Source organism: Frondihabitans sp. PhB188 (assembly GCF_003752365.1).
In the GTDB taxonomy this organism is placed as follows: domain Bacteria; phylum Actinomycetota; class Actinomycetes; order Actinomycetales; family Microbacteriaceae; genus Frondihabitans.
In genome coordinates this window covers 571,804-681,626 of the sequence record NZ_RJUO01000003.1, presented here as the reverse complement: position 1 = coordinate 681,626, position 109,823 = coordinate 571,804, and the positions used below count along the sequence as shown (strand labels likewise).

The 109,823-nt window shown below is 69.8% G+C and carries 114 protein-coding genes, 2 tRNA genes and 1 pseudogene (2 of these 117 only partly in view); 65 read left to right on the top strand and 52 right to left on the bottom strand.

Annotation, left to right across the window (positions count from 1 at the left end; genetic code table 11):
- Positions 1-335, bottom strand: partial view of a glycosyltransferase family 1 protein gene (locus EDF46_RS12010; RefSeq protein ID WP_123506481.1) — the 5' end (the start) only. Its footprint begins 817 nt before the window's first position; only the first 335 of its 1,152 coding nucleotides appear in the window; the start codon lies at positions 333-335; its stop codon lies off the left edge, out of view.
- The gene (locus EDF46_RS12005; RefSeq protein ID WP_123506480.1) at positions 332-1,243 is read right to left on the bottom strand and encodes a WcbI family polysaccharide biosynthesis putative acetyltransferase; all 912 of its coding nucleotides are present in this window, start codon (positions 1,241-1,243) and stop codon (positions 332-334) included. Before EDF46_RS12005 ends, EDF46_RS12010 begins: the two co-directional genes overlap by 4 nt.
- A 232-nt stretch (positions 1,244-1,475) precedes the next feature.
- Here EDF46_RS12005 and EDF46_RS12000 point away from each other — a divergent pair, with 232 nt between their 5' ends.
- The 4 genes from EDF46_RS12000 to EDF46_RS11985 are packed head-to-tail and all read left to right on the top strand — an operon-like array spanning position 1,476 to position 5,528.
- Complete coding sequence (locus EDF46_RS12000; RefSeq protein WP_123506479.1) at positions 1,476-2,585, top strand: glycosyltransferase; 1,110 nt, start codon at positions 1,476-1,478, stop codon at positions 2,583-2,585.
- Complete coding sequence (locus EDF46_RS11995; protein WP_233580008.1) at positions 2,582-3,706, top strand: glycosyltransferase; 1,125 nt, start codon at positions 2,582-2,584, stop codon at positions 3,704-3,706. The genes EDF46_RS12000 and EDF46_RS11995 overlap by 4 nt, the downstream gene beginning before the upstream one ends.
- The gene (locus EDF46_RS11990) at positions 3,703-4,701 is read left to right on the top strand and encodes a glycosyltransferase (RefSeq protein WP_123506478.1); all 999 of its coding nucleotides are present in this window, start codon (positions 3,703-3,705) and stop codon (positions 4,699-4,701) included. Before EDF46_RS11995 ends, EDF46_RS11990 begins: the two co-directional genes overlap by 4 nt.
- On the top strand, positions 4,698-5,528 hold the full coding sequence (locus EDF46_RS11985; protein WP_233580007.1) for a galactosyltransferase-related protein: 831 nt from the start codon (positions 4,698-4,700) through the stop codon (positions 5,526-5,528). Before EDF46_RS11990 ends, EDF46_RS11985 begins: the two co-directional genes overlap by 4 nt.
- A gap of 7 nt (positions 5,529-5,535) precedes the next feature.
- Here EDF46_RS11985 and EDF46_RS11980 read toward each other — a convergent pair whose 3' ends face one another.
- Positions 5,536-7,047: a cryptochrome/photolyase family protein gene (locus EDF46_RS11980; RefSeq protein WP_123506477.1), complete on the bottom strand. Its 1,512-nt coding sequence runs from the start codon at positions 7,045-7,047 to the stop codon at positions 5,536-5,538.
- Between the two features lie 160 nt (positions 7,048-7,207).
- Here EDF46_RS11980 and EDF46_RS11975 point away from each other — a divergent pair, with 160 nt between their 5' ends.
- Positions 7,208-7,663, top strand: a complete 456-nt coding sequence (locus EDF46_RS11975) for an SRPBCC family protein (RefSeq protein WP_123506476.1) — start codon at positions 7,208-7,210, stop codon at positions 7,661-7,663.
- Positions 7,664-7,685: 22 nt separating this feature from the next.
- Entirely contained in the window at positions 7,686-8,216 is a 531-nt protein-coding gene (locus EDF46_RS11970; RefSeq protein ID WP_123506475.1) for an AAA family ATPase, read from the top strand.
- A gap of 54 nt (positions 8,217-8,270) precedes the next feature.
- Here EDF46_RS11970 and EDF46_RS11965 read toward each other — a convergent pair whose 3' ends face one another.
- Complete coding sequence (locus EDF46_RS11965) at positions 8,271-9,902, bottom strand: glycoside hydrolase family 13 protein (RefSeq protein WP_199738265.1); 1,632 nt, start codon at positions 9,900-9,902, stop codon at positions 8,271-8,273.
- 146 nt (positions 9,903-10,048) lie between these two features.
- Between EDF46_RS11965 and EDF46_RS11960 the strand changes: the two genes are divergently transcribed.
- From EDF46_RS11960 to EDF46_RS11940, 5 genes are all read left to right on the top strand, one after another.
- Positions 10,049-11,323 carry an ABC transporter substrate-binding protein gene (locus EDF46_RS11960; RefSeq protein WP_123506473.1) on the top strand — a complete coding sequence of 425 codons (1,275 nt, stop codon included), beginning with the start codon at positions 10,049-10,051 and terminating at the stop codon, positions 11,321-11,323.
- A gap of 98 nt (positions 11,324-11,421) precedes the next feature.
- Entirely contained in the window at positions 11,422-12,450 is a 1,029-nt protein-coding gene (locus tag EDF46_RS11955) for a carbohydrate ABC transporter permease (RefSeq protein WP_370454098.1), read from the top strand.
- Positions 12,447-13,358 (top strand): carbohydrate ABC transporter permease, encoded by a 912-nt coding sequence (locus EDF46_RS11950; protein ID WP_123506472.1) that lies wholly within the window; start codon positions 12,447-12,449, stop codon positions 13,356-13,358. The genes EDF46_RS11955 and EDF46_RS11950 overlap by 4 nt, the downstream gene beginning before the upstream one ends.
- A 2-nt stretch (positions 13,359-13,360) precedes the next feature.
- Entirely contained in the window at positions 13,361-13,603 is a 243-nt protein-coding gene (locus EDF46_RS11945; protein ID WP_123506471.1) for a hypothetical protein, read from the top strand.
- A 16-nt stretch (positions 13,604-13,619) separates the two neighbouring features.
- The gene (locus EDF46_RS11940) at positions 13,620-14,627 is read left to right on the top strand and encodes a LacI family DNA-binding transcriptional regulator (protein WP_123506470.1); all 1,008 of its coding nucleotides are present in this window, start codon (positions 13,620-13,622) and stop codon (positions 14,625-14,627) included.
- Between the two features lie 33 nt (positions 14,628-14,660).
- On the opposite strand, the gene EDF46_RS11935 is transcribed toward EDF46_RS11940, so the two are convergent.
- From EDF46_RS11935 to EDF46_RS11915, 5 genes are all read right to left on the bottom strand, one after another.
- Positions 14,661-15,641: an NAD(P)-dependent oxidoreductase gene (locus EDF46_RS11935; RefSeq protein ID WP_123506469.1), complete on the bottom strand. Its 981-nt coding sequence runs from the start codon at positions 15,639-15,641 to the stop codon at positions 14,661-14,663.
- Complete coding sequence (locus tag EDF46_RS11930; protein WP_123506468.1) at positions 15,638-18,190, bottom strand: alpha/beta fold hydrolase; 2,553 nt, start codon at positions 18,188-18,190, stop codon at positions 15,638-15,640. The genes EDF46_RS11935 and EDF46_RS11930 overlap by 4 nt, the downstream gene beginning before the upstream one ends.
- 68 nt (positions 18,191-18,258) lie before the next feature.
- Positions 18,259-19,281 carry a 3-oxoacyl-ACP synthase III gene (locus EDF46_RS11925; RefSeq protein ID WP_123506467.1) on the bottom strand — a complete coding sequence of 341 codons (1,023 nt, stop codon included), beginning with the start codon at positions 19,279-19,281 and terminating at the stop codon, positions 18,259-18,261.
- Between the two features lie 112 nt (positions 19,282-19,393).
- A complete protein-coding gene (locus tag EDF46_RS11920) occupies positions 19,394-19,993 on the bottom strand; it encodes a D-alanyl-D-alanine carboxypeptidase family protein (RefSeq protein WP_123506466.1) in 600 nt (199 codons plus the stop codon).
- Between the two features lie 91 nt (positions 19,994-20,084).
- Positions 20,085-20,160: transfer RNA gene (locus EDF46_RS11915), tRNA-Thr, on the bottom strand.
- 99 nt (positions 20,161-20,259) lie between these two features.
- Here EDF46_RS11915 and EDF46_RS11910 point away from each other — a divergent pair.
- Positions 20,260-20,445: a hypothetical protein gene (locus tag EDF46_RS11910; RefSeq protein ID WP_123506465.1), complete on the top strand. Its 186-nt coding sequence runs from the start codon at positions 20,260-20,262 to the stop codon at positions 20,443-20,445.
- 18 nt (positions 20,446-20,463) lie between these two features.
- Here EDF46_RS11910 and EDF46_RS11905 read toward each other — a convergent pair whose 3' ends face one another.
- Positions 20,464-21,030 (bottom strand): nitroreductase family protein, encoded by a 567-nt coding sequence (locus EDF46_RS11905; RefSeq protein WP_123506464.1) that lies wholly within the window; start codon positions 21,028-21,030, stop codon positions 20,464-20,466.
- Complete coding sequence (gene msrB, locus EDF46_RS11900; RefSeq protein WP_123506463.1) at positions 21,027-21,446, bottom strand: peptide-methionine (R)-S-oxide reductase MsrB; 420 nt, start codon at positions 21,444-21,446, stop codon at positions 21,027-21,029. The genes EDF46_RS11905 and msrB overlap by 4 nt, the downstream gene beginning before the upstream one ends.
- Before the next feature lie 135 nt (positions 21,447-21,581).
- Here msrB and EDF46_RS11895 point away from each other — a divergent pair, with 135 nt between their 5' ends.
- The 5 genes from EDF46_RS11895 (at position 21,582) to groL (ending at position 25,744) form a co-directional block, all read left to right on the top strand.
- Positions 21,582-22,604 (top strand): DUF2332 domain-containing protein, encoded by a 1,023-nt coding sequence (locus tag EDF46_RS11895; RefSeq protein WP_158614229.1) that lies wholly within the window; start codon positions 21,582-21,584, stop codon positions 22,602-22,604.
- 26 nt (positions 22,605-22,630) lie between these two features.
- A complete protein-coding gene (locus EDF46_RS11890; RefSeq protein WP_123506461.1) occupies positions 22,631-22,900 on the top strand; it encodes a DUF3263 domain-containing protein in 270 nt (89 codons plus the stop codon).
- Between the two features lie 43 nt (positions 22,901-22,943).
- A complete protein-coding gene (locus EDF46_RS11885) occupies positions 22,944-23,525 on the top strand; it encodes a LytR C-terminal domain-containing protein (RefSeq protein WP_123506460.1) in 582 nt (193 codons plus the stop codon).
- Between the two features lie 187 nt (positions 23,526-23,712).
- Positions 23,713-23,916 (top strand): cold-shock protein, encoded by a 204-nt coding sequence (locus tag EDF46_RS11880; RefSeq protein WP_055963817.1) that lies wholly within the window; start codon positions 23,713-23,715, stop codon positions 23,914-23,916.
- A 208-nt stretch (positions 23,917-24,124) separates the two neighbouring features.
- Positions 24,125-25,744, top strand: coding sequence for a chaperonin GroEL (gene groL / locus EDF46_RS11875; RefSeq protein WP_123506459.1), 1,620 nt, complete (start codon positions 24,125-24,127; stop codon positions 25,742-25,744).
- A gap of 209 nt (positions 25,745-25,953) precedes the next feature.
- Here the strand turns inward: groL and EDF46_RS11870 are convergent, their stop codons facing one another.
- The 5 genes from EDF46_RS11870 to EDF46_RS11850 all read right to left on the bottom strand — a co-directional run bounded on the left by EDF46_RS11870 (position 25,954) and on the right by EDF46_RS11850 (position 32,452).
- The gene (locus tag EDF46_RS11870; RefSeq protein ID WP_123506458.1) at positions 25,954-27,651 is read right to left on the bottom strand and encodes a cell wall metabolism sensor histidine kinase WalK; all 1,698 of its coding nucleotides are present in this window, start codon (positions 27,649-27,651) and stop codon (positions 25,954-25,956) included.
- Between the two features lie 48 nt (positions 27,652-27,699).
- Complete coding sequence (locus EDF46_RS11865; protein ID WP_056056979.1) at positions 27,700-28,392, bottom strand: response regulator transcription factor; 693 nt, start codon at positions 28,390-28,392, stop codon at positions 27,700-27,702.
- A gap of 142 nt (positions 28,393-28,534) precedes the next feature.
- Positions 28,535-30,169 (bottom strand): DNA repair helicase XPB, encoded by a 1,635-nt coding sequence (locus EDF46_RS11860; protein WP_123506457.1) that lies wholly within the window; start codon positions 30,167-30,169, stop codon positions 28,535-28,537.
- Positions 30,170-30,271: 102 nt separating this feature from the next.
- Positions 30,272-32,137, bottom strand: a complete 1,866-nt coding sequence (locus EDF46_RS11855; RefSeq protein WP_123506456.1) for a helicase-associated domain-containing protein — start codon at positions 32,135-32,137, stop codon at positions 30,272-30,274.
- Between the two features lie 33 nt (positions 32,138-32,170).
- Positions 32,171-32,452: a hypothetical protein gene (locus EDF46_RS11850; protein ID WP_123506455.1), complete on the bottom strand. Its 282-nt coding sequence runs from the start codon at positions 32,450-32,452 to the stop codon at positions 32,171-32,173.
- Between the two features lie 89 nt (positions 32,453-32,541).
- Here EDF46_RS11850 and EDF46_RS11845 point away from each other — a divergent pair, with 89 nt between their 5' ends.
- Together EDF46_RS11845 and EDF46_RS11840 are read left to right on the top strand one after the other, a co-directional pair.
- Complete coding sequence (locus tag EDF46_RS11845) at positions 32,542-32,919, top strand: cold-shock protein (protein WP_123506454.1); 378 nt, start codon at positions 32,542-32,544, stop codon at positions 32,917-32,919.
- Positions 32,912-33,535: a DUF3027 domain-containing protein gene (locus tag EDF46_RS11840; protein ID WP_123506453.1), complete on the top strand. Its 624-nt coding sequence runs from the start codon at positions 32,912-32,914 to the stop codon at positions 33,533-33,535. The genes EDF46_RS11845 and EDF46_RS11840 overlap by 8 nt, the downstream gene beginning before the upstream one ends.
- Before the next feature lie 129 nt (positions 33,536-33,664).
- On the opposite strand, the gene serC is transcribed toward EDF46_RS11840, so the two are convergent.
- Positions 33,665-34,777, bottom strand: coding sequence for a phosphoserine transaminase (serC, locus tag EDF46_RS11835; RefSeq protein ID WP_123506566.1), 1,113 nt, complete (start codon positions 34,775-34,777; stop codon positions 33,665-33,667).
- Between the two features lie 146 nt (positions 34,778-34,923).
- Here serC and EDF46_RS11830 point away from each other — a divergent pair, with 146 nt between their 5' ends.
- From EDF46_RS11830 to EDF46_RS11820, 3 genes are all read left to right on the top strand, one after another.
- Positions 34,924-35,616: a metal-dependent transcriptional regulator gene (locus EDF46_RS11830; RefSeq protein WP_123506452.1), complete on the top strand. Its 693-nt coding sequence runs from the start codon at positions 34,924-34,926 to the stop codon at positions 35,614-35,616.
- 242 nt (positions 35,617-35,858) lie between these two features.
- A complete protein-coding gene (locus EDF46_RS11825) occupies positions 35,859-36,782 on the top strand; it encodes a C40 family peptidase (protein ID WP_123506451.1) in 924 nt (307 codons plus the stop codon).
- A 366-nt stretch (positions 36,783-37,148) separates the two neighbouring features.
- On the top strand, positions 37,149-37,640 hold the full coding sequence (locus EDF46_RS11820; RefSeq protein ID WP_123506450.1) for an HNH endonuclease: 492 nt from the start codon (positions 37,149-37,151) through the stop codon (positions 37,638-37,640).
- A gap of 22 nt (positions 37,641-37,662) precedes the next feature.
- On the opposite strand, the gene EDF46_RS11815 is transcribed toward EDF46_RS11820, so the two are convergent.
- Complete coding sequence (locus tag EDF46_RS11815; RefSeq protein WP_123506449.1) at positions 37,663-38,622, bottom strand: 3-hydroxyacyl-CoA dehydrogenase family protein; 960 nt, start codon at positions 38,620-38,622, stop codon at positions 37,663-37,665.
- The gene (locus EDF46_RS11810) at positions 38,619-39,557 is read right to left on the bottom strand and encodes a sugar phosphate isomerase/epimerase (RefSeq protein WP_123506448.1); all 939 of its coding nucleotides are present in this window, start codon (positions 39,555-39,557) and stop codon (positions 38,619-38,621) included. Before EDF46_RS11810 ends, EDF46_RS11815 begins: the two co-directional genes overlap by 4 nt.
- A gap of 87 nt (positions 39,558-39,644) precedes the next feature.
- Here EDF46_RS11810 and EDF46_RS11805 point away from each other — a divergent pair.
- From EDF46_RS11805 to EDF46_RS11795, 3 genes are all read left to right on the top strand, one after another.
- Positions 39,645-39,716: transfer RNA gene (locus EDF46_RS11805), tRNA-Arg, on the top strand.
- A 233-nt stretch (positions 39,717-39,949) separates the two neighbouring features.
- Entirely contained in the window at positions 39,950-40,813 is an 864-nt protein-coding gene (locus EDF46_RS11800) for a Dam family site-specific DNA-(adenine-N6)-methyltransferase (protein WP_123506447.1), read from the top strand.
- Positions 40,810-43,113: a DGQHR domain-containing protein gene (locus EDF46_RS11795; RefSeq protein WP_123506446.1), complete on the top strand. Its 2,304-nt coding sequence runs from the start codon at positions 40,810-40,812 to the stop codon at positions 43,111-43,113. Before EDF46_RS11800 ends, EDF46_RS11795 begins: the two co-directional genes overlap by 4 nt.
- 721 nt (positions 43,114-43,834) lie before the next feature.
- Here EDF46_RS11795 and EDF46_RS11790 read toward each other — a convergent pair.
- Positions 43,835-44,422 (bottom strand): DUF1349 domain-containing protein, encoded by a 588-nt coding sequence (locus tag EDF46_RS11790; RefSeq protein ID WP_123506565.1) that lies wholly within the window; start codon positions 44,420-44,422, stop codon positions 43,835-43,837.
- Between the two features lie 257 nt (positions 44,423-44,679).
- Between EDF46_RS11790 and EDF46_RS11785 the strand changes: the two genes are divergently transcribed.
- Positions 44,680-45,387, top strand: coding sequence for a TetR/AcrR family transcriptional regulator (locus EDF46_RS11785; RefSeq protein ID WP_123506445.1), 708 nt, complete (start codon positions 44,680-44,682; stop codon positions 45,385-45,387).
- 283 nt (positions 45,388-45,670) lie between these two features.
- The gene (locus EDF46_RS11780) at positions 45,671-46,654 is read left to right on the top strand and encodes a diacylglycerol kinase family protein (RefSeq protein WP_233580006.1); all 984 of its coding nucleotides are present in this window, start codon (positions 45,671-45,673) and stop codon (positions 46,652-46,654) included.
- 46 nt (positions 46,655-46,700) lie between these two features.
- Here the strand turns inward: EDF46_RS11780 and EDF46_RS11775 are convergent, their stop codons facing one another.
- The 3 genes from EDF46_RS11775 to EDF46_RS11765 all read right to left on the bottom strand — a co-directional run bounded on the left by EDF46_RS11775 (position 46,701) and on the right by EDF46_RS11765 (position 48,609).
- A complete protein-coding gene (locus EDF46_RS11775) occupies positions 46,701-47,207 on the bottom strand; it encodes a discoidin domain-containing protein (RefSeq protein ID WP_123506443.1) in 507 nt (168 codons plus the stop codon).
- 514 nt (positions 47,208-47,721) lie between these two features.
- Positions 47,722-48,180: a hypothetical protein gene (locus EDF46_RS11770; RefSeq protein ID WP_123506442.1), complete on the bottom strand. Its 459-nt coding sequence runs from the start codon at positions 48,178-48,180 to the stop codon at positions 47,722-47,724.
- A gap of 9 nt (positions 48,181-48,189) precedes the next feature.
- Positions 48,190-48,609, bottom strand: coding sequence for a hypothetical protein (locus EDF46_RS11765; RefSeq protein WP_123506441.1), 420 nt, complete (start codon positions 48,607-48,609; stop codon positions 48,190-48,192).
- 125 nt (positions 48,610-48,734) lie between these two features.
- Here EDF46_RS11765 and EDF46_RS11760 point away from each other — a divergent pair, with 125 nt between their 5' ends.
- Entirely contained in the window at positions 48,735-48,914 is a 180-nt protein-coding gene (locus EDF46_RS11760) for a hypothetical protein (protein ID WP_123506440.1), read from the top strand.
- Positions 48,915-49,544: 630 nt separating this feature from the next.
- Here EDF46_RS11760 and EDF46_RS11755 read toward each other — a convergent pair.
- Positions 49,545-51,587 (bottom strand): Ig-like domain-containing protein, encoded by a 2,043-nt coding sequence (locus EDF46_RS11755; protein ID WP_158614228.1) that lies wholly within the window; start codon positions 51,585-51,587, stop codon positions 49,545-49,547.
- 223 nt (positions 51,588-51,810) lie between these two features.
- Here EDF46_RS11755 and EDF46_RS11750 point away from each other — a divergent pair, with 223 nt between their 5' ends.
- Positions 51,811-52,134, top strand: coding sequence for a DUF1905 domain-containing protein (locus EDF46_RS11750; protein ID WP_123506438.1), 324 nt, complete (start codon positions 51,811-51,813; stop codon positions 52,132-52,134).
- A 182-nt stretch (positions 52,135-52,316) separates the two neighbouring features.
- Entirely contained in the window at positions 52,317-52,742 is a 426-nt protein-coding gene (locus EDF46_RS11745; RefSeq protein WP_123506437.1) for a hypothetical protein, read from the top strand.
- Positions 52,743-52,760: 18 nt separating this feature from the next.
- Here EDF46_RS11745 and EDF46_RS11740 read toward each other — a convergent pair whose 3' ends face one another.
- Positions 52,761-53,798, bottom strand: coding sequence for a methionine synthase (locus EDF46_RS11740; RefSeq protein WP_123506564.1), 1,038 nt, complete (start codon positions 53,796-53,798; stop codon positions 52,761-52,763).
- A gap of 29 nt (positions 53,799-53,827) precedes the next feature.
- Positions 53,828-54,820, bottom strand: coding sequence for a putative oxygenase MesX (locus EDF46_RS11735; protein WP_123506436.1), 993 nt, complete (start codon positions 54,818-54,820; stop codon positions 53,828-53,830).
- A gap of 123 nt (positions 54,821-54,943) precedes the next feature.
- Between EDF46_RS11735 and EDF46_RS11730 the strand changes: the two genes are divergently transcribed.
- The 5 genes and pseudogenes from EDF46_RS11730 (at position 54,944) to EDF46_RS11710 (ending at position 59,894) form a co-directional block, all read left to right on the top strand.
- A complete protein-coding gene (locus EDF46_RS11730; RefSeq protein WP_123506435.1) occupies positions 54,944-55,885 on the top strand; it encodes a LysR family transcriptional regulator in 942 nt (313 codons plus the stop codon).
- Between the two features lie 361 nt (positions 55,886-56,246).
- Positions 56,247-56,949: pseudogene (locus EDF46_RS11725) on the top strand (aldo/keto reductase); the annotation flags it as partial.
- 403 nt (positions 56,950-57,352) lie between these two features.
- The gene (locus EDF46_RS11720; protein ID WP_123506434.1) at positions 57,353-58,333 is read left to right on the top strand and encodes an aldo/keto reductase; all 981 of its coding nucleotides are present in this window, start codon (positions 57,353-57,355) and stop codon (positions 58,331-58,333) included.
- Positions 58,334-58,363: 30 nt separating this feature from the next.
- Positions 58,364-58,930: a TetR/AcrR family transcriptional regulator gene (locus EDF46_RS11715; RefSeq protein WP_123506433.1), complete on the top strand. Its 567-nt coding sequence runs from the start codon at positions 58,364-58,366 to the stop codon at positions 58,928-58,930.
- Between the two features lie 64 nt (positions 58,931-58,994).
- Positions 58,995-59,894 (top strand): NAD(P)-dependent oxidoreductase, encoded by a 900-nt coding sequence (locus tag EDF46_RS11710; protein ID WP_123506432.1) that lies wholly within the window; start codon positions 58,995-58,997, stop codon positions 59,892-59,894.
- A 26-nt stretch (positions 59,895-59,920) separates the two neighbouring features.
- Here EDF46_RS11710 and EDF46_RS11705 read toward each other — a convergent pair whose 3' ends face one another.
- Positions 59,921-60,619, bottom strand: coding sequence for a FadR/GntR family transcriptional regulator (locus tag EDF46_RS11705; protein ID WP_123506431.1), 699 nt, complete (start codon positions 60,617-60,619; stop codon positions 59,921-59,923).
- 218 nt (positions 60,620-60,837) lie between these two features.
- On the opposite strand from EDF46_RS11705, the gene EDF46_RS11700 reads away from it, so the two are divergent.
- From EDF46_RS11700 to EDF46_RS11675, 6 genes are read left to right on the top strand one after another with little or no spacing between them, the layout of a single operon-like run.
- A complete protein-coding gene (locus EDF46_RS11700; protein WP_123506430.1) occupies positions 60,838-61,908 on the top strand; it encodes an ABC transporter permease in 1,071 nt (356 codons plus the stop codon).
- A complete protein-coding gene (locus EDF46_RS11695; RefSeq protein ID WP_123506429.1) occupies positions 61,905-62,780 on the top strand; it encodes an ABC transporter permease in 876 nt (291 codons plus the stop codon). Before EDF46_RS11700 ends, EDF46_RS11695 begins: the two co-directional genes overlap by 4 nt.
- Positions 62,777-63,577 carry an ABC transporter ATP-binding protein gene (locus tag EDF46_RS11690; protein ID WP_123506428.1) on the top strand — a complete coding sequence of 267 codons (801 nt, stop codon included), beginning with the start codon at positions 62,777-62,779 and terminating at the stop codon, positions 63,575-63,577. Before EDF46_RS11695 ends, EDF46_RS11690 begins: the two co-directional genes overlap by 4 nt.
- Positions 63,574-64,602, top strand: a complete 1,029-nt coding sequence (locus EDF46_RS11685; RefSeq protein WP_123506427.1) for an ABC transporter ATP-binding protein — start codon at positions 63,574-63,576, stop codon at positions 64,600-64,602. Before EDF46_RS11690 ends, EDF46_RS11685 begins: the two co-directional genes overlap by 4 nt.
- Positions 64,603-64,658: 56 nt before the next feature.
- The gene (locus EDF46_RS11680) at positions 64,659-66,308 is read left to right on the top strand and encodes an ABC transporter substrate-binding protein (RefSeq protein WP_123506426.1); all 1,650 of its coding nucleotides are present in this window, start codon (positions 64,659-64,661) and stop codon (positions 66,306-66,308) included.
- A 20-nt stretch (positions 66,309-66,328) separates the two neighbouring features.
- Positions 66,329-67,732, top strand: coding sequence for a Xaa-Pro peptidase family protein (locus EDF46_RS11675; RefSeq protein ID WP_123506425.1), 1,404 nt, complete (start codon positions 66,329-66,331; stop codon positions 67,730-67,732).
- A 54-nt stretch (positions 67,733-67,786) separates the two neighbouring features.
- On the opposite strand, the gene EDF46_RS11670 is transcribed toward EDF46_RS11675, so the two are convergent.
- Positions 67,787-68,233, bottom strand: a complete 447-nt coding sequence (locus tag EDF46_RS11670; RefSeq protein ID WP_123506424.1) for a MarR family winged helix-turn-helix transcriptional regulator — start codon at positions 68,231-68,233, stop codon at positions 67,787-67,789.
- Positions 68,234-68,295: 62 nt separating this feature from the next.
- Between EDF46_RS11670 and EDF46_RS11665 the strand changes: the two genes are divergently transcribed.
- A complete protein-coding gene (locus EDF46_RS11665; RefSeq protein ID WP_123506563.1) occupies positions 68,296-68,664 on the top strand; it encodes a VOC family protein in 369 nt (122 codons plus the stop codon).
- Positions 68,665-68,677: 13 nt separating this feature from the next.
- Here EDF46_RS11665 and EDF46_RS11660 read toward each other — a convergent pair whose 3' ends face one another.
- The 5 genes from EDF46_RS11660 to EDF46_RS11640 form a co-directional block, all read right to left on the bottom strand.
- On the bottom strand, positions 68,678-69,316 hold the full coding sequence (locus EDF46_RS11660; RefSeq protein ID WP_233580005.1) for a DUF305 domain-containing protein: 639 nt from the start codon (positions 69,314-69,316) through the stop codon (positions 68,678-68,680).
- Positions 69,313-69,984 (bottom strand): DUF3105 domain-containing protein, encoded by a 672-nt coding sequence (locus EDF46_RS11655; RefSeq protein WP_233580004.1) that lies wholly within the window; start codon positions 69,982-69,984, stop codon positions 69,313-69,315. The genes EDF46_RS11660 and EDF46_RS11655 overlap by 4 nt, the downstream gene beginning before the upstream one ends.
- Positions 69,985-70,069: 85 nt before the next feature.
- Positions 70,070-70,432 (bottom strand): hypothetical protein, encoded by a 363-nt coding sequence (locus tag EDF46_RS11650; protein WP_123506422.1) that lies wholly within the window; start codon positions 70,430-70,432, stop codon positions 70,070-70,072.
- 126 nt (positions 70,433-70,558) lie between these two features.
- Entirely contained in the window at positions 70,559-70,903 is a 345-nt protein-coding gene (locus tag EDF46_RS11645; RefSeq protein ID WP_123506421.1) for a type II toxin-antitoxin system PemK/MazF family toxin, read from the bottom strand.
- Positions 70,900-71,145, bottom strand: a complete 246-nt coding sequence (locus tag EDF46_RS11640) for a CopG family transcriptional regulator (RefSeq protein ID WP_123506420.1) — start codon at positions 71,143-71,145, stop codon at positions 70,900-70,902. Before EDF46_RS11640 ends, EDF46_RS11645 begins: the two co-directional genes overlap by 4 nt.
- A gap of 143 nt (positions 71,146-71,288) precedes the next feature.
- Between EDF46_RS11640 and EDF46_RS11635 the strand changes: the two genes are divergently transcribed.
- A complete protein-coding gene (locus EDF46_RS11635; protein ID WP_123506419.1) occupies positions 71,289-72,137 on the top strand; it encodes an alpha/beta fold hydrolase in 849 nt (282 codons plus the stop codon).
- Positions 72,134-72,577, top strand: coding sequence for a VOC family protein (locus EDF46_RS11630; RefSeq protein ID WP_233580003.1), 444 nt, complete (start codon positions 72,134-72,136; stop codon positions 72,575-72,577). Before EDF46_RS11635 ends, EDF46_RS11630 begins: the two co-directional genes overlap by 4 nt.
- Before the next feature lie 209 nt (positions 72,578-72,786).
- On the opposite strand, the gene EDF46_RS11625 is transcribed toward EDF46_RS11630, so the two are convergent.
- On the bottom strand, positions 72,787-73,686 hold the full coding sequence (locus tag EDF46_RS11625; protein WP_123506418.1) for a LysR family transcriptional regulator: 900 nt from the start codon (positions 73,684-73,686) through the stop codon (positions 72,787-72,789).
- A gap of 72 nt (positions 73,687-73,758) precedes the next feature.
- Here EDF46_RS11625 and EDF46_RS11620 point away from each other — a divergent pair, with 72 nt between their 5' ends.
- On the top strand, positions 73,759-74,709 hold the full coding sequence (locus tag EDF46_RS11620) for a DMT family transporter (protein ID WP_123506417.1): 951 nt from the start codon (positions 73,759-73,761) through the stop codon (positions 74,707-74,709).
- 604 nt (positions 74,710-75,313) lie between these two features.
- Here EDF46_RS11620 and EDF46_RS11615 read toward each other — a convergent pair.
- Positions 75,314-76,144: a helix-turn-helix transcriptional regulator gene (locus EDF46_RS11615; protein ID WP_123506416.1), complete on the bottom strand. Its 831-nt coding sequence runs from the start codon at positions 76,142-76,144 to the stop codon at positions 75,314-75,316.
- Between the two features lie 117 nt (positions 76,145-76,261).
- Between EDF46_RS11615 and EDF46_RS11610 the strand changes: the two genes are divergently transcribed.
- A complete protein-coding gene (locus EDF46_RS11610) occupies positions 76,262-77,206 on the top strand; it encodes an SDR family oxidoreductase (protein ID WP_123506415.1) in 945 nt (314 codons plus the stop codon).
- A gap of 4 nt (positions 77,207-77,210) precedes the next feature.
- Here the strand turns inward: EDF46_RS11610 and EDF46_RS11605 are convergent, their stop codons facing one another.
- Complete coding sequence (locus tag EDF46_RS11605; protein ID WP_123506414.1) at positions 77,211-77,780, bottom strand: LppP/LprE family lipoprotein; 570 nt, start codon at positions 77,778-77,780, stop codon at positions 77,211-77,213.
- A 155-nt stretch (positions 77,781-77,935) separates the two neighbouring features.
- On the opposite strand from EDF46_RS11605, the gene EDF46_RS11600 reads away from it, so the two are divergent.
- Positions 77,936-78,598, top strand: a complete 663-nt coding sequence (locus tag EDF46_RS11600; protein ID WP_123506413.1) for an SDR family NAD(P)-dependent oxidoreductase — start codon at positions 77,936-77,938, stop codon at positions 78,596-78,598.
- 7 nt (positions 78,599-78,605) lie between these two features.
- Here EDF46_RS11600 and arfB read toward each other — a convergent pair whose 3' ends face one another.
- Positions 78,606-79,028 (bottom strand): alternative ribosome rescue aminoacyl-tRNA hydrolase ArfB, encoded by a 423-nt coding sequence (gene arfB, locus EDF46_RS11595; protein ID WP_123506412.1) that lies wholly within the window; start codon positions 79,026-79,028, stop codon positions 78,606-78,608.
- 42 nt (positions 79,029-79,070) lie between these two features.
- Entirely contained in the window at positions 79,071-79,373 is a 303-nt protein-coding gene (locus EDF46_RS11590) for an EthD family reductase (RefSeq protein ID WP_123506411.1), read from the bottom strand.
- 150 nt (positions 79,374-79,523) lie between these two features.
- Here EDF46_RS11590 and ppk2 point away from each other — a divergent pair, with 150 nt between their 5' ends.
- The 3 genes from ppk2 to EDF46_RS11575 all read left to right on the top strand — a co-directional run bounded on the left by ppk2 (position 79,524) and on the right by EDF46_RS11575 (position 82,300).
- Positions 79,524-80,429: a polyphosphate kinase 2 gene (gene ppk2 / locus EDF46_RS11585; RefSeq protein WP_370454095.1), complete on the top strand. Its 906-nt coding sequence runs from the start codon at positions 79,524-79,526 to the stop codon at positions 80,427-80,429.
- A 97-nt stretch (positions 80,430-80,526) separates the two neighbouring features.
- Complete coding sequence (locus EDF46_RS11580) at positions 80,527-81,462, top strand: C40 family peptidase (RefSeq protein WP_123506410.1); 936 nt, start codon at positions 80,527-80,529, stop codon at positions 81,460-81,462.
- Positions 81,463-81,577: 115 nt separating this feature from the next.
- Positions 81,578-82,300: an AAA family ATPase gene (locus tag EDF46_RS11575; protein WP_123506409.1), complete on the top strand. Its 723-nt coding sequence runs from the start codon at positions 81,578-81,580 to the stop codon at positions 82,298-82,300.
- Positions 82,301-82,424: 124 nt separating this feature from the next.
- On the opposite strand, the gene EDF46_RS11570 is transcribed toward EDF46_RS11575, so the two are convergent.
- Complete coding sequence (locus tag EDF46_RS11570) at positions 82,425-82,748, bottom strand: zinc ribbon domain-containing protein (protein ID WP_123506408.1); 324 nt, start codon at positions 82,746-82,748, stop codon at positions 82,425-82,427.
- 116 nt (positions 82,749-82,864) lie between these two features.
- Here EDF46_RS11570 and EDF46_RS11565 point away from each other — a divergent pair, with 116 nt between their 5' ends.
- On the top strand, positions 82,865-83,593 hold the full coding sequence (locus EDF46_RS11565; RefSeq protein WP_123506407.1) for a GntR family transcriptional regulator: 729 nt from the start codon (positions 82,865-82,867) through the stop codon (positions 83,591-83,593).
- Entirely contained in the window at positions 83,583-84,332 is a 750-nt protein-coding gene (locus EDF46_RS11560) for a sulfite exporter TauE/SafE family protein (RefSeq protein ID WP_123506406.1), read from the top strand. Before EDF46_RS11565 ends, EDF46_RS11560 begins: the two co-directional genes overlap by 11 nt.
- Before the next feature lie 174 nt (positions 84,333-84,506).
- On the opposite strand, the gene EDF46_RS11555 is transcribed toward EDF46_RS11560, so the two are convergent.
- A complete protein-coding gene (locus EDF46_RS11555) occupies positions 84,507-85,103 on the bottom strand; it encodes a TetR/AcrR family transcriptional regulator (RefSeq protein ID WP_233580002.1) in 597 nt (198 codons plus the stop codon).
- 126 nt (positions 85,104-85,229) lie between these two features.
- Here EDF46_RS11555 and EDF46_RS11550 point away from each other — a divergent pair, with 126 nt between their 5' ends.
- Together EDF46_RS11550 and EDF46_RS11545 are read left to right on the top strand one after the other, a co-directional pair.
- Complete coding sequence (locus EDF46_RS11550; RefSeq protein WP_123506404.1) at positions 85,230-86,735, top strand: MFS transporter; 1,506 nt, start codon at positions 85,230-85,232, stop codon at positions 86,733-86,735.
- 216 nt (positions 86,736-86,951) lie between these two features.
- Positions 86,952-87,626 (top strand): hypothetical protein, encoded by a 675-nt coding sequence (locus EDF46_RS11545; protein WP_123506403.1) that lies wholly within the window; start codon positions 86,952-86,954, stop codon positions 87,624-87,626.
- Here EDF46_RS11545 and EDF46_RS11540 read toward each other — a convergent pair.
- Positions 87,623-88,678, bottom strand: a complete 1,056-nt coding sequence (locus EDF46_RS11540; RefSeq protein ID WP_123506402.1) for a Gfo/Idh/MocA family protein — start codon at positions 88,676-88,678, stop codon at positions 87,623-87,625. The two genes, EDF46_RS11545 and EDF46_RS11540, sit on opposite strands and share 4 nt — an antisense overlap.
- 186 nt (positions 88,679-88,864) lie before the next feature.
- Between EDF46_RS11540 and EDF46_RS11535 the strand changes: the two genes are divergently transcribed.
- The 4 genes from EDF46_RS11535 to EDF46_RS11520 are packed head-to-tail and all read left to right on the top strand — an operon-like array spanning position 88,865 to position 92,808.
- Entirely contained in the window at positions 88,865-89,476 is a 612-nt protein-coding gene (locus EDF46_RS11535) for a TetR/AcrR family transcriptional regulator (RefSeq protein WP_123506401.1), read from the top strand.
- Positions 89,473-90,750 (top strand): MFS transporter, encoded by a 1,278-nt coding sequence (locus EDF46_RS11530; RefSeq protein ID WP_123506400.1) that lies wholly within the window; start codon positions 89,473-89,475, stop codon positions 90,748-90,750. Before EDF46_RS11535 ends, EDF46_RS11530 begins: the two co-directional genes overlap by 4 nt.
- Positions 90,750-91,520 (top strand): hypothetical protein, encoded by a 771-nt coding sequence (locus tag EDF46_RS11525; protein WP_123506399.1) that lies wholly within the window; start codon positions 90,750-90,752, stop codon positions 91,518-91,520. Before EDF46_RS11530 ends, EDF46_RS11525 begins: the two co-directional genes overlap by 1 nt.
- A 10-nt stretch (positions 91,521-91,530) precedes the next feature.
- On the top strand, positions 91,531-92,808 hold the full coding sequence (locus EDF46_RS11520; protein ID WP_123506398.1) for an aminotransferase class III-fold pyridoxal phosphate-dependent enzyme: 1,278 nt from the start codon (positions 91,531-91,533) through the stop codon (positions 92,806-92,808).
- Between the two features lie 19 nt (positions 92,809-92,827).
- On the opposite strand, the gene EDF46_RS18015 is transcribed toward EDF46_RS11520, so the two are convergent.
- Complete coding sequence (locus EDF46_RS18015; protein ID WP_158614227.1) at positions 92,828-93,418, bottom strand: hypothetical protein; 591 nt, start codon at positions 93,416-93,418, stop codon at positions 92,828-92,830.
- A gap of 118 nt (positions 93,419-93,536) precedes the next feature.
- On the opposite strand from EDF46_RS18015, the gene EDF46_RS11515 reads away from it, so the two are divergent.
- Positions 93,537-94,805 carry an MFS transporter gene (locus EDF46_RS11515; protein ID WP_158614226.1) on the top strand — a complete coding sequence of 423 codons (1,269 nt, stop codon included), beginning with the start codon at positions 93,537-93,539 and terminating at the stop codon, positions 94,803-94,805.
- 175 nt (positions 94,806-94,980) lie between these two features.
- Here EDF46_RS11515 and EDF46_RS11510 read toward each other — a convergent pair whose 3' ends face one another.
- The 3 genes from EDF46_RS11510 to EDF46_RS11500 all read right to left on the bottom strand — a co-directional run bounded on the left by EDF46_RS11510 (position 94,981) and on the right by EDF46_RS11500 (position 97,161).
- Positions 94,981-96,036 (bottom strand): FUSC family protein, encoded by a 1,056-nt coding sequence (locus tag EDF46_RS11510; RefSeq protein WP_123506396.1) that lies wholly within the window; start codon positions 96,034-96,036, stop codon positions 94,981-94,983.
- Between the two features lie 140 nt (positions 96,037-96,176).
- A complete protein-coding gene (locus EDF46_RS11505) occupies positions 96,177-96,482 on the bottom strand; it encodes a hypothetical protein (protein ID WP_123506395.1) in 306 nt (101 codons plus the stop codon).
- Positions 96,483-96,546: 64 nt separating this feature from the next.
- On the bottom strand, positions 96,547-97,161 hold the full coding sequence (locus tag EDF46_RS11500; RefSeq protein ID WP_233580001.1) for a DedA family protein: 615 nt from the start codon (positions 97,159-97,161) through the stop codon (positions 96,547-96,549).
- A gap of 65 nt (positions 97,162-97,226) precedes the next feature.
- On the opposite strand from EDF46_RS11500, the gene EDF46_RS11495 reads away from it, so the two are divergent.
- Positions 97,227-98,231, top strand: a complete 1,005-nt coding sequence (locus tag EDF46_RS11495; protein WP_233580000.1) for a LacI family DNA-binding transcriptional regulator — start codon at positions 97,227-97,229, stop codon at positions 98,229-98,231.
- Positions 98,232-98,327: 96 nt separating this feature from the next.
- On the top strand, positions 98,328-99,533 hold the full coding sequence (locus EDF46_RS11490; protein WP_123506394.1) for a Gfo/Idh/MocA family protein: 1,206 nt from the start codon (positions 98,328-98,330) through the stop codon (positions 99,531-99,533).
- Between the two features lie 24 nt (positions 99,534-99,557).
- On the opposite strand, the gene EDF46_RS11485 is transcribed toward EDF46_RS11490, so the two are convergent.
- Both EDF46_RS11485 and EDF46_RS11480 read right to left on the bottom strand, forming a co-directional pair.
- A complete protein-coding gene (locus EDF46_RS11485; protein WP_123506393.1) occupies positions 99,558-100,025 on the bottom strand; it encodes an S-ribosylhomocysteine lyase in 468 nt (155 codons plus the stop codon).
- Between the two features lie 9 nt (positions 100,026-100,034).
- Positions 100,035-100,625, bottom strand: coding sequence for a TetR/AcrR family transcriptional regulator (locus tag EDF46_RS11480; protein ID WP_123506557.1), 591 nt, complete (start codon positions 100,623-100,625; stop codon positions 100,035-100,037).
- Between the two features lie 134 nt (positions 100,626-100,759).
- Between EDF46_RS11480 and EDF46_RS11475 the strand changes: the two genes are divergently transcribed.
- The 3 genes from EDF46_RS11475 to EDF46_RS11465 all read left to right on the top strand — a co-directional run bounded on the left by EDF46_RS11475 (position 100,760) and on the right by EDF46_RS11465 (position 103,728).
- Positions 100,760-101,584: a sugar phosphate isomerase/epimerase gene (locus EDF46_RS11475; protein ID WP_123506392.1), complete on the top strand. Its 825-nt coding sequence runs from the start codon at positions 100,760-100,762 to the stop codon at positions 101,582-101,584.
- The gene (locus EDF46_RS11470; protein ID WP_123506391.1) at positions 101,584-102,717 is read left to right on the top strand and encodes a Gfo/Idh/MocA family protein; all 1,134 of its coding nucleotides are present in this window, start codon (positions 101,584-101,586) and stop codon (positions 102,715-102,717) included. Before EDF46_RS11475 ends, EDF46_RS11470 begins: the two co-directional genes overlap by 1 nt.
- Before the next feature lie 201 nt (positions 102,718-102,918).
- On the top strand, positions 102,919-103,728 hold the full coding sequence (locus EDF46_RS11465; RefSeq protein WP_123506390.1) for a hypothetical protein: 810 nt from the start codon (positions 102,919-102,921) through the stop codon (positions 103,726-103,728).
- Between the two features lie 292 nt (positions 103,729-104,020).
- On the opposite strand, the gene EDF46_RS11460 is transcribed toward EDF46_RS11465, so the two are convergent.
- Genes EDF46_RS11460 through EDF46_RS11440 form a run of 5 tightly spaced genes read right to left on the bottom strand, consistent with a single transcriptional unit; the run spans position 104,021 to position 108,570 of the window.
- Positions 104,021-104,857 carry a PhzF family phenazine biosynthesis protein gene (locus EDF46_RS11460; protein WP_123506389.1) on the bottom strand — a complete coding sequence of 279 codons (837 nt, stop codon included), beginning with the start codon at positions 104,855-104,857 and terminating at the stop codon, positions 104,021-104,023.
- Between the two features lie 60 nt (positions 104,858-104,917).
- Positions 104,918-105,925 (bottom strand): glycine betaine ABC transporter substrate-binding protein, encoded by a 1,008-nt coding sequence (locus tag EDF46_RS11455; RefSeq protein WP_123506388.1) that lies wholly within the window; start codon positions 105,923-105,925, stop codon positions 104,918-104,920.
- The gene (locus EDF46_RS11450) at positions 105,922-106,683 is read right to left on the bottom strand and encodes an ABC transporter permease (protein ID WP_123506387.1); all 762 of its coding nucleotides are present in this window, start codon (positions 106,681-106,683) and stop codon (positions 105,922-105,924) included. Before EDF46_RS11450 ends, EDF46_RS11455 begins: the two co-directional genes overlap by 4 nt.
- Entirely contained in the window at positions 106,680-107,933 is a 1,254-nt protein-coding gene (locus EDF46_RS11445; RefSeq protein WP_123506386.1) for an ATP-binding cassette domain-containing protein, read from the bottom strand. Before EDF46_RS11445 ends, EDF46_RS11450 begins: the two co-directional genes overlap by 4 nt.
- Positions 107,920-108,570, bottom strand: coding sequence for an ABC transporter permease (locus tag EDF46_RS11440; RefSeq protein ID WP_370454093.1), 651 nt, complete (start codon positions 108,568-108,570; stop codon positions 107,920-107,922). The genes EDF46_RS11445 and EDF46_RS11440 overlap by 14 nt, the downstream gene beginning before the upstream one ends.
- Before the next feature lie 200 nt (positions 108,571-108,770).
- Here EDF46_RS11440 and EDF46_RS11435 point away from each other — a divergent pair, with 200 nt between their 5' ends.
- On the top strand, positions 108,771-109,823 hold the 5' portion of the coding sequence (locus EDF46_RS11435) for a TetR/AcrR family transcriptional regulator (protein ID WP_123506385.1). Its footprint extends 150 nt past the window's final position; 1,053 of the gene's 1,203 nt are visible here — the first part of the coding sequence; its start codon is at positions 108,771-108,773; the stop codon falls past the right edge of the window.

Sequence of the window (109,823 nt, the reverse complement as noted above, 5' to 3'; positions counted from 1 at the left end):
TAGCAGGCGGCCCGGCGTGCGAGGTTGCGGGGGCCGTCCGATGGCTGGGGGAGGTCGTGGAGAGTCACGGTCACCGCGGTCCGCCGGGCCAGCTCGGCGATCCGCTCGGCTGCGGCCTCAGGAGAGCTGCCCCAGAGGCGGTCGGTGAAGTGCAGGTGCGCGCGAGCCGGCGGAGTCGGCCCGTCGAGACCGTCCACGCCGATCGAGGGGTCCGCCCCGACCAGCCTCGCGATGTCTGCGGCGACCTGGCGCGCGTAGAGGGCGACGCCGTGATGCGCCTCGGGCGTGACCACGAGCGCAGGAACTGCCCCGCCGCCGACCTTCCCCGCCGTCACGCCAGCCCCAGTACGCCGAGTGCCTCGCCGTGCCGAGCGAGGCCGGCCTCGACGACATCGGGATTGTCGGCGTACCACCGCAGGTGCGCCTCCCGGACCTCGGTGCCGTCGACGGAGCGGCCGCCGACGACCCAGTCGTCGGTCGGCTCGTCGTCGAGGCCCCACGCCTCGATGACCGCGGCCTCGCGGGGAGCGTGGATCGAGGTCAGGACGGGACGCCCGGGGTCGCCGGCCGGGCCGGGCAGGCAGATCGCCTCGCGGACTCGCTGGGCGACGGCGGTCCAGACGGGGTTGCCGGGATGGTTGAGGGTGCGCATCTGCGCGAACGACGGGCGCTCGAAGAGGTCGGAGACGGGCACCGTCGCATGGGCGGCCTCCCGCCGGCGGAGCTCGCCGAGGGAGAGCTCGGCGATCGCCCGGGTCGCGACGGCGTCGACTGCGGGAGCAGTGCTCAGCCCGGCAGCCTCGGCGAGGATCCGGAGGTCGTGGTACTCGACCAGCGGCGGGGTGAGCGACGGATCCGTCGGGGGCCGGACGATGGCGTGCGCCGGGTAGAGCCCGGCGAACCTGATCACCGGCACCCTCACGACCAGCGCTCCGGCCGGAAGGCGACCGGACAGCTGCGCCGACCCGAGGGGGAGGCCGTGGTAGCCGTCGCGAATCGGCTGGGTGATGAGGACCGAGGCGCGGGAGAGCCAGCGCTCGAGGTGCGGGAGGTCGGCGGCGACGAGCTCGTGGACGGCGGGCATGCGGACGGAGCGCAGCCCCTCGCCGAGGAAGAGCCGGAGCGACTCGGCCTGGCAGTTGCCGACGACGAGGGCGACCGGGGCGTCGCCGGGGAGGTCGGTGATCCCGTAGAAGTCGCCGTAGTGCAGCGTCCGCGGGTCTGCTGCGTCGACGACTGTCACGGTTGCTCCTCGGGTGGCCGCGTCGCGCGCGGGTCGATCCATCATGGCCGGTCCGCTGCTCGACGCGCCCGGCGGGCGACCGAACCGGGGTACAACGGGCCGCTCGACAGCCCCCGGGGGCTAGCTTGAGCACAGGCCGCTCCCATCGGCCCATCCTTCCCATCGACGCAGGCCGTCACGAGGGCCCGTCGAGTCGCCCCGGCTCACCGCATCACCGCCGAGGAGGCGACCCATGAAGACAGCGACCGCGCTTGCCGCACCACCGGAGCGCATCCGCGTTCTCTCCGTGCCCGCGGGCCATCCATACGTCCGCCATCTCTCCGCCGAGCAGGGTGACGACGCCGTCGCCCGCCTCGTCGATCCGGTCCGCGAGGGCGCGGCGCCGGGTCAGTGGTGGCCGCCGGTTGCCTTCGACCCGTCGTGGCTGCGCGCGCACGCCGACGAGTACGACCTATTGCACCTGCACTTCGGCCTCGAGTCGTTCTCCCTCGCGGAGCTGGACGATGTCGTCGCGGCGCTCCGCGATCTCGGGAAGCCGCTCGTCTACACGGTCCACGACCTCGAGAACCCGCAGCTCGTCGACCAGTCCCATCATCTCGCCCAGATCGAGAGGCTCGTCACGGCGGCGGACGTGCTCGTCACGCTCACGCCGGGCGCCGCCGATGAGATCGAGTCGCGATGGGGCCGCCGGCCGCTCACCGTCCCGCACCCGAACGTGTTCCCCCTCGATGGCGAGATCCCGGTCGGTGCGCCGTCCGTTCCGGTCGTGCTCGGCATGCACCTGCGCGACATCCGCCCGAACATCGACGCCGTGGTCGCGGTCGAGACGCTGCTCGCGGCGCTCGTGCGGCTGCGCGTGCGTGGAATCGACGCCGTCGCCCGAGTCTTCGTCAACGACCGCGTCCGCGACTCCCGCTCCCGCGACCGCGTGGTCGCTCTCGTCGCCGGCCACCCGGGTGCGACACTCCTCGAGGGGCCGCGTCTGTCGGACGACGAGCTCGCGGACTCCCTCGCCGATCTCGACGTCGCCGTCCTGCCCTACGGTCACGGCACGCACTCCGGCTGGGTCGAGCTCTGCTTCGACCTCGGAGTCTCGGTCGCAGGCCCGCCGGTCGGGCACCTCCGCGACCAGCACCCCGAGTCGTTCGCCGAGTTCGCGCGCGATGACGCCGCGGCACTCGCCGACGCCGTCGAGCGTCTCCTCGCGGACGGAGCCACGCGCCCCGGGTCGGCGTCCCGCCGCGCGCTGGTCGCACGGAGACGCGAGGATCGCGGGCGACAGCGCATCGACATCCAGCTCGCCCACCGGGCGGCCTACGAGTCGGCCGGGGCCAGCGCGTGACCCGCCCCCGGCTCCGTATCGCCGTGATGGCGCCCATCCGCTACCCGATCTCGCAGCCCCACGCCGGAGGCCTCGAGTCGTCCGTGTGGAACGAGGTGCGGATCCTCCGCGCCCGCGGACACGAGGTGATCCTCTGCGCAGTCGAAGGCTCGGACTTCCTCGAGCAGTCCCCGAGCGAGTTCGTCCTGCCCGCCCTCCACTGGGACGACCCGAGCGAAGCCACCGACACCACCTATCCGGCCGGGTACCTGGAGCGCGCCCTCCCCGCCGTGGGTCGAGCGCTCGAGTACGTCCAGTGCACTCCCGGCCGCTTCGACCTGGTCGTCAACCACTGCCTGCACGGTCTGCCGCTCGAGTGGGCCGATCGCCTCGGCGTCCCGATGGTGTCGACCCTGCACACCCCGACGCTCCCGTCGCTGCTCGAGGCGAACGCCTCGTGCTCCGAGCCGCGAAGCGCGTTCCTCGCTGTCAGCGACCACACCGCCGCCGAATGGCGGGCGGAGGGCATCGAGGCGACCGTCGTGCCGAACGGCGTCGACACCGACGTCTGGCGCCTCGGCTCAGGCGGCGGCGACTTCGTCTGGACCGGCCGCATCGTCCCCGAGAAGGGCACCCACCTCGCCCTCGAGGCCGCTCGCATCGCCGGCCGCCGCATCGTGCTCGCCGGTCGCATCGGCGACAGCGACTACTTCGAGCGTCTCGTCGAGCCGCAGCTCGGTGCCGACGCGGTCTACGCCGGAGTGCTCGGGGCGCAGGAACTGGCAGCCCTCGTCGGCCGAAGCGCCTGCGCGCTCGTCACCCCCGTCTGGCAGGAGCCGTTCGGCCTGGTCATCGCCGAAGCGCTCAGCGCCGGCACCCCCGTCGCCGCCTTCCGCACCGGCGGCATCCCCGAGGTCGTCGGGTCCATCCCCGGCACCGCCCTCGTCGACATGGGCGACGCGTCGGCGCTCGCCGCGGCGGCGACCGCGCTCGCCGACGCCACCGCGGCTCGACCCGGCGTGCGCGCGAGCATCCGGGCCGCGGCCGAGGCCCGCTTCTCGCTCCACCACCGGGTCGAGCGTCTCGAAGGCATCTACGGCGACCTCATCCACGACTTCGACCGGGCGGCGGTCCTCGCGTGACGGTCGTGGGCTGGTACGTCCACCATCACGGGGCCGGGCACCTCACCCGCTTCCTCGCCGTCCGGCCGCACCTCGACGCCGAGATCGCGGTGCTGAGCTCCCTGCCGGCACCGGCGGTCCTGCCTCCCCGGACCACGTGGACCGTCCTCCCGCGCGACGACGAGCCCAGCGTGCGTCCTGACGGAACCGTGCGGCTGCCCCAGGACTCCTCGCCGACGGCCAGCGGGCTCCTGCACTGGGCGCCGCTTCGCCACGCCGGCCACACGGCGCGTCTCGCGGCCATCGCGCAGTGCATCGCCGAGCGCGACCCCAGCGCCTTCGTCGTCGACGTCTCGGCTGAGGTCACGCTCTTCGTGCGCCTCCTGGGTGTGCCCATCGTCCTGATGACCCAGCCGGGCGAGCGGACCGACGAGCCGCATGCGCTGGCCTTCCGGGCCGCGGAGCGCATCGTGGCGCCGTGGCCCGACGGCGTGCACCCCGCGGGGCCGCTCGACGCGGTGCGGGCGGCAGTCCGCTGGGTCGGCGGCGTGTCCCGGTACGACGGCCGCGGAGACAGCGACGTCGAGCCCGGACACGTGGTGGTTCTCGGAGCAGCCTCGGCAGGGCAGGTCGCCGCTGCGGCGGCGGCGACCCCGACGGCCCGGTGGACGACGCTCGGCGGCCCCGGCGGCGTGTGGGCGGACGAGCCGTGGGAGTTCCTGCGCCGGGCAGAGATCGTGGTGTCGGCGGCCGGGCAGAACAGCGTGGCCGATCTGGCTGCCGTCGGCGCCCGGGCCGTGATCGTCGCGCAGGATCGGCCCTTCGGCGAGCAGGCGGCCACCGCGCGCGCCCTCGCCTCGGCGGGGCTGGCCATCGTCGTCGACGCGTGGCCCGAGGCCGAGGACTGGCCCGCCCTGCTCGAGCGGGCCCGAGAGCTCCGGCCGGAGTGGGAGCGGTGGCAGACGGCCGGCGCCGCCCGTCGCGCGGCCGACGTCATCGCCGAGGTGGCCGAGTGAGCGCGCCGTCGCTCGACGCTCAGGCAGTCGTCGTCGTGACGATGTGCTCGGAGGCGCGGCTGCGACACGTCCGAGCGCAGCAGCGGCTGCTCGAGGAGTGGGCGCCGGAGGCCGGCCGTGTCGTGGTGTGGCTGGACGATGCCGAGGCTCCTCCCTTCGACGGCGCCATCGTCGTGCGGGTGCCCCCGGGCCGGCACGGCCTCCGTCTGGCGGCCGGTCGCAACGCCGGCGCCCGAGCGGCGATCGAGGCGGGTGGACGCGTGCTCGTGTTTCTCGACGCCGACTGCGTTCCCGGCCGATCGCTCGTGGGCTCGTACGCCGAGGCGGCCGCTCGACTGCCGGAGGCGCTCCTGGTCGGCGCCGTGACGTATCTCGCCGAGGGGGTCGGGGTCGGCGACGGCTCACGACTCGACGAGCTCACGAGGCCGCACCCGGCGCGACCGGCTCCGGCACCCGGGACGCTGTCGCGCTCCGGCGAGTACTCGCTCTTCTGGTCGCTCTCGTTCGCCGTCACCGCCGCGACCTGGGAACGCGTCGGCGGGTTCGACGAGGCGTACGAGGGCTACGGCGGAGAGGACACCGACTTCGCCTACGGCGCGAGGGACCTCGGCGTTCCGCTCGTCTGGGTGGGCGGCGCCGACGCCTACCACCAGCATCACCCGACCTCGTCGCCGCCGTGGCAGCACCTCGACGACATCCTCCGCAACGGCCGCATCTTCGCCCAGCGGTGGGGTGCCTGGCCCATGGGCGGCTGGATCGACGCGTTCGCCGACGCAGGGGCCATCGTGCCGTCGGCGTCGCGGGGCTGGGTGCGGGCCGCCGGCTGACCCTCGGTCAGAACGACTGCCGTTCGCGCTCCTGGGCGACGACGGCCTCCCGGTCGGCCAGCCCGCGGAGCCCCGCGAGCGGCTGGGCCATGCGGTGGTTGCCGGCGAGGCGGCCCTCGTTGCGGTCGAGGAAGGCCCAGTAGCCCGCGGTGTAGGGGCAGGCGTCCGGGCCGAGCCTCTTCGACGGCGTGAACCGGCAGCCGCCGCAGAAGTCGGTCATGCGGTTGATGTACGCGCCACCCGAGGCGTAGGGCTTGGTCGCGACGATCCCGCCGTCGGCGTGCTGCGACATCCCGACGACGTTCGCCGGCATCACCCACGGCGTGCCGTCGACGAACATGTCGATGAACCACCGGTTCAGCTCGGCCGGGTCGTAGCCGCGCTGGAGCGCCCAGTTGCCCAGGACCATCAGCCGCTGGATGTGATGCGCCCAGCCGTGGCGGCGGACGCCGTCGACCGCGTGGTGCAGGCAGTTCTCCTCGATCGCGTCGGGTGCCAGCTGCCAGAACGCCTCCGGCAGCGGAGTCGTCGCATCGAGGGCGTTGCGCGTGACGGCGTAGTCCTCGCCGAGGTACCAGTACAGGTGCCACACCCAGTCGCGCCAGCCGGTGATCTGCCGGACGAATCCCTCGACGCTCGCGAGGGGAGCCGTGCCGCGGGTGTGCTCCCCGGCGACCCGCTCGACCACGGCCATCGGGTCGAGCAGACCGAGATTGAGGGGTGCGCTCAGGAGGGAGTGCGCCATGGTCCAGTCGCCGGTGAGAGTGGCGTCCTCGAACGGGCCGAAGTCGCCCAGCCGGACGTCGATGAAGTCGTCGAGCGCGGCCTCGGCCTCGGCGGCCGTGACCGCGAACCGGCGAGGGCCGTCGTCGCCGACGAGCTGCACGCTGCCATCGGCCTGCCAGGCGTCGAGATCGCGGCGCACCTCGTCGTCGATGTCGTCCTCGGTCGGCCACCACGGCTCGGGAAGCCCCAGCGTGACCGCGCCCTTCGGCGGTGCCGCTCGGTTGTCGTGGTCGTAGTTCCAGCGCCCGCCTGCCGGCTGGTCGCCCTCCATCAGCAGTCCGGTGCGCTCGCGGACGGTCCGGTAGAAGTCGTCGAGCAGGAGCCGCTTCCCGGCGCGGGCGTCGGCCCACTCGCGGAAGACCGCCTCGGAGGTGACGAACCCCCTCGACTCGAGCACGCGCGCCCCCGTCGACCGGACGAACCGCCGAGCCGCCCAGGACGGCGGGTCGACGACCTCCAGGTCGGAGCGATCGTGCAGGCCGCCCGTGGCGATCAGGGCCTCGTCGTAGTCGTCGACCCGGTGGTACTCGCAGCGGTCGCCGAGCTCGCGCGCGCGGTGCCGCAGGGCGCTGAGGAGCAGGTGGGCCTTGGCGCGATGGATGGGCCTGCCCGCGATGAGCGACTTCGCCTCGATGAGCAGGATCCTGCCGCCGTCGTCGAAGAGGGGGCCGAGCTGGCCCGAGAAGAGCCACCTCGTGGTGGTGTCGTCGGGTTCCTGGGAGCGGGATGCCATGGCGTGTACGTTATGCGCTCTCTGCTGAGCGGCACGGGGTACGCGCTTCTGCCAACTGACCGGGTAACCAGGCCAGTCCGGGCGGCGATGGCCGGTGCGACCTACCGTCGACCCCACGCGGACACCCCGTGCGTGCGAACACCCAGCAGAGGAGCATCCCATGGCCCAGGCCATCGAAACCGTCGACGTGAACGTCCCCGTGTCCGTCGCCTACAACCAGTGGACGCAGTTCACCGAGTTCCCGAAGTTCCTCGACGAGGTCGAGTCGATCGACCAGGTCACCGACACCCTCACCGTCTGGCGGGTCAAGGTCGGGCCCGTCGAGAAGCAGTTCGAGGCCGAGATCACCGAGCAGCACCCCGACGAGCGCGTCGCCTGGAACTCCACCGGCGGCGAGGTCGACCACGCCGGCGTCGTCACGTTCCACAAGCTCAGCGACACCGAGACGCGCCTCACGGTGCAGATCGACTGGGAGCCCACCGGATTCCTCGAGAAGGTCGGGTCGACCCTCGGCGCGGACAACCACGCCATCAAGAAGGACCTCCAGAACTTCAAGGAGTACATCGAGTCGAAGGGCCTGGAAGACGGCGGCTGGCGCGGCGACGTCGAGGCCTGACCCCGCGCGATAGCGTGGCGGCGTGGCCTCCTTCGTCGTCCTGGTGAACGGGGTGCCCGGCGCCGGCAAGACGACGCTCTCGGCCGAGCTCGGTCGCGTGCTGGCGGTACCCGTCGTGTCGAAGGACGCCGTCAAGGAGGCGCTGGCCGACGCGGTGGACGCCGTCTTGCCGACCAGCCCCCTCGGCGCCGTCGCGTCAGACGCCATGTGGTCGATCGCGGCCCTGATCGACGGAGCGGTCGTCATCGAGTCGTTCTGGTTCACCGGACGCGACGACGCGTTCCTGGCCGCAGGCCTGCGTACGGCAGGTGCCATCCGCGGCGTCGAGGTGTGGTGCGAGGCTCCGGTCGACGTGATGCGGATGCGGTTCCGGACGCGGGCCCGTCACGCCGCCCACGACGATGCCGCGCGGACTGCCGAGTGGGAGGTCTTCGCGCAGGCGGCGGCACCGCTCTCGGGCTTCCCGGTCGTCCGGGTGGCGACCGACGGGCCCGTCGACGTGGCCGCGCTTGCGGCAGCGATCGACAGCGTGAGGGGCCGGCGCGACGGCTAGACACCCTCGTCCGGCCCCCTCGCCGGCACGCAGGGTTCAGCGGCCCAGGTGCGGCTATGGCACCAGCACCCAGGCCGTCGCGTCCTGCGCCAGCGTCGGCCCGGCCGTGCCATCGCTCGACACGAGGATCTCGCCGTCGACGCCTACGGGCGACGTGCCGAAGTTCGAGACCACGCGCACCGAGCCGTTCGTGAACCCGAATCCGTCGGCGTCCCACGCGAGCGATCCCGAGCCGAGGCCGTACCGGGCTCGCAGCTCGAGGGCCGTCCGGTAGAGGGAGTACGTCGAGGAGGGGTCGTCGACCTGCTGGTCGGCGGCGAGCGGTCCGTACGAGTCGGGTTGGGGCAGCCAGACGTCGGCGCTCGGGCCGAAGCCGAACGCGGGGGCGTCCTTCACCCACGGCAGCGGGATCCGGCAGCCGTCGCGGCCTGCCTCGGCGCCGCCCGTGCGGGCGAACGTCGGGTCCTGTCGCACATCGGCGGGCAGCTGAGTGGCTTCGGGCAGGCCGAGCTCCTCGCCCTGGTAGACGTAGGCCGAGCCGGGCAGGGCGAGCATCATCAGCGTGGCGGCGCGGGCGCGGCGCAGGCCGAGGGCGGCGTCGGGCTGCTCGTCGTCGGGTGCGATGCCGTTGGGCCACGAGGTCGGGTCGGCGAGGCCGAAGCGCGACGCGTGCCGCACGACGTCGTGGTTCGAGAGCACCCAGGTCGTCGGAGCCCCGACCGACTCGTTGGCCTCGATCGACTGGTCGATCACGGCGCGGAGGCGCGCGGCATCCCAGCCGGCGACCATGTACGGGAAGTTGAAGGCCTGGTGCATCTCGTCGGGGCGCACGTAGCGGGCGAGCCGCTCGGGCGGCGACACCCAGGCCTCCGCGACGAGCAGCCGGTCGCCGTCGTACTCGTCGAGCACGGCATGCCAGCGCCGGTAGACGTCGTGCACGCCCTCCTGGTCCCACATCGGGCCGGTGTCGCCGGCCGGGACCTTCTTGCGGTCGTCGATGTCGGGCAGGTTCTCGGCCTTGATCAGCGCGTGCGCGACATCGACCCGGAACCCGTCGACGCCGCGGTCGAGCCAGAAGCGCAGCACGTCGTCGAAGAAGTCGGCGACCTCGGGGTTGGTCCAGTCGAAGTCGGGCTGCTTCGTGTCGAACAGGTGGAGGTACCACGAGCCGTCGGCGATGCGCGTCCACGCCGGGCCGCCGAAGTTCGACTGCCAGTTGTTCGGCGGCAGCTCGCCCTGCGCGCCGCGGCCCTCGCGGAACACGTAGCGCGCGCGTTCCTGCGAGCCCCGCTCCGCCGCGAGTGCGGCCCTGAACCAGGCGTGCTCATCAGACGAGTGGTTCGGCACGAGGTCGACGACCACCCGGATTCCCACCTCGTGGGCAGTGCGCAGGAACTCGTCGAAGTCGTCGAGCCCGCCGAACAGGGGGTTCACGTCGCAGTAGTCGGCCACGTCGTAGCCGGCATCGGCCTGCGGAGAGACGTAGAACGGCGAGAGCCACACGGCGTCGACGCCGAGCTGCCTGAGGTAGGGGATCTTGGACGTGTAGCCCGGGAAGTCGCCGATCCCGTCGCCGTTCGAGTCGGCGAACGAGCGCGGGTAGATCTGGTAGATGACGGCGTCGCGCCACCATTCGCGAGCCGTCTGGAGCTCGGTGGCGGTGTCGTCCAGGGGGAGGGTGCTCATCGTCGAGGGTCCTTCTGTGTCGGTCAGCCTCCGACACTAGTGAGAGACAACCGGTTGCTGCAACCGGTTGCACGCCCTATCCCAATCGGGTTACATTGACCTGGCACCAAGCACAGAAGCAGATGCGATCTCAATGAGGAGAAGGTATGAAAACCAGGCGATTTGCCGCCGTGGCCGGAATCGCGGTCATCGGATTGGCGCTGGCAGGCTGTTCCGGAGGGTCTTCGGGCGGTAGCGGCGGCGGGGGAGACGCGGCGGCGGGGCAGGACAGCAGGGGCCCCATCACGTTCGTCCAGGGCAAGGACAACAGCAACATCGTGCGCCCGACCATCGCGCGATGGAACAAGGCTCACCCTGATGAGAAGGTCACCTTCAAGGAGCAGTCCGATCAGGCCGATCAGCAGCACGACGACCTCGTGCAGCACTTCCAGGCGAAGGACTCCGGCTACGACGTCGTCGACGTCGACGTCGTGTGGACGGCAGAGTTCGCGGCCAAGGGCTGGCTGACACCGCTCACCGGCAAGATGAAGGTCGACACGAGCGACCTCCTGCCCTCGACCGTCGCGACTGCGACCTACAACAAGGTGCTGTACGCGGCACCGCAGTCGTCGGACGGCGGTCTGCTCTACTACCGCAGCGACCTCGTGAAGACCCCGCCGAAGACGTGGTCCGAGATGATGGGCATGTGCACCATCGCCAAGGCGAAGGACATGGGCTGCTACGCGGGCCAGTTCGCCAAGTACGAGGGCCTGACCGTCAACACGGCCGAGGCCGTCAACGGTGCCGGCGGATCGATCCTGGCCTCCGACGGCTCGACCCCCACAGTCGACACCGCCAAGGCGAAGGCCGGCCTCCAGAACCTGGTCGACGCCTTCAAGGACGGCAACATCCCCGCCGAGGCCATCACGTACCAGGAGGAGCAGGGTCGTCAGGCGTTCGAGGCCGGCAAGCTGCTGTTCCTGCGCAACTGGCCCTACGTCTACTCGCTCGCCAAGACCGACGGCTCGTCCAAGGTGAAGAACGACTTCAAGGTCGCCCCGCTTCCCGGCGTCGACGGAACCGGCGCCTCGTCGCTGGGCGGCCACAACGCCGCGATCAGCGTCTACTCGAAGCACAAGGCGACGGCGCACGACTTCCTCGAGTTCCTGGAGTCGGAGCAGACGCAGAAGTTCTTCGCCACGAAGGGCTCGCTGGCTCCGGTCATCGCGAGCCTCTACACCGACCCGACGCTCGTGAAGCAGCTGCCGTACCTCCCGACGCTGCTCACCTCGATCCAGAACGCCGTGCCCCGCCCGGTCACGCCGTTCTACCCGGCCGTGACGGCCGCCATTCAGGACAACTCCTATGCGGCCCTGAAGGGATCGAAGACGGTCGACCAGGCGATGACCGACATGCAGGCCGCCATCAAGGCAGCCGGCTGATCTCCTGATCCAGTGACGGGGCGGGAGAGTCCGACTCTCCCGCCCCGTCCCCTACCTCTCACCTGATCCCGAAGCACCGCACTCGGCAAGGAGGCCCCGTGTCCGCTCTCACCGATCTTCCGAGCGATCTCGCTCGACCCCGCTCCACCCCGCCCCGCAAGAAGGGCGGTCTCAACGAGGCCCACGGCCGCTGGGCGTTCTACCTCATCGTCCCCACGGCGATCCTGCTGCTGATCGTGATCGGCTACCCGGTCGTCTCGGCCGTCGTCATGTCGTTCAAGAAGGACGCCGGTCTCGACGCCGCGACAGGGCTGTTCGTCTCGGGCGGGTTCGCCGGTCTCGCGAACTACGCGCACTGGCTGTTCCAGCAGTGCACCACCGCGGCCGGGACCGGAGCGTGCCCTCCCGGCACGATCGGCGCCGTCTTCTGGGAGGCCGTCGGCAACACGTTCTTCTTCACGGTCGTCACGGTCGTGCTCGAGACCGTCATCGGCGTGTGGATGGCCATCATCATGAACCGCAACTTCCGGGGCCGCGCCCTGGTGCGCGCGGCGATCCTGGTGCCGTGGGCGATCCCGACGGCGGTCACCGCGAAGCTCTGGTACTTCATCTTCGCCTACGACGGAATCCTCAACAACGTGCTCGGGACCCACATCCTGTGGACGTCGAGCGAGTGGGCGTCGAAGTTCGCCATCATCATCGCCGACACCTGGAAGACCACGCCGTTCATGGCGCTGCTCATCCTCGCCGGCCTGCAGCTCATCCCGGAGGACGTCTACGAGGCGGCCTCCATGGACGGCGCATCCACGCTGCAGCGCTTCTTCCGCATCACGCTCCCGCTGGTCCGTCCGGCGCTCATGGTGGCCGTGCTGTTCCGCGTGCTCGACGCGCTGCGCATGTACGACCTCCCGGCCATCCTCACCGGCGGAGGCGGTGGTGGCGGCAACGCGACCACGACCCTGTCGATCCTCGTCGTGCAGCAGATCCGAATAGGTTTCAACTCGGCATCAGCCCTCTCGACGATCACGTTCCTCATCGTCTTCCTCGTCGCCTTCCTGTTCGTGCGCTTCCTCGGCGCGAACGTGGTGCAGACGCAGGCGGCCCAGCAGAAGGGTGAACTCAAATGAGCGTCGCCGTCGACCGACCCCGCAGCACCACCCGCGACCGCTCACGCGACAACGACGTCGTCGCCGTCCGTGTGCGGAAGCACCGCGGTCCGCGGGCACGGACTCTCATCCAGGCCGCGATCATCACGATCTGGTGCCTGCTGCCGTTCTACTGGATGATCGTCACCGCCTTCCGCGACGTGGGCTACACGTTCGACACGAACCCGCTGCCGAGCCACGTCACCCTCGACAACTTCAAGACGGCCTTCTCGACCGAGCTGGGCAACCACCTCGGCCGGGCCCTCCTGAACAGCCTGTTCATCGGCGTCTGCGTCACGGCGATCGCCCTCCTGGTCGGCATCAGCGCCGCATACGCGCTGGCCCGCCTGGACTTCAAGGGCAAGTCGTTCATCGCCGGCGGCATCCTCGCCGCGTCGATGTTCCCCGGCGTCGCGCTGATCTCGCCCCTCTTCCAGCTGTTCACCGACATCCACTGGTTCGGGTCGTACCAGGCGCTCATCCTGCCGAGCATCTCGTTCGTGCTGCCGCTGACGGTCTACACGCTCACCTCGTTCTTCCGCGAGATGCCGTGGGACCTCGAGGAGGCCGCTCGGATCGACGGCTGCACGCGGATCCAGGCGTTCCGACGGATCATCCTGCCGCTCGCGGCACCGGCCGTGTTCACGACCGCGATCCTGGCGTTCATCTCGTCGTGGAACGAGTACCTGATCTCGAACCAGCTCTCGAGCGCGGCGACGCAGCCGGTCACGGTCGCCATCGCGCAGTTCGCGGGCAGCCAGCCGCACCAGGAGCCGTATACCGCCGTCATGGCGGCCGGCACCATCGTGACGATCCCGCTCGTGATCCTGGTGCTGGTCTTCCAGCGCCGCATCGTCGCAGGCCTCACCGCCGGCGGAGTGAAGGGGTAGCCATGGCACGCATGTCCCCGGCGAAGCCGACCGACGGCATCGACGGCCTCATCGGGTTCCTCGGCTTCTTCGGGGTCGTGCTGCTGGTCGCCACGGTCGTCTGCGAGCTCACGGGCAGGCCCGCCCTCGGCTGGGCCCTCGTCCTGCTCGCGGCGGTCGTCTGCATCCTCGTCGCCGTGCGGCGTCGAGCCGCTCTGCTCCGTCGTCCCGTGCGCGAGACGGCGGATCAGCTCGATCAGCAGTGACCGCTAGATTCATACCGTGAGCGGCATCCAGGAGATCGCGAGGGCGACGGGGCTGTCGAAGTCGACGGTGTCGAGAGCCCTCCGCAACCTCCCGAGCGTCGCCCCCGCGACCATCATGACCGTCCGGCGGGCGGCCGACGAGCTGGGCTACGTCCCTTCGTTGGCCGCCTCTGGCCTGGCCACCGGTCGCAACCACGCCGTCGGCGTCGTCGTGCCGGTCATCGACCGCTGGTTCTACATCCAGACGATCGAGGGCATCGACGCCGAGCTGCGGCGCGAGGGCTACGACCTCATCCTCTTCAACCTCGCGGGCCGCACCGGCAACCGCGAGCGGGTGTTCCACCGGTCGATCCTGCGCAAGCGGGTCGACGCGCTCGTGCTCCTCTCGCTCGTGTTCGACGACTCGGAGCGCGAGCAGCTCGAGCTCAGCGAGTACCCGACCGTCGTAATCGGCGGGCGCGCGCCGGGCGTGCGGCACATCGGGATCGACGACTTCGACGTGGCGCAGAGGGCGACCCGGTACCTCCTCGGCCTCGGGCACCGGCGCATCGCGCACATCGGCGGCCTGGACGAGGCGGGAATGAACTTCCTGGTGCCGGGCGAGCGACACGACGGCTACACGGAGGCGCTGAAGTCGGCGGGCCTGCCCCTCGTGACCGACTGGAGCCGCAACGGCGCGTACACCTTCGCCGGCGGGCACTCGTCGATGCGGAGCATCCTCGGCTCGGGTGACGTCCCGACCGCGGTGTTCTGCGCCTCCGACGAGATGGCCTTCGGTGCGATGCAGGCGATCCGCGAGGCCGGACTGAGCGTGCCCGGCGACATCAGCGTCATCGGGATCGACGGCCACGTCTACGGTGAGACCCTCGGCTTGACCACCTTCGCGCAGGACCCCCGGGCCCAGGGCACCCGGGCCACCCGCGTGCTGCTGGGCGAGCTCGCCGGGCAGCCTCCTCAGCCGTGGTTCGAGCCGGAGCCCGTCACCTTCATCGATCGCGGCTCGGCCGGCCCCGTCGCCTCCTGAGAGGCCGCGGGCGCAGGAACTGCGAGACCCCGCCTAGCTCCGAGCCCCGGCCGCGTACCACGCCGCCAACCGCGCGAACCCGTCGTCCAGTGACACCTCGGGCGTCCACTCCAGGTCGCGCCTCACCCGCCGCTGGTCGAACCAGTGCGCCGTCGAGAGCTGCTCGGCCAGGAACCGCGTCATCGGCGGCTCGTCAGCGCCGGGCCGCAGGCGCCAGGCCCGCTCGATCAGGGAGCCCGCCGCGAGGGCGACGCCCGCCGGCACGCTGCGGGTCGGCGCCGGGACGCCGGCCGCGCGGCAGATGCCGGCGAGCAGCTCCGCCACGGGCCGAGGCTCGCCGTTGGTCAGCACGTACGCGTTGCCGTGGACGGCGTCGATACGGGCAAGCGCCTGCGCGATGCCGGTGGCGGCGTTGTCGATGTAGAGCGTGTCGATGAGGGCCGTGCCGTGGTCGAGCAGCGGCAGCCGCCCGACACGGGAGCGCTCGACGATGCGGCCCACGAGCTGGGTGTCGCCGGGGCCCCAGACGAGGTGCGGGCGCACCGCGACGACGCGGAGCTCGGCGGAGTCGGCCCCGAGGGCGAGCAGCTCGGCCGCGGCCTTGGTGCGGGCGTACTCGCCGCGGGCGGCGCCGGGGTCGGCGGGCTCGGCGTCGACGCCGACGAGGGAGGAGCCGGCGTGGGCGACGGAGGGCGACGACACGAAGACGAAGCGCCCGACGGCCGCGCGACGGGCCCCCTCGACCAGATGCCGCGTGCCGCCGACGTTGACCGTGTCGAACTCGGCGGGGTCGCCGGCCAGCGACACCTTCGCGGCGAGGTGCACGACGGCGTCGACACCGGCGAGGGCGCGCGCGACGGTCGCGGGGTCGGTGATCGTGCCCGCGAGTTCCTGCGCCCCGTCGATGCCGGCCGGTCGACGCTGGAGCGTGCGCACCTCGTCGCCCCGGCGGAGGAGCTCGGTCGCGACGGATCGCCCGAGCAGGCCGGACGCCCCGGTGACGAGGACCCTCATCGGCCGCCCGCGAGCACCTCGCCCGCCCACTCGCCGAGGGCGGTCCGGTCGATCTTGGAGTTGTGGCGCACGTCGGTCGGCAGCTCCGGCACAGTCAGCACGGCGGCGACCGAGACGCCCGCGGCGCTCCGGACGACCGACGAGATCGCGGGCCCGGCGAGCCCGGCACGGGTCGCACGCGGCATGGTCTCGACGACGGCGACCACCTGCTGCGTGCCCTGCGGGCCGGTTCCGACGACGGCGGCGCGCACGACGGCCGGCACCGACTCGATGCGCTGCTCGGCGGCGACCGGGGTGAGAGCGCCTTCGGGCGTGGTGATGACGTGGGGGAGCCGCCCCTCGACCCAGAGCCGACCCGAGGCGTCGAGGTGGCCGACATCTCCGGTGCGGTGCCAGCGCTCGCCGGCCGTGACCCCGCGACGCGAGGCCCGGTCGGTCAGCCAGAGCCGGTCGTAATGGTCGAACAGGTGCGGCGCCGAGACGACGATCTCGCCGGTCACGCCCGCCTCGTCGGATGGCGTGCCCGTCGCGGTGCCGTCGGCGTCGAGGGCGCTGATGCGAACGCGGACGCCCGACGTCGGGGTTCCGACGCAGACGCCGTTGCCCGGCTCGAGCCCGTCGAGGCTCACGTCGGTGAGCAGCAGGCACTCCGTCATCCCGTAGGGGGTGTGCGCGCTCGCCGCGGGCATGAGCCGCTGCGCCTTCTCGAGCAGGGCGGCCGAGACCGGAGCCCCGGCCGAGAGGAAGGTCTGCACGCGGTCGAGCGCCTGCCGCCGCTCGGGCGACAGGCCGTCGGAGGTCGCGACGACGTTGGCCAGCGCCGCCGGCGAGAGGAACACCACGGTGGCGTCGATCTCGGCTGCCGCGGCGGCGACCGCGTCGGCGGTCAGCGTCTTCGGGTTCGTGACGTCCATGTCGGGCGTCACCGAGCGGGCGCCGAGCGCGGGCCCGAGCAGGGCGAACGGGGCGAACCCGGCGACGATCCCGGTCTCGGAGCCGACGTCGTACGTGTCGGCGAGCACGGAGCAGACGGCGGCGAGCTGTGCGTGGGTGTACGCGACGCCCTTCGCCGGGCCGGTCGAGCCCGAGGTGAACAGGATCGCCGCGGGGTCGCTCGCCGCCGGCATCGAGGGCATCGGGCTCGCGTCGGCCGCCCCGATCGACTGCAGCTCGGGCAGCGAGTGCTTGACGCCGAGAGCGGCGGCGGCTGCGGCAGGCAGCGCCTCGGTCGAGATCTTCTGGCCCGGCCAGCCGAACGCGCGCGCCGCCGACAGCCCCGGGAGGGCGCCGATCAGGTGCTGCGGATAGGCGCCGCGGACCGCGCGGGTCAGACCCTTGGCCCCGAGCCCCGCATCGGCGACGACGACCACCGCGCCGATGCGCAGGCAGGCGTAGAGCACCGCCGTCAGGTCGGCGCCCGGAGGCACCAGCAGCGACACCCGGTCACCCGGGTTCACACCGGCGAGCACGAGGCCCTTGGCGAGGCGTTCCACGCGCCGCATCAGCGAGCGCCACGACACGGTCGCGCGGGGAGGCCGGTCGGCGGCGGCCATCTCGACGACGGCCGTGGCGTCGGAGGTGCGGCGGGCGTCAAGCGGCGCGAAGAGGGTGGTGGGGGAGGCGGGGGCGAGTTCCTGCGCTTCAGGTCTCTCGGCCGTGCCGGCGAAGCGGTCGTCGAGCCAGGTGAGAGCGGCGGCGGCGAAGTCGACGTCTTCGGCGATCAGGTGGCCCGCGCCCTCGAAGCGGTGCACGTCGGCGTGCGGCAGCCGGTGCACGAGGTCGTCCAGGTAGCGGTCGCTGAAGATCGGGTCGCGGGGGCCCCAGAGCATCAGCGCAGGAACTCGCAGCCCCGCGACGGCCTCGGCGATCCGTCGGCGCTCCGGCTCGCTGACGTGGCCCGCGTCGGCGGGGATGTCGGCGACGAATCCGCCGATGCCGCCTCGGCGCCGCGCTCCGCGGTACGGCGCCCGGAAGGCGTCCTTCACGTCGACGTCGAGTGCCGGATGCGCCAGCGCGAGGGTGGTCTCGAGGAACGCCGGCGTGGTCACGGTCGCGCGGCCGAGCACACCGCGACCGAGCGCGAAGCGCAGGGGCGCTGGGATCTTCGACGACTCCGGCTGGTGGATCGCCGTGTTGAGCAGCATCGATGCGGCGAGCAGGTCGGGGTGGTCGACGGCCCAGCCGAGCGAGATGACGCCGCCCCAGTCGTGGCCGAACGTCACCACGGGGCCGGAGAGGCCGAGCTCGTCGGTCAGGTCGCCGAGGTCGCCGACGCGGCGGGTGAGGTCGCGCTCGACGCCGGTGCGCTCCGAGAAGCCCATGTCGAGCTGGTCGACCGCGATGACGCGCCAGGCCGTGCCGCCGGCCAGCGCCTGGTCGGCGGCCTGGGCGACGAGGGAGCGCCAGAGGTACGACCAGGTGGGGTTGCCGTGCACGCAGAGCACCGTGCCGACCGGCTCGATGCCGTTCGCCGCGAGAACCGGCCCGCTGTCGAGGACGTGCCACGTGCGCGACGCGGCCGTCACGAGCCGAGAGAACTCCGACCGCATCCCGGGCAGGCCCGGCGGCGGCAGCTGGGCGGGAGCAGTCGTCCTGGCCGCGCCCGGGAGCCGGGAGGTCACCAGGCGAGCTCGGTCATGGCCGTGTTGATGCCGGACCCGACGCCCATCAGCAGCACGCGGTCGCCGCGGTTCAGCGACTTCTGCTCGTGCGCGAGGGTGATCGGGATGGACGCCGAGCCCACGTTGCCGAGGGTCGGGTACGTGAGCGGCACGCGGTCGCGGTCGATGCCCGCCGACTTCACGAGGTCGGCGGTGTGGATGTCGGAGACCTGGTGCATGACGTAGCGGTCCATGTGCGACCAGTTCCACTCGGTCGACGCGTCGCGCCAGGCCTGCACGACGAGCTCCATGCCGTGCTTGAGCAGGCCCTTGGCGTCGGTGAACATGCCGTTGACCGTGCCGACGCAGAGGTCGTTGTACTGGCTGGCCGAGCGGGTGATCCCGCCGAGGATCCGATGGCCCTCGGGGTGCCTGTCGGCCCGGCCGAGCACCGCCGCCGCGGCGCCGCTGCCGAGGGTGAGCGACGCGAACTCGCTCATGAAGTCCTTGCGCGCGATGTCGCCGTTGAGGAGTCGGTCGACGGTGTTCGACTGCACGTCGTCGAAGTCCTCGCCATCGATGACGATTGCGTACTCGACCTGGCCGGCGTCGATCAGGGTCGCGGCGAGGTTCATGCCGTTGACGAAGCCGAGGCACGCGTTGGCGATGTCGAAGTTGGTGGCGGCCGATCCGAGTCCGAGACCGTCATGCAGGTGCACGGCGACCGACGGCTCGAGGTTGCGGCGGGTGATCGACGTGTTGATCAGGAGCCCGACCTGGTCGGCGCGGATGCCGGCCTCGTCGAGGGCGCGCTTGCCGGCGATGATCGCCGCCTTCTCGAACGTCTGCGTCTCGCCCCAGTTGCGGCGCTCGAGAACGCCGGCGACCCGCTGGAGGAGACCCCTCGGAAGCTTCAGGCGCTTGAGGACCGGCTGCAGGCGGCGGTCGAGCTCATCGGACGTCGTCACGCGGTCGGCCAGTTCGCTCGTCACGGAGAGAAGAGCGACGTTCTTGTGCCGCGTGTTTGCATTTCCGTCCAACGGAACTCCCTATCCAGTTGTCGCAGGCGCTTTTGTACCCGTTCGAGTGTACGACCGCGTCGACTGGATGGATGCCGGGTGTCCCCCGGGGAGATATTCCGTTACGGGAATACTATTTCTTGGTCGTCGTCTTCTTGGGCGGCGTGAACTCGAAGTGCCAGGCCTCTCCGAAGCTGTTGCCGACCGGGTACCAGCCGTACGAGGGGCCGTACTTGTCGGCCCAGCGCTTCTGGATGCTGCCCGACTCGTTGACGTGCGAGTTGAGGTCGACCGCCAGGCCCCAGCCGTGGATGCTCGTGCCAGGCACTGCGGCGACCGAGACGTTCTTCTTCTTCGTCCAGTACTTGCCCTTGTACTCGATGCTGTTCTTGACCTTCTTCGAGTGCGCCACGTAGCGGGCGTTCCAGATCTTCACCTGCGTGCCGTAGGAGCGGTACGCCTCGGTGATCCCGAGCTCGTAGCCGAAGCGCTTCTTGAAGGCCGCGTTCATGGAGCCGTAGCCGGCCGCCGCATCGATTCGCAGGTGGCCGTTCGGAACCGCGATCATCTTCGAGAGCGGGATGTTGCCGTTGGAGTAGCCGCCCCAGGCGCCGTTGGCGTGAGCAGGAGTCGCGGACTGGCCCAGGACGATGCCGAAGGCGAGCAGGAGGCCGAGCACGATGATGACGAGCCGACGCCGCGACGAGGAGAGTGTGATCGTCGAAAAAGTCATGCCTCGAGGCTCGCATCATCCTTCAGGATGATCTCCCCCCAGAGCGGGCGGCCCCAGTACAGGGGGAGCGACGGCGTGGCGCCTTGAATCGTGGGGCCGACTGCGGGACTTGAACCCGCAACCTGCTGTTTACAAGACAGCTGCGCTACCAATTGCGCCAAGTCGGCAAGTGCCGCAAGTCTAAACGACGCCGGCGGGCCCTCGCGATGCGAGCGGCCCGCCGGAGGGCTTACGCTAGAGGCAGTTCGAAGCCTGAGGAGCCCCGTTTGTCTAACATCGTCATCGCCGTTGTCGCCATCGCGCTGTTCATCTTCGGCATCTTCTGCTTCGGCCTCGCGTTCCAGGTGCCCGAGGCGTGGCGCATGCTCACGTTCTTCGGCGGCATCATCGCCTGCACCGTCGCGCTCTTCATCCCGATGACGTTCGTCGGTCGCAGCAACCGCTCCTGGTAGGCATCGGGCCCGTGCTCGTCAGAGCCCGCCGATGAAGTCGGCCGCGTCGATCAGCTTCCGCGGCTTGCGGTCTGCCTCGTTGGAGCCGCCCACGTAGAGCCAGCCCAGCAGCTTCTCGTTCTTCGAGAGCTTGTGCGCCTTCGCGACCTTCTTGTCGCGGGTGTGCGACCCGGTGCGCCAGAACACGCCCCACCCGGCCTCGTCGAGCAGCAGGCTCAGGAGATGCGCGACGCCGGACGTGACGGACTCCTGCTCCCACTCGGGCACCTTGCTGCTTGAGCGCGGCGACGACACGACGGCGATCACGAGTGGCGCGCGCAGCAGACGCCTCGCGCCGCGGTCAGCCTTGTCGCCCCTCGCGCCGCAGGCCTTGGCCAGTGCACGGCCAACCGTCAGGCGGTCGTCGCCGCGGAGCTCGATCAGCCGCCAGGGACGAAGACCCGAGTGGTCGGCCACGGTGCCCGCCGCGGTCACGAGCTCGAGAAGCTCGGCCCGCGTCGGCGACTCGTCGTTGACGCGCGACCGCGAGCGGCGCCGCAGCGCCGCCTCGCGGACGGGCGCCGCGGTCGCTGAAGCGTGGCTCACGCCTCGTCGGCCTGGAAGTTCAGCGAGATGCTGTTCATGCAGTAGCGGTCGCCGGTCGGCGTGCCGAAGCCGTCGTCGAAGACGTGGCCCAGGTGCGACCCGCAGTTCGCGCAGCGGACCTCGGTGCGGACCATGCCGAGCGACTTGTCCTCGATGAGCTGGACCGCCTCGGGGCGGATCGACTCGTAGAACGACGGCCAGCCGCAGCCGGAGTCGAACTTCGTGCCGGCCTTGAACAGCTCGGCGTTGCAGGCGGCACAGGTGTACAGGCCGGCGCGGCTCTCGTCGAGCAGCTCGCCCGTCCAGGGGCGCTCCGTCGCAGCCTGGCGCAGCACGGCGAACTCGTCGGCGCTGAGCTCCTCGCGCCATTCGGCGTCCGACTTGGCGACCGCGTAGTTGGTGGTCTCGGCGTCCATGGGGATGCTCCTTCGTCTCGGGGCCGGCGTCTCCCGTGGCCCGGGAGTTTTCGGCCTCCCCATTCAACACTGCATGCCCGCCGATGATTCCGTGAGTCGGCCCGGCGTCGGCTGAGTGGCCCGTACGGTGTGGGGGTGAGTCTTGCCCAGCGGTTCCTGTCGTTCGCCGAGGCGTCCGAGGCGTCGGGTTCGCCTTTGTACGCGGAGTGGGCCCGCGGCGTCGCTTCGGATCTGGAGCTCCTGGCCGTCGTCGAGCGGGCACCGGCGGCCAAGCGGCAGCCGGCCCTCGTCTTCGCCGCGACGAGGTACCTGGGCGGTCCGGTCGACGCGTTCCCGGTCGTCCGGGCCTGGATGCTCCGGAATGCCGTCGCGATCGTCGCCGAGCTCGAGATCCGCTTCACGCAGACCAACGACGTCCGGCGCACAGGCCCCGTCGCGGCAGCCCTGGCGCTCGCCGGGGTCGACGGCCCGGTCACGCTCCTCGAGGTCGGAGCCTCCGCCGGACTCGGCCTCTACCCCGACCGCTATGACATCCGCGTGGGCGCCGCCCGGCTCGGCGACCCCGAGAGTCGCGTGCACGTCGCGGTCGACGTCCTCCCCGGGGCGCAGGAACCCGCCCTCCCCGCCCTCCCGCCCATCGCCGCGCGCTTCGGCCTCGACCTCGCCCCCCTCGACCCGAGGCGCCAGGGGGAGCTCCACTGGCTCGAGATGCTCCTCCCGCCCGAGCGCACCGACCGGGTCGAGCTGCTCCGCGACGCCGTCGACGTGCTCCTCGACGACCCGGCCCCGGTGATCGCAGGCGATGCGGTGCAGGAACTCCCCGACCTCGTCGCCCTCGCCCCTCCGGGCACCACGCCCGTCGTCGTCACCTCGGGCACCCTCGTCTACCTGCCCGGCGCGCGGCGGCAGGCCTTCGTCGACCTGATCGCCGGGCTCGGCGTGCGGTGGGTGTCGTACGAGAGGTCGGGCCTCTTGACGGGGGTGGCCTCGACGGTGCCCGTTCCTGCGCCCTCTGCTTCTGACGCCGACGCTTTCGCGACCCTCGCGCTCGACGGGACGGCACTCGCCGTCGGCGACGCCCACGGCACCCGCCTGCGGTGGCTCCCTTCTGCGTCGCCCGACGCGTGTCGCCACGGCGGCGGAGCCCGGCCGACCTAGTATGTGCGGGACCGAAGGGTGAGACGATGCAGCAGGGCGAGGCGCGATCGGCCGGTCTGAGCGACCGCGACCGGCGGATCCTCGACTTCGAGCAGCACGCGCCCGTCTCGCCCCCGCGCAAGGCCGCCGCGATCCGCTCGGAGCTGGGGCTCACGGCACCGCGGTACCAGCAGCTGCTCGGCTCACTCATAGAAAAACCGGGTGCACTGGCCTACGCGCCGATGCTGGTCGGGCGGCTGCTCCGTCTCCGCGACGCCCGGGACCACGCGCGCAGCACCCGGACCTTCGGGCGCTGACTTCGAACGGCACCTGCCCGAACCACGAAAAGACCTGACACGCATGGCCAAGTTCCCGACCGACCGCTTCGACGGCGTGCCCGACTCCCTGCTGCGCGTCGGCGCCCACCGCACCGGTGCGAAGCGCCACACCGGCCTCATCGTCTTCGCCTGGGCGGCCCTCGCCACCGGGATCCTGGTCGGCGCCGGCATCATCACGCTGACCGCCTTCAACGGCAGCTTCCAGTTCACCAGCGGATCGTCGAGCGCCTCGTCGGCCACGGCGACGGCCACGGCGACCGCGACGTCGACTCCCAGCCCGACGGCCTCGGCGCTGACCGACCCGTCGAAGGTCGACCCCGCGAAGACCACGATCACGATCCTCAACGCGACCACCACCCCGGGGCTCGCCTCGGGCGCCGGCACGACGCTGAGGAACGCCGGCTGGACGGTCGGCAACGAGGGCAACGCGTCGTCGCAGGTGTCGACCTCGGTCGTGTACTACGACGACTCCGCGGCCGACAACGAGTCGATCGCCCTCGGCGTCGCGAAGAGCCTCGGCATCGACACCGTGCAGGCATCGACGGCCTTCCCGGGTGCGACCATCACGGTCGTGCTGGGAGCGGACTTCACCGCCTCGTCGTAGCGTCAGCACCGGGCTTACCCCTGGATTGCGCCGCTTGTATGACGCGAAATGACGGGTGTGGTTACGTCCGTGTAAACAACCCTCGTCGGGGTACGTGAACGGCTCTCGTCTTTCATTACTATCTGGAACCAATCGGCACCCCGCGCCTGGGCTCGTGCCGTCTGCCAGACAGCTAGGGAGTACGAAAATGGCCAACGGAACCGTCAAGTGGTTTAACGCCGAGAAGGGCTACGGGTTCATCACCGTCGAGGGGGACGGACAGGATGTCTTCGTCCACTACTCGGCCATCGACATGAGCGGATACAAGGTTCTCGAAGAGGGTCAGGCCGTCGTGTTCGAGGTCGGCACCGGCAACAAGGGTCCCCAGGCGGAGGCAGTGCGCCTCGCCTGACCCGCGGAACCCTCGAGACGGCGTCGCTCCCCACCGGGAGCGGCGCCTTTTCGCTTGCTGTCGACGCGCGCGGATTCGCTTGCACTCGATAGGTGAGAGTGCCAGAATCAATTGGCACTCGTGATTATCGAGTGCCAATGGCTCACCTGTTTCACGGCACCAGCCGGGGCTACCTGCCCCACGACGTCCGGGAGGGACGAAAAACCACATGGCTAAGATCATTGCTTTTGACGAAGAGGCCCGACGCGGCCTCGAGCGCGGCCTGAACATTCTCGCCGACGCTGTGAAGGTCACGCTCGGCCCGCGCGGTCGCAACGTCGTCCTCGAGAAGAAGTGGGGCGCCCCCACGATCACGAACGACGGTGTCTCGATCGCCAAGGAGATCGAGCTCGACGACCCGTACGAGAAGATCGGCGCCGAGCTGGTCAAGGAGGTCGCCAAGAAGACCGACGACGTCGCCGGTGACGGCACGACGACGGCCACCGTCCTCGCCCAGGCTCTCGTCCGCGAGGGCCTCCGCAACGTCGCCGCCGGCGCCGACCCGATCAGCCTCAAGCGCGGCATCGAGAAGGCCGTCGCGGCCGTCTCGGCCCAGCTGCTCGAGAACGCCAAGGAGATCGAGACCAAGGACGAGATCGCTGCGACCGCGTCCATCTCGGCCGCCGACCCCACCATCGGCGCGCTCATCGCCGAGGCGATCGACAAGGTCGGCAAGGAGGGCGTCGTCACCGTCGAGGAGTCGAACACCTTCGGCACCGAGCTCGAGCTCACCGAGGGCATGCGCTTCGACAAGGGCTACCTGTCGCAGTACTTCGTCACCGACCCCGAGCGCCAGGAAGCCGTCTTCGAAGACGCCTACATCCTGATCGTCAACTCGAAGATCTCGAACATCAAGGATCTCCTTCCTGTCGTCGACAAGGTCATCCAGTCGGGCAAGCAGCTCCTCATCATCGCCGAGGACGTCGACGGAGAGGCTCTCGCGACCCTCGTCGTCAACAAGATCCGCGGCATCTTCAAGTCGGTCGCCGTCAAGGCCCCCGGCTTCGGCGACCGTCGCAAGGCGCAGCTGCAGGACATCGCGATCCTCACCGGCGGCCAGGTCATCTCGGAAGAGGTCGGCCTCAAGCTCGAGAACGCCACGCTCGACCTGCTGGGCAAGGCCCGCAAGGTCATCATCACCAAGGACGAGACGACCATCGTCGAGGGTGCTGGCGACGAAGAGATGATCGCCGGCCGCGTCAAGCAGATCCGCGCCGAGATCGAGAACACCGACAGCGACTACGACCGCGAGAAGCTCCAGGAGCGCCTCGCCAAGCTCGCCGGCGGCGTCGCCGTCATCAAGGCCGGAGCCGCCACCGAGGTGGAGCTCAAGGAGCGCAAGCACCGCATCGAAGACGCAGTGCGCAACGCGAAGGCCGCCGTCGAAGAGGGCATCGTCGCCGGTGGTGGCGTCGCCCTCATCCAGGCCGGCAAGACCGCGCTCGAGACCCTCGTGCTCGAGGGCGACGAGGCGACCGGCGCGAACATCGTCAAGGTCGCCATCGACGCTCCGCTCAAGCAGATCGCCTTCAACGCCGGCATGGAGCCCGGCGTCGTGGCCGACAAGGTCCGCAACCTGCCCGTCGGCTGGGGCCTCAACGCCGCCACCGGCGAGTACGTCGACATGCTGGCCGCCGGCATCATCGACCCCGCCAAGGTGACGCGCTCCGCTCTGCAGAACGCCGCTTCGATCGCCGGCCTCTTCCTCACCACCGAGGTCGTCGTCGCCGACAAGCCCGAGAAGGTCTCGGCTCCGGCCGGCGACCCCACGGGTGGCATGGACTTCTAAGTCCGACTGCGTCGAAGGCCGGTTTCCCCTCGGGGGAGCCGGCCTTTGTCGTTGGCGCGGGTCGGCGTCGTCGCCCAGGCAAGGATTCGCGGGGTAGACGTCCTTGTGGCGGGCGCAGGAACTAGCCGTTCTCCTTGTGGGGCGTACAGACGCGGGGGCCGATCCTGTCCTACGAGCACAGCGTCCTTCGCAGAGGACCGCGCGCGCGGCTACGCGGCGGGGGCGGCGGGGAGCAGGGGCAGCGAGACGCGGAAGGTGGCGCCGCCGCCGGGGGTGTCGAACACGTCCACCTCGCCGTGGTGCGCGGCGACGATTCCCGAGACGATGGCCAGGCCGAGGCCCGAGCCGCCCGTGTCGCGGGTGCGCGACGAGTCGGCGCGCCAGAAGCGCTGGAAGATCTTCTCGCGGATCTGCGGGGGGATCCCCTCGCCGTGGTCGATGACGTCGATCGTCGCCATGCCTCGGCCGGGGTCGGCCTGCACGGCCAGCTCGATGGGCGCATCGTGATCGGTGAACCGCATCGCGTTGCCCATGAGGTTGGTGACGACCTGGCGGATCTTGTTCTCCTCACCGAGCACGACGGGGTTCACGACGGGGCGGCGCTCGAGGCTGAGGCGGGGACCTCTGAGCCCCGGACGGCCGGGCTCGGGAGCTGTCTCGGCGCCCGCCTCGGTGGCGCGGGCTCTGCGGCTGCGGAGGCGCGCGAGAGTGGCGCCGGCGAAGGCGATGGGGCCGGTCGCGCCGGGAGGCGACGCCGGGAAGGACGCGTCGGACCCGAACACGTACTCCTCGCCGATGGCTCCGCCGCCCGGCATCACGGGCTCGCGCACGATGACGCGGATCTCGCGGTCGGTGTTCGACGCCATGGTGTCGAGAGCGGAGTCGCGGGCGATCGTGACCAGGTCGACGGGGCCGAGCTCGAGCGGCTTCGACTCGTCGAGGCGTGCGAGCTGCAGGAGGTCTTGCACGAGGCCGCCCATGCGGATGGCCTCCTTCTCGATGCGGTCCATCGCCTGGGCCACGTCTTCGGGCTTCGTCAGCGCGCCCATGCGGTAGAGCTCGGCGTAGCCGCGGAGCGAGACGAGGGGGGTGCGCAGCTCGTGGCTGGCATCGCCGACGAAGCGCCGCATCTGGTCGATGGTCTTCGCGCGGTCGTCGAACGAGCGGTCGATTCGCGCGAGCATCGTGTTGAGCGAGCGGTTGAGACGGCCGACCTCGGTGTGGGGCGAGGTGGTGTCGAGGCGCTGGCTGAAGTCGCCGTCGGCGAAGCGCGCCGCCGTGTCTTCGACGTCGCGCAGCGGCGCGAAGGTCGACGTCACCAGGAGCCGCGTGATCGCGGCGCCGAGCACGACGACCGACAGGCCGAAGCCCAGGAAGATGTAGGTGAACCGCGAGATGGTCGAGTTGGTCGTCGCGAGGTTCTGGCCGGTGATGATCGTGACCGGGATGCTGGCGCCGGTGCTCTCGTTCGTCGCCGTCGCCTCAGCGGCCGCGAAGAGCCGCCACTCCTGCGTGCCCGACTTGTTGTAGCCGGTGAACGGCGTCGAGTGGTTCTTCGCGACCGCTTCGGTGAACGACGGGAGGTAGGGCGTGGAGCCCTCCGGCGACAGATCTTTCGCGTTGTCGCAGATCAACGAGCCGTCGTTCGCGACCAGTGCGTAGTAGGTCGTCTTGTAGCTGCCGAACTCGGCGCTGCAGTACTGATCCCCGCCGGGCGTCCACTTCTGCGTGCCGACGACTCCCGCCTTCAGGTCGCGATCCACCTGCCCGTAGAGATAGGTGCTCAGCACGGTCATCGTGCCGAGACCCGCGACGAGCAACCCGAGGGTCACCAAACAGACCGTGATCCCGGTGATCTTCGTGCGGATGGAGATCTCGCTCCACCACTGCGACAGGCGTGAGTGCATAGACGGACGAGATTAGGCGATGAGCCTGGGATTTCGGCTCAGCACGCGTCAGGCCTTGGCGGCCTTCAGCATGTAGCCGAAGCCGCGCTTCGTCTGGATGATCGGCTCGGCCGAGAACTGGTCGAGCTTGCGGCGCAGGTACGAGATGTAGCTCTCGACGATGCCGGCGTCGCCGTTGAAATCGTACTCCCACACGTGGTCGAGGATCTGCGCCTTCGACAGCACGCGGTTGGGATTGAGCATGAGGTAGCGCAGCAGCTTGAATTCGGTGGGGCTGAGCTCGATGGCCGTGTCGCCGATGGTGACCTCGTGGGTGTCCTGGTCCATCGTGAGCTCGCCGGCGCGGATAATCGCGTCTTCGTCCTCGTTCATGGTGCGGCGCAGGATCGCCTTGATGCGCGCGACGATCTCGTCGAGACTGAACGGCTTGGTGACGTAGTCGTCGCCGCCGACGGTGAGGCCGGTGATCTTGTCCTCGGTGTCGTCCTTGGCGGTGAGGAACAGGATCGGCGACGTGTAGCCCGACGAGCGGAGGCGCTTCGTGACGCCGAAGCCGTTCATGTCGGGGAGCATGACGTCGAGGATGATCAGGTCGGGCTCTTCTTCGAGAACGGCCGAGATCGCCTGAGCTCCGTTGCCGACGGCACGGACCGCGAAGCCAGCGAAGCGCAGGCTCGTGGTCAGCAGGTCGCGGATGTTGGGCTCGTCGTCAACGATAAGGATCTTGGGGCCGTCGCTCATGCCTCTTAGTATCTGCGCGGCGCCTAAGCGTTTGCTGGGAGGGGGTGGGGCGGGGGGTGGTAGCGCGCTGGCGGCTGGTCAGGGCGACGGGTGTCGCAGTTCCTGCGCCCGCCGTGTCGGAGCCGGGCTGGACGGCTCGGGCTCAGGCGGCGAGCAGGGGGCTGTCGAGGATCGTGTAGCTGTAGCCCTGCTCGGCGAGGAAGCGCTGACGGTTCTGGGCGAAGTCCTGGTCGACGGTGTCGCGGCTCACGAGCGTGTAGAAGCTGGCGGGGATGCCCGACTTCTTGGGTCGGAGCAGACGGCCGAGGCGCTGCGCCTCTTCTTGGCGGGAGCCGTACGAGCCGGAGACCTGGATCGCGACCGTCGCCTCGGGGAGGTCGACCGAGAAGTTGGCGACCTTCGACACGACGAGCACCTTCACCTCGCCGTCGCGGAACGCCTGGAAGAGCCGCTGACGCTCGTCGACCGGGGTCGCGCCGGTGAGCTTCGGGGCGTCGAGGGTCTCGGCCAGCTCGTCGATCTGGTCGAGGTACTGGCCGATCACGAGGATCTGCTCGCCCTCGTGCCGCTTCACGAGCTCCTTGACGACGTCGAGCTTGATCGGCGCCGTCGCCGCGAGGCGGTAGCGCTCGTCGTCGGCCGAGGCCGCGTACTCGAGCCGGGCCTCCTGCGGCAGGTCGACGCGCACCTCGTAGCAGCTGGCGGGGGAGATGTAGCCCTGGGCCTCGATCTCCTTCCACGGGGCGTCGAAGCGCTTCGGTCCGATGAGGCTGAACACGTCGCCCTCGCGGCCGTCCTCGCGCACGAGCGTCGCGGTGAGGCCGAGGCGACGACGGGCCTGGAGCTCGGCGGTCAGCTTGAACACGGGCGCGGGCAGCAGGTGCACCTCGTCGTAGACGACGAGGCCCCAGTCGTTGGCGTCGAGGAGGGAGAGGTGGGTGTACTTGCCGGCCCGTCGCGCGGTGAGGATCTGGTAGGTCGCGATGGTGACCGGCTTGATCTCTTTCACGGCGCCGGAGTACTCGCCGATCTCGTCTTCGGTGAGCGTCGTGCGCTTGAGCAGCTCGTCGCGCCACTGCCGGGCGCTGACGGTGTTCGTCACCAGGATCAGCGTGTTCGTCTTGGCCTGCGCCATGGCACCCGCGCCGACGAGGGTCTTGCCGGCGCCGCAGGGGAGCACGACGACGCCCGAGCCGCCCTCGAAGAAGTTGTCGACGGCCTTCTGCTGGTAGTCGCGGAGGTTCCAGTCGGCGGTGTCGAGGTCGATCGCGTGCGGGGTGCCCGGGGTGTAGCCCGCGTGGTCTTCGGCCGGCCAGCCGAGCTTGATGAGCTGCTGCTTGACCTCGCCGCGTGCCCAGGGCAGGAGCTCCCACAGGTCGTCGGCCCGCTTGACGCCGAGCAGCTCGCCGATCTTCTTGGAGCGGGTGACCTCGTTGAGCACGGCCTTGTCGGTGCCGCGCAGGAGCAGCTGGTCGCCGTCGCGCTCGATCACGATGCGGCCGTAGCGACCCACCGTCTCGGAGATGTCGACCGTGACGCTCTGCGGCACCGGGAACTTCGAGTACCGGTTGAGCGTCTCGAGCATGTCGTCGGACGAGTGGCCGGCGGCCCGGGCGTTCCACAGGCCGAGGCGCGTGATCCGGTACGTGTGCACGTGCTCGGGGGCGCGCTCGAGCTCGGCGAAGACGGAGAGGTCGTGCCGGGCGTCCTCGGCATCGGGGTGCGCGACTTCGAGGAGCACGGTGCGGTCGCTCTGGACGATGAGGGGGCCTGTCACAAAGAATCAGTCTATGCAGGGCTGCTCCGCGCGAGCCGGGTGGGGGTACGTGTTCGCGGTGGGCGTCTCTGCGGCCCGCTCGGGCTCGCCCCGGGCCTCCCGCTAGTCGTGATCGGGCGTGGCGACGCCGACGATGCTCGACAGCGGCAGCGTCCGCTCGATGTCCGACTTGCGGTCGCGCCCCCGAAGGCGTCCGCCGCCGACGCCGGTCGGCTCGATCTGCAGGTCGGTGGTCGTGCCGTCGGGCATCGCGACCGACACGACGACGGTCATGCGGCTCTTCACGGCGGCGTCGAGCTGCCGGGCGATCCAGGCGCGCTCGGTGTCGTCGTCGGTGGCGGTCGCGGTCACCCGCTCGACCAGGCCGTCCAGAGGATCCGGCGACGGAGCCGACGCAGGTCGACGACCACGTCGTCGAGCCGGGGGCCGGACGGGATCGCCCGCCGCATCCTCGATCAGCACGGGGTACCGCTCGTCGCTCAGGGCCCAGTACACGGTCTCGGCGCTGAACCGGCACAGCATGCGGTGCGCGTCGACACGGATGAGCCCGAGCGGGTGCAGCGCCTGGTCGACCGAGACGGTGTCGAGCAGGGCGGCGTCGTCGCTCCGGAGCCGGCTCACGGCGCCGATGCGCCGGGCCACCTCGTCGAGCTCGGACGGCTCGAGGTCGTGCGCCCGGTACCGGCCGTGGCGCTGCGCGGTCTCGGTGATGAGGTAGTCGACCGGCTGCGGCATCCCCGTCGAAGACAGGGAGCGCAGGAACTCGCGCACCCCGTCGGCCGACTCGCCTTCCGTGAGCGCCTGCCGGATCCGCGCCTCGCTGATCCGGTACGTCGCCGCGAGCCCGGCGCTCTCGACGTCGGCGATCGTGCGGAGCCGCGCGTCGAGCGCGGGCGCCAGCGGGCCCGGCGCGACGACCGTGAGATCGTGCTGGAGGTAGACGTTCTCGATCGGCTCGGGCAGGAGCGCGCGCACGACGTCGGTCGCCGCCTCGAGGCCGTCGCCGAGGAGTGCGACCGCGGCGCTCGTCGGGCGCGAGTCGACGGTGAGCCCGAACAGCGCCGCCGAGCGCGCGAAGGCCTCGAGCCGCTCGGTCACCCAGGCGCCGCCCGCCGGGAAGTACCAGGTGCTGAACGTGCGGAGCGGCTCGCCCCACGACGTCGAGCTGCGCTGGTCGAGCACGGTGCGGATCTCGCCCGGCAGCGCGCCCAGCCACGCGGCCACGAGCGCCGCCCAGCGGTCGGCCCACTCGGCGAGCAGCCAGTCGTCGGCGCGGGAGGTGGGGGCCCAGCCGTCCGGCCCCACGTCGACCAGGCCGGCGGAGCGCGCGGCGTCGAGGAGAGGAGCGACGTCGTCGACGTCGATGCGGGCGGCCTCGGCCAGGCGCCGCGTCTCCGGCAGCGCCAGACCGCCGCGCGCCAGCTGGCGCGCCGGGCTCTCGGACACCGCGCGCACGATCTCGGCGACCTCGACGACCACGGCGAAGAGGCGCTCGGCGCTCGCTGCGTCCTGCGCCGACCGGTCGACGTCGTCGACGGCCTCGAGGACGACCGGGGGAAGCGTCTCGGCCAGGGCCGGGAGCGACAGCGCGGGGTCGTCGTCGAGCGCCTCGATGACGGGCTCGTACGTGGTGATGACGCCGTCGCGGTCGAGCACGAGGAAGAGCCGCGTGAGCCGCTCGAGGGCGCGCTCGACGTCGGGCGGCGCCGTGGTGAAGGCGGGGTGGGCGGTGGCGGGGAGTTCCTGCGCCCGAGTGGGATGCGCGGCCGCGCGGAGCACCAGGAGCGCGACGCGGTCGAGCCGGGTGACGACCTCGCGCACCGACGGGCGGTCGAGCAGGACGTCGGCGAGATCGAACGCGTCTTTCACCGCGTTGGGGCGTGAGACCTGTCGCTCGCTCAGGCGCTCGGCGAGCTCGGATTTCGGAAGGCGGCGGAGCTCGCCCGCGAGGTCGAGGGCGCTAGCCACGAGGCGCCTCTGCCTCGCCGTGGCGGCCGTGTATCAGCGTGAGGTCTCTCGGTTCTCTCGGCTGCGGCGCACCAGGCTGACGATGACGTACGAGATCAGGAGGAGCACTGCGATGGGGAACGCGAGGGCGGGGAGCACGGTGACCGTGGGCCAGATGCTGCTGTCGCGGTTGCCGATGCCGGCGGCGGCGCCGATCAGGATGATGGCGATGCAGACGACGCCCAGGCCGGCCACCGAGATGGCGGCGTACGACAGCACGCGCTCGACGCGGCGGATGCCGGTCGCAGCGTCGGCGGAGAGAGTCTTGGTAGCCACAGGCCCCAGCGTAGTCGGGGCGGCCCTGGCTGTGGCCCCGTATGCTGTAGGTCGCCCGCAAGGGCGCCCCGCAACCAAGGAGTTCAGTCATGCCCACCGGCAAGGTCAAGTTCTACGACGACGAGAAAGGCTTCGGCTTCATCTCCGGCGATGACGGCCAAGAGGTCTTCCTCCACGCGTCGGCCCTGCCCGCAGGCACGACCGGGGTGAAGGCCGGAGCCCGCCTCGAGTACGGCATCGCCGACGGCAAGAAGGGCGCGCAGGCGCTCTCGGTCCACGTGCTCGAGAAGGCCCCGAGCCTCGTCGAGCGCAACCGCCGCTCGGCCGAAGACATGGCGGTCATCGTCGAGGACCTCGTGAAGATGCTCGACGGCGTCGGCAACCGACTCCGCCGGGGCCGCTACCCCGAGAACGGCCCGCAGGTCGCCGCCGTGCTCCGCAAGATCGCGGACCAGCTCGATGCCTGAGGCGTTCGACTCGGCACGGGCCGACGACTATTACTCGCTCGCCCGCACGGCGCTGCTCGAGATCACGCGCGACGACACGATCGGCGAGCCGTTCGAGATCGTCGACGAGGGCGAGGGCGTCTCGACGGTCCGCTTCGAGAACACTCTCCCCGGCTACCCGGGCTGGCTCTGGACCGTCAGCATCGCCGAGCTCGACGGCGAGGCGCCGAACGTGCTCGAGACCGAGCTGATTCCGACCGGCGACGCGCTCCTCGCACCCGACTGGGTGCCGTGGGTGGAGCGCCTCGCCGAGTACGAGGCCTCGCAGGAGGCTGCGGCCCACGCCGACGAGTCAGGTGAGGACGGCTCCGACGACGACGATTCCGACGAGGACGAGTCCGACGACGACGACTCCGACGAGTCGGATGACTCCGGCGACGACGACGACCCCGACGACGACGATGACTTCGACGACGAGGACGACGACGAGTCGGACGACGAGGACGAGTCGGACGACGAAGAAGAGAACGAGGACGGCGACGACCTCGCCCCTCGCGAGGAGTTCGACGGCATCGACGTCGAGGAGGCGGCTGAGGCCGCCGGCTTCGACCCGGCTGCGACCTCCGACGAGAAGTAGCCCCCGCTCGGCGCGCATTCTCGAGGAGATCGGCGCGCCGACGAGGCCGGATCGGCATGCGCTGGCGGGATCCCGCGCCGGGCTCCTCGAGATCGGGAGGAGCCCGGGGCGGAGCACGCCTCGTGACGGCTAGAGCGCGCCGACCACGAACTCGATCGACTTGATCAGCTGACGCACGTCGTCGGGCTCGATGGCCGTGAACGTCGCTACGCGGAGCTGGTTGCGGCCGAGCTTGCGGTACGGCTCGGTGTCGACGATGCCGTTGGCGCGCAGTGCCGTGGCGACGGCGGCTGCGTCGATCGCGTCGTCGAAGTCGATCGTCGCGACGACCTGCGAGCGGTGGTCGGGGTCGACGACGAACGGCGTCGCGTAGTCGGAGGCGGTCGCCCAGTCGTACAGCGCTCCGGAGGACTCCCTGGTGCGGGCGTCGGCCCAGGCGAGCCCGCCGTTCTCGAGGATCCACCGCGTCTGGTCTTCGAGCAGGAGCAGGGTCGCGAGCGCCGGGGTGTTGAGGGTCTGGTTGAGACGCGAGTTGTCGACCGCATTCTTCAGGCTCAGGAACTCGGGGATGTAGCGGTCGGTCGCGGCGATGCGCTCGATGCGCTCGATTGCCGCCGGCGACATGAGGGCGAACCACAGCCCGCCATCGGAGGCGAAGTTCTTCTGCGGCGCGAAGTAGTAGACGTCGGCTTCGGCCGCGTCGAACGCCGCTCCGCCCGCCGCACTGGTCGCGTCGATGACCGTGAGCGCCCCGGCGTCGCCGGCCACGCGCGTGACGGGAGCCATGACGCCGGTGGAGGTCTCGTTGTGCGGCCAGGCGTAGACGTCGACGCCATCGACGACCTCGACCTCGGCGCGCGAGCCGCCGGCCGCGGTGATCACGTGCGGGGCCTCGAGCCAGGGGGCGCCGGCCGCCTTGGCGAACTTGGAGCCGAACTCGCCGAACGAGAGGTTCTCGGCGCGCTTCTCGATCAGGCCGAACGACGCGGCGTCCCAGAAGGCGGTCGAGCCGCCGTCGCCGAGGACGACCTCGTAGCCGTCCGGCAGGTCGAACAGGGTGCCGAGGTCGGCGCGGACGCGGCCGACGAGGTCTTTCACGGGAGCCTGGCGGTGCGAGGTGCCCAGGATCGTCGCCCCGGAGGTCACGAGGTGCTCGAGCTGGGCTCCGCGGATCTTCGAGGGGCCGCAGCCGAATCGGCCGTCGGTGGGAAGGAGGTCGCGAGGAATCTGGATGTCCGCCATGCGAACGATGGTATCGATCGCGGGGTACCGGTCGGTCACCCTCAGACGACCCCCAGGTGATCCGGCCCTAAGGCGGGGGCCGGTAGGATCGGGTCCACGCGCGCGGACACCGGGGGCCCGGTGCCAGCAACGACCAGGAGGCACCGTTGACCGATCTCGTCGACACCACTGAGATGTACCTTCGCACGATCCTGGATCTCGAAGAGGAGAACATCGTGCCTCTTCGCGCCCGGATCTCGGAGAGGCTCGGTCACTCCGGCCCCACCGTCTCGCAGACCGTCGCCCGCATGGAGCGCGACGGCCTCGTCATCGTCTCGGGCGACCGCCACCTCGAGCTGACCACTGCCGGTCGCACGAAGGCGACCCATGTGATCCGCAAGCACCGCCTTGCCGAGCGCCTGCTCGCGGACGTGATCGGACTCGACTGGGCTCTCGTCCACGAAGAGGCCTGCCGGTGGGAGCACGTGATGAGCGAGCAGGTGGAGCGCCGTCTGCTCGACATGCTCGACCACCCGACCGAGTCGCCCTACGGCAACCCGATCCCGGGCCTCGACGAGCTCGGCGACTCGCCCGCCGGCCGCTTCATGGACGGCGTGATCTCGATCGTCGACGTGGCCTCGCAGAATCCCAGCGGAAAGTCAGGAACAATTCGTCGCCTTGCCGAGCCCGTGCAGTTCGAGCCGGACTTCCTCCAGCAGCTCCACGACAACGGGGTACAACCTGGCAAGACCGCCACGGTGTCGCAGGCAGGCACGTATGTGCGGGTTCAGGTGGAGGGGTACGACGATGCCATCGAGCTGTCCAGCGACGTCGCGGCGCACATCTACCTGGCTATCTGAAAACCACAAGGTCTCTTTACCTTTTCGTTACAAATGTCCTCCTTCAGGATGACACGGAGGTCGTACTCGGGTACGCTCGCCAAGTCCAAACAACCAGGAAGCCGGTTGCCGGGCCCGTGGCGAGACGTCTCGATTCCCATCTCTCGCCGTGAGTCGTTGATCCAACGAACGGATGGGTCGTGAGGCCCGGTCGCAGCTACAGCTGTGGCCGATTCACGTCGAGGCGCAGGAGATTCCCCCTCTTGAGCACTGGCATCACTACGACACCGCGCACGACGAGCTTCGTCGCCAGCCGGTCGACCCCTCGCACCGACCCGATCCGCACCGGCCCCGTCACGACGGTCACGGCGGACGCAGTCGTGGCTCCGGTCACCCGCCGCGCCGCTCGCGCCGCCGACAAGGCCCAGGCCAAGGCCGCCGCGTCGAGGCACTCCATGAAGCGCACCGTCGCCAGCGTCGGCGCCCTGACCCTCGTCGCCGGTCTTCTCGGCACGATGGCGCTTCCCGCCTTCGCTCACACCCCCGGCGACAGCGACTCCTCGTCGGCCAGCACCGCGGCTGTCAACGCCGTGCGCGCCAACGGCTCGCAGTCCGTCTCCGTCGCCTCCGGCGTCAAGAACGCCAGCCTCTCGCGCGACGGCTACACGACCACCGTCCCGGTGGCTCCCGTCGTGCAGACGACCACGACTACGACGGCGACCACCCTCTCGACCACCGAGACCGCCGCCTCGACGGCCCAGCGCGCCTCGTTCGCCGCCAGCACCGCCTACACCGGCAAGACGGCCGCCGACTACCTGGCCTCGCCGTCGCACCCCGCGTTCTCGCTCGCCGCCGTCTACCAGACCGCGCTGCAGTACCAGGGCACCCCCTACGTCTTCGGCGGTGCGACGCCCTCCGGCTTCGACTGCTCCGGCTTCGTCATGTACGTCTACGCCCAGTACGGCATCTCGCTGGCCCACTCGGTGCCCGCGCAGTCTGCGGCTGGCACGATCATCTCCGAGGCCGATGCCGAGCCCGGCGACGTCGTCGTGCTCAACAACGGCAGCCACGACGGCTTCTACGCCGGCAACGGCATGATCCTCGACGCCCCCAAGCCCGGCGGTGTGGTGAGTGTCCGCCCGCTGTGGACCACCGACGTCCACTTCGTGCGATTCGGCATCAAGTAGGTCTTGCCGCATCGGCCCCCCTCCCGCGGGAGAGGGGCCGTTCGCGGTTAACACCCTGTAAACCGTTCTCGCCAGTGCTTTGCACCCGGCGGGACGTGTCGTAATGTGAGCGCAACGCAGATCGACGATCCACCAGGAGAGACCGCATGTCGCACCGAGCAGCCACTCGCACCATGGGTGCGCTGCTCAGCTGTGCCATACGGACCACGCGCCGAGGCCTGCACCATTCCGGTGTGCGCTTCGGCGCCCACGACTGAGCACCGCCACTGTGTGGCGGTGCTTTTTTCGTGGGCACCCCTGATGAATCGCTGAACCGCGCGAGATCGAATGCCTGGAAGCCGTCCAGGCCGTTTCGAAAGGGAACCAATGCGCACTCTTGTCCTGAACGCCGGTTACGAGCCTCTCGCTGTCGTGTCGTTCCGACGGGCCCTCGTGCTCGTCATGAGCCACAAGGCCACCGTCCTGGCCGCCGATGCCGATAATCCCGTGCACGGCGCCCGGTTCGAGTACGACCGGCCCTCCGTCATCGTCCTGACCCGGTACGTGCGCCTGCCGCACACGCGGCTCATCCCGGTCTCGCGTCGCGGCGTCCTCCGCCGTGACGCGCACCGCTGCGCCTACTGCGGCAAGGCGGCGACGATCGACCACGTGCAGCCCCGTTCGCGCGGCGGCGTCGACTCGTGGGAGAACCTCGTCGCCTGCTGCCTGCGCTGCAACAACCTCAAGAGCAACCGCACCCCGCTCGAGATGGGCTGGAGCCTGCGGTTCGTGCCGAAGGCGCCGCACGGCGTCGGCTGGGTGGTGCGCGGGGTGGAGCAGCCCCAGGCCGTCTGGGACGAGTACCTGACGGCGGCTTAGCCCTGCGGGGTGTCGACGCGGGTCAGGCGGCGGGCGGGCCCAGCGGGGCGGGGCCGAGCTCGTCGAGCAGACGCTGCATCGCGACGTAGGCCTTGTTGCGGTAGGCGACGAGTTCCTGCGCCCCGTCTTCGGTGTTGTCGAAGTAGCCGCCGCCCGATTTCGTGCCGAACCGGCCCTGCTCGACGAGCGCGTCGAGCCGCGGGGGAGTGGCGAAGCGCTCGGGGAAGTCGGTCTGCATCGACTCGTAGCAGAAGCGGTAGACGTCGAGTCCGGCCATGTCGGCGATGGCGAACGGCCCGAAGAACGGCAGCCGGAAGCCGAACGTGGTGCGCACGACGGTGTCGATGTCTTCGGCCGAGGCCACGCCTTCTTCGACGAGCTGGTTCGCCTCGCTGAACAGGGCGTACTGCAGGCGGTTGAGCACGAAGCCGGTTCGGTCGCCGATGCGGGCGGTCTGCTTGCCGGTGGCGCGCACGATGGTCTCAGCGGTGGCGATCGCCTGCTCGGTCGTCGTCGGGTGCGCGATCAGCTCGACGCCGGGGATGAACGGCGCCGGGTTCGAGAAGTGGATCCCGAGAAAGCGCTCCGGGTTGGTGACATGACCCGCGAGCTCGGTGATCGAGATCGTCGACGTGTTGCTGCCGATCAAGGCATCTGGTCGCGCGGCTGCGCTGATGCGGGCGAGTGTCGCACCCTTCAGCTCGATCTTCTCGGGCACGGCTTCTTCGATGAAGTCGGCGTCTGCGACGGCCTCCTCGATGCTCGCAGCGGCCCTCAGTCTCGGGCGCAGGAACTCGACGGCCCCGTCGCGCATCAACCCGTCGCGCTCGAAGTCGCCTGCCTCCCGCAGCAGCCGCTCGAGGTTGGACTCGGCGATCTCGGCTGACACGTCGGCGAGCACCACGTTCGCGCCGCTCAAGGCGAGCACCTGCGCGATGCCGCCGCCCATGTATCCGGATCCCACCACTGCGTACTCGGTCATCGGTTCTCCTTCTTCAGGGCCTTGAGCAGGCCTCGCAGGTACTTCTCGTTGGTCGCGCTGACGCTCAGGCCGTCTCCGCCGTAGTGCTCGCAGCAGAATGCGCCCGTGTAGCCGGAGGCGAGTGCGATCTTGATCGCCTCGCGGTAGCTGATGATGCCGAACTCCATCGGCGCAGGGCTGGCCACGTAGATCTCGTTCGCGCGGTCTTCGTCGCGGTAGTAGTTCTTGACGTGCCAGTAGTTGGAGTGGGGGAGCGTCTTCTTCAGGGCCTCGCGCCAGTCCTCGATCGGGCGGTGCAGGCGCACGAGGTTGCCGAGGTCGGGGTTGAGGCCGCAGTTCGGGCGGTCGATGTCGGTCTTGAGCCGGACCGCGGAGTCGGCGGTGCCGAGGTACGTGTCCTCGTACATCTCGAGAGAGAGCTCGATCTTCAGGTCTGCGGCGTGGTCGGCGAGTTCCTGAATCCGGGTCACTGCCTTGCGCCAGGTGTCGGCGTCGTCGGGGTCTTTGTGGCCGTCGACGGTCCAGAACCAGAGCTGCTGCTTCTGCGCGTCGGTGAGCGCCTGGTGAAGGCCGATGCTGACGGTGCCGACACCAAGGGCCGCGGCCGCATCGATGGTGCGGTGGGTGAAGGCGAGGTTGTCTTGCCAGTTCTCGGCGTCGATGACGCTGCGGCGGACCAGGCTGATTGCCGGCGTCGCAAGACCTGCACTGGCCGCCTCGTGCTTCAGTGCGTCGAGCTGCTCGGCGCTCAGGTCGCCGACGCGGAGCCAGCCGTCGGTCAGGTCGACTGCCGTGAAGCCGGCTGCGCGCACCTCGTCGAACACCTCCCGCCAGGCTTCAGGCGGGTCGTCTTGAACGGTGGTGCCGTCGCGCTTCTGGTTGGGGAACTGCAGGAGCATCGCGGCGATGGGCCAGGTCTCGGCGGTGAGAGGCATGGGTGCACGCTATTCCCCTGCGGGTGTGCGCGCTCACATGTGACGGCTCTGTAGCCGGGCGTGACGTTCGGTAGGCTTGACGGATCAGCCTCTGTAGCTCAATGGAAGAGCAGTTCCGTCCTAAGGAAAGGGTTGGGGGTTCGAGTCCCTCCAGGGGCACTGCCTTGCGGGCGTGCGTGTTGTCAAGGAACAAGGCTTCATAGCAGTCCGAAGTGGATGTTGTCAGCGAAACTCGCACCGCGGAGGACCAGCTCGAAGTGGTTGTGAATTAAGTGCCGGAACCACCCTGCCTTTTTTATGACTGACAGTCTCTCATTCGGCGTGTTTTGCACAGAGCGACGGGCGGCACGCATATCATCGACCCACTCAACTTCTGTAGGACAAGGACATACATGTCGGAGGCATCACCGGAACCCTCGGCAATGGCGCCGACGTGGTCCCATTTAGGCCTACCGCCCTTTCTTCGATGGGCGGGCGGAAAACGTTGGCTTGTCTCCTACGTTGAGGAACTTACAACCGGCATACCGATTCGCAACTACCACGAACCCTTCGCTGGTGGCGCTGCTATATTTTTCGGGGTTGATTTTGGGGGCCATTCGTATCTGTGCGACCTAAATGCGGACCTCATCGAGACCTATTCCGCGGTGCGAGATGCCCCAGAAGACGTTTGGAACCGGTTACGCAAATACAAAAACACGGCCCAGGACTATTACGAGGCTCGTGCGGCCAGACCACGGACGCCAGTCAATCGTGCCGCGAGGTTTATCTTCCTTAATCACACTTCTTTCAATGGTTTGCACAGGGTCAATCTGCGAGGGGAGTATAACGTTCCGTTCGGGTATAAGGAGACGGACAATCGGCCAGATCTGACGCAGCTCAAATTAGCGAGCAGTCGGTTGGAGTCTGCGTCGCTCCTAGTGGGGGATTTTGCGAAAGCGCTCCGTGAAGTTGGCGAGGGAGACCTCGTTTTCCTTGATCCCCCATACACGGTGGCTCACAACAGCAATGGCTTCGTGAAGTACAACGACCGATTGTTCCTATTTGCCGACCAAGAGCGATTAAGCGCCTCGATAGATCAGGTTCGAGACCGGGGCGCTTACTACGTGATGACCAATGCGGCGCACACATCTATTTCCGAGCTTTTCGAGAAGGGGGACAGGCGCGTGGAAACCAGTCGAAAGAATAATGTAGGAGGCAGGTTGGCGGCCCGGGGGCGCGCCACCGAATACCTGTTCACGAATTTACCGATCGCATGACGCTCCCACCGCAGGGCGAGTTGATCCGCGACGCCTTAGTGCCAGAGAAAAGTATTTTGGCCGAGACCCGCAGGCGGTTGGCTCCCGTCTTGTTGCAAACAGTTCCGCCCACCCGTATCCCAGAACTGGAGGAGCAAGGATGGGTAGTTGATACCCGGAATAAGCGTTCTGTGCGCATGAGGAAAGCAAAGCCTCATGACGTGGCGTTTGAGGATCGCGTCTGGGCGACGTTTGCAAAGCTCGGTTTTACCTCGCTGAATAAAGATCGATTCCTAACCCTTAAGTACGGCCCCGGCATCGGAGAGCGCCAACAGATCGACGTCTTTGCTGCCGACGATGACGTCGTTCTAGTGGTTGAGTGCAAATCAACGGCGGAGACTAGGACTGGTCAGTTCAAAAAGGAAATCGAGACGATTCAGGGCCAGCGGGCCGGAATGCTCCGTTCCATCAAGAACGAGTACGAGAACCACAAAGTGAAATTCGTGCTGGCTACGAACAATTACGGCGTTACGAAGCCAACCGCGGAACGGATCGCGGACGCGGATATCATCCATATGGGTGACGAGGTGATTGATTATTACCTTGCCCTAGCAGATCACCTTGGCGCGGCTGCCCGGTTCCAGCTTCTCGGGAATCTCTTCGCGGGCCAGAAAATTCCGAACCTGAACCACGAAGTAGTGGCAATTGAGGCCTCTATGGGCGGCCAGAAGTATTACTCATTCTCTATCGAGCCAGATCGTCTACTCAAACTTGGCTACATCTTGCACAGGAACAAGGCAAACTCGAGCCTCATGCCCACCTATCAGCGCCTTATTAAAAAGACACGCCTTAAGAACGTGGCCCAGTTTGTCGATTCTGGGGGGTACTTCCCTAACTCGCTGATTCTGAGCCTGGAAGGGGGCCCACGCGGTCTTCAATTTGACGCGTTCCGGAAGGTGGACGGACAGACCCGCGCTGGCATCTTGCATCTGCCGCAGACTTTCAGGGCAGCCTATGTCATAGACGGGCAGCACCGCTTGTATGGGTACTCTGCCAGCGCTCGAGCGGCAACGGATCTCATTCCTGTCGTCGCATTCGTGTCGCTCAGTCGCTCGGCTCAAATGCGGATGTTCATGGATGTTAATGAGAATCAACAGGCCGTACCGAAAAACCTCCGTAACACTCTCAACGCCGATCTTCTGTATGCGTCCGATGACCTTCGCGAGCAGTCAAAAGCGCTTAAATTAGTGCTCGCACAAAGACTCGGCGAGGACAAGGTGTCACCGCTCTATGGCCGCGTTCAAGTTGGGGAAGAAACGAAGACTCCGCTTCGGTGCCTCACTATCGACGCAGTCGCAAGAGGTCTCGACAGGGGAGGGTTCATTGGCACATTCACTAAGTCGGAGGTGAAAGAGATTGGTACCTTCTACCGAGGCACCAACGATGCGACTTGCGATGCCCTGTTTGAGTACCTCGCACTAGGAATCGGTCATGTTCGAGAACACCTGGACGTCCAATATAAGCTCGGTAGCGCAGAGGGCGGATTCGTGTTCATTAATAACGGCATCGAGTCGATCATTCGGCTCCTAGGCGACATCGTTGTCCACAATGCAACCCAAGGCGGCGACTACGACCCGAGACTTCAGAATTCGCGAACCCTTTACGAGGATGCAGTACCTTATTTGGACTCTATGATCGATTATCTTGCAGGTCTAGAGCCGGCCGAGGGCCTTGAATACCGACAACTATACGGGTCTGGTGCTGGGACAAAGTACTGGCGGCGTCTGCAGCAAGCGGTGAACGAGGCCCGGCCTGAATTCAACCCGCCGGGCCTAGAGGAGTATCTGCTTGATGAGCAGAAGCAGTTCAACGACGAGTCTCGCGACATGATCGACGCCCTAGAGGCGTTTATGAAGCAAGACGTCCGAAAGCGCCTGCAGGACAGGTATGGGGCAGAGTGGTTCAAGTTTGGTGTGCCCAGGAATTTGCGCGTCGAGGCCGGCAAGATCATGGTCGAACGCAACGCAGATCGGGTGCCTGGACAAGAAATTGACGAGTGGGATTGCCTTTATATCGTCAACTACCGCGACGTGATGATCCAGACGCAGGAACTTTGGCAAGAGCTGTTTGAAAAGCGTTACACGCCTCCTGGAGACGAGAACAAGCCCGGCGGTCGGAAAGGTCGCACCAGTTGGATTGCATCGGTTAGCGATTTGCGCAACGATGTTGCGCACCAACGAACGGTATCGGTCGACGACCACGACCTCCTGACCACGCTGCATACTTGGCTGGTCAAGGGCCAAACTGACAACGATCTGTGACGCTGGTTGGGCGCGCTTTCATGATTCGTGCTGTCATTCGCAATTTAATATGGGTTCGATTCTAGGGCTCGGCGCGGCCATTGTCGCCGACGACCTGTATGAATAATTTTTCAGCGATGGCGCCAAGGGGACTATGTCTGAAGGGCGCTACTTGGCAGGCAGCATGAGGCAAGAGTTGGCATTGAATTGGCCTGGGTTTAGTTCCGTCTTTTGATCAAGGATGGAAACCATGGCCAGATAAACAGCAGAGATGCGCGAACGGGCTCTGAGGGCGCTTTCGGAGGCCCGCCCGGAGCACCGAACCTGATGACGGCGATTCGTCATGTCGCGGGGATGCTCAAGAGATGTCCGGAGACGCTTCAGATGTGGCAGGGCCGCTATGAGGTCTACGCCGGCCGGCGGCCCGGTGTGACATCGGACGATCTCGAGGAGAACCCTCGCCTGAAGCGTGAAGTCGCGGAGCTGAAGCGGGCGAACGAGGTCCTGAGTTCGCGTTTTTCACCAAGGAACCAGGCCGTCCCACGACGAGATAATCTTGTTCATCGATCAGATGAGGGTCCAATTCGCAGGGCGCGCGCCATCCGCTGGGTGTTGCGCCCAGCAGTTTGTGGTTCCTCAGCGTCCGCAGATACCGGGCGGCGAAAGCCCGACCTACGTCTACGTCCTGCGGGCGTCCGTGTTGTCGAGACGTTCTCCGCGAGCCACTCCGACTCTCGATCGCTCAGTCGTCGGGGTGAAGGCTCGTGTCTGCCGGCCCGGTCTGCCAGCTGGTGAAGTGGACGGTCAGGCCGGCCCGTGTCGGAGCGCAGCACATCGGCCCCGCGGTGACAGCGGCCTCCGGATCCAGAGGTGCCACGCGCACGAGCCGCCACGGCTCCTCGTCCGCCCGGGCGCGGATCGTCAGAGCGTCGCCGGAACGGCTGGCGCGAATGGTGACGAGCTTGCCCTGCCAGCCGGGCACGGGAGAGAGCGACCAGTCGGAGACGCCGCGCGTCACGACAGCGCCGAGGCTGTTCTCACCGTCGCTTCGCTCGACGCCGGCCTTGATCCAGGAGGTGTCGTCGACCTTGACGAAGATGCCGGCCTGGTCGAACTGGGCCGAGAAGTCGAGGCGGAACGACACCTCCATCGCGGTGCCCGGGGCGAACGGGGCGAGCAGGGCGTGCTCGGTGTCGTGCACGAACCCGTAGGACGTGATGCGCCAGGCATCACTCTCCTCGACGGCTGTCACGCGCATCCCGTCGCCAGTGATCTCCACGTTCACGGGTGCGTTCGTCCAGGTACCAGAGGTCCAGTCGATGACGTTCATGGCACTGACTTTAGGGTGCGTGGGACGACCGGCGCTCCCGGTGCGGCGGTGCGAGCGTCTCGAGCGCAGACGCAGAACCGACGCGGCAGGAAGGACCGCGGCAAGCATCGCGGGGTAGCCGCTGACAGCCCCGTACCCGACTGACGCGAATGGGTCGAGCCGCTGCGACGCAGACGACCAGCTGATCTGCTGCAGCACCGCGAACAGCAGAGTCGCGCTGGATTTGAGGCCGGGCGCTGGGTAGCGTCAGTTCTGAGATGAGTGGAGTCCGGGAAGCGAAGAAGGCCGAGCGACGGCGCGAGATCCTCGAGTCCGCGGCGGAGGCCTTCACCGAGATGGGCTACCGGGGCACGACGATCGCGGGCATTGCCGACCGCATGGGCGCCCCGAAGTCGGCGATCGGCTATCACCACTTCGAGAGCAAGCACGAGATCGCAGTCGAGATCGTCGAGTACGCCCGATCCCGGTGGTGGTCTCTCATCGAGGTCGTCTCCGCTGAATCCGGGACGGGCCTCGAAAAGCTCTTGACGCTCCTCCTGTCGGCGGCCGTCGATGCTCGGAACAACGTTCTCGCTTCTGCGGCCGTCCGCCTCGCGGCCGACCAGCGGGTCAACGGATTCGCGCTGCCGCCGTCGGAGTTCAGCTGGAGGGGCATCGCCCACGACTTCGTCTGGCAGAGCCTGGAGTCCGGCGAGCTGCCCCGTGAGCACCCCGTCGAGAAGGTCGTCAGCGTCGTGCTGACGGGCAGCTACGGGGTGTTCGTGTCTGAGAATCAGGGCTTCGAGGACGTGCGTACCGACGAGCACCTGCGAGAGGTGTGGAGAACGATCCTTCCGTCTCTCGGGGTCAGAGACGCCGACACCCTCGTCGATGGGCTCCAGGTGATCGCCATTGCGGAGTCGGCGCCCGGCGTCGCTCCGTCGAAGCCGGGCACTGGCGGCGAGCAGGCCTCCCCGGAGGCTTGAGACTCTCTCGGTACCCCTTCGAAGGTCGATGGCGTTGCCCGCCTCAGACCGTCTCGAGAGTGGCCCCCGGGGTGAACCGGGGACCACGACCGCGACGACCGCCATCGGATCAGTGACACCGGTCGCCGCGGGTCCGCCCGGGAACCACCCTGGGCGCACTCACGGTAGTTCACGCGGCCCCTTGCGCGCTAGATTCGAAAGACGATCGTCTTATGAATTTCACGTCCCTCCGTCTGCGGCCAGCGGGCTCGGCGGGCGCGTGCGGTCCTCTACGCTTTCCACCGTGACGACTGACGCGCAGACTCGTGACGCCCCATCGTCGAGGGCGGCGGTGGTCTTCAATCCTGCCAAAGTCAACACGCAGCGGCTTCGCGACCAGGTCGCTGCGCGCGAGAAGAGCCTGGGGTGGGGGCCGTCGACGTGGCACGAGACCTCGGCCGCGGATGACGGGCGCGGGGCGGCGCAGGACGCAGCCGCGCACCACCCCGACGTGGTCCTGGTCGCCGGCGGTGACGGTACCCTCCGTGTCGCGGCGGAGGAACTCGCCCCCGCGGGTATTCCGATCGCGCTGATCCCGGTCGGCACAGGCAACCTGTTCGCCCGAAACCTGCACCTGCCCTTGAACAACCTGCCGCTGGCGGTCCGGACCGCTTTCGAGGGAACAGACCGACGGGTCGACATCGGTGAGGCGACCCTGACGCTGGAGGACGGCGGCGTGCAGATCCATGCGTTCCTGGTGATGGCAGGGGTCGGGTTGGATGCCAATATGGCCGCCAACACGAACGCGCGGGTGAAGAAGCGGCTCGGGTGGGTGGCGTACTCGGACCCGATCGCGCGGTCGGTGTTCGGCAACCACCAGTTCACCCTGCGCTATGGCCTCGATGACCAGCCGGAGCAGGAGATGAAGGCGCACACCGTCATCGTCGGCAACTGCGGCACCCTGACAGCGGGACTGCTGCTGCTTCCGGACGCCGTGATAGACGACGGGATCTTGAACGCCGTCGCATTCCGACCCAAGGGCGGCGCAGGCTGGACCAAGATCGGCTACGGACTCGCGCTCAACAGGTTCTTCCATCGCACGCGCTTCGGACGGGTGCTCGATCTCTTCCTGCCGACGTCACGGACCCTCCGGTACACGTCGGGGCGGCGTCTGACGGTGAGGTTCGACGTTCCCGAGCAGATCCAGCTGGACGGCGACCCGTTCGGCAAGGTGAGCGGGGCCGTTCTCGAGGTCCGCCACCGGGGCCTCGCGATCCGCACCCCGTAGTCGGGCAGCGCATGACGCGCCGACGGGGTGCGGATCGCAGTGCGCCTTACTTCGCCGGCGCGGTGTCGATGCCGTAAACGGCGAACTCGTTGATCGCGTAGCCGTTGTTGTACGCCGCCTTGTCGCCCACGACGCGGACGTAGCGCGCCGTCGCCCCGACGGGGATCGACTGGTTGCGCTTGGTGACGTCGGTGTTCTGGTAGATCTCGGTCCAGGTGGCGTTGTTCGTCGAGATCTGCACGCGCTCCGACTTCGCGTAGTCGTAGGCCCAGCGCAGCTCGACGCGGTCGAGGGAGTACTTCTTGCCCAGGTCGATCTTGATCCACTGCTTCGTGGGCGCGGGCTGGCTTGACCACCTGGTGCCGAGCTTCCCGTCATCGACGAAATGCGCGGCCATCGTGGCATTCAACTCGGACGACGCCGTCGCCGTCTTGTTCAGCGAGAGTCGGACGGGTGCCGGGGCGGCAGTTGCGGGTAGCGCGGCCCCGATCGTTGCGAGAGCGAGCCCGGCGAGGGCTGCGGTGGCGAGGGCGGTGCGGTGGCGGTTGAGCATGTCACTCCTAGTGGTTCGGTTGTGCTCAGCCTAGGAAGACCCTCTGACGTCAGCGTCCGCCTGCCGATGTATCCCCAGGAACCCCCGCGAGCCCCCGGCCTCGTCCTTTTCATCCTCGCGATGTAATAGCGCAGGAACTGCCCCGCCCCGCCGACGCCGGCGCACGTGCTTGCGATCGAGAGCCACCAGACGCTCTCGCGTCGCCGAAGCCGACGGCGGAACGAGACCCCCGTTGCGACAAGCACCGCCAGGTCGACGAGCCCCTCCACGATCGCTGTGACGTTGACGTATGAGTAGTCGCAGACGTTCGGATCAGAGGCGCGGATAACGCAGATGTTGAGCAGAGAGAAGGCCGCGCCCAGAGTGTCTGTCGTCAGGAAGAGCAAGACCAGACTCACGGTGACGGTCACCCCAGAGCCCACGGCGAAGATCAGCCAGGAGACCCAGCGGGTCGTGACTCTCGCCGCCGCGGGCGAGACGCGCCGCAAGACTGACTGGGATCTGCGCCCCGGTCCTAGCGGATCACGACCTGCCAAGCGCTGTCCTGATTTGCATCAAAGGCGTTGAATGTCACCTTCTCGACCTGGGTGCGCCCCGCCCGGGAGAGGTAAAGACGCTGCAACCCTTCGGCGCAGGAGAGTGACGAATAGACCTTGTTGGTGCTGAGGCTGCCGGCGACGGTCGTCAGCGTTCCGCTCATGGTGCCGCTGCCAAAGCAGGAGAAGTCGAAGCCGCCGATGTCGGTCGGTGTGGCATAGGTGATCGTGATCCCCTCATCCGTACCGGGTTCTGGATCCTGGGTCGTGATACCTGCAGACAGAGCACCGAGGCTCCCCCCGCCCTGAGCGACGGCCTCCTGCTGCGCGGTCCATTTGTCGAGGGCGGCTTGGTCGAGAGCGGGTTCTGCCGAGCACCCCGCCAGGAGGAGAACGCACGCTGCGGCAGAAATAAGCAGAGGGCAGGAAAAACGCACGGGCCCACTTTAGATGTCGGCACAGCTCGGCAAGGCGGCGACATTGGCGCACGTCGATTCGCTCCAGCCTCCGGGGCCGAAGGAGTCGTACGCGGTGGTCGATGCGACATCGACGCCCGAACGCGTCGCTCGAGCAAAAGTCGGGATCGGGTCGCCCTCGGTCGTGCGCGCGATCCACGTCAGGAAAGCCGCATCGCCCGCCCTCCTCGCGTCGGCCAGGCACTCGAGATTCTTCTCGGGAAGCGTGCGCCTCGAATCCAGTTCGGCCTCGCCGCAATCGATCCCGGTCGGTGTCCTGACCCACGCGGGGGCACCGGAGAGCTGGCGTGCCGATGCGACGGGGTCTGCGGGTTCGCGGCTGCACGCTGAGAGAATGGGCAAGATCGCGAGCGCGACTACAGCAGTGGCGGCGGTGAGGTGCTTCTTCACGAAGCAAGCATGGTTGAGACGCTCTCCGTCCGAGGTCTCGTTCGCGTAACACCTGATTCGGGCGCGCTCCTCGACAGGAGTTCCGGAAAGCGGGATCGGCGTTGCGCGCGGAGTACCGTGACCGAATGCGCATCTTCCTCACTTTCGCCGCTGCCGGCGTGGTGCTAGCGGCTGGCCTGGTTCTTCAGTTCGCCATCGGAGGCGGTCCTGGTGTTCAGATCGTGGGCCAGGTGATGTTCTTCGTCGGGCTCGGAATCGCACTCTGGGGTGTGGACCTCATCCGGCGCTCGCGGCAGCGTTCCTGAGCGGGTCGTTCATGGCACGGGTCTGACGAGCACGGCGAGACCCAGAAGGCTCAGCGATATCCATCCCCGAGAAGTCATGGGCCGTATCTCTCCATTTCCTCAGAGCAAGAGCTCCGAACGGGAAGGATCACGCTGAAAGCCAGGAAGCACGCCAGGGGCAGGGGAGTCGCCCAGGCGCGAAGAGGCTGTGGCTGACGGACAGGAGATGCGGCAGTCGCGCCGCTGAACGGTTCAAAATGCTTTCCTCGGGAGGTCTCGTTCGCGTAACGCCTCCACTCCGCAGGCTCCTCCGCTAGCCCCACCTCGGTCCGGGCGACATGCGAGTATATGTGGTCGTGGTTGCATCCCTATTGTCGCCGCGACCGACGCCAGGACACGATGCCCGTAGTGACGAGCAGTGCGCCCAAGGCCATGTTCCGCGTGACGAGGACGAGGTCCGTATCCGGTCGAGTCAACCGCACCGCCGACGTGACGACGAACACCGCCCCCTGATGAGTCGCGTTCGGCCGGTGGTCTTCGGGGAGCGCTTCGGCACGCTCTCGTCCGTCGCCCGCAACGTCGTTTCGACCGGTGCAGGACGCCCCCGCAGCTGATAGCGGCGGGGGCGTCCTCGTTTCTGGGTCGGTTCGGTCAGGCTCGCCGGCGGCGGGCGATCACGATGCCACGGAGTGCGATCCCGGCGGCGAGCAGAAGCCCGGCGAGACCGGCTGCTCCGGAGGGGTTCGACCCGGTGAACGCCAGCGACGTCGGAACGACAGCCGTCGGTGTCGTCACGGCTGCGACCTGGACCGTGAACGAGGTCGTCACACCGTCGAGCGCGACGGTGATCGTGTGCGGGCTCGCGTGGTTGAACAGGACGGACGTCGTCGCGAGGTCGGCGTCGTACGTGATGGTGTCGCTTGCAACGGAGGACTTCGTCGCGGGCTTGACCTTGACGTCGCCGGCGATGTTGCCGTACCGGTCGACGGGGACGCTGATGAACGACACCTGCTCCCCCTGCTTGGCGGTGATGATGGCGTTCTTCACCGTGCCGGTCTCGGTCGCTTCGGTGACGGTTCCATCGGGTGCAACGGTCCACGCGCGGGTGATCTCGGTTGTGCCGTCGCCGGGGACGACGACGGTGTTCAGACCGACAGCGGCCGCAGCACCGACTTCGAGGGCGATGTGCTCGACAGTGGTGCCGGCGGAGTTCGTCGCGGTGACTTCGATGAGCCAGATGCCCGAGGTCGTGGTGCGGCCGGCGAGGACACCGTTCTCGAACGTGACGCCGTCCGGCAGGATCTGTCCGTCCTGGTCGTCACCCTTCACCGTGTACGTCGGTGCCGGGGTTCCGGTGGCGGCGAGGCCGGTGAAGGAGAACGCTTTCCCGGCGGTCGCCGTCTTGACGATGGGGTCCGCCTTCGACGACGTGGCCGGGAAGACCGGCTTGGTCGTGGCAGGTGCGGCCGGGGCCACGGTGACGGTCTTCGCGGTGCTGGTGGAGTCAGCGGATGCAGTATCCCCGGCGTAGGCGGCGGTGATGCTGTGCGCACCTTCGGCGAGGTTCGCCTTGAGGGTGGCGACACCATCGGTCACCGGGGCGGTGCCGAGGGTTGTCGTGCCGTCTTTGAACGTGACGAGCCCGCCATCAGCAGGAGCCGGAGTCACCGTGGCGGTGAGTGTGGTCGGCTCGCCGACTACCGGGTTGGCGCTGGCGGTGACCGTCGTTGCCGTGGCGGTCTTCACCACGGCCGGGGCCGCGTAGGTGAGGACGATGCTGCCGTCACCGGTATTGCCGGCGAGCGTGGTGACGTTGGTCGCTGCGGTCGCAACGAAGCCGGACCCACCGCCGCCCGCTCCCGAGAAGCCGCCGGGCCCGTCCGTACCGCCACCGCCGCCGCCGTAGAGCCCACCGCCGCCGCCACCGGCTGTGTAGAAGTTACTGCCGCCGGTGTTGATGGCGCCGGCACCTCCGGCCGATATGGCTGTCGGGCTCGTTGTCATCGCTGAGCTGCCAGGGGCACCTGCGAATTCTTCGTTGCCGGCAGCACCCGGCCCCGTGGCGGTTCCTTGACCGCCGTCGAGGCCGGCCTGACCGTTGGCCGGGGTACCTGCCCCCGTGGTGCCGCCGGTCCCTCCGGTTACTGGATTGAAGAGGACTGCGGAGGACCCGCCGCCTCCGCCCGCTGCCACGGCCAGGGCTGAACCGGTGAACAGGAAGCTGCCGCCGCCGCCGGCGCCGCCGGAGGAGTGTGTGGGGTACGCCATGGATCCGCCGTTGCCGCCGCCGCCGTAGCCACCGGCAGCAGGTGTCGCGCTATTTGCCACTCCGTCGGCGCCTTTACTGCCGACGACGGCTGTGATGGCGTCGCCGCTTGCGACGGGCAACGTCGCCTGCACGTCGCCACCAGCGCCGCCTGCAGTTGGCTCTGGATCTCTCGCGCCGGCGCTTTGGGCGCCTCCCGCGCCGCCTTTGACGGTGGCGGTGATTGATGTCACACCGGTCGGCACTATCCATGTCTCCGGGGCGCCGGTCAGCGCGAAGCTGACCGTGCAGGTCCCGTCGACGCAGGTCGGTCCGGTGGCAGCGTTCGCGATGCCGCCTGTGGTGAGGGTGAGTGCTGCGGCGACGGTGAGAACGCCGGCGCCGGCGGCGAAGGGCCGCCAGGCGCGCGTGAGCAGGTTGGTCTTCACGAAGTTGGTTCCCCTGGTGATCGGCGACATGGTCGCGGTGCAAATAATCGAACCGCGATGTCCCCGTCGGCCGTGCCGAGAATGTATCACTATGTTGCCTCTCGGACCACGGACGGCCGCATACTGCCGTTCGATGCCCACCGTGCCTCGTTCCCGGCCGCCGCTGGTGCGGCCCACAGGCCCGCGATCGGGATCGACCGAGCACCCGCCTACCCTGGATCACATGACACCGACCCGCCGACGAGGCCTTTCGTACGACTTCGTCGGCGACCTCTGGCGGTGGGAGGCCCGACGTGAGCTCTGGACGTTCGTGTCGCTCCCGCTCGATGCGAGTGACGAGATCGCGGCGATCGCCGGCGATCAGGCCGGCGGTTGGGGATCGCTCCGGGTCGACGCGCGCGTCGGTGCCACCGACTTCCGGACCTCGATCTTTCCGGGCGGTGAGGGCAGCGGCTACATGCTGCCCGTCAAGCGCGCTGTGCGAGACGCCGAGGCACTCGAGCTGGGCGCGCCCGTCTCGGCCACGATCACGCTGATCGACGTCTAGGCCGCGATTCGACGACCACCTCCGGGCACGAGCATCCCGATGCGAGCCTGCTCGCGCATCGCGATCCCGACGGCAAGCAACGGTCCTAGCGAGCCGCCCCGAGGCCGGCGCCGCGACCGTTGCCAAGCCGTTACCCGGCCGATCGCGAGATCATGGTTAGCTCTCGACTCAAGGGGGGCGTCATGGGGTTCATTGCACGCACGATCTTCGTCATGGGAGCGACCATCGCGGTGGTCGCGACGGCCGGGTGCGGCGTTGTGACGAGCAGCGGCGCTGGATCGTGCGCGGCGAAGAAGATCGTTCTCGGTGACACCTCGCCGCACCCCGGCGCACGGCTGAGCGTCCGCGTCGACTGGATGACCGAGACGTGCGAAGACACCGGCGGCGTCAATCGCTCCGCGCGAGACATGCGCGTCACCATCACGCCGTCGAGCGGCAGTGATCACGCCCTCGGGACGATCGCGTCGACTTCAGGTCCGCGCTTCACGGCCGAGGGCGATTACGTGCTGCCCGATGACTTTCCTCTCGGCACGGCGACTCTGACCGTGGCGTCTCCCGTCGGGGACGAAGCCACCGCCACACGAGAAGTCGTCGTCACCGCCGAGTGACGTGGCTCCGCGTGAAGGCTAGGCGCCCGCCCCCCTCAGCTCCGCCCGCACGACGCCCGCCCCCGCCGCTAGCGCACTCATCTTCTCGAGCGAGACATCGCGTGCGAACGGGGCCATGCCGCAGTTCGTGCTGGGAATCAGCTTGTCGGCATCGACGAACTGCAGCGCTCGCCGCAGGGTGTCGGCCACCTCTTCAGGCGTCTCGACCTGGTCGCTCGCGACGTCGATCGCCCCGAGCATGACCTTCTTGCCGCGCAGCAGCTCGATCAGGTCCATGGGCACGTGCGAGTGGTGGCTCTCGAGCGAGACGACGTCGATCGAGGACTGCTGCAGCAACGGGAACGACGTCTCGTACTGCCGCCATTCCGGCCCGAGGGTCGACTTCCAGTCGTTGTTCGCCTTGATCCCGTAGCCGTAGCAGATGTGGACGACCGTCTCGGCCTTCAACCCCTCGGCTGCCCGCTCGAGCGCCGCGATGCCCCAGTCGTGCACCTCATCGTGGAACACGTTGAACGCCGGCTCGTCGAACTGGATGACGTCGACCCCAGCCGCCTCGAGTTCCTGCGCTTCCTGATTGAGGATCGTCGCGAACTCCCACGCCAGCTTCTCGCGGCTCTTGTAGTGGCGGTCGTAGAGGGTGTCGATCATCGTCATCGGTCCCGGAAGCGCCCACTTGATCGGCTGATCCGTCTGCTGGCGCAGGAACTTCGCATCGTCGACGAACACGCCCTTCTCGCGACTCACCTCGCCGACGACGGTCGGAACGCTCGCGTCGTAGCGGTCGCGGATCCGCACGGTCTCTCGCTGCTCGAAGTCGACGCCGCTGAGGTGCTCGATGAAGGTGGTGACGAAGTGCTGGCGGGTCTGCTCACCGTCGCTGATGATGTCGATGCCGCGGCGCAGCTGCTCGTGCGCGGCGATGCGGAGCGCGTCGAGCTTGCCCTCGGCCAGCGCGCTGCCCTCGAGGTTCCAGGGCGACCAGAGCTTCTCGGGCTCCGAGAGCCACGAGGGCTTCGGGAGGCTGCCGACAAGGGCGGTGGGGAGCAGGGTGTTCACGTTCGGCGATCCTTCGGTGGGCAGGGCGGTCATCGGGCGGGGGTGGAGAAGTCGGCGGCCCAGCGCTTCAGTACGTCGCTGTGCGGCTTCACGAAGTGGTCTTCGGTGAACCTGCCCTGCGTGACCGCGAGCTGGTTGCGCTCGACGCGGTCGTACGAGATCTCGGTGCGCGAGTAGTCCTGCTGCTCAAGGCTCGGCCGGTAGACGGCAGGGGCAGACGAGTTCGCGTTGTAGATCTCGGGCCGGTAGATCTTCTGGAACGTCTCCATCGTGCTGATCGTGCCGACGAGCTGCAGGGTGGAGTAGTCGTTCAGCAGATCGCCGCGGTGGTAGAACGCGAGGGGCGCGACTGCTCCCGGGGGCATGAAGTACCGCACGTTCAGGCCCATCCGGCCGAAGTACTCGTCGGTCATGGAGTAGTCGTCCTGGCGGTACTCGACGCCGAGCACCGGGTGCGAGTTCGCGGTGCGGGTGTAGGTCTTGCTCGTCGAGACGCTGATGCAGATGACCGGCGTCATCGGGTAGCGCTCCCGGTACACGGGGGAGTCGAGGAAGTGCTGGAACAGCTTGCCGTGCAGCACGCCGAAGTCGTCGGGGACGGTGAACTCGGTCGCACTCTTGTTGACAGCCGGGAGGCGAACGCTGAAGTCGAAGTCGCGGACGAACGACGAGAAGTTGTTGCCGACGATGCCCTGGTGGCGCACTCCGGTCTGCCGGTCGACGATGTGGATGTCGAGCACCTCGAGCAGCGGGAACACCTGGTCCTCGCCGGCGGCGGCGAACTGGAGCTCGACCGACACGATGTCGAGCTCGACGGTGTAGCGGTCGCCGGAGGGGTTGTCCCAGTGCGCGAGGTCGTTGAAGCGGCGGTCGATCATCGTCAGAGCGTTGCGGAGGTTCTGCTGACGGTGCTCGCCGCGGGCCAGGTTGGCGAAGTTCGTCGTGGCCCGCGAGCTCTCGGACGGCGCGTAGTCGTCGTCGAAGCGGGTGGTGGTGATGCTGAACGTGAACTCGTTCGCCATGAGCGGCCAATCCGGAAGCTGTCGGCCGGGGGTGGCCTCGTGAATGTCGGTAGACCCATGGTGCAGGCATTCGTCGGGTATCAGGTAATTCGGCGCCGCTATGGTTTGCTATAGCCTTTGCCTATGGCCAGGCGTCCGAGCGGCATCACGCTGCAGCAGCTCCAGTACTTCATCGAGGTCGCGTCAGAGGAGTCGATCACAGCGGCGGCCGACGTCCTGTACGTCGCCCAGCCGACCATGTCGGCAGCGATGAAAGATCTCGAGGCGCGGGTGGGCCGAGCCCTTCTGGTGCGGAGCGCGCGCGGCGTGACGCTGACGACCGATGGGGCGGAGTTCCTGGGCTATGCCAGACAGGTCGTCGAGCAGGTCGCTCTGCTCGAGCAGCGCTATCTGGGCAGGCCGCCGCAGCGCCGCCTGCTCGGGGTGTCGGCCCAGCACTACTCGTTCGCCGTCGACGCGTTCGTGCAGATGGTCAAGGGCACCGAGGCTCCCGAGTACGAGTTCTCGCTCCGAGAGACCCGCACGTTCGACATCATCGAAGACGTGCGGACGCTCCGCAGCGAGCTCGGGATCCTCTACCGCAACGACTTCAACCGCAACGTCATCGACAAGCTCCTGCGCGACTCGGGGCTGGTCTTCCATCCGCTCTTCCTCGCCCAGCCGCACATCTTCATCTCGCGCAAGAACCCGCTGGCATCGCAGGATCGCGCGACCCTCGCCGACCTCGCCGATCTGCCGCGCCTGACCTTCGACCAGGGCTCGAACAACTCCTTCTACTTCGCCGAAGAGATCCTGTCGACGCTGTCGAGCAAGCGCGAGATCCGGGTCTCCGACCGCGCGACGATCTTCAACCTCATGATCGGCCTCAACGGCTACACGATCTCGACCGGCATCGTCAGCGACGACCTCGACCCCGAGATCGTGGCCGTGCCGCTCGACGTCGACGAGCGCATCGAGATCGGCTGGATCGGGCACTCCGCGATCCCGCTGACCGAGCTGGCGCTGCGGTACCTCGTGGAGGTGCGGGCCGTCGTCGCGGGGTTCGGGGTGGCGCTGCTGGGGTAGGGCGTCGTCCTTATCAAAGGACACCCCTTCACTAGGCAAGGATCGGGCGCAGGAACTGCGTCGCGCAATAGGAGAACCACCTCTTCGGCGCACCCCCACAAGGACGACCCCGCCCCAGGTCCTTGCGAACCCGCGTAGTCGATGGTCCGCAGTCGTCCGAGCTGCGCTGCTTCCGTCGGCGGATCGCGGGCCGTTCGACTGGAGACGACCACTGGTCGAGCCTTCGTCGTGGCCTCTCCCGATCCTGCAACTGCCGAGGAACCTGTCGGGTGCTCTCGAGTCGCGAGCCGCACCTCCGTGTCGGCTGACCGAGCTGGCGCTGCGGTACCTCGTGGAGGTGCGAACCGCCGCAGGCGCCGCCGCCGACATGTACGGCCCCTTCACGAACGAGCGGCTGCTCGGCCGCGCGCTGCAGGGCAAGCGCGACGGCGTCGTCGTGGCGACGAAGTTCGGCAACGTGACCGACCCCGAGGTCCGCAAGAACCGGCCCATCGACGGGAGGCCCGACTACGTGAAGAAGTCGGTCGAGGGGTCGCTCGAGCGTCTCGGAATCGACTACATCGACCTCTACTACCAGCACCGCGTCGACACCCGCGTGCCGATCGAAGACACCGTCGGCGCCATGGCCGAGCTCGTCGCGGAAGGCAAGGTGCGTCACCTGGGCCTCTCCGAGGCGGCGCCGGCGACGATCCGACGCGCTCACGCGGTGCACCCGATCACGGCGCTGCAGACCGAGTACTCCCTGTGGTCGCGCGAGCCCGAGGACGAGATCCTGCGCACGGTCCGCGAGCTCGGAATCGGCTTCGTGCCGTACTCGCCGCTCGGCCGGGGCTTCCTGACGGGGCGCATCCGCACCGTCGACGACCTCGACGACGACGACTTCCGCCGCTTCAACCCGCGCTTCCAGGGCGACAACCTGCAGGGCAACATCCGCCATCGTCGAGGCCGTCGACACGATCGCGCAGGATCACGGGGCCGCCCCGGGCCAGATCGCCCTCGCGTGGCTCCTCTCGAAGGGCACCGACATCGCCCCCATCCCCGGCACGAAGCGCCTGCCCTACCTCCTTCGGGCGTTGAGGGGTCGCTAGTTGCTCAGGGCAGCCTCCGCGACGACAACCAGCGACCCCTCACCGGCCGTGGGGGCGGGGGTGCACGCTTGGGGCCGAGCTAGGCGAGAGGGCTGGACCGCGAATCAGGTGCGGTCCAGCCCCGCCTACGCGAGGTTGACGGGGTCTGGGCCAACGACTCGTCCGACGCGGATGGCATCGGAAGACACCGATCAGATTACGTCGAGGATTTCCGACTCGTCCAGCGTCCATAAGGGCGCTATGCGTTTTCCGGCCAGGCGGCGGGGCTCCTGAACTCCCAGGCGATTAACCGGAGGAGGGCTACCACTTCATCAAGCGGAGGATTACTATCGTTTATGTCGTCGCGATCAAGCGGCGGCGATCGACGAAAGGAATCCGCATGCAGAAGCGCACCCTCGGCACCCAGGGGCTCGAAGCCGCCGCCATCGGCTACGGCGCGATGGGAATCACCTCGGCGTACGGCGCCGCCGATGAGGCCGGCGGCATCGCGGCGATCCGCCGGGCCCACGATCTCGGCGTGACGATGTTCGACACGGCCGAGCTCTACGGCATGGGCACCGGCTCGAACGAGGAGATCGTCGGCCGCGCCATCGCGCCGTTCCGCGACGAGGTCGTCGTCGCCACCAAGTTCGGCTGGGTCATGCCGCTCAACCCGGAGAAGCTCTACGACAGCCGCCCCGAGAACATCCGGAAGGTCGCCGAGAACAGCCTGAAGTACCTCGGAGTGGACGTGCTCGACGTCTTCTACCAGCACCGCGTCGACCCCGACGTGCCGATCGAGGACGTCGCGGGAACCGTCGCCGAGCTCGTCGCGGAGGGCAAGGTCAAGTACTTCGGCCTCTCGGAGGCTGCTCCCGACACCATCCGGCGCGCGCACGCCGTGCACCCGGTCTCGGTGCTCCAGAGCGAGTTCTCGATCTTCGAGCGCGCCACGGCGGCCGAGGTGCTGCCCACGGTGCGCGAGCTCGGCATCGGTTTCGTGGCGTACTCGCCGCTCGGCCGCGGGTTCCTGACCGGCGACGTGCGCCCCGCGTCGGAGTACGCCGCCGACGACATGCGCAGCACCGATCCGCGCTGGCAGCCCGGCGACTACGAGAAGAACCTCGCCGCGATCGACGCTCTTCGCGACCTCGCCTCGTCGAAGGACGCCACCGTCACGCAGCTCGCGCTCGCGTGGCTGCTCGCCCAGGGCGACGACATCGTGCCGATCCCGGGAACGCGGAGCGTCGCGCGCGTCGAGGAGAACTCCGCCGCGGCCGACCTCGCACTCGCCCAGGCCGACCTCGCTCGAATCGACGAGATCGTCCCCGACGGCGCCTTCGGGGCGCGCTACGTCGACTTCGTTATGCCGGTCGGCTGAGGCTCTGCTCACTCGCCCTACTCTGAGAGGGTGACCATCGCCGAGCTCGAGCAGTTCCGCGCACCGCGGCCCCGACGGGCCGACGGCGCGCGGAACTTCGACGCCATCGTGCTGGCCGCCCGGGCCGCGTTCCGCCGCGACGGCGCCGACGTCGCGCTCGAGGCGATCGCGGATGCCGCCGGGGTGGGGATCGCCACGCTGTACCGCAACTTCCCGACCCGCGAGTCGCTGATCCAGCACCTCTACATCGACGAGATCGAGTCGATCGTGGCCGACGCCCAGGCGGTCGAGGGACTCGAGCCGTGGCCCGCGCTCCTGGCCTGGATGCATCGCTTCGCCGACCGCATCGGCGCCAAGAACGCGCTGGCGACGACCCTCGACCCGAGCGGCGACGTGTACGAGGCCTGCACTCGCACGATCATCGCGACCGCCCTGCCGATCGTCGAGCGGGCCCGGGCGGCCGGCGAGCTCGACCCGGGCATCAGCGAATCCGACCTCACCCGCGGTGTCTACGGCATCGCGACGATGCCCGTCGACAGCGAGACGCAGCGGCACCGAGTGCTCGACGCGCTGATGGCGGGCATGCGGCGGGGCTGACGTATCCGGCTGACGAACCCGAAAGTGAGTACCGTCGAACATCCTGCCGTTCGAAGGAGAGCTCATGAAAGTCGTCATCACCGGATCCCGTGGCAAAGTCGGCCGAGCGACGGTGGAAGCATTCGTCGCGGCAGGCCATGACGTGCTGGGCGTCGACCTCGTCCGCCCCGTCTTCGACGCCGGCGTGGTCGTGCCGGGGCGCTATGTGATGGCCGACCTCACCGACGCCGGCGCGGCCTACTCCGTCGTGGCCGGGGCCGACGTCGTCGTGCACGTCGCCGCCATCCCGCAGCCGACGGCGCACCCGCCGCACGTCGTGCTCCAGACCAACGTCATGTCGACCTTCAACCTCGTCGAGGCGGCCGTCCGCTTCGGGGTGAAGCGGTTCGTCAACGTCTCGAGCGAGAGCATCGTCGGCAACTTCTTCCCCGAGCGTCCGTTCCTCCCCGACTACGTGCCGGTCGACGAGGAGCACCCGCTCTACCCGCAGGACCCCTACGCGCTCTCCAAGCTGTTCGGCGAGCAGATGATGGACGCCGCCGTCCGCCGCTCCGATCTGCGAGCGATCTCGATCCGTCCGAGCACGGTGCACAACGCCGACAACTACGAGTCGAACCTCGGACCACAGGTCCGCGAGGCGTCGAGCACGAGCGCCAACTTCGGCAGCTACATCGACGCCGACGACCTCGCCGACGCCCTGCTGCTGGCGGCCGAGTCGGAGCTTCCCGGGCACGAGGTGTTCTACATCGCGGCGCCCGACAACGCGGGTGGTCACGACTTCGCGCAGTTCCTGCGCCAGAACCACGGCGAGAGCATCGAACTGCGCTCGCTCTCTCGAGTGGACGCCTCGGGGATCGACACGTCGAAGGCGCGACGCCTGCTGGGCTGGGAGGCGAAGAGGTCATGGCGGGACTACCTGAACGCCGACGGGCGCGCTCTCGAGAAGGCGCCGGCGTCGGACTAGCCGGCGTCGGACTAGCCTGCGTCGGACTAACCAGGGACCCGCATCGACCGGTGCACCGCCTCGAGGTGGCTGCGCATGGCCAGCTCGGCCGCGTCGGCGTCGTGATCCGAGACCGCGCGGACGATCGCGGCGTGGCCGCGGATGCAATCGGCTCGCGTCTCGACTGTCGTGTGGGCGAGCAGGCGCGTCTCGCGCGTGCGCTCGGAAGCGAGGCCGCTGATGCCGACCATGAAGTTGTTCCGCGTGACGCGGGCGAGCGTGTAGTGGAAGTCGACGTCGAGATCGAGTGACGCCTCGGGGGCGAGGTGCTCGCTGCTGCGGCCGAGGATCGACTCGAGCTGGAGCACGTCGGCCGCGGTCGCCCGCTCGGCTGCGAGACGCGCGACGCCGGGCTCGACGAGGTTCTCGACCTCGATGACGTGCTGGATCCGGTCTTCGATCGGATGCAGGCGCTCCTGGACGGCCAGCGACTCCATGTCGAGGGGGAGGACGCGCGACGCCTTGCCGTGGTGGCGCTCGATGAGGTGCTTGCCCTCGAGCTCCTGGAGCGCGTCGCGCAGAGAGGTTCGGGAGACGCCCAGCGACACCGCCATCTCGCGCTCGGCCGGCAGGACCGAGCCCGGGGGGTAGGTGTCGTTGAGGATCTGCTGCTCGAGGTGCGCGGCGAGCTCGGAGCCGAGCGGCCGCGATCGACGCCGGAACTCGACGAGCTCATCGTTACTCATGCCGAACGCGCCTCTCCGTGGTTGCCGACAACTCTATGGGGCCGAGCGTACAACCCGGGTGGACGCACAACTGGTTTGTTTCGGGCATGTTAGGGGTGCGTGAAAACCGCGAGAAATGACGGTTTTAACCGTCGAATCCTCATTACAGTCGCAACACGTCCACTGGTCCAACCAGTTGAGCCAGGTGAATTCGGACGACACCCCGACAGAGGATCGACATGGTTGCTCTTGCTCCTCCCCGCTCCCGCCCCGCACCCGGGCGCGCCATCCGCCTCGGCCGCGCCGTCCGCGGCCCCGTGCTCCGCATCATCGGGGCGTTCGTCGTCATCGTCGCGATCGTGTCGATCACGTTCCTGGTGTCACGCGTCTTCACGGCGGACCCGATCAACCTGTTCGTCGGCGACTCGGCCACCGAGGCCACCCGTCAGCAGGCTCGCGCTCAGCTCGGCCTCGATGCCCCGCTGATCGTGCAGTACCTCCGCTTCCTCGGCGGTCTCGCCACCGGCAACTTCGGCACGTCGTACCTCTCGGGTGAGGCTGTCGGCCCGGAGCTCTTCGGCCGGCTTCCCGCGACGGTCGAGCTCGGCCTCTACGCCGTGATCGTCGGCCTCGTGTTCGGCATCATCGTCGGGGTCGCCGCGGCCGTCTTCCGCGGGACCGTCCTCGACGCCGTGCTCCGCTTCTTCACGACCGGCACTCTCGCCCTCCCGCAGTTCTGGATCGGCCTCATGCTGCTCTGGATCTTCTTCGTCAACCTGCACCTGCTGCCCGGGCCGACCGGCCGCCTGCCGATCGGCATGGAGTCGCCGCCGACGATCACCGGCCTCTACGTTCCTGATGCGCTCCTGCACGGCGACTTCGCGACGGCGGTGGCCGCGGTCAAGCAGCTCGTCCTGCCCGTGATCACCCTCTCGGTCGGCAGCTTCGGCCCGGTCGCCCGGCAGGTCCGATCGGCGATGGTCGAGTCGCTCGACTCCGAGTACGTCCGCACGGCCAAGGCCATGGGCATCTCGCGGCCCCGCATCTGGTTCGGCTACGCGCTCAAGCCCGGACTCCTCTCCGTGCTGACGATCGGCGCCGGCCTCATCGGCTGGACGCTCGCCGGATCGGTCCTGGTCGAGGGCATCTTCGGCTGGCCCGGAATCGGGCAGCTCGCCATCACGGCCATCCAGTCGTCCGACTACCCCGTCATCCAGGGCTTCGTGCTCTACGTGGCGACCCTGTACGTCGTGATCTGGGCACTGCTCGAACTCGTCTACGTCCGTGTCGACCCCCGGAGGAGCGCATGACCGCCCCGACCATCGGCCTCCCGCGGCTGATCAGACCCTCGCGAACCCGCCTCGGCGCCGCCGGCAGATCGTGGGCCCTGTGGACCGGTGCCTCGCTCCTGGCCCTGCTGATCCTGACCGCCATCGTGGCGACCTTCTGGACGCCCTACCCGCCCACCGCCTCGGGCGTCGGCCTCCTCCAGGACGCCCCGAGCCTCGCCCACCCGTTCGGCACCGACGGCCTCGGCAGCGACGTGCTCTCGCGCACCATGGCCGCCGCCAAGACCGACGTCAGCATCACCGTGCTCGTCGTGCTCATGGCCCTCGTCGTCGGCACCGTCTGGGGCAGCCTCGCCGGCTTCTTCGGTGGCGCGTTCGACTACATCACCATGCGGATCCTCGAGCTGCTCAACTCGTTCCCGTCGCTCCTGCTGGCGGTCCTGGTGATCGCGGTCGCAGGATCCGGCATCGCCAACGTCATCTTCGTCGTCGCCGTGCTGCCCCTGCCCGACTACGTCCGCCTCGCCCGCGCCGAGATCCGCTCGAAGAAGGAGTACCAGTTCGCCGAGGCCGCCCGCCTCGTCGGGCGCGGTCCGTTCGGAGTCCTCTTCGCGCACCTCGTGCCGAACAGCCTCCGGCCGCTCCTCACCTACGCGTCGGTCAACGCCTCCTACGTCGCCTCGACGGTCGGCGCGCTGGGCTTCCTCGGCCTGGGCATCCAGCCGGGCTCGGCCGAGTGGGGCTCGATGATCGCCCAGGGGCAGGATGCCATCCTCTCCGGCCAGTGGTGGATCTCGGGGTTCCCGGGCCTCGCGATCTTCCTGCTCGCGGCCGCCTTCCATCTCATCTCGGACGCCATCGCCGATCTCCGCGACCAGGGGAGCGCCGCATGAGCGCCGCACTGCTCGAGGTCGACGGCTTCACCGGCGGGTTCGAGAACCAGCCCGGCCGCATCGACCCGGTGCTCCACGGCGTCAGCTTCTCGGTGCCGGCGGGGTCGTCCACGGCGATCGTGGGGGAATCAGGATCCGGCAAGTCCATCACCGCCCTGTCGATCATGGGCCTCGCACCCGGTCGCTTCCGCCGCACCGCGGGATCCATCCGCTACGCCGGCCAGGACCTCACCGCCATGACCGAGCCCGAGCTCCGAAGCATCCGCGGCCGCGAGATCAGCATCGTCTTCCAGGACGCCCGCAGCTCGCTCAACCCGGTCTTCACCGTCGGCACGCAGATCGCCGACGTCTGCCGGACCAACCGAGGGGTCACCCGCCGCGAGGCTCGGAAGCTCACTCTCGAGATGCTCGACCTCGTGCGCGTGCCGGAGTCGCGGCGCCGCATGGACCAGTACCCGCACGAGTTCTCGGGCGGAATGGCCCAGCGCGCGATGCTCGCCATGGCGCTCATCAGCCAGCCGAAGCTGCTGATCCTCGACGAGCCGACCACCGGCCTCGACGTGACGATCCAGGCCGACGTGCTCGACCTCATCGTCGACATCAAGGCCGAGACCGGCATGACGACCTGCCTCATCACCCACGATCTCGGTGTCGTCGCCGAGACGTGCGACCGCGTCGTCGTCATGCGCGGCGGCGAGGTCAAGGAGATCGGCTCGTGCGAGCAGATCATCAACGCCCCGACCGACCCCTACACGCAGCAGCTCGTCGCCGACAGCAGGATGGTGGAGAACCGATGACGCCCACGAAGCAGGCCCCGTCGGCCGAGCGGGCGCCCATCGCGCTCGATGTCTCATCGCTCCGCAAGGAGTACCGCGTCCGCGGGGCCGGCCGCCACGTCACCCTGACCGCCGTCGACGACGTCAGCTTCCAGATCCGCCCCGGCGAGACCCTCGCGCTCGTGGGCGAGTCGGGATCGGGCAAATCGACGATCGCGCGCTGCGTCACCCGCCTCGTCGAGCCGACCGCCGGATCCGTCCACATCGACGGCAAGCCGATCATCGGGATCTCCGCGCGCCAGCTGTCGGCCTCGTACTCCGACCTGCAGATGGTGTTCCAGGATCCGACCTCGTCGCTCGACCCGCGCATGACGGTCGCCGCCACCCTCGACGAGCCCCTCCGGCTCCACACCCGCCTCGACAAGGAGGGGCGTCGCGCTCGCGTCGCGCAGCTCCTCGCCGACGTCGAGCTCGACGAGTCGTACCTCGACCGCCGCCCGCGCCAGCTCAGCGGCGGGCAGCGTCAGCGCCTCTCGATCGCCCGGGCCCTCGCCGCCGAGCCCAAGGTGATCCTGCTCGACGAGCCGACGGCGTCGCTCGACGTGTCGGTGCGGGGCCAGATCATCCGGCTCCTGAAGCGACTTCAGGTGGAGCACGGCCTGGCCTACCTCTTCATCAGCCACGATCTCGGTGTCGTCCGCCAGATGTCCGACCGCGTCATGGTCATGTACCTCGGCGGCATCGTGGAGCAGGGGTCGACCGAGGAGGTCTTCGAGAACCCGGTCCACCCGTACACGAAGGCGCTGCTCTCGGCCGCACCCGTCGTCGAGTACGGCCGCGAGCACGATCGCCTGCGGCTCACCGGCGAGATCCCCAGCCCGATGAAGGTGCCCGCAGGATGCCGCCTCGTCGGACGCTGCCCGATCGCCGAGGCGGCCTGCGCGCTCAAGCGGCCCGACCTCATGCTCGTGACCGAGACGCACGCCGTCGCGTGCCCGGTGTCCGCGCCGGACGCCGCTCCGGTGCTCGCCGTCCCGGTCCCCTGATCCTTCCCTCTCCCCTCGCACCATCCCTTCGCACCCTCCCACCGAAAGGAACACCCGTGTCCGCACCCCGACCGCGCAAGCGACTCCTGGCCGCCGCCAGCGTCGTCGCCGCAGCCGCTCTCGCCCTCACCGGCTGCAGCGCCTCGTCGTCCTCCTCGAACACCTCCTCCTCGACCAGCACGGGCATCACCACCGCCTGGCCCGCCGACCTCACGTCGCTCTACCCGATGAACCTGTCGAACAGCGAAGATGCCGAAGTCGCCAACAACGTCTACGAGGGCCTCGCCGCCTACACGTTCACGACGGCCGCCGACGGCTCCCACGTCTGGCAGGGCTCGAAGGTCTCGCCCGCCCTCGCGAAGAGCTGGGACATCGGCACGAACTCGATCACCTTCCACCTCGACCCCGACCGGAAGTTCTACCCGTCGGGCAACCCGGTCACCGCCGACGACGTGAAGTGGAGCTTCGACGGGGCGCTGCACAGCCTCAACGCGCAGGACCTCACGTCGAACGGTCTCCAGAAGGCCTCCGACATCCACGTGATCGACGAGAACACCGTAAAGATCGACTTCACCGACGCCGATGGCAAGCCGATCGAGGTCGGCACCACGCAGCTGGCGATGTTCGTCAACACCAACGAGCGGATCATCGACTCGGTCGCCGCCAAGAAGCACGCGACCTCGTCGGACCCCTACGCGGCCAAGTGGCTCCGCGACAACGTCGTGGGAACCGGCCCGTACTACGTCGCCAGCTGGAAGAAGGGCCAGGAGGTCGTCCTCAAGGCGAACCCCGACTACCCGAACCCGCCCGCCTACAAGACGGTGACCGCGCGCATCGTAAACGACGCCAACGTCGCCTCGCTCGTGAAGAGCGGCTCGATCAACTTCGCCGAGTTCGACATGTCGCAGACCGACATCACGTCTCTCAAGAGCGCCGGCTTCACCGTGGCGTCGCAGGCGACCCCGACCCTCACGTACCTCACGATGGCGTCCGACACGGGTGCCTTCGCCGACGAGAAGGTGCGACAGGCCGTCGCCACCGCGATCCCCTACGAGAAGATCGTCTCGACCGTCTATGCGGGCCGTGCCGAGCGCGCGCTCAGCATCGTGAACAAGAACTCCTCGAGCTACGACCCGGCGTGGGGCGAGTACGAGACCGACCTCACCAAGGCCAAGGAGCTCATGAAGGAGGCCGGCAACCCGTCGATCTCGGTGCCGCTGCACTACGACACCTCCGACTCGTCGCAGGAGAACATCGCGCTGCTCATCCAGGAGAACCTGAAGCAGATCGGCATCACCGTGAAGCTGACGCCCCAGACGAACAACCAGCAGTGGGACATCATCAACGGCCGCTCGCGCAAGCCGTCCAACCCCGGCGCCGCTGACATGGTGCTCTTCAACTGGGGCCCCTGGACCGACGACCCGAAGATCCCGATCGGCTACGCCACCACCAAGGGCGGCGTGAACAACTACGCGCTCTGGAGCGACAGCACCGTCGACCAGATCAACTCGACCTGGGAGCTGAAGGCCGACTCGACCGAGCGCGAGGACGCCTACAAGAAGGCCCAGGGCATCATCGCCGACGCCGCGCCCGTCATCCCGATCACGTACGCAGACCGCCAGTCGGTCATGGCCAAGGGCATGACCGGAGCGACGTTCGAGCAGTTCGCCGGCACGCGCTACTACCTGATCAAGCCGAGCAAGTGATCACGAGAGAGAGATTGAGCATGATCCAGACGAAGATTGCTGAACGGCTTCTCGACGGCTTCGAGCCGAGCTTCGAAGTCGACTACGCCAAAGCCATCCCCGAGTCCGAGTTCGCGGACCGCATCGCTCGGCTGCGCCGCGCCGCCGCGGTCGCCGAGAACGAGGTGACGCTCATCCACGCCGACGGGCTCACCGGCTTCCAGACCTCGAACACCTACCTGAAGTGGCTGTGCGACTGGTCGCGCGAGGGCATCCTCGTCGTGCCGACCGACGCCTCGAAGGGCATCCACCTCTTCACCTTCTACACCGAGTCGGTCATCATGCCGCCGCAGGGCGAGGCCGTCGGCGTCGAGGAGGTCTGGCAGATCAGTCCCTTCAGCATCGAGTACGGCGGGCGCGCGGGCGACCCGATCCGCAAGACAATCGAGGCGACCGTGAAGCGCCTCGCCGAGCTCGGCTACACCCGCTCGAGCATCGGCCTCGTGGGCGACCGCCTGTCGGCCGACTTCTGGCGCGTCCTCGCGGACGAGCTGCCGAAGGCCCGCTTCTCGGACCGCACCGAGACCCTGAACGACATGACCAAGCTGCTCTCGGAGAACGAGCGCGACCAGGTCCGCACCGCCGCGCAGCTCGCCGATGTCGCCTACGAGGCGGCCTGCCACGTCACGAAGCCGGGCGTCACCGACTTCGAGATCTATGCGGCGTTCACCTTCGCACAGCTGTCGCGCGGCGGAGAGACCGGCGACGGCTACCAGATCGGCGTCAACCAGTGGGGCACTGCCTGCGGCAAGCCCTACGGCCACGTGATCCGCGACGGCGACCTGCTCAACCTCTACGTCTCGAACGTCAAGTACCACGGCTACACCGCGCAGATCGCCCGGATGATCGCGATCGGGAGCATCACCGAGAAGCAGGAGACCACGCTGGCCATGTGCGCCGACGCGGTCCGCCGTGCCGAGGCGCGCATCCGACCCGGCGCCCCGATCCACGAGCTGCACGACGCTGCCTTCAGCGCCTACACCGACCGGGGCTACCTCACGGCCGAGCAGACCGACACCGCGAAGATGCCCTACAACTGGGAGTCCGAGAAAGACGGCGGCGCTCGCAAGGTGCCGAAGCAGTACGTGCCCGACGTCGACTACGAGGCCACCGGCCGGCGCCTCGAGCGCGTCTACCCGGCGACCTTCGGCCCGCACAACCCGAACCTCGGCCACAGCGTCGGCAACATGGGCGGCCCGAAGTTCAACGTGACGAGCCACAACACCGAGCTGCTCCAGCCGGGCATGGCGATGGTGCTCCACGCGCAGTGGCTCGACCCGCTGAGCGACGGCGCCAACATCGGCGACATGTTCCTGGTCACGGAGGACGGCTACGAGAACCTGAGCCGCCACACGTCGGTCGACGCCTTCCGCGTCGAGGCCTGATCGGTACCGCGCCCGCTCCGGCTTCGGCCGGGGCGGGCGCGGTGCGTCGGCGGCTCAGCCGTCGTGAAGCGACCGCACCATGCTCTGCAGGATGCGGAACGCCCGGGATTGCTCGTCGGCCGTCATGCCGCTCAGCATCCGCAGCTCGACGGAACGGACCGCCGCGGTCGCCGACGCCAGGCTCCGCTGGCCCGCAGGCGTCAACCGGGTCGGCAGCGCCTTGCCGATCGGCGCCTCCGTGGGCCGGGTGACGTAGCCGTCGCGCTCCAGCGCCTGCAGCAGCACGTTCATCGACTGCCGGGTGACGAAGGTGCCTCGCGCGAGCTCGGAGTTCGACAGGCCCGGGCGCTGCGAGAGCAGCTCCAGGCACGAGTAGTGCGTCACCGTCATGCCGAGCGGCTTGAGGACGGCCTCCATCGCCGCACGCAGCGCACTCGACGCCTCTTTCAGCAGGTAGCCCAGGGACGTCTCGAGATCGACGCCGGCATCGTCTTGACTCATGTCAGTATTCTGACATAGCCTGGTGTGTGTCAGAAAACTGACACATGACCAAGGAGCACACCATGCCAGTCACCGGCCCCGACTTCATCTCGCTGCAGACCCGAGACCTCGACGCCTCGCAGGCGTTCTACGAGCAGTATCTCGGCCTCGTCCGCTCGCAGGCCGGCCCGCCGCACGCCGTCGTCTTCGAGACGAAGCCCGTCGCGTTCGCGCTGCGCGACCTGGTTCCCGGCACCGACCTCGACGCCGTCGCACAGCCGGGAATCGGCGCCGCCATCTGGTTGCACGCCACCGACGTCCAGGCCATCCACGACGCCCTGGCCGCCGACGGGCACGCGATCGTCGCCGCGCCCATCGACGGCCCGTTCGGCCGCACGTTCACGTTCGCCGACCCCGACGGCTACAGCATCACTCTGCACGACCGCGCCTGACGACGAGGTCCGGTCAGGCCGCCCGCTGCAGCGCCCGCATCGCCCGGATGTCGCTCTCCTGCGTCACGATCATGCTCCGCGCGAGCGCCGTCACCTGCGGGTTCGTCGAGCGGTCGAGCACGGCCTGGGCCATCTCGATGCCGCCCCGGTGGTGCGCGATCATGAGGCGAAGGTACAACCGGTCTTCGGCGGTGCCGGACAGCCTCGCCAGGCGCGCGAGGTCGTCGGCTGACGCGAAGCCCGGCATGACGGCAGGAACTGCGCCGCCCCCGCCGTGATCCATCGCCATGCCGCCCCCGGCCAGCGCCGGCCGGCTCATCCACGTCATCGATGGCTCGGCCGGTGCCTGCGGAAGCCCCCAGACCTCGAGCCACCCGAACATCTGGCCGGCCTGCTGCTGCTGCGACCGCGCGATGTCGTAGGCGAGCGTCTTGACGGCGTCGCTCTCACCGCGGTCGCGCACCGTGAACGACATGTCGACGGCCTGGTTGTGGTGCACCTGCATGTCGCGGGCGAAGCCGGCCTCGGCGCTGGTGGTCGCCGGTGGAGCCTCGCCCCGGACCGTCCGGGCGCCGAGGAAGACCCCGGCGACGAGGATCAGCGCCGCGGCGAGGAGGGCGGCGGCCGTGAGGCGGATCCTGCTTCGGGTCACGCGATCTTTCCGGGGCCGTCCACGCCGCCGGTGCAGGGCGCGCCCGGCTCGGGTGCCGTCGAGGTCTGCCAGTACTTCGTGATGAACTGCTCGACGCGCGGGTCGTCGGCCTTCGAGAAGCCGAGCTGCGCGCCCCAGGCCGAGATGTACATCGGCTTGTCGAGGCCGGGGAAGGGCGAGAGGACGGCGTAGGTGGTCGGGACGACCTTGCGCAGGGCCGTGACCTCGGCGTCGCTCACCTGATCGGGGTCGTAGGTGATCCACACGGCGCCGTGCTCGAGGTCGTGCACCGCGTTCTCGCTGGGCACCTGCTCGCTGTAGACGCCGCAGTTCAGCCAGACCTGGTTGTGGTCGCCGCCCGCCGGCGGAGTCTGCGCGTAGTCGACGGTGCCGGCGACGTGGTTGCTGGTCAGGCCGTCGTAGGTCTTCACGCCCGTGATCGACGAGGCCGTCGGCGCGGTCGACGAGCCGCTCGTGACGACGAACACGATCACGAGAGTCACCGCGGCGACCGCCGCCGTGCCGCCCACGATCAGGCCGACGAGGCGGTTGCGCTTGGTGCGGGCCTGCTGGCGCTTGAGCTCTGCGAGCTTCTCCTGCCGGGCGGCGAGCCGCTCCTGCTTCGTCGACGGGGTCTTCGGGGTGCCGCTGGTGGGGGTGCGAGCCACGGGGGTCCTCTGTGATCGGGGATCGTGTTGACGTGTCACCGAAGAAGGTAGGGAACCCGGCTGGAGGAGTGCCGAGAGGGCAGTGTCAGCGCGGCGTGGCCCTGAGCTCCTCGTCGTCGAGCTCGGCCTCGGCGGCATCGAGCTCGGCTTCCGGCGCGGCTTCGGCTTCGGTCGCGACCCGCGGCTTCCACGTCAGCGCCATCGAGGTGAGGGCGAGCAGGGCGCCGAGCACCCCGACGGCGATGAGCAGGCCGCCGATTGTGCTGCCCGACTGCGTCGCGAACAGCTTCGGGTAGTCGGCGGTGCCGGCCGTGTAGATCGCGGCCTCTCTCGTGTTCGAGATCGTCATGAGCAGGTAACCGCCGACGGCGACGACCAGCGACGCCAGCCACAGGATCATGCGGGGCAGGTTGATTCGCGACAGGCGGGGTGCAGGGGTCGAGGGCATGGCGGCTTTCCGTGGGGGAGCGATCCGGGTCGGATCACGGCCACGTTAGGGAGGCCGCCTATCCGTCGGGTAAGAGCCGGCCCTCCGGGGCCTCTGCGTCGGCGGGGCCAGCCGCAGCCCCGACGCTCAGATGCCGGAGACGAGCCTGACGCCCGCGGCGATCTTCGCGACGAGGTAGGAGGGAAGGTGCCCGACCGGATACGGGTCGAGGAACCCGCGGCTGACGGGCCCGATCTGCGTCACGACAGCGACGGAGTCCTTGTCGAGACCCGACGCGTCGAGGGGGACGAGCACGTTGCCCGGGAATGACTCGAGGGCGACGTTCGACGTGAGCGGCACCACCAGGACCGTGTTGATGTCGGTCGCCAGCACCCAGTTCTCCTGCGTGACGATGGCCGGCCGGATCTTCGCGGGCTCAGAGCCGCGAGGCGATCCGAAGTCGACCCACACCACGTCTCCGTGGGCGATCACCACTCCGTGCTGCGCAGAGTGGTGCGTGCTGTCTCGCGCAGGAACTCGCCCTCGCCCGACGGCTGACCGGCGCGGGCGATCGCGGCGTTGGCGAGAGCGGTCAACTCGCCCTCGCCCTCGAGCTCGCGCGCCAGCCTGTCGGCAGCAAGTCGGTAGAACTCCGACCGGTTCATGCCGTTGCGCGCGGCCACCCGCTCGAAGCGCGCGAAGTCGCCGTCAGGAAGCGAGATGGCTGTTCTCATTCAGTCAGTATAACAAGTTATACCGATCTGGGCTGAGGCGGTGGCGTCGACCGAGCACGGCGGGGTACAGGCTCCACGGGGCCTCAGAGTGCGGGCGTACCTTCAGCCGCGTCCACGCATCTGACCCCGAAAGCGAGACCACAATGCCGTTCCTCTCTGTTCCCCAGCTGTCCGCCCCCGACGTCGAGCTCCACTACGACGACTTCGGCACCGGCAGCCCCGTCGTCCTCGTTCACGGCTGGCCCCTCAGCGGCCGCTCGTGGGAGGGCCAGGTCCCGGCCCTCGTCGAGGCCGGCCACCGTGTCATCACCTACGACCGCCGCGGATTCGGCCAGTCGTCGCAGCCGTGGGACGGCTACGACTACGACACCTTCGCCGCTGACCTGAAGGCGCTGCTCGACCACCTCGACCTCACCGGCGTCACCCTCATCGGCTTCTCGATGGGCGGCGGCGAGCTGGCCCGGTACGTCGCCCAGTACGGCACCGAGCGCATCGCGAAGCTCGTGTTCGCCAGCGCGGTGCCGCCGTACCTGTACAAGGCGTCCGACAACCCCGAGGGCGGGGTCGACGACGACCTGGCGGCCTGGTTCCACGACGGGATCGTCGGCGACCGGCCCAAGTTCCTGCGCGAGTTCATCACCATGTTCTTCACGGCGGGCAAGCCCTCGCTGATCAACAGGCCGCTGGTGAGCGACGAGCAGGCCGCGTACAACCTGGCCATCGCCGAGCTGGCCTCGCCGAAGGGCACGCTCGACTGCACGGTCGCCTTCGCGACGACCGACTTCCGCGACGACCTGACGAAGATCGACGTGCCGACGCTGGTGATCCACGGCGACTCCGACTCGATCGTGCCGTTCGAGGTGAGCGGCAAGCGGACCCACGAGGCCGTCGCGAACTCCGAGCTCGTGCTGATCGAGGGTGCACCGCACGGCGTCACGGTCACCCACAAGGACGAGTGGAACCAGCACGTCCTCGCCTTCCTCGCGAAGTGACCGCCTACCCGATCGTCAGCCCGCTGGGGTACTCGCACGTCCGCCTCACCGTCACCGACATCCACCGGAGCAAGGCGTTCTACACGGCGCTCTTCGGCATGGGGCCGGGCAGCGACTTCAGCGACCAGATCGACGACCCGACGATCCACGACGACCCCGCCCGCACCTACGGCGGGTGCTCGTTCCGGTTTCACGGACAGACGCTCGGGCTGCGGCCGGTCGCCCCGGTCGGCGACACGTTCGACCCGAACCGGGTGGGGCTCGACCACCTGAGCCTGCGCGTCGGCTCGGTCGACGAGCTGCGCTCGGCGGCCGAGCGGCTGTCCGAGGCGGGTGTCGTGCACGGCGAGGTGACCGAGCTGCCGGCCTTCGGGCTCGTGATCCTCTCGTTGCAGGACCCGGACGACATCAACCTGGAGCTCGCCGCGGCGCTCGGCTGAGCTGCCCTGGGCTCACGCCCCCGCCGAATCGGCACGCCCCCTCCGTCTCGACGGAGGGGGCGTGCCGCTGTGGCGGGGTTGGAGCTGCTCGGCGGGTAGCGGCGGGGGCTCGGCGGGGGCGGCCCGCTGCGGCGGCGCGGGCGGGGGCGGCGGCGCGGGCGGGCGCAGGAACTCGCAGCCCGACGGCGGGCCGCGAGTTCCTGCGCCCCCTAGCCGGCCAGCGCCCCGAACCGGCCGCGGATCTCGCCCAGCACCGTCTGCACCGTGCGCCGCTGGAGGGCCTCGGGCCGGGCGAGCGCGTCGATGCGGCGCGTCACCGAGAAGCCCCGCGTCGGGCGGAGGTCGATGCCGGGCGGGCGGGAGTCGGCGGCGAGGTGGCGGGGGAGGAGCGCGACGCAGTCGGTCGCGGCCACGACGGACGCCGCCACCGCGAAGTCGTTGACGCGGTGGCGCACGGCGGCGTCGATGCCGGCGAGCGTGGAGAGCGTCTCGATGGCGCCTTCGAGCGGGAAGCCGTCGTGCACCGCGACCCATTCGGCGGTGCGCAGCTGGTCGGCTCCGACGGCGTCGAACCGCGACAGCGGGTGGCCCTGGCGCAGGGCGATGTCGAGGGGCTCCTCGAGCAGGGGGACCACCGCGACCGACGACGGCCACGGCGGGCTGTTGCGCAGGCGGTGCGCCACGACGAGGTCGTGGTCGAGGGCGAGCGACGGGAAGGCGTCCTGCTGCACGTCGTGGTCGCTGACCGAGACGGCGACGGTCGAGCGCGAGGGGGCGGCGAGCAGCGGGCCGAACAGGGCGAGAGCGGCACTCGTGAAGGCGGCGACCGTGACGTCGCCGACGGGCTCGGCGTGGAAGCGCCCGACCGACTCGTCGGCCTTCGCCAGGGCGATCTCGACGTCGACGACGGCGGCCGAGAGGGCGCGACCTGCGGCGGTGAGGGTGGTGCGGCGGCCGATCCTCTCGGTGAGCGGCACGTCGACGCCGCGCTGGAGGGCGGCGAGCTGCTGCGACACCGACGACGGCGTGACCCGCATCGCGGCCGCGACGGCGGCGATGCTGCCGCGATCGCCGAGCTCGCGGAGGGCGCGGAGCTGAGCGAGTTCCATTAGCCGAGACTAATGCTTCAGCCAGTCAAGCGGTGGCTTGTGCGACTGTCCGCGCGGCGGGACGATCGACCCATGCTCGCTCGCCTGCTCGGACTCCGCGTCGACGGACTCCTCCTGCTCGTCGCCCTGGTCTGGGGCTCGACCTACCTCGTCGCCAAGGAGCTCGTCGGCCCCGACACCGTCCTGGCCCTGCTCGCCGTGCGCATGCTCGTCGCGGCGCCGCTCATGGTCGGCGCCGTCGTGATGCTCGGTCGGCGCAGCCTGCCGACGCGCGCCGAATGGGGAGTCGGGGTCGTGCTCGGCGCCCTGCTGTCGGCGGTCTTCCTGCTCGAGACGTTCGGCATCGCCCACACCTCGGCGACGAATGCGGGCGTCATCATCAGCCTGACGATCGTGTTCACGCCGCTGCTCGAGTCCGCCGTCGCGCGGGTCGCTCTGCCGGGGCGGTTCTCTCTCGCAGCGCTCGGCGCCCTGGCCGGCGTGGTGCTCCTCACGAGCGGGGGAGCCCTGTCGCGGCCCTCCCTCGGCGACGGCCTCGTGCTCGGTGCGGCCGTCGTTCGCGCCGTCCACGTGACGACCATGCACCGGCTGACCCGGCGATCCGCGCGGCCGCTCGACTCGGCGACCCTCACCGCCGTGCAGCTCGCGACCTGCGCCGCCGTCTTCGCGGCCGCCTCGGCGCTCGTCGGGCAGCCGGTGGCGACCTACGTCGGGAGTCTCACGACGAGCGCCGTCGCACTGCTGCTGTACCTCGCCCTCGTCTGCACCGTGTTCGCGTTCTTCGTGCAGATGTGGGCCGTGCGCCGCACGTCGCCGACGCGGGTCAGCCTGCTGCTCGGCACCGAGCCGGTGTGGGCGGCGCTGATCGGAGCGTTCGTGGCGCGCGACGCGCTCGGGCCGGTGGGGTGGGCCGGCGTCGTCGTGATCCTGGTGGCGACCGCGTGGGGGCGGCGGGTGGAGGGGCGACGGGTGCTGGCGGCGGCGGGCGTGAACCCGCCGGACCGGCCCGTGCCCGCCGTCTGACCGGCGGGGGTGTGCCGGTCCGGCGGGTGGCGGGCGCGGCGGCGCGGCGAGCGTGAACCCGCCGGATCGGCTCGTGCCCGCCGTCTGCGTGGCGGGGGTGTGCCGATTCGGCGGGTGGGCGGGCTGGGCCAGCGGGGCTGTGCCGATCCGGCGGGTGGCCGGGCCGGGCCGGGCCGGCGGGGGTGTGCCGATTCGGTGGGTGGCCGGGCCGGGCTTGGGGGTGCCGGTGGCGGAGGGGCGGCGGGCGTGAACCCGCCTGATCGGCTCGTGCCCGCCGTCTGCGCGCCGGGGGTGTGCCGATCCGGCGGGTGGGCGGGCTGGTTCGGCGGGGCTGTGCCGATCCGGCGGGTGGCCGGGTCGGGCTGGGCCGGCGGGTGCCGGTGGCGGAGGGGCGGCGGGCGTGAACCCGCCGGACCGGCCCGTGCCCGCCGTCTGACCGGCGGGGCTGTGCCGGTCCGGCGGGTGGGCCGGGCCGGGCCGGCGGGGGTGTGCCGGTCCGGCGGGTGGCGGGCGCGGCGGGTGGAGGCGGCGGCGGCAGGCTGGCGGCGGCGAGCGGCGCCGGGACTCGCGGCCCGGCGGCGGGCCGCGAGTTCCTGCGCCCGGGTCAGGCCATCGACCCGACGACGCCGAGCAGCTGCAGCCTGTCGTAGGTCTCGGAGCCCGGCTCGGCCGTGTACACGAGGAGGAAGTGCGACTGCTCCGGGTCGATCAGCGTCTGGCAGGCCAGGTCGAGCGCGCCGAGCTGCGGGTGCACGAAGCGCTTGAGGGGCTGCGGGCGGAGGCCGATCTCGCCGAGCTCCCAGAGCTCACGGAACTCGGCGCTGCGCTCGGACAGGTCGGCGACGTAGGCCGCCGCGCGTGAGGCCGGACCGCGGCGGGCGGCGACGTCGCGCAGGCCGGAGACCCAGAGGCGCGACAGGAAGGCGTGGTCTTCGTCGGCGTAGAGGCGGCGGCTGCCCGCATCGGTGAACCAGCGGTAGCCGATGCTGCGCGCGGGCCCGGCGAAGTGCGCGGTATCGCCGGTCAGCGCGACGCCGAGAGGTGTCTGCCGCAGCGTCTCGCCGAGCTCCGACACGATCTCGGCCGGGGTGTCGTCGAGCCGGTCGAGGATGCGGAGCAGGCCCGGTGCGACGTGATCACCCGACGGCCCCGGGGTCGGCGGGTGGTGCCCGGCCAGATGGAACAGGTGGTCGCGCTCGGCCACCGACAGGTGCAGGCCCTGCGCGATGGCGGCGATCATCTGCTCGGACGGCTGCGGCCCGGTGCCGCGCTCGAGGCGCGCGTAGTAGTCGGGCGACATGTGGCTGAGCCCCGCGACCTCCTCGCGGCGCAGCCCGGCGGTCCGCCGACGCTGCCCGCGGGGGAGCCCGACGTCTTCGGGCTGGAGCGCCGTGCGCCGGCGGAGCAGGAAGGCTCCGAGCTGATCTCTGTCCACGTTCCAGTTCTAGTGCCCCGGCGCGGATCCGCGTAGCCGCCAGCCAGGACTTCACGAGTCCTGGTCAGACGCCGCCGCACGGGTCAGAGTCGGAGGACCCCACCGACAGGAGCAGCCATGCCGCGCAGCATCAGCGAGATCAGCCTTTCCGACCTGACCGGACAGCGCGCCGTCGTCACGGGCGGCAGCGACGGAATCGGACGCAGGATCGCGACCCGCCTCGCGGCCGCCGGCGCCGAGGTCGTGCTCCCGGTGCGGAACCCTGCCAAGGGCGCGGCGACCGTCGAGACGATCCGCGCGGCCGTGCCATCGGCCGCCGTGACCCTCCGGCAGCTCGACCTGTCGTCGCTCGAGTCGGTCGCGGCTCTCGCCGACACCCTCGCAGGCGAAGGCGATCCGATCCGCATCCTCGTGAACAACGCCGGGATCATGACGCCGCCGAGCCGCCAGGTGACGGTCGACGGCTTCGAGTCGCAGTTCGGCACCAACCACCTGGGCCACTTCGCGCTCGTCGCCCGACTGCTGCCGCTGCTCACCGCCGGCAGAGCCCGGGTCACGTCGCAGATCAGCGTCTCGGCGAACAACGGCGCCATCAACTGGGACGACCTCGGCTGGGAGCGCAGCTACGCCGGCGGCCGCGCCTACAGCCAGTCGAAGATCGCGCTCGGGCTGTTCGGCCTCGAGCTGGATCGGCGCAGCCGCGCCGGAGGCTGGGGGATCACCAGCACCCTGGCTCACCCCGGCGTCGCTCCCACGAGCCTGCTCGCCGCTCGGCCCGAGATGGGTCGGGCAGCCGACACGGCGGGCGTGCGGCTGATCCGCTGGCTCTCGGCTCGCGGCATCCTGCTCGGCACGCCCGAGTCGGCGGCCCTGCCGGCGCTGCTCGCCGCGGCCTCGACGGCCTCGGAGGGCGGCCGCTTCTACGGTCCGAGCGGCGCCGGGCACCTGGGTGGCCCGCCCGCCGAGCAGAAGCTGTACTCGCGCCTGGGCAGCGAGGAGGACGCCCGCCGCATCTGGACCGTGTCGGAGCACGTGACCGGAGTCGCCTTCCCGGCGGTCTGACCGCTCACGGCGTCGGAGGCGTCGTCCCGCTGAAGTCGACCTTCTGAGTGCTCGCGTTCCAGGTGAGCGTCGCCGTGGTGCGGCCCGTCGGGTCGGCGTTCGAGTCGCTGCCCTTGGCGTACCGGTAGGTGACCGACAGGCGGTCGTCGGCCTCCCTCGCGACGTTGGGAGAAAAGGCGTAGGAGGTGGAGGTGGCCGTCCCGAGATACGAGCCGTCATGGAAGAGCAGGATCGCGTACGGCGAGCTGGACGTGGCTCGGGCGAATGTGGCCACCGACCACGACAGGGCGGCGCACGCGTCGTAGCCGCTGTAGTCGGCCCCGGAGGCGTCCCACGTCTCGCCGCTCAGGCCCTCGGGGACGGGCAGGGCCGCGATCGGCGCGGCCGCCGCATCGCGCGCGTCGGATGGACCGCAGGTGCTGGTCGCGGTCCCTTCCGTCGGCGGGGGTGGGGTGGCGGTCGTCGTCACCGTGGCGGTCGGCGCCGACCCGGGCGTGGTCGACGTGCACCCCGAGAGTGCGGCGACCAGCCCGGCGCCGGCAAGGAGCAGGGCGGGGGCGGTGGTGGAACGCATGACTCAACCGTGCTCGCTCCCGCCTCCGAGAACCGTGAATGCGCCGGGGGAGCGTCGGCAGGAGGGGAGCGCCGGCGCGAGGGGAGCACTGCCAGGGCACCCCGCTCGCAGGCGCGGGCGTCTACCGTTCACGGCGACCGAACAGGAGACAGCACATGACAACCATGGCAATCATCGGCGCCGGGCCCGGCCTCGGCCTCACCGTCGCCCGCCGCTTCGGGCGCGAGGGATTCTCGATCGCGCTCATCTCTCGCCACCAGGGTCGGCTCGACGAGCTCGCCGCGACCCTCGAGGGCGAGGGGATCACCGCGCGCGGCTTCACGGCGAACGTGCGCGACCAGGAGTCGCTGCAGGGGGCCCTCGAGGCGGCGGCCGAGCAGCTCGGACCCATCGAGATCCTGCAGTACAGCCCTCTGCCCGCCAAGGAGTTCATGCGGCCCGTGCTCGAGACGGTCGCCGACGACCTGCGCGGCCCCGTGGAGTTCTCGATCTACGGGGCAGTCACGGCGGCTCGCCAGGTGGTCCCGGGCATGCGCGCCCTGAAACGAGGCACGCTGCTCTTCGTCAACGGCGGGAGCGCCGTGCGCCCCGGCCCGGCGGTGACCGGCACGTCGGTGGCCTTCGCCGGTGAGAGCGCCTACGCGCAGCTGCTCCACGACGCCGTGAAGGAGCAGAACATCCACGTCGGGCAGCTCATCATCCCGTTCGGCATCGACGACGGAACCGACGAGCACTCGGCCGCATCCGTCGCGGAGCGGCTCTGGACCATGCACGCCGAGCGCGGCGACTTCCGCGTCTACGCGGAGCCGCTGCCGTAGGGCGGCGCTACTCCGACGGCGGCCGCTGACGGTTGCGCTTGGTGGCCGAGCGCTCCGACTTCGCGTCGAGGCGCCGGCGGTCCGAACCGCGCGTGCGCCGGGTCGGCCGCCGTGGGGCCGCCTCGGGCGCGAGCCCCGCGGCGATGACCGCGGCGAGCTTGGCGAGGGCGCTCTCGCGGTTCTGCAGCTGCGACCGCTGCTCCGACGACACGGCCCTGACCTCGCCGCCGACGAGCCGACCCGCGAGGCGCGCGAACAGCAGCGCCCGCTGGTCGTCGGTCAGCACGGCCGATGCCGCCGGACTCCACGACACCTGAGCGCGCGTGTCGGACGTATTGACGTGCTGCCCGCCCGGCCCCGACGACCGCGAGAACTGCCACCGGAGCTCGCCGGCGGGGATCGTCAGCTCGGGCGTCACCTCCAGGTCCATGCGACAAGGGTGGCACGTCGGCCCGCGCCCGCGCCGCCGGTGCTACTGCTCGATGTCGCTGAACAGGCCCGTGAACGTCGTGCCGAGGCCGATGACCTCCTGGAAGAACGCTCCGCCGGGCTCGTCGGCGACGGCCGCAGACGCCGCCTCGTACGACTCGAAGTAGAGGTCGAGGGTGCGGTAGGCGGGGGTCGGGGTGCCGTCCTCCTTCGGCCAGACCTTCGCCGACTCGACGCGCTGCAGGCCGGTGAGCTGGGAGGCGAGCTCGAGGACGCGCGGGTAGGCGGCGTCGAATGCCGGGGTGTCGGCGGGGTTGTCGATGACGAGGGTGATCTTGGTTCCCATGGTGTGCCTTTCGTTAGGGGGTGCCGGTGCTCGGGGCGATAGCCGAGGTCAGGGAGAAGATACCGCCGCGCCTCCCCTGCCGGGCCAGACCTCACGGCAGAGGCGGGCCGCGTTTGCCGGGCGTTCAGCCGCGATCGCTAGACACGGGGCATGGACACCATGCCGATCGGCGACCTGCGCGAGTACATCGAGGAGCTCCGGGCTCAGGGGTACTCCGTCGGCAACGCCCACACCGCCGACCCCGACCTGATCGACCCCGAGGGCAACCCCATCTACACCTGGCAGGAGGACTACCCGTACGACGAGCGCATGAGCCGCGAGGAGTACGAGTTCGAGAAGTACCGCCTGCAGGTCGAGCTGCTCAAGTTCCAGTACTGGCTCGAGGACACCGGCAAGCGCGCCATCATCCTGTTCGAGGGGCGCGACGCGGCGGGCAAGGGCGGCACGATCAAGCGCTTCACCGAGCACCTCAACCCCCGCATGTCGCGGGTGGTGGCCCTGTCGAAGCCCAGTGAGCGCGAGTCGGGGCAGTGGTACTTCCAGCGCTACGTCGAGCACCTGCCGACGGCCGGCGAGATCGTGCTGTTCGACCGATCCTGGTACAACCGGGCCGGCGTCGAGCGGGTGATGGGCTTCGCCTCCGACGAGGAGTACGAGACGTTCATGGCGCAGGCGCCGTCCTTCGAGAAGATGCTGATCGACTCGGGCATCCACGTGACCAAGTTCTGGTTCTCGGTGACGCGCAAGGAGCAGCGCACGCGCTTCGCGATCCGGCAGCTCGACCCGGTGCGCCGCTGGAAGCTCTCGCCGATGGACATCGCCTCGCTCGGCCTGTGGGACAAGTACACGGCCGCCAAGGAGGAGATGTTCCGCCGTACCGACAAGCGGATAGCCCCGTGGACGATCGTCCGGTCGAACGACAAGAAGCGCGCCCGCATCAACGCCATGCGCTACTTCCTGTCGCAGTTCGAGTACGAGGACAAAGACCGCCGTGTCGCGGTCGCGCCGGACCCGCTGCTCGTGATGCGCGGCAAGTCCCTGCAGCTCGAGGAGTAGGTCGAGAGCGACGGACGCTCCTCTGCCGCCGCCGCCCGAACGGGTGCCCACCGAAGGGGGACTCGTGGCAGCGCGGGCCTCTGCCTAGCGTGGAGGCATGAGTTCTCCGCGCCACCGCGATGCTCCGCCGTCGCGCGGACGACACTCGCGCCCCGCCTCCTCCGCCTCGCCGAGGAGCGGCAAGCGCGTCGTGCTCTCGGCCTCGGCGGCCCTGGCGATCGGCGGGCTGTCGTTGACGGCGCTGATGCCGGCGTTCGCCGTGACCGGGCCGGCGGAGGCTCCGTCTGCCGCGAGTCGGTCCGCCGCGAGTCAGCAGGCCGCCAGCCGGTCCGCTGCGGGCACACCTGCGTCCCTGCCCGGTCAGCAGTCGTACACCGTGGCCGACACGGTCGACGTCGAGCCGTCCGTGGCGCGCGACGGCTACACCGCGACCTCGCCGCAGGTGCTCCAGGCGCGCATCGACGCCGCCCTCGCGCTGAAGACCAGCGCCGGTAAGAAGGCCGCCGCCATCCGCTCCATCCTGAAGACGCCGGTCACCGTCGTCTCCGTCAATGCGGCCGCGCTGAGCGACACCACCCCCGCCGACGACGTCGTCAACACCGCGACCGCCGACGAGAGCGTCACGACGACGACGGTCGGCACGGTCGCCGACGTCGTCTCCGAATCCACCCTCGAGTCGGCGTCGGCGACCCAGAACCGCCTCGTCGCCGCGGCCACGAAGTACGTCGGAGTCGTGCCGTACGTCCACGGCGGCGCGACCCCCGAGCAGGGCCTCGACTGCTCCGGGCTGGTGAAGTACGTCTACGCGGAGTTCGGCGTCGACCTGATCCACGACGTCGACGCGCAGGCCGCGGCTGGCACCGAGATCCCGGCCTCGAAGCTCCAGCCCGGCGACCTCGTCGTCTACCCGCACCAGCACATCGGCATCTACATCGGCGACGGCTACATGGTCGACGCCCCCAACGTCGGCCGCGACGTCGAGGTGCAGTCGGTCTGGGGCGACCCGGTCTACGTGCACATCAAGGTCTCCTGACAGGCGCCGGGCGCAGGAACTCGCAGCCCGCCGCCGGGCTGCGAGTTCCTGCGCCCGTGCTCGCGGGGTCGTCCTCGCGGGGTGTCCCGCGCCGGGGAGGTGAGACGATGGCCTCATGCCTCTCGGGTCGCGACGCCGTGCTCTGCCCGTCAGGCGCATCGAGCGCAACGATGCGGAGCCGCCGAAGGAGCCGGAGTGGCCGCTGACGCTGGAGCCGGTCCGCGCTCTTCTCGACGACGGGCTGGACCTCGGCGCGGTGACCGTGCTCGTGGGCGACAACGGCGCTGGCAAGTCGACCGTCGTCGAAGCCGTGGCGGACGCCTTCGGACTCAACCTCGAGGGCGGCTCGACCGGCGCGCGGAATCGGACTTTCGGCAGCGAGTCGGCCCTCGGGGAGCGGCTCACGCTCGTTCGCGACGTCGGGGCCTCCCGCAAGGGGTTCTTTCTTCGCGCCGAGACCATGCACGGCTTCTACACGTATCTCGACGAGGTGAACGACGCCGGCGGGTACCACTTGAAGAGCCACGGGGAGTCGTTCATCGACCTCGTGATGGACCGCAGCCTGATCCGCGGCCTCTGGCTGTTCGACGAGCCGGAGTCGGCGTTGTCGCTCCCCGGATGCCTCGCACTGCTCGGTCTGATGCGCGGCCTCGTCGAGAACGGGTCGCAGATCGTCCTGTCGACGCACTCGCCCGTCCTCGCCGCGTACCCGGGGGCCTTGCTCTACGAGCTCGGCGACTGGGGCATTCGGGCCTGCGACTACGACGACCTCGACCTCGTCCGGAACTGGCGCGGGTTCATGGCCGACCCTGTGCGCTACCTGCGGCACCTGGGGTAGCGGCCTCGGTCCGGAACGAGGCCCGAGCGGCGCGAGATGGCCCGCGCCGTCGGGCCGCGGGCTCGCACCCGACGCGGAGGTCCACCTCGCGGCGGCGACCGTCGGGCGCGAGGGCCAGGCGCCCCTAGCTCTCGGTGCCCCGCTGCTCGGCCTGGATCTTCGCGTCTTCGGCGGCGAGGATGCGGTCGGCCTCGGCGTTCACCTGCTGGGCGTCCCAGTCGGCGATGAACTTGTCGGCGTTCTCGCGTGTGACGCCATAGGCCGTGCCGCAGTACGCGCACGACACCGTGTACGAGCCATGGCCGAACGGGAAGATCGGCGCGAAGAACAGTGTGAACCAGGTGCGCCGTCGCACCAGGCGCTGCGCCGCCTCGTGGTGGCAGGTGGCGCAGACGAAGATGAGCATCGCAACGACCTTGGAGCTCGTGCGCGAACCGAAGATGATCATGTGTGTTCCCCCTTTTCGTGGTCGAACATACTCTTCGTCCGGTTCGCGCACGGCGCGGCGCGGTCAACCGTCCATGACCTGGGCCGCTCACGCCGCGCAACTTGTATAGTCAAGTTGTGCCCGCGCCCCTCCATGAACTGATCGCCGAGCAGCTCCGCGGCCGGATCCGATCGGGCGAGCTCGCTCCCGGCGCGTCGATCCCGTCGGAGTCGCAGCTCTGCGCCGAATGGCAGTCGTCGCGCGGCCCCGTGCGCCAGGCGCTCGCCACCCTTCGCGCCGAAGGCCTACTCGCCGGCGGCCAGGGGCGTCGCGCGGTCGTCAGCACCCCCGCCCTGGCCCAGCCGTTCGACACGCTCCTCTCGTACTCCGCGTGGGCGACCTCGATCGGCCGCACCCCGGGTCAGAAGACGCTGGAACTCGCACGGCGCCCGGCGAGCCCCCTCGCCCGCGAGCGACTCGGCCTCGAGACCGGCGAGGACCACGTCGTCGAAGAGCTCCGCCTCCGCCTCCTCGACGGCGACCCGGCCATGCTCGAGCGCACCACGTACGCCCTGCGCGTCGGCACGCTCCTGCTCGACTTCGACACCGACTCGGGCTCCGAGTGGAGCTACCTCGAGTCGCACGGCGTGGCCTTCGCCGCCGCCCGCCACGTCATCGACGCTGTGGCCGCCGACGCGGTCGACGCCGCCCACCTCGGCGTCGTCGAGGGCTCCCCGCTGCTGCGCCAGCGGCGCTGGGTGCGCGACGCCGACGGCGCGGTCATCGAGTACGACGACGACCGGTACCTGCCCGGCCTCGTCAACTTCAGTCTCGAGAACGGCCCGGCGCTGACGCATGTCTCCTGACCTCCTCCTGCTCCTGCTCGGCGGGGGAGTGGTCGCGGGCGTCATCGGCACGGCCGGCGGGGTCACCTCGCTCGTGGCGTACCCGCTGCTGCTCGCCGTCGGGATCCCGCCGCTCACCGCCAACGTCACGGGAGCCGTCGCGATGCTCGGCTCGGGCGTCGGGTCGACCCTGCGCGCCGGCCCCGACCTCGTGGGCCATCGCGCCACCCTGCGGCGCTGGATGCCCGTCGCCGTGACGGGGTCGCTGCTCGGAGCCGTGCTGCTGCTGGTGACGCCGCCCGACCTGTTCGGGCGGATCGTGCCGTTCCTGGTGGCGGCGGGTGCGCTGCTACTGCTCGTGCAGCCGACGATCACCGGCTGGAACGAGCGTCGGCGCGGGGCGGTGGGAACCGGGGTGACGGCCTCGGCGATGACCGGCGTCACGATCTACAACGGGTACTTCGGCGCCGGGTCGGGCGTGCTCATGATCGGCGTGCTGCTGCTGACGCTCGAACCGCAGATCCTGCGGGCCAATGCGCTCAAGAACGTGCTGCTGGTCGCGGCCGACCTCCTGCCGGCCGTGCTGTTCGCCGTGTTCGGGCACGTGGTGTGGCTCGCGGCGCTCGCACTCGGCGTCGGCACGCTCGCCGGCGGGCTGCTCGGGCCGAGCGTCGCCCGCCGGGTGCCCCGCACCGCGCTGCGCCTCACTGTGGCCGCGTCGGGCTTCGCCCTAGCCGCCTGGCTCTTCGCCCACCCCTGACGCCGCCGCCCGCCCCCGCCCGCCGCCCGCCGCCCGCCCCCGCCCCCGCCCCCCCGCGCCGTCGAGACTCCAGCGTTGGCCCCGGTTCCGCCGCAGAAAAGGGCCAAGTCTGGAGTCTCGATGCCACGGGGTCGGGCGGGGCGGCGGCGCCCCGTCCGGCAGTGACCCGCCGAGTCAGCGCAGCAGCGCCGTGACGACGTCGCCCACCGGCCCCGACAGATCGGCCGCCGACGCCGACGCCAGCGGGCCGAGCTCGGTCGACGCCCGCCAGAGCACGATCCCGAACCCCGTGGCCATCGCGATCTGGGCCCGCAGCAGCAGCGCCTCGGTCGCGGGGTCGTCGCGCTTCCAGCCGGCGATCGCGGCCATGCTCTCGGTGTAGCGGGTGAGGGTGGCACGGCGGATCTCGTCGGCCTTCTCGTCACCCGACGACCGGATCAGAAGCAGCAACTCGAGCGGCTTGACGCCGCCCGACTGGTCGGCGACGCGCGCGACGAGGCTGGCGACCATCTGGTCGAACGTCGTCTGCGACTCGGCCGGCGGCTCCATCTGCTCGACGGTGCGGTTCAGGCAGGCGGCGAACAGCCCCTCCTTGCTGCCGAAGTAGCGGTTGATCAGGGCGACGTTGACGCCGGCGTCGGTCGCGATGTCGCGGACGGTGGTGGCCGCGTACCCGTCATGCGCGAAGCGGCTGCGCGCCGACTCGAGGAGCGCCTGGCGCGTCTTCTCGGCGTCGCGGCTGCGTGATGCGACGGGGCTGTCGGTGGTCATGGTGCTCATCCTCCCAAGTCCCGCAACCGTACCGGCCCGTCTCGTCGATGTAAACAAAAGTTGACATTGCTCGGCGATTCACTAGTCTTCACAAGTCAGCAATTGTTTACACGACTCCGGAGACCGATGTCAGACACCCTTCAGGAGCCCACCACGGGCTCCATCGCCGCTGTCGAGCACAGCGAGCACAAGCCGAACCTCACCCTCGTCATCGTGTACCTGGCCCTCGGCGGCCTGGCCTACGCGGTCCTCCAGTCGCTGGTCGCCCCGGCGCTCTCGACCATCGGCGAAGACCTGAACGCCTCGACGTCGAACGTCAGCTGGGTCATCACCGCCTACCTGCTCTCGGCGTCGGTGCTCACGCCGATCCTCGGCCGCCTCGGCGACATGCTGGGCAAGCGCCGCATCCTGATCGTCGTGATGTCGCTCCTCCTGATCGGCACGCTGGTGGCCGCGCTCGCCACGAGCCTCGGCGTCCTGATCGTCGCGCGGATCCTGCAGGGTGCCGCCGGCGCCGTTCTGCCGCTGTCGATCGGCATCGTCCGCGACGAGTTCCCGAAGGAGCGCGTCAGCACGATGATCGGCCTCCTCTCGGGCATCTTCGGAATCGGCGCCGGCATCGGCATCGTCGCCGCGGGCCCGATCGTGCAGCACCTCAACTACCACTTCCTGTTCTGGCTGCCGCTGATCCTCGTGGTCATCGCGCTCGCCGGCATCATCTTCGGCATGCCCGAGTCGCCGATCCGCAAGCCCGGCCGCCTCGACCTCGTCGGCACCGTCATCCTGACGGTCTCGCTCGTCTCGCTGCTGCTGGCCGTCTCCGAGGGCGAGACCTGGGGCTGGGGCGACTTCAAGACGATCGGCCTCCTCGCGGTCGGCGCACTCGCGATGGTGGCGTTCGTGCTGGTCGAGCTCCGCGTCGCAGAGCCGCTGATCGACGTCCGACTCTTTAAAATCCGCGGCGTCTGGACCGCCCACGCTGTCGCGCTCGTCTTCGGCTTCGCGATGTACGGCACCTTCGTGCTCGTCCCGACCCTGCTCCAGCTGCCGGCCTTCACTGGATACGGCTTCGGCAAGGACGCCTCGCAGTCCGGCCTCTTCCTGCTGCCGACCGTCCTGATGATGATCGTCGTCTCGCCGATCTCCGGCGCCCTGGTGCGCAGGCTCGGCGCGAAGCCGCCTCTGGTCATCGGCGGCATCCTGCTCACGGCGGCGTTCGTCCTGCCGGCACTCACCCACGAGCACACCTGGCAGATTCTCCTCTCGGGCATCCTCACCGGCGCGGGCATCGGCTTCGGCCTGGCGGCGGCGTCCAATGCCATCATCGAGAGCGTCCCGAAGGCGCAGACCGGCGAGGCCATCAGCGCCAACACCGTCGTCCGCACCATCGGCTCGAGCGTCGGCACCGCCGTCATCGCAGCCCTCATCTCGTCGCACTCGAAGGTCTTCACGACGCCGGCGGGCTCGATCGCGCTCCCGTCGGGCGACACCTTCACGATCGGGTTCTGGGCGTGCGCCGGCGTCGGAGCCCTCGCCATCGTCGCGGCCCTCGCGGCGCCGGGCCTGCGCAAGCGCCACGACGACGCGGTCGCCGCGGGCGTGGACGACGTCGACGACCTGGTCGCCCACTAGGGCGCAGGAACTCCCCGCCGCCGCCGGGGTCAGACCTCGGCGGCGGCTGCGCGAGTTCCTGCGCCCCGTGTCGTCAGCAAGTCAGATCGCGCGAACCCGCACCATCTACGGCAGATTCGCCCGATCTCACAGGGGAAGGCTCCGACAGCGACCGGCCCCTCGACGCGACCCGATGTGGGGGAGGCGCCGACGCACGGCCCTTCCTAGGCTGGTCGCATGGGGGATGCAGCGCCGCGGGGCGCCGGAGAGGGCTTCGACGAGACGTCGCCGACCACACGGCAGCGGGCCAAGGGCGCGCTGGCCGTGGTCGCGATGATCGGGCTGCTGCTGGTCGTGCAGCCGGTGATCCGCGACGCGGTCACCGAGCATCCGATCATCAACGGCCTGCGCATCGGGTTGCCCTTTGCCGCGCTCGTAGTCGGCATCGCGGCCACGCTTGTCCGCAGCCGCATCGTCGCACGCCGCGTGCGCCGCATCGAGCGGCTGCGTCCCGACGCCGTCGTGTTCATCGCCCCGCGCACGCCACTGGTCCGCACGGCGCTCGCCGCCGTCCGCCCCGGGATCGGCCTGCCTGCGCGCTTCCTGGTCTCGGCCGGCTGGCAGGGCGTCGAGCTGTGGGCTCAGTCGACCGACGAGGCGCCGACCGTCACGTTCTCGTGGCGCGAGGTCGACGGAGTCGCCGCCGCCTTCCAGCGCGTCGGCGCGGGCACGTACGCCCCCGACGCCCGGACCGTGCGGGTCCGCATCGGGGCGGGCGGCCACGACTCCGTCGACCTCCCGCTGTCGATCTACTCGCCGAACCTCCTCGGCTTCGCCCGAGCGCGCCGAGCCAACGAGGTGCTCGCCGGCTTCACCCGCTGGGCACCGTCTCGCACGGCCACGACTCCCTAGGGCGCAGGAACTCCGTCCCCGCCGCCCTGCCCGCCGATCGCCGCGCGCGCCACGTCGATCACGTGCATGACTCCGACGATGTCGTCGTGCGTGTGCACGGGCGACTCGGCGAGGCCCTCGCCGATGTACGACGCCACGGCCGTCGCCTGGTAGCCGAGGCCCTCGTGCACGGCCTCGAAGCGGTCGTCGATCCAGGTCGCCGTCTCGTCGGAGCCCATGCCGCCGCGGGTCCAGGTGATGCCACTGGGGCCGAAGAACGGGCTGTGCAGGTCGATGCGGCCCTCGGAGCCGATCACCGACGCGACGACGGGAAGGGCGGTCACGAGCGAGGTGGACGCGAAGGCGCGGGCACCCGACGCGTACGAGAGGAGGAGGTCGGCGCGGGCGTCGACGTCGCCGGGGCCGAGGTCGCCCCGGGTCACGATGTCGGTCGGGGTGCCGAGCACCGAGGCCGCGAACGAGATCGGGTAGACGCCGGCGTCGAGGAGGGCCCCGCCGCCGAGCTCCGTGTTCCAGAGGCGGTGCGACGGGTCGAACGGCATGGTGAAGCCGAAGTCGGCCGTGACGAGGCGGACCTCGCCGATGGCTCCGTCGGCGAGGAGCAGGCGGAGGATCTCGGTCTGCGGGAGGTAGCGGGTCCACATCGCCTCGGTGACGAACACGCCCGCGGTGCGGCCGGCGTCGGTGATCTCGCGGGCCTCGTCGGCCGACATCGCGATCGGCTTCTCGATGAGCACGTGCTTGCCGGCGGCGATGGCGGCCAGGGCCTGCTCGCGGTGCAGGGGGTGCGGGGTCGCGATGTAGACGACGTCGACCTCGGAGTCGTTCACGAGTGCGTCGACCGACTCGGCAACGCGCGGGATGCCGTGCCGCGCGGCGAACGCGGCGGTCTTCTCGGCGTCGCGCGCCGTCACGGCGACGACGCGCTGCGTCGTGTGCGCGTGCAGGGCGAGCACGAAGCGGTCGGCGATGCCCGTGCCGATGACGCCCCAGCGGAGGGCGGGGACGGCGGCGGGATCGGGGAGTATCGGGGTGGGCAGGGTGAGGGACATCGTCGGCCTTTCAGTGCTTGGCTCGTGCTAACCACGTTACATCCACTCTACCGGCCCGGTTTCGGCGGTGTTTCGCGCTCGCGCCGGGTCTGTAACAGCTCTCGGCGTCCTCTAGCCGCGGCGCTCGGGCACGGCCAGACTGTGCTTCGGATCGACCGACCTGGACGATCGACCGAGAGGGATGCCATGGCACAGCGACGACCACTCGCCGAGACGCGGCAGCTGCTCGTCGACGCGGCGATCCGGGTCATCGCGCGGCAGGGCGTCGCCTCGGCGTCGACCCGGGCGATCACGGCCGAGGCACGGGTGCCCCTGTCGGCGTTCCACTACGCGTTCGACTCGTACGACCACCTCATCGACCGCGTCATCGAGTCGGTGACCGAGGGCGAGCGGGCCATCGCCGTCGCGGCCGTCGAGATCGACTCCGACGTCGACGCCGACCTCGAGACCGTCGTGCTCCGGGCCCTCGACCTGTATCTCGACGTCCTGGCCGCCCACCCCGACCAGCAGCAGGCCCTCCTCGAGCTGATGGCCTACGCGCAGCGCACGCCGGGCCTCGAAGGCCGTGCCCGCGACTACTACGCGAGCTCGTTCGCGCTCGCCGAGGGCGCGCTGGCCACCCGGGCCGGCGTCGAGTGGACGGTGCCGCCGGCCGAGATCGCCCGGCTCGCGATCGTGCTGCTCGACGGCCTCACGACGACCTGGCTCGCCGACCGCGACACCGAGGCGGCCCGGCGCACCGCCCGGCTCGCCGCGGCGAGCCTGGCCGGCTTCGCCGCGCAGCGGGTGCAGGTGTGAGCGCCGACGAGGTCACCGTCGAGGCGACGGCCGCCGCCCTCCGCGCTCCGGTCGGCCGCCGCTGGATCCAGCTCTTCTCGCTCGCCTGGTTCGGCATCTGGATCGCGCAGCTCACCCCCATCCAGCTCCTGCTGCCCGAGCAGGTCGCCGCCGTCCTGAAGCTCGACCCGGCCGACTGGGTGGCCAACGTCGTCGCGTTCGGCGTGGTGTCGGCGATCGCCGGCGTCTTCGCGCTCGTGGCGTACCCGCTCACCGGTGCGCTGTCCGACCGCACCCTGTCGCCGTTCGGCCGGCGCCGGCCGTGGATCGCCGCGGGAGCGGTGCTCTTCGCCATCGGACTCGTGCTGCTCGGCGTGCAGTCGTCCATCGTCGGGGTCACCGTGTTCTGGGTGGTGACGCTCGTCGGCTTCTGCGTGCTGACGGCGGCCCTGACGGCCGTGATCTCGGACCAGGTGCCGGTCGGCCAGCGCGGCACGATCTCGGGATGGATGGCGGCGCCGCAGCCGGTCGGCGCGCTGGTGGGGCTGCTCGCGGTGCTCGCGCTCGGGCTATCGCTGTTCGCCGGCTACGCGCTCGTCGCCGTGCTGCTCGTCGTGTGCGTGGCGGCGTTCGCGGTGCGGATGCCCGACCGGGTGCTGGCCCGGAGCGAGCGGCCGCGGCTGGGGGTGGCCGAGTTCCTGCGCGGATTCTGGATCGACCCGAGGACCCACCCGGATTTCGGCTGGACGCTGCTGAGCCGCGTGCTCGTCAACTGGGCGAACGCGCTCACGACGACGCTGCTGCTGTACTTCCTGATGTTCGGGCTGACGCTGCCCGAGGGCGACGCCGAGACGGTCCTGCTCGTCACGACGGTGATCTACAGCGTGTTCTCGGTGATCGCGTCGCTGTGGTTCGGCGGGCTGTCCGACCGGCTGGGCCGCCGCAAGATGTTCGTCGTCATCACGGCCGTGATGCAGGCGGCCGCGGGGATCCTGCTCATCGCCGCTCCCTCCGAGCCCATGGTCTACGTGGCCGGGGCGCTGTCGGGCTTCGGGTTCGGCGCGTTCCTCGCAGTCGACCAGGCCCTCGCCACCGAGGTGCTGCCGTCGGCCGTCGATCGCGGCAAAGACCTGGGCATCATGAACATCGCCTACGCGATCCCGCAGGCCCTGGCACCGCTCGCCGGCGCCGGTCTCGTGGTCGCGGTCGGCGGCTTCTGGCTGCTCTTCGTGGCCGTCGGCGTCTTCGGCATCGCCGGCGCCGCGGCCCTCGCTCCCGTGAAAGGGGTCCGCTGATGCTGACGACGATCGACGACCGCGCTCTGGCGTTCGTCAACCTGCACGGGGTGCTCGGAGCACTCGGCGAGCTCTGCGCCCGAGTGCCCGAGGCCCGCGCGCTGGTCGAGAGAGACGATCGGCCGACGTCGATCGGGTTCGCCGTGCGCGGGGGGCCGCGAGCCGCCCTGCGCTTCGCCGACGGCGGGGTGACCGTCGACCCCGCGACCGGCCGGGGCACGATCACGCTCCCGTTCGCCGGGCCCCGCGCCTTCAACAAGGTGATCGCAGGAACCGCGACACCCATCCCGGTCACGGGTCTCCACCGCATCGCCTTCCTCACCGGGGTCTTCGCGCCCCTGGCCGAGCTCCTCACGAGATACCTCCGGCCCTCCGCCGACGACCTCGCCGACGAGGGCTTCCGCGACACGAGCACGGTCCTCACCCTCGTCGTCGCCCTGGGCGCCGTCGCCGAGCTCGCGACGCACGACCGCAGCGGACGAGCCAGCGCGAGCCTCATGCCCGACGGCGATCTGTCGGTGCGCATCGGCGACGCCGTCTCGTACACGCTGCGCGTCGCCGACCACCGCCTGACGTTCGTCGCCGCCGAGTCGCCGTCGCCCCGCGCGATCCTCGCGTTCGCCGACATGGAGGTCGCCCGAGGCATCCTCGCGGGCGACCTCAGCGCGCTCGCCTGCGTCTGCGACGGACGCCTCGCCATGAGCGGCTACGTGCCGATGGTCGACAACGTCAGCCGCATCCTCGACCGCGCCGGTCAGTACCTCTCGTAAAGGACAACGCATGAGCATCTCGACCCCCGCCAAGCCGTTCACCACGGAGCCCTACAAGTACCCGAAGAGCCGCGCCGCCTTCGCCCGCGCCACCGCCGTGATCCCATCCGGCATCTACGGCCACCAGGGGCCGTCGGAGGGCTGCTACATCCCCGAGGACGCCTTTCCGCGGTTCTCGTCGCGCGCCGAGGGCACCCGCTTCTGGGACCTCGACGACAACGAGTACATCGACTACATGTGCGGCTACGGCCCCAACGTGCTCGGCTACAACGACCCCGACGTCGTCGCCGCGGCCGAGGCGCAGCAGCGTCAGGAGGACGTCGTCACGATCCCCTCGTCGATCATGGTCGACTTCGCCGAGCTGCTCGTCGACACCGTCGCCAGCGCCGACTGGGCGTTCTTCGCCAAGAACGGCGGCGACGTCACGACCCTCGCCGTGATGACGGCCCGGGCCGCGACGCACCGCAAGAAGATCGTCTTCGTCAAGGGCTACTACCACGGCGTCGCACCCTGGACGCAGAAGCTCGACTACCCCGGGGTGCTCGAAGAGGACGTCGCGAACAACCTCACGGTGCCGTTCAACGACCTGGCCGCTCTCGAGACGACCCTACGGGAGCACCGCGGCGAGATCGCCGGACTCATCGCCCAGCCGTACATGCACGGCAACTTCGTCGACAACGAGCTGCCCGCCGACGGCTACTGGCAGGCGGTGCGCCGCCTCTGCGACGAGCACGGCGTCGTGCTCATCGTCGACGACGTGCGTGCCGGGTTCCGGCTCGACCTCGCCGGCTCCGACCACTTCTACGGCTTCCGTGCCGACCTGATCTGCTTCTGCAAAGCGCTCGCGAACGGCTACAACGTGTCGGCGCTCTGCGGCCGCGACTCCCTGAAGGACGCCGTCAGCAGCATCACCTACACCGGCAGCTACTGGATGAGCGCCGTGCCGTTCGCGGCGGGCATCGCGTGTCTCACGAAGCTCCGGGAGCTCGACGCGCCCACGCTGTTCCGGTCGCTCGGCGAGCGGCTGACCTCCGGCCTGGTCGCGGGTGCCGCCGACCACGGGCTCACCCTGGCGACCTCCGGCGAGCCGGCACTGTTCTATCTGCGGCTGGCCGACGACGACTCGCTGATGCTGCACCAGCAGTGGGTCGCCGAGTGCGTGCAGCGCGGGATGTTCATCACATCGCACCACAACCACTTCATCAACGCGGCGCTCACCGAGGCGGACGTCGACCGCTCGCTCGAGATCGCGCACGAGGCGTTCGGGATCGTGGCCGCACGGCGCTAGGCGGTGGTGCGGGCGCCGGTCAGTGGACGATGCCGCGCTCCAGGCGCCCGGCGAGGTGGTCGACGATCGCGAAGGCGAGCGGCTCGACGAGCGGCCCCGGCCGGTGCTGCGAGGCGTTGACGTCGAAGCGCTCGCGGAAGCCGGTCGTCCACGGCTGGTCGACGATGGGGCCGGCGCTGTGACGGCCGTCGGCGGGAGCCGACCAGCGCCACAGGAGCTGCCCGCGACGGTTGACCTCGACGTCGCCCGGCCCGGGCCCGACGACGATCGGGGTCGGGCGCACGCAGATGACCGGGGCGTCCGGCCGCGGGGGAGGCTCGATGCCGAAGGCGGAGCCGGTGAGCATCGTGTAGGGCAGGGCGACGCCCCGCGTCGTCAGGGCGAACAGCTCCAGCGGCCAGCACGCCGCGACGGCCTTGTACACGCCCGCGCGGGCCTCCATCACGGTCGGGACCGGCTCGATCCCGCGCCTCCGCAACGCGATGGCCGTCTCGGCGAGGAGCAGCTCGAGGGCCCACGAACCCGCCTGCTCATCGGTCTCCTCGGGCACGGCGACGACGTTCCGCCGCGGCCGCGCGAAGCGCTCGATGGCCTCGTCGAGTTCGGTCATGGTGCTCCTCTCGCGGGCCACCACGCTATCGGGCGGAGCCGGGCGCGAGAAGAGGCTCGGCGGCGGGGCGCCAGTTCCTGCGCCCGGAGCGGGACGGGGGCAGGGCTACGCTGAGCCTGTGACGACAACGGCGGCGCCCACCACGGACTACCCCGACCGTCTCCGGTACGGAGCAATCGCCGCGCTCGCCGGCACCGGCTTCGTCTACTTCACCGCCGAGACCCTGCCGGTCGGGCTGCTGCCGCAGATCGCGTCGGGGCTGCAGGTGACTCCCGCGCAGGTCGGGCTGCTCGTCACCGTCTACGCCGCATTCGCGGCGGCCGGGGCGATCCCGCTGACCAGCCTCACTCTCAAGGTGCCGCGGCACGTGCTCATCGCCTGCCTCGTCGCCGCGTACGTCGTGTCGCAGACGGCCGCCGCCCTGGCGCCGACCTTCCTGGTGCTGGTGATCGCGCGGATCCTGACCGCGCTGGCGCACGGGGTGTTCTGGTCGGTGATGGCCCCGGTCGCCCAGCGGCTCGGGCCCCGCGGGCAGGGCGGCAAGGCGGCGTCGCTGGTCATGGCCGGGACGACCGTCGGAATGGTGCTGGGCGTGCCCATCACCACGCTGCTCGGCCAGGCCGTCGGCTGGCGCGCCGCGTACGGGGTGCTCGCCGGGGCCGGGACCGTGGCGCTCGTCGGCGTGATCGTCTTCCTTCCGAAGACCCCGGTCACCCGTGCTCAGGCCGCCTCGAGCATGCGGTCGCAGTTCTCCGCCGTGCGCCGGCTGCTCGGCTCGCGCGCCATCACTCTCGTCTGCGCGGTCACGACGCTCGGGTGCCTCGGCCACTACGCCGCCTACACGTTCACCGCGCCCATCGTGGAGCGGAGCGGGCACATCAGCGGATCGGGCCTCAGCCTGCTGCTGCTCGGCTACGGCGCGATGGGGCTCGCGGCCACGGTCGTCGTCGGGCGGATCGTCGACCGACGCCCGGGTGCGGCGCTGATCGGCTGCTTCACGGCCGTCGTGCTCGCCCTGGTCACGCTCTCGATCACCCGCAGCACCGTCGTGACGGTCATCGCCGTGCTGGTGTGGGGCGCCGGATTCTCATCGGTGCCGCTCATCGTGCAGCAGACCGCGATGCGCGTGGCGCCGCAGGCCCGCGACTCGGCGTCGGCGATCCGGCAGAGTGCCGCGCAGATCGGCATCTCGAGCGGCTCGCTGGTCGGCGGGGCCATCCTCGCGGCCGGCGATGTGCGCTTCCTCGCCCCGTTCGGCGCCGTCGTGATCGGCGTGTTCACCATCGTCGTGATCGCCAACCGGTGGCTGTTCCCGCTCAAGCAGGACCCGTCGCTCGCGCCCGTCACCGGCGAGATCGGGATCATCGGGGCGCCGCACGACGCGTAGGGCGCGCCCCCCTGGCCGCCTGCCTGCCGGCAGGCCCTTGGCTCGCACCACGATCGGGACTCCGCACCGCAGAGAGTCGTGGTGCCGAGTCCTGATCGTGGTGTGCTGCGAGGCCCGCGTGGTGCCGAGTCCTGATCGTGGTGCAGCACGACGCGCACGCGCTACGCCACGGGGCCTAGGTCCGCGCGCGACGCCGCGGCGACGTCACGACGAGCAGCACCAGCGCGACGAGCACTCCGATGACCGTCTCGACGAGCCGGTCGGCGATGAGCGTCCCGAGCGGGGCGGGCGACGCCAGGTGCACCATGATCAGGGCGAGCGGCGTGACGGCCATGGTCGCCAGCGCGTAGTTGCGGAGCACGAACAGCTCGGCGAGCAGCTGGGCCACGCCGACGGCGGCGATCAGGACGCCCAGCGGCGGGTCGGCTCCGATGAGCGCGGCTGCGAGCAGCACGCCGACGACGGTTCCGACGAGGCGCTGCGTGCCGCGGCCGAACTTCGCGCCGAGGGTGGCCCCGGTGAGCGGGACGGTCGCAGCGACGGCCGCCCAGTACGGGTGGCCGATGCCGACGCCCGTGGCGATGGCTCCGGCGACGAGGGGGCCGACGACGTACCGCACCATCTCGAGCCGAGCGCCCGGTGCCGCGAGCACGGCGCGCAGGGGCACGATCTCGCGACGGGGGTGCTTGGTGGCGCGAGACGGGGGCAGGATCCGGCCGACCTGCCCGACCACGATCGCCAGCGCCGCGGCCCCGAGCGGCAGGGCGGCCGCCAGCACGAGGTCGGCCGGCGCGTGGTGGAACGACGACGTGCTCCCCGCCGCGAAGACGAGGAACAGCGACGGCACCGGGAGCAGGCCGACGCGCTTCGAGACGAGGAGGCCGACGAGCGAGAGGGCGGCGATTGCGCCGACGGCCAGGAACGAACCTGGTGCGACGACCCCGACCGCCGTGCCGACGAACACGGCCAGCGAGAGGCTGAGGCCGGCGACCGCCTGCTGGTAGAGGCGTGCGGAGTAGGTCGCGTGGCGGCCGAAGACGCCGGCCATGGCGCCGAACGTGGCGTAGAGCGTCAGGTCGGCGTGCCCGGTGAGGGCGAGGGTCGCGATCGGGACCGTGATGACGATCGCCGCACGCACGGCACCCCAGTGCGCGCGGTTGTGCGGGAGGACCGACAGGAGCTCGCGCCGCCACTCGGAGACTGCTCCGCCTGGCGCTGTGCTCGAGCTCACCCGCTCCCCGCCTCTCGATCAGTTATAAGAACATAATCATCCTACGCCCCGAGAAGCCGATCGACAACGGCGAGATGGCCCTCGCCGTCGGTTCGGGCATGCCGGGCCGACGGCGAGGGCCATCTCGCGAGAAGGAGCGCCTAGCTCTCGCCGCCGACAGCGGGCTCGCCGACGAACGAGTGCGACTCGCCCGCGAGCTCCGGCCACAGCTCGACGTCGGCGATCGAGACCCAGCCGGCTCCGTCGGCGTGCGCCTTCGCGACGCCGCGGGCGACGAGGTCGTCGCTGCGGTCGGCCGGGAGCTTGATGACGATCGAGTCGCCTTCGAGGTAGAGGAAGAGCGTGCCGCGGGCCAGAAGCCCGTCGTCGGTCACGGTGACATCGTCGTCCTCGTCCTGGCTGAGGTCGAGGACGAGCTCGTCGTAGGCGTCGGAGATGTCTGACATGAGGGGCTCCTGAGGTGTGAGGCGGACCTCGCCAGTATGGCGCGATCGGGTCGCGGCCGCCTGCTCACGCCACAGGGGTCCGCGACCTCCTCACGCGCACGACGCCGCTGACGACGATCGGCAGGACCGAGACCGCCACCACCAGGATCGACAGCACGTCGATGTGCGTGCGGACGAACGGGATCCGACCGAGGATCACGCCGAGGATCGAGACGCTGGCCGTCCAGATCGAGGAGCCCGCGAGGTTCCAGACTGAGAACCGGCTGTACCGGTACCGGCTCGTGCCTGCGGCCAGCGGCACGTAGGTGCGCACCACCGGCACGAATCGGCCCAGGATCAGCGCCGCGCCGCCGTACCGCGCGAAGAAGGCCTCGGCCTCCTCGAGGTGCTTCGTCTTCAGGAGGCGGGCGTCGGGCCTGAACAGGCGGCGCCCGAAACGGTGTCCGAGCCAGTAGCCGACCTGGTCGCCGAGGGCGGCTGCGACGAAGGCCACGACGATGACGAGCCACACGGGTACGCCGATCACGCCGCTCGCGGCCAGCAGCCCGGCGGTGAACAGCAGCGAGTCGCCGGGAAGGAAGGGGAACAGCAGCCCCGACTCGATGAACACCATCACGCCGAGGCCGATGAGCACGGCGGGGCCGAGCGAGGTCAGGAAAGACTGCGGGTCGAAGATCACGGCCTGATCCTGAATCGGCGGCTCTCAGAAACGGCGAAGAATCGGCCGCGTGAAACACTGTGGCCATGCCCGAGACCTCCCGCCCCCGCGTCACCATGGACGACGTCGCCGCGGCCGCCGGGGTGTCGCGCTCGCTCGTGAGCATCGCGTACCGCGGTGTCGCGGGTGTCAGCGACGAGACCCGCGAGCACATCCTCGCCGCGGGCCGAGCGCTCCGATACCGCCCGAACACGGTGGCCTCGCGCCTGGCGAGCCGCACCGGGAGGTCGCTGGGTCTCTTCCTTCTCGACCTGCGCAACCCCGTCTTCGCCGACATCTTCGACGGCGTCAGCGCCGTGACCGAAGAAGCGGGTGCCCACCTCGTGCTCGGCGTCGGCGACACGGCGGGCACCCGCGACCGCCTGGCGCTCGAGACGCTCCTCGGCGCGCGGGCCGACGTCGTCCTCGCGGCCGGCGCCGTGCTCTCCGACCGCGAGCTGATCGCGCTCGTCGGCGCCGACCGCCTCGTCAGCGTCGCTCGTCGAGTGCCCGGCGTCGACAGCGTCTACGCCGACGACCTGGCGGGCGCCCGCCTCGTCGTCGACCACCTCTACTTCCTGGGCCACCGCAGGATCGCCCACCTCGCCGTGCCGCCCACCGACGGCCGCACCGACCGCCGCGCCGGGTACGAGGTGCGGATGCGCGAGCTCGGGCTGACGCCGCAGGTCGTCACGGCGGTGCCGACACTGGAGGCCGCGCTCGCGGTGGCGACCCCGCTGCTGGGCGGGCCGGGGCGCCCCACGGCGGTGTTCGCGAACAACGACCTGGCAGCCCTCGGCGTCGTCGAGGCAGCCGGGCGCCTCGGCCTGCGGGTTCCCGACGACCTCTCAGTGGTGGGCTACGACGACAGCCCGCTCTCGGGGCTGCGGGCGGTGGGCCTGACGTCGGTCGACCAGCACGCGCTCGACCTCGGGAGGCGGAGCGCGGAGGCCGCCCTGTGGCGGCTCGAGAATCCGGCCGGGGAGGTCGTCGACGTGTCGCTCTCGCCGCGGCTCGTGGTGCGGTCGTCGGCGACCGCCCCGAGTTCCTGAGCCGTGTTTGTCATGACATGAGCGGCCTGGTATCGTCAGACTAGAGCGCTCTAGTCGTGCTCGCCGCGAACGCCGGTACGAATCGAAGGAGCTTCAATGGCGCAGGAACTCGGCATCGGACTCATCAGCGTGGGCTGGATGGGCCGCCTCCACTCGCGGGCCTACCGCGCCCTTCCGGACCACTTCCCCGAGCTCGACGTGTCGCCCCGCTTCGTCGTCGCCGCCGATCCGGTGCCTCAGGCCGCCGCCGAGGCCGTGTCGCGCCTCGGCTACGAGCGCTCGGTGAGCGACTACCGCGAGGTGCTCGCCGACCCCGCCGTCGACGTCGTGTCGATCTGCTCGCCGAACTTCCTGCACCGCGAGATGGCCGTCGCCGCCGCCGCCGCGGGCAAGCCGTTCTGGATCGAGAAGCCGATGGGGCGCTACGCATCCGACTCGCGCCAGATCGCCGACGCGGTCGCGAGCGCCGGCGTCATCACCTGCGTCGGCTTCAACTACCGTCACGCCCCGGCGATCGAGCGCATGAAGAAGCTCGTGAGCGACGGCCGCCTCGGGCGCATCACCAATGTGCGCGGCACCCTGCTCGCCGACTACTCGTCGAACCCGCTGGCGCCGCTGACCTGGCGCTTCGAGCGCGAGCGCGCGGGCTCCGGAGTGCTCGGCGACCTGCTGTCGCACGGCCTCGACCTCGCGCAGTACGTCGTCGGCCGGATCGCGAGCGTCTCGGCGATGGCCGAGACGTTCATCACGGAGCGCCCCGTCCCGGCGGCGGGCGTCGTCGACCGGTCGGCCGCCGGATCGGGCGAGCTCAAGCGGGTCGAGAACGACGACTACGCGGCGCTGCTGATGCGGTTCGAGAACGGCGCCGTCGGCACGATGGACTCCAGCCGGATCATGCGGGGCCCGCGCGCCGAGTACGCGCTCGAGGTCTACGGCACGCTGGGGTCGGTGCGGTGGGACTTCCAGCGGCTGAACGAGCTCGAGGTGTGCCTGCCCGACGACTCCGAGGCCGGCGAGTACGGCTACTCGACCGTGTACATGTCGCCCGGGCACGGCGAATTCGGGCGCTTCCAGCCGGGCGGCGGAACGGGCATGGGCTTCGACGACCTCAAGACGATCGAGGCGGCGCAGTTCGTGGCGTCGGTGCTCTCCGGCACGCAGATCGCGCCCTCGGTCGCCGACGGGCTCGCGGCGGCCGCCATCGTCGAGGCCGCCGAGAAGTCCCTCGTCGACGGCGCCTGGCACGACGTGCCGCCCGTCGACGGGCCGCTCACGTACGCCGCGCCGACCCCCGCCCTCTGACCGGGCTGCCCTGGCGAGGGCCGATCACGCGTAGATCTGCGACCACTCGTCACGCTGGCGCAGGAACTCCCGGGCGGCGTCCTGCGCGGCCTCCAGCGAGTGGTTCGAGCCCCAGCCGCACTGCGTCTCGTTCGCGGCCGGAACCTCCGTCGCCGCGAGGATGTCGGTCAGCGTCTGCTCGATGAGCGTGTAGACGTCGTCGACCTCGGGCGTGCCCTCGAGCAGCAGGTAGAAGCCGGTCTGGCAGCCCATCGGCGAGAAGTCGATCACCTTAGACGAGTGGTTGCGCGAGTGCTCGGCGAACAGGTGCTCGAGGGAGTGCACGGCCTTCATGTCGAGCCGCGAGACGTTCGGCTGGGCGAAACGGAGGTCGTACTTCGAGAGCGTGTCGCCGCCCGGCAGGTCTTTGTGATCGGCGAGCCGGACGAACGGCGCCTTCACGATGCGGTGGTCGAGGTTGAACGACTCGACGTTCATGCGCTTTTCTTCCATGGGACGAGCCTACGCACCGTCGGTGCGCGCGGGAACGACGATGCGCTCGATCAGGGCGAGGATGCGCGGGATGTCGATCCGGTCGTCGAGCAGCCACTGCACCTGCAGGCCGTCCGACGCGGCCATGATCAGCGACGCGAGGTCGTCGAGGTCGACGCCGGGGGCGATGCCGCGCTCGGCCAGGTCGTGCTCGAGAGCCGCTCGCGTGGACTCGCGTCCCCTCTCGAATCGGTCGGTGAAGAACTCGGTCGCGACCTCGTGACCCGGCTCGACGGCGGACGCCATCATCACCGTGTGCAGGCCGACCAGCCCCGGCACGTTCTTGTTGTGCTCGGCGATGACCGTGGTCCGCTCGAGCACGCCGTCGATGTCGGCGATGGCTTCAGCGCCCTGGAGGTCGCGCTCGCGCAGCACCTCGACGAGCAGAGCCTCCCGCGACTCGAAGTAGTGCGACAGGGCCGCGTGCGAGACGCCGATCGCCTCGCCGATGGCCCGCAGGGAGGTGCTCTCGAAGCCCTTCTCGGCGAACACCTCGAGGGCGCGGTCGAGGATCTCGCGTCGGCGCTGGACGCCCTTCGGGTACGGGCCTCGGGTGGTCATGTCCCGAGAGTAGCCGTTCAGCGAGGTCCCCTCGCAGAAAAACATCCACGTGGAGGTTTTCGGTGCTACGGTCGTCGCGACGGCCACAGGCGCGCGTCCCGGGCGAAGACGCCCGGCTCACTCTGGGAGAACCGATGGACATCTCGCTCCAGCTCTACACAGTCAATTCCGCCCTCGAGTCCGATCTCGACGGCGGCCTCGCCCGCCTCGCCGAGATCGGCTTCACGACGGTCGAGGCCTTCGACTTCGTGCGACGCGCGCCGCAGCTCGCGATGTCGTTCGGCGCCCACGGCATCACCGCGGCGACCGGCCACGCCTTCCTGGTGCAGTCCGAGATCCCGCTGCCCGACGGCACGACGATGACGGCCCCCAGCCGCGCCGAGACATTCGGAGCCGCGGCCGAGCTCGGCATGACGACCGTCATCGACCCGTTCGTCGGAGTCGACGAGTGGTCGACCCTCGACGGCGTGAAGCGCATCGCCGACGCTCTCAACGCGGCGTCGATCGACGCGGCGAAGGAGGGGCTCCTCGTCGGGTACCACAACCACGACCACGAGCTCCGGTCGATCATCGAGGGCAAGCCGGCCCTGGCCGTGCTCGCCGAGCTCATCGATCCTGCCGTGAAGCTCGAGGTCGACCTCTACTGGGCGACCGCCGCGCACGTCGACATCGCCGAGTTCGTCTCCGGGCTGGGCGAGCAGGTGCTCGCCGTCCACGTGAAAGACGGCCCGATGGACCGCGAGATCACGACGGCGAACGTCCCGACCGACCAGGTCTCGGCCGGCCGGGGCGACGTGCCGCTGGCCGCCGCGCTGGCCTCGAACCCGCACCTGAAGTACGCCGTCATCGAGTTCGACGGGTTCCAGGGCGACGTCTTCGACGGAGTCCAGGGCAGCTTCGACTGGCTGACCGCGACGATCGCCGAGATCGACGCCGCCGGCACGAAGGCGAGCGCCTGATGCCCGGCACCGGCAGGGTCGGAGTCGGCTTCATCGGAGCCGGCATGATCAGCGACGCCTACCTCGCCAACCTCACGCGCTTCCCCGATGTCGAGGTGCTGGTGATCGGCGACATCGACACCGAGCGCGCGGCCGCGCAGGCCGCCAAACGGGGCGTGCCCCGCTCGGGCACGGCCGACGACGTGCTCGCCGACCCCGACGTCGAGATCGTCGTCAACCTGACCATCCCGGCGGCCCACGTGGCCGTGTCGACGAGTGCACTCGAGGCCGGGAAGCACGTCTGGAGCGAGAAGCCGATCGGCGTCGACCGCGCCACGGCGAAGGGGCTCGTCGAGCTCGCCGCGAGTTCCGGCCTCCGTCTCGGCATCGCACCGGACACCGTGCTCGGCGCCGGCTGGCAGGCCGCCAAGCGCGCGATCGAAGGCGGCATCATCGGCACGCCGCTGACCGCCGTGACGAGCATGCAGTGGCAGGGGCCCGACCTCATGCACCCCAACGCCGACTTCCTGTTCGCGAAGGGCGCCGGCCCGCTGTTCGACATGGGCCCGTACTACTTCACGGCGCTCGTGCACCTGTTCGGTCCGATCGAGTCGGTCGCGGCTTTCGGCACGAAGGCGCAGGCCACCCGCACGATCAAGGAGGGCCCCCGCACCGGCGAGGTGTTCCCCGTCGAGGTGCCGACCCATCTCAGCGTGCTGTCGTCGTTCGAGGGCGGGGGAGCGGCGCAGAGCCTGCTCAGCAACGACACCGCGCTGTTCCGCCACGGGGTCTTCGAGGTCAACGGCACCGAGGGCACGATCGTGCTGCCCGACCCGAACACCTTCGGCGACACCCCGATCAAGGTCGTGCGCCCGCTGACCGGGATCACCGGGTTCCCGATCGAGCAGGACTGGGAGACCCTGCCCGACGTCGGCGAGGTCTTCGGCCGCGGACTCGGCGTGCTCGACATCGCCCGGGCCATCCGCGGCGGCGGAGTCCACGTCGCCACCGGCGAGGTCGGCTACCACGTGCTCGACACCATGGTCGCCGTCGAGGAGAGCGTTGCCCGCCGTGAGTACGTCGACGTCGAGAGCACCGTCGGCCCCGTGCCGTCGCTGCCCGAGTCGTTCGATCCGCTCGCGGCCACCCTGTAGCGCCGCGCCCGCGGCGCGGTGCCCGCGGCCCTGCCCGCGCGGCCCCGCGCTTTTGGGGCTCCGGCCCGCTGAATCGGCTCGCCCCCTCCGCTCTTCCGGAGGGATCGAGCCGTTTCTGCATCGTCTGCGGGCGATGCGATCATTCCTTGAAATCCCGACTTCTCATCCAGTATGTTGAATGAAAATGAGAGTGAGGCTTCAATGAAGAGACACCTGTTCTTAGGCATCATCACCGTTGCAGTGATCGCCGCCACGTCCGTTCCCGGGGCCGCTTACGCGTCCGCCTCGCCGTCGGCGACCGACGCCGTGGCCCGCGCCGAGGGCATGATGGGCCTCGATGACGACATAGACCCCGCAAAGCCGCTGGTGGCGGTGCCAGGCGAACGGGTCGCCGTTGGCGATTCCGCGGCCGGAGTTGCCGTAGCAACCGACGCCAGGGCGGCATCAAGCAGGGCTCCTGCGTACACAGTCGATCGCTTGGATCCTGAGACGACGCGACTTGCAGCAGTGCTCACGACGGCGGGGCAAACCGCGAGCTGGGATTTCGGTCCTGACACGGAGCTGTTCGTCCTGGCCGACGGTCGCGTGAGCGTCAGCGACGAAGACGGTGAGTTCCTGGCCGGGATCGCGGCACCGTGGGCAGTGGACTCGCATGGGGTCAGGCTGGCGACTCGGTATGTCGTAGACGGGTCCAGGCTCGTTCAAGAAGTAACGACTCGTCGGGACACCGTCTACCCGGTGGTCGCCGATCCGACGATCAAGACGTACGTCGGCTACTACCAGATCACGTTCACCAAGAGCGAGAGCTTTACGGTCGTCGGCACGGTCGGCAGTTGCACCGCGCTGCTTGCCAAGGCTCCACATCCCGCAATGCGCGCCCTCATGGTCGGGTGCGGAGTCTTCGCTGCCTTCAGCGCCGCCCAGCTCTCCGGCGGGAAGTGCATCCGAGCCCACATCGTCGGATTCCCGCCGACCATCGGCACGTGGTGGCCGACTTTCCCGAAGTGCTGACGGTGACCAGTTCAGTCGCCTTCGGCCTCGCGCTCGGGTGTGCTCTTGGAATCGCCCTGCTGCGACTCGGTCGTGTCGGGGGTGCACTCGTGGCAGTCTCTCCGGTCGTGGCGTGGACGGTGATCGGAGTCGTCCGGCCGGCTCCCATCGACGAGCCAGCGCTCGGGTGGTGGCTACCCGGGTACTTACTAGGCCTCGTGGGCATGAGCTTGCTGGTCCGACATCGACGCAGAAGCCACGGCGACTAGGGGCGCAGGAACTCGCCCCCGCCGCCGAGCCGAACCCGGCGCGGCTACAGCAGCACGGTCCCGGCGATCGCCGTCGTGCTCTCGCCGCCGACCCAGACCGCGTCGTCGACGACCGTGATGCGCACGACGCCGTCGCGGCCGAGGCGCGTGCCCTGGCCGTTCGTGTAGGCGGCGGGCGTGCGGCCCTCGCGGTGCAGCCACTGGGCGAGCGACGCGTTGAGGCTGCCGGTCACCGGGTCTTCGGGCACGCCGATGATCGGCACGAAGCCGCGCACCTCGTGGGCGTGCTCATGGCCCTCGGGGTAGGCGCCGAAGACGCCCGTGTTCAGGTCGGGGATGATCGACAGGTCGGGCTCGAGGGCCAGGACCCTCTCGGCCGACGCGAGCTCGACGGCCAGCCACGGCGGGCCGTTGACGATCCACTGGTGGCTGAGGATCTCGGAGCGCTCGACTCCCAGCCCTCGGGCGATGCGCTCGACGGTCTCCTCGTCGACCGGGCCGGAGCGCGTGGTCGGGGGAGCGGCGAAGGCCAGGGTGGCGCCGTCGCGGCGGATGTCGATCAGGCCCGCGATGCACTCCTGCACGATCAGGTCGCCGCGGGCGGGGACGCCGCCGGCCTCGAGCCAGGCGTGCGCCGAGCCGAGCGTCGGGTGGCCGGCGAACGGGAGCTCGCCGCCCGGCGTGAAGATGCGGAGGCGGTAGTCGGCGTCGGGCGTGGTCGGCGGCAGCACGAACGTGGTCTCGGAGAGGTTCGTCCAGCGCGCGAACGCGGCCATGGCCTCGTCGGTCACTCCGTCGGCGTCGAGCACGACAGCGACCGGGTTGCCGAGGTAGGGCACCGACGAGAAGACGTCGACCTGAGAGAAGGAGCGCTTGATCATGCGGCAACGCTAGGGGTGGTCAGGGGCCGCCGAAAGGGCCAATCGGCGGCCCCTGGCCCGCTAGGGCCTGCTGATGAAGCCTTCCTTCACCATCCAGTCGAATGCGACGTCGGCGGGCTCTTCGCCGTCGACATCGACCTTCAGGTTCAGCTTGCGCATCTGGGTGTCGGTCAGCTTCGGCGAGATCTGGTCGAAGACGCCCTTCAGCTGCGGGTACTCCTTCAGCGTGGCGGAGGCGAAGACCGGCGCGACGTTGTAGGCGGGGAAGAACCCCTCGTCGTCGTCGAGCACCGTCAGGTCGAGCGAGTTGATCCGGCCGTCGGTCGTGAACACCTCTCCGAAGTTGCACTTGCCGCGGTCGGTCGCCGTGTACACGGTGCCGGTGTCGAGGATGCTGACATTCGACGACGGCACGCCGTCCTCTCCCGACGAGCCGAGCTTCAGCCCGTACTTCGCGAGCATCGGCCTGAACCCGTCGGCGCGCGAGTTGAACTCCGACTCGACGCAGAAGGTCCGCTCCGAGACCGGCAGGTCTTTGATCTGCGACAGCGACGAGATGCCGTCGAGGTCTTTCACGGCCTCCGACCGCACGGCCATCGCGTACGTGTTGTTGAGCGGCGCGGGCGTCAGCCAGTCGAGGCCGTTCGCGGCGTCGGCGTCGCGGACCGCCGCGTACTGCTTCTGCTTGTCGGGGATGCCCTTCGTGTTGCCGAGGTAGGTCAGCCACGCTGTGCCCGTGTACTCGTACGTCATGTCGGCGCCGCCGGTCAGCATCAGCTGGCGCACCGCGACACTGCCGGGCGTGTTCGTCATGTCGGTCACATCGAAGCCCGCGGTCTGCGCCGCCAGCACGGCGATCTTGCCGAGGATCAGCTGCTCGGTGAAGTTCTTCGTCGTCACGGTGAGGTGCGCGTCGTCGGGGAGGCCGGCGATCGGCTTGATGGTGCCCGGAGCGGTGGCCGGCACGAAGGCCGTCGCGGGCTGGAGCCCGCAGCCGGTGAGGAGGAGGGCGGAGGCGGCAGTTCCTGCGACCAGAGCGGAGGTCAGGATCGGGCGGCGGCGGGTCATCGGAGTCCCTTCGGTCGGGCGACGTGCTCGACCATGCGGCCGAGCCAGTCGATCAGGAGGGCGAGCAGGGCGATGAGAAGGGCGCCCGAGACGAGCACCTTCGGCAGGAAGAGCGTCACGCCGGTCGTGATGAGCAGCCCGAGTCCGCCGGCGCCGATGAAGGTCGCGAGGGCGGCCGAGCCGACCAGGAGCACGAGGGCCGTGCGGATGCCCGAGAGCATCACGGGCACCGCCAGGGGCAGCTCGACCTTCATCAGCACGGAGAACGCCGACATGCCCATGCCGCGGCCCGCCTCGACGAGCCGGGCGTCGACGCTCTGGATGCCGATCATCGTGTTGCGCAGCACCGGCAGGATCGCGTAGGCCACGAGCGCGACGACCGCAGCCCAGAACGAGAAGCCGAGCCAGAAGGCGAGGAGCACGACGAGGCCGATGGCGGGTGCCGCCTGGCCGACGTTGCTGACGGCCAGGATCACGCCGCTGGCGCGGTTCAGCGGCGGACGGGTCAGGAGCACACCGAGCGGGATCGCGATGACGAGCACGATGACGGCTGACACGAAGGTGAGCGCCAGGTGCTGGCCCGTGTAGTCGAGCAGATCGGCCGGGTTGAGGGTCGAGCGCTCCGACGCCGAGAGGTCGGCCGTGTTCAGCCAGACGACGAAGCCGGCGAGCACCACGAGCACGGCGATCGGCTGTGCGGCGAGGCCGCGCCAGGGGTGCGTGCTCGCCGGCGCGCGGGCGGTGACGACGTCGCTCATGCCGGGGCCTCGGAGGCGAGCGCAGGATCCACGACGACGTCGAACGTGCCGGTGTTCGTGCCGACCGGCTTCTCGGCGCTCTCCGCCGCCAGCCGGCGGGAGCGCGTGATCGCCTCCATGACCACCTCGACGGTGATCACGCCGACGAACCGGTCGCGCGGCCCCGTCACCAGGGCGGCCCCCGCGCTCGACACGAGCATGGTGTCGAGGGCGTCGTTCAGCGTCGCGCCCTGTCCGACGACCGGGAGGTTCGCGTCGACGTCGGACGGCACGGTCTCCATGCGGCCGAGCTGGCGCTTCGAGGGCCAGCGGATCGGGCGCTCGCGGGAGTCGACGATCACGGCGTGGCCGTGACCGGCGGCCTCGATGCGCGCGAGCACCGCGGCGGCGGATTCGCCCGCCTGGACGACGACCGCGTCGGCGAGCTCGACGTCGCGCACGCGGTTGAGCGTGAGCTGCTTGAGGCCTGCGCCGGCGCCGATGAAGTTCTCGACGAACTCGTTGGCGGGCTCGGCGAGGATCCGCTCGGGGGTGTCGTACTGCACGATGTGCGCCCCCTCCGAGAAGACGACGATCCAGTCGCCGAGCTTCACGGCCTCGTCGAAGTCGTGGGTGACGATCACGATGGTCTTGTGCAGCTCGTGCTGGATGTTGATCAGCTCGTCCTGCAGGCGCTGGCGCGTGATCGGATCGACGGCGCCGAAGGGCTCGTCCATCAGCAGCACGGGCGGGTCGGCGGCGAGGGCGCGGGCGACTCCGACGCGCTGCTGCTGTCCGCCCGAGAGCTCTTTGGGGAAGCGGTCGCGGTAGACCTCGGGGTCGAGCGACACGAGCTCGAGGAGCTCGTCGACGCGGGCGGCGATCCGGTCTTTCGACCAGCCCAGCATCTTCGGCACGACGCCGATGTTGGTTGCGACCGTCATGTGCGGGAAGAGCCCGCCGGCCTGGATGACGTAGCCGATCTGGCGGCGCAGCTCGTCGCCGTCGATGCCGGTCACGTCGTCGTCGCCGAGGACGATGCGGCCCTCGGTCGGCTCGATGAGCCGGTTGATCATCTTGAGCGTCGTGGTCTTGCCGCAGCCCGAGGGGCCCACGAGCATGACGATCTTGCCGGCGGGGATCTCGAGGGTGATGCCGTCGACGGCGGGCTTCGCCTGGCCGGGGTAGCGCTTGGTGACCTGGTCGAGCAGGATGCTGCGACCGGAGTCGGTGGTGGTGGTGGTGGTGGTGGTGGGGTCAGCGTGCGACACGGATACCTCGCGAGATGGTCAGTCGGCCGAGGCCGAGAAGAAGGAGGTCGAGGACGAAGGCGAGGACGACGACGCCCACCACCCCGACCACGACGGACTGCAGGGAGTTGGCGCCGCCGAGGCGCGACAGACCCGAGAAGACGAAGCCGCCGAGACCGGGGCCGAGGCCGTAGGCCGTCACGGCCGCCACGCCCATGACCATCTGCGCCGAGATGCGCACGCCGGTCAGGATGATGGGCCAGGCCAGAGGCAGCTCGACGGTGGCGAAGGTGCGGAACCGGCTCATGCCGATGCCGCGCGCCGACTCGACGACGCCCTCATCGACCTCCGAGAGGCCGACGACGGCGTTGCGCAGGATCGGCAGCGCGGCGAAGAAGGTCACCACGACGACCGACGGCACGACGCCGAAGCCGAGCGGCGCGATCAGGAGCCCGATCAGGGCGAAGGACGGGATCGTGAGCCCCACGGCGGAGACGCCGTTGGCGATCCCGCTCCAGGTCCGGCTCCGGTAGACGAGGGCGGCGATCACCAGCGCGATCACCACGGCGAGCACGAGGCACTGGATCACCAGCGACAGATGCTGCCAGGACGAGAACCAGATCTGGTCCCATCGGTCGACGAGAAATTTCCACAGCATCAGTCGTATTCGTTCCGTTCACATCAGTAAGCACGAGGTCACGGCTCGTCTGGGCGACACCCGTCGCGAGCAAATGCCGACCAGCCTAGTGACGTTTCGCGTTTCCCTCGAATCAGACGGATGGCAGACGTTCGACCAGGGAGTAACTAAGTTCGGTCGATCCGCGTAGAGTCGGGCCCCATCGACCTTGAGAGGACCTCGTGAATCCCGCCTCGGACAGCAGTCGCCCCGACGGGCGTCGGCTGCGGAGTGCCGCGTCGCGGGTGGAGATCCTCGACGCCGCCGAGCGGGCTCTCGCCGAGGGCGGCTATGCCGAGACGTCGATCCGACGGGTGTCGGTCGCGGCCGGGATGAGCGCTCCGGGTGTGGCCCGCCACTTCGCCACGAAGCAGGCTCTGTTCGTCGCCCTGCTCGAGCGCATCCAGGACCGCAACCTGGCCGCCCTCACCGGCTCCGAGCTCGGCCGGCTCGACGCGGCCGAGCGGATCGTGCTCCAGGCCGAGCAGCTCGCCTCGCGGCGCCGGGAGACGGAGCTATACACGGTGATGCTCGGCGAGGCGCGGACGCCGGAGCACCTCGGGCACGACTGGATCATCGGCCAGATGAACGGCGTCCACGCCAGGCTGATCGGCGAGTTCGGCTCGGTCGGTCCGGCCCTGCACGCCGCCTGGGACGGCCTCCGCCTCCTCGGGCTGTACCTGCCCGGGCGGGTCGACGCCGCGCAGTCGCTCGCCTACCGGCTGCGGACGGGCGCGACGACGGAGACCCCGGCGGCGCCCCGGGGAGAGCCCGCCGCCGCGTCGGACGCGCCTCGCGGTGACGACGACGCGGTCGAGGCGCGGATCCTGCGCTCCGCCATCCGGGTCTTCGCCGGCTCGGGCTACCGGGACGCGAGGATCCGCGAGATCGCCGCGAACGCCGGCATCGCCCACAGCACGCTGCTCTACCACTACCCCACCAAGCAGGCGCTGCTGCAGGGCGTCTTCGACTCGGACGGGACGGAGCTGGCCACGCGGATTCCGCGGGGGATCGCGCGAGACGGGGGCGAGTTCCTGCGCCTGGTGCACGAGGTCGCCCGGAGCACCACCCGCGAGAACGAGGCGGAGATCGAGCGCGTGCGGTCGGCGCTGGCGTTCGAGGCGATCGAGCCCCAGCATCCGGCGAACGGCTACTTCGTCACGCGGTTCGGCGGTCAGCTCGACCGCCTGGTGGGGGTCTTCCGCGATGTCGAGGCTGCGGGCGAGCTGGCGCCG

Coding starts and splice junctions, on each gene's coding strand:
- EDF46_RS11525 (WP_123506399.1), top strand. CDS start 90,750: ATGCTGACGACGATCGACGACCGCGCTCTGGCGTTCGTCAACCTGCAC.
- groL (WP_123506459.1), top strand. CDS start 24,125: ATGGCTAAGATCATTGCTTTTGACGAAGAGGCCCGACGCGGCCTCGAG.
- EDF46_RS11880 (WP_055963817.1), top strand. CDS start 23,713: ATGGCCAACGGAACCGTCAAGTGGTTTAACGCCGAGAAGGGCTACGGG.
- EDF46_RS11605 (WP_123506414.1), bottom strand. CDS start 77,780: ATGCGTTCCACCACCGCCCCCGCCCTGCTCCTTGCCGGCGCCGGGCTG.
- msrB (WP_123506463.1), bottom strand. CDS start 21,446: ATGGACGCCGAGACCACCAACTACGCGGTCGCCAAGTCGGACGCCGAA.
- EDF46_RS11505 (WP_123506395.1), bottom strand. CDS start 96,482: ATGTCAGACATCTCCGACGCCTACGACGAGCTCGTCCTCGACCTCAGC.
- EDF46_RS11820 (WP_123506450.1), top strand. CDS start 37,149: ATGCGCACTCTTGTCCTGAACGCCGGTTACGAGCCTCTCGCTGTCGTG.
- EDF46_RS11490 (WP_123506394.1), top strand. CDS start 98,328: ATGGCGCAGGAACTCGGCATCGGACTCATCAGCGTGGGCTGGATGGGC.
- EDF46_RS11545 (WP_123506403.1), top strand. CDS start 86,952: ATGGGGGATGCAGCGCCGCGGGGCGCCGGAGAGGGCTTCGACGAGACG.
- EDF46_RS11640 (WP_123506420.1), bottom strand. CDS start 71,145: ATGAGAACAGCCATCTCGCTTCCTGACGGCGACTTCGCGCGCTTCGAG.
- EDF46_RS11885 (WP_123506460.1), top strand. CDS start 22,944: ATGGCCAAGTTCCCGACCGACCGCTTCGACGGCGTGCCCGACTCCCTG.
- EDF46_RS11470 (WP_123506391.1), top strand. CDS start 101,584: ATGCCCGGCACCGGCAGGGTCGGAGTCGGCTTCATCGGAGCCGGCATG.
- EDF46_RS11480 (WP_123506557.1), bottom strand. CDS start 100,625: ATGACCACCCGAGGCCCGTACCCGAAGGGCGTCCAGCGCCGACGCGAG.
- EDF46_RS11870 (WP_123506458.1), bottom strand. CDS start 27,651: ATGCACTCACGCCTGTCGCAGTGGTGGAGCGAGATCTCCATCCGCACG.
- EDF46_RS11535 (WP_123506401.1), top strand. CDS start 88,865: ATGGCACAGCGACGACCACTCGCCGAGACGCGGCAGCTGCTCGTCGAC.
- EDF46_RS11440 (WP_370454093.1), bottom strand. CDS start 108,570: ATGCTGTGGAAATTTCTCGTCGACCGATGGGACCAGATCTGGTTCTCG.
- EDF46_RS11745 (WP_123506437.1), top strand. CDS start 52,317: ATGGGGTTCATTGCACGCACGATCTTCGTCATGGGAGCGACCATCGCG.
- EDF46_RS11950 (WP_123506472.1), top strand. CDS start 12,447: ATGAGCGTCGCCGTCGACCGACCCCGCAGCACCACCCGCGACCGCTCA.
- EDF46_RS11600 (WP_123506413.1), top strand. CDS start 77,936: ATGACAACCATGGCAATCATCGGCGCCGGGCCCGGCCTCGGCCTCACC.
- EDF46_RS11610 (WP_123506415.1), top strand. CDS start 76,262: ATGCCGCGCAGCATCAGCGAGATCAGCCTTTCCGACCTGACCGGACAG.
- EDF46_RS18015 (WP_158614227.1), bottom strand. CDS start 93,418: ATGACCGAACTCGACGAGGCCATCGAGCGCTTCGCGCGGCCGCGGCGG.
- EDF46_RS11700 (WP_123506430.1), top strand. CDS start 60,838: ATGGTTGCTCTTGCTCCTCCCCGCTCCCGCCCCGCACCCGGGCGCGCC.
- EDF46_RS11735 (WP_123506436.1), bottom strand. CDS start 54,820: ATGGCGAACGAGTTCACGTTCAGCATCACCACCACCCGCTTCGACGAC.
- EDF46_RS11475 (WP_123506392.1), top strand. CDS start 100,760: ATGGACATCTCGCTCCAGCTCTACACAGTCAATTCCGCCCTCGAGTCC.
- EDF46_RS11620 (WP_123506417.1), top strand. CDS start 73,759: ATGCTCGCTCGCCTGCTCGGACTCCGCGTCGACGGACTCCTCCTGCTC.
- EDF46_RS11775 (WP_123506443.1), bottom strand. CDS start 47,207: ATGCTCAACCGCCACCGCACCGCCCTCGCCACCGCAGCCCTCGCCGGG.
- EDF46_RS11930 (WP_123506468.1), bottom strand. CDS start 18,190: ATGCGGTCGGAGTTCTCTCGGCTCGTGACGGCCGCGTCGCGCACGTGG.
- EDF46_RS11890 (WP_123506461.1), top strand. CDS start 22,631: ATGCAGCAGGGCGAGGCGCGATCGGCCGGTCTGAGCGACCGCGACCGG.
- EDF46_RS11550 (WP_123506404.1), top strand. CDS start 85,230: ATGTCAGACACCCTTCAGGAGCCCACCACGGGCTCCATCGCCGCTGTC.
- EDF46_RS11795 (WP_123506446.1), top strand. CDS start 40,810: ATGACGCTCCCACCGCAGGGCGAGTTGATCCGCGACGCCTTAGTGCCA.
- EDF46_RS11495 (WP_233580000.1), top strand. CDS start 97,227: ATGCCCGAGACCTCCCGCCCCCGCGTCACCATGGACGACGTCGCCGCG.
- EDF46_RS11945 (WP_123506471.1), top strand. CDS start 13,361: ATGGCACGCATGTCCCCGGCGAAGCCGACCGACGGCATCGACGGCCTC.
- EDF46_RS11695 (WP_123506429.1), top strand. CDS start 61,905: ATGACCGCCCCGACCATCGGCCTCCCGCGGCTGATCAGACCCTCGCGA.
- EDF46_RS11760 (WP_123506440.1), top strand. CDS start 48,735: ATGCGCATCTTCCTCACTTTCGCCGCTGCCGGCGTGGTGCTAGCGGCT.
- serC (WP_123506566.1), bottom strand. CDS start 34,777: ATGGCGGACATCCAGATTCCTCGCGACCTCCTTCCCACCGACGGCCGA.
- EDF46_RS11840 (WP_123506453.1), top strand. CDS start 32,912: ATGCCTGAGGCGTTCGACTCGGCACGGGCCGACGACTATTACTCGCTC.
- EDF46_RS11710 (WP_123506432.1), top strand. CDS start 58,995: ATGAAAGTCGTCATCACCGGATCCCGTGGCAAAGTCGGCCGAGCGACG.
- EDF46_RS11730 (WP_123506435.1), top strand. CDS start 54,944: ATGGCCAGGCGTCCGAGCGGCATCACGCTGCAGCAGCTCCAGTACTTC.
- EDF46_RS11690 (WP_123506428.1), top strand. CDS start 62,777: ATGAGCGCCGCACTGCTCGAGGTCGACGGCTTCACCGGCGGGTTCGAG.
- EDF46_RS11540 (WP_123506402.1), bottom strand. CDS start 88,678: ATGTCCCTCACCCTGCCCACCCCGATACTCCCCGATCCCGCCGCCGTC.
- EDF46_RS11575 (WP_123506409.1), top strand. CDS start 81,578: ATGCCTCTCGGGTCGCGACGCCGTGCTCTGCCCGTCAGGCGCATCGAG.
- EDF46_RS11800 (WP_123506447.1), top strand. CDS start 39,950: ATGTCGGAGGCATCACCGGAACCCTCGGCAATGGCGCCGACGTGGTCC.
- EDF46_RS11960 (WP_123506473.1), top strand. CDS start 10,049: ATGAAAACCAGGCGATTTGCCGCCGTGGCCGGAATCGCGGTCATCGGA.
- EDF46_RS11865 (WP_056056979.1), bottom strand. CDS start 28,392: ATGAGCGACGGCCCCAAGATCCTTATCGTTGACGACGAGCCCAACATC.
- EDF46_RS11450 (WP_123506387.1), bottom strand. CDS start 106,683: ATGAGCGACGTCGTCACCGCCCGCGCGCCGGCGAGCACGCACCCCTGG.
- EDF46_RS11815 (WP_123506449.1), bottom strand. CDS start 38,622: ATGACCGAGTACGCAGTGGTGGGATCCGGATACATGGGCGGCGGCATC.
- EDF46_RS11790 (WP_123506565.1), bottom strand. CDS start 44,422: ATGAACGTCATCGACTGGACCTCTGGTACCTGGACGAACGCACCCGTG.
- EDF46_RS11980 (WP_123506477.1), bottom strand. CDS start 7,047: ATGGCATCCCGCTCCCAGGAACCCGACGACACCACCACGAGGTGGCTC.
- EDF46_RS11635 (WP_123506419.1), top strand. CDS start 71,289: ATGCCGTTCCTCTCTGTTCCCCAGCTGTCCGCCCCCGACGTCGAGCTC.
- EDF46_RS11560 (WP_123506406.1), top strand. CDS start 83,583: ATGTCTCCTGACCTCCTCCTGCTCCTGCTCGGCGGGGGAGTGGTCGCG.
- EDF46_RS11675 (WP_123506425.1), top strand. CDS start 66,329: ATGATCCAGACGAAGATTGCTGAACGGCTTCTCGACGGCTTCGAGCCG.
- EDF46_RS12000 (WP_123506479.1), top strand. CDS start 1,476: ATGAAGACAGCGACCGCGCTTGCCGCACCACCGGAGCGCATCCGCGTT.
- EDF46_RS11455 (WP_123506388.1), bottom strand. CDS start 105,925: ATGACCCGCCGCCGCCCGATCCTGACCTCCGCTCTGGTCGCAGGAACT.
- EDF46_RS11625 (WP_123506418.1), bottom strand. CDS start 73,686: ATGGAACTCGCTCAGCTCCGCGCCCTCCGCGAGCTCGGCGATCGCGGC.
- EDF46_RS11580 (WP_123506410.1), top strand. CDS start 80,527: ATGAGTTCTCCGCGCCACCGCGATGCTCCGCCGTCGCGCGGACGACAC.
- EDF46_RS11465 (WP_123506390.1), top strand. CDS start 102,919: ATGAAGAGACACCTGTTCTTAGGCATCATCACCGTTGCAGTGATCGCC.
- EDF46_RS11785 (WP_123506445.1), top strand. CDS start 44,680: ATGAGTGGAGTCCGGGAAGCGAAGAAGGCCGAGCGACGGCGCGAGATC.
- EDF46_RS11685 (WP_123506427.1), top strand. CDS start 63,574: ATGACGCCCACGAAGCAGGCCCCGTCGGCCGAGCGGGCGCCCATCGCG.
- ppk2 (WP_370454095.1), top strand. CDS start 79,524: ATGGACACCATGCCGATCGGCGACCTGCGCGAGTACATCGAGGAGCTC.
- EDF46_RS11935 (WP_123506469.1), bottom strand. CDS start 15,641: ATGAGGGTCCTCGTCACCGGGGCGTCCGGCCTGCTCGGGCGATCCGTC.
- EDF46_RS11555 (WP_233580002.1), bottom strand. CDS start 85,103: ATGACCACCGACAGCCCCGTCGCATCACGCAGCCGCGACGCCGAGAAG.
- EDF46_RS11670 (WP_123506424.1), bottom strand. CDS start 68,233: ATGAGTCAAGACGATGCCGGCGTCGATCTCGAGACGTCCCTGGGCTAC.
- EDF46_RS11485 (WP_123506393.1), bottom strand. CDS start 100,025: ATGGAAGAAAAGCGCATGAACGTCGAGTCGTTCAACCTCGACCACCGC.
- EDF46_RS11665 (WP_123506563.1), top strand. CDS start 68,296: ATGCCAGTCACCGGCCCCGACTTCATCTCGCTGCAGACCCGAGACCTC.
- EDF46_RS11750 (WP_123506438.1), top strand. CDS start 51,811: ATGACACCGACCCGCCGACGAGGCCTTTCGTACGACTTCGTCGGCGAC.
- EDF46_RS11705 (WP_123506431.1), bottom strand. CDS start 60,619: ATGAGTAACGATGAGCTCGTCGAGTTCCGGCGTCGATCGCGGCCGCTC.
- EDF46_RS11845 (WP_123506454.1), top strand. CDS start 32,542: ATGCCCACCGGCAAGGTCAAGTTCTACGACGACGAGAAAGGCTTCGGC.
- EDF46_RS11965 (WP_199738265.1), bottom strand. CDS start 9,902: ATGAGCACCCTCCCCCTGGACGACACCGCCACCGAGCTCCAGACGGCT.
- EDF46_RS11590 (WP_123506411.1), bottom strand. CDS start 79,373: ATGGGAACCAAGATCACCCTCGTCATCGACAACCCCGCCGACACCCCG.
- EDF46_RS11650 (WP_123506422.1), bottom strand. CDS start 70,432: ATGCCCTCGACCCCTGCACCCCGCCTGTCGCGAATCAACCTGCCCCGC.
- EDF46_RS11920 (WP_123506466.1), bottom strand. CDS start 19,993: ATGACTTTTTCGACGATCACACTCTCCTCGTCGCGGCGTCGGCTCGTC.
- EDF46_RS11720 (WP_123506434.1), top strand. CDS start 57,353: ATGCAGAAGCGCACCCTCGGCACCCAGGGGCTCGAAGCCGCCGCCATC.
- EDF46_RS11520 (WP_123506398.1), top strand. CDS start 91,531: ATGAGCATCTCGACCCCCGCCAAGCCGTTCACCACGGAGCCCTACAAG.
- EDF46_RS11460 (WP_123506389.1), bottom strand. CDS start 104,857: ATGATCAAGCGCTCCTTCTCTCAGGTCGACGTCTTCTCGTCGGTGCCC.
- arfB (WP_123506412.1), bottom strand. CDS start 79,028: ATGGACCTGGAGGTGACGCCCGAGCTGACGATCCCCGCCGGCGAGCTC.
- EDF46_RS11570 (WP_123506408.1), bottom strand. CDS start 82,748: ATGATCATCTTCGGTTCGCGCACGAGCTCCAAGGTCGTTGCGATGCTC.
- EDF46_RS11975 (WP_123506476.1), top strand. CDS start 7,208: ATGGCCCAGGCCATCGAAACCGTCGACGTGAACGTCCCCGTGTCCGTC.
- EDF46_RS11810 (WP_123506448.1), bottom strand. CDS start 39,557: ATGCCTCTCACCGCCGAGACCTGGCCCATCGCCGCGATGCTCCTGCAG.